The sequence below is a fragment of the Pseudomonas sp. UBA5706 genome (genome assembly GCF_002419965.1).
GTDB lineage: Bacteria > Pseudomonadota > Gammaproteobacteria > Pseudomonadales > Pseudomonadaceae > Aquipseudomonas.
Genome location: NZ_DIHC01000043.1, coordinates 115,344 through 230,686 on the forward strand (window position 1 = coordinate 115,344; position 115,343 = coordinate 230,686).

The 115,343-nt window shown below is 58.3% G+C and carries 96 protein-coding genes and 3 pseudogenes (2 of these 99 cut by a window edge); 63 read left to right on the forward strand and 36 right to left on the reverse strand.

The window, feature by feature from the left end; all coding sequences use genetic code 11:
• From yidC to glmS, 18 genes are all read left to right on the forward strand, one after another.
• Positions 1-684, forward strand: the 3' portion of a protein-coding gene (yidC, locus tag B3I26_RS21325) for a membrane protein insertase YidC (RefSeq protein WP_296260603.1). Its footprint begins 996 nt before the window's first position; the window shows 684 of its 1,680 coding nt (coding positions 997-1,680); its start codon lies off the left edge, out of view; the stop codon is at positions 682-684.
• 78 nt (positions 685-762) lie between these two features.
• Positions 763-2,133: a tRNA uridine-5-carboxymethylaminomethyl(34) synthesis GTPase MnmE gene (gene mnmE, locus B3I26_RS21330; protein WP_296260604.1), complete on the forward strand. Its 1,371-nt coding sequence runs from the start codon at positions 763-765 to the stop codon at positions 2,131-2,133.
• 516 nt (positions 2,134-2,649) lie between these two features.
• Entirely contained in the window at positions 2,650-4,548 is a 1,899-nt protein-coding gene (gene mnmG / locus B3I26_RS21335) for a tRNA uridine-5-carboxymethylaminomethyl(34) synthesis enzyme MnmG (RefSeq protein ID WP_296260606.1), read from the forward strand.
• A 5-nt stretch (positions 4,549-4,553) separates the two neighbouring features.
• A complete protein-coding gene (gene rsmG, locus B3I26_RS21340; protein ID WP_296260945.1) occupies positions 4,554-5,189 on the forward strand; it encodes a 16S rRNA (guanine(527)-N(7))-methyltransferase RsmG in 636 nt (211 codons plus the stop codon).
• Between the two features lie 18 nt (positions 5,190-5,207).
• Complete coding sequence (locus B3I26_RS21345) at positions 5,208-6,002, forward strand: ParA family protein (protein ID WP_296260608.1); 795 nt, start codon at positions 5,208-5,210, stop codon at positions 6,000-6,002.
• A gap of 9 nt (positions 6,003-6,011) precedes the next feature.
• Positions 6,012-6,884: a ParB/RepB/Spo0J family partition protein gene (locus tag B3I26_RS21350; RefSeq protein ID WP_296260610.1), complete on the forward strand. Its 873-nt coding sequence runs from the start codon at positions 6,012-6,014 to the stop codon at positions 6,882-6,884.
• Positions 6,885-7,030: 146 nt separating this feature from the next.
• Positions 7,031-7,438, forward strand: a complete 408-nt coding sequence (locus tag B3I26_RS21355; RefSeq protein ID WP_296260612.1) for a F0F1 ATP synthase subunit I — start codon at positions 7,031-7,033, stop codon at positions 7,436-7,438.
• 16 nt (positions 7,439-7,454) lie between these two features.
• The gene (gene atpB, locus B3I26_RS21360; protein ID WP_133752950.1) at positions 7,455-8,324 is read left to right on the forward strand and encodes a F0F1 ATP synthase subunit A; all 870 of its coding nucleotides are present in this window, start codon (positions 7,455-7,457) and stop codon (positions 8,322-8,324) included.
• Positions 8,325-8,460: 136 nt separating this feature from the next.
• Positions 8,461-8,718 carry a F0F1 ATP synthase subunit C gene (gene atpE, locus B3I26_RS21365; RefSeq protein WP_002555987.1) on the forward strand — a complete coding sequence of 86 codons (258 nt, stop codon included), beginning with the start codon at positions 8,461-8,463 and terminating at the stop codon, positions 8,716-8,718.
• Between the two features lie 57 nt (positions 8,719-8,775).
• Positions 8,776-9,246 carry a F0F1 ATP synthase subunit B gene (locus B3I26_RS21370; RefSeq protein WP_133752949.1) on the forward strand — a complete coding sequence of 157 codons (471 nt, stop codon included), beginning with the start codon at positions 8,776-8,778 and terminating at the stop codon, positions 9,244-9,246.
• 12 nt (positions 9,247-9,258) lie between these two features.
• The gene (locus tag B3I26_RS21375) at positions 9,259-9,795 is read left to right on the forward strand and encodes a F0F1 ATP synthase subunit delta (RefSeq protein WP_037016920.1); all 537 of its coding nucleotides are present in this window, start codon (positions 9,259-9,261) and stop codon (positions 9,793-9,795) included.
• Positions 9,796-9,816: 21 nt separating this feature from the next.
• Positions 9,817-11,361 carry a F0F1 ATP synthase subunit alpha gene (atpA, locus tag B3I26_RS21380; protein ID WP_296260614.1) on the forward strand — a complete coding sequence of 515 codons (1,545 nt, stop codon included), beginning with the start codon at positions 9,817-9,819 and terminating at the stop codon, positions 11,359-11,361.
• Positions 11,362-11,411: 50 nt separating this feature from the next.
• Positions 11,412-12,272: a F0F1 ATP synthase subunit gamma gene (atpG, locus tag B3I26_RS21385; RefSeq protein ID WP_133752946.1), complete on the forward strand. Its 861-nt coding sequence runs from the start codon at positions 11,412-11,414 to the stop codon at positions 12,270-12,272.
• A gap of 28 nt (positions 12,273-12,300) precedes the next feature.
• Entirely contained in the window at positions 12,301-13,677 is a 1,377-nt protein-coding gene (atpD, locus tag B3I26_RS21390) for a F0F1 ATP synthase subunit beta (protein ID WP_074757402.1), read from the forward strand.
• Between the two features lie 44 nt (positions 13,678-13,721).
• Positions 13,722-14,147: a F0F1 ATP synthase subunit epsilon gene (locus B3I26_RS21395; protein WP_110951679.1), complete on the forward strand. Its 426-nt coding sequence runs from the start codon at positions 13,722-13,724 to the stop codon at positions 14,145-14,147.
• 122 nt (positions 14,148-14,269) lie between these two features.
• On the forward strand, positions 14,270-15,637 hold the full coding sequence (glmU, locus tag B3I26_RS21400) for a bifunctional UDP-N-acetylglucosamine diphosphorylase/glucosamine-1-phosphate N-acetyltransferase GlmU (protein ID WP_296260616.1): 1,368 nt from the start codon (positions 14,270-14,272) through the stop codon (positions 15,635-15,637).
• A 258-nt stretch (positions 15,638-15,895) separates the two neighbouring features.
• Positions 15,896-16,666, forward strand: a complete 771-nt coding sequence (locus B3I26_RS21405; RefSeq protein ID WP_296260947.1) for a DeoR/GlpR family DNA-binding transcription regulator — start codon at positions 15,896-15,898, stop codon at positions 16,664-16,666.
• A 9-nt stretch (positions 16,667-16,675) separates the two neighbouring features.
• Entirely contained in the window at positions 16,676-18,511 is a 1,836-nt protein-coding gene (gene glmS, locus B3I26_RS21410; RefSeq protein WP_296260617.1) for a glutamine--fructose-6-phosphate transaminase (isomerizing), read from the forward strand.
• Between the two features lie 246 nt (positions 18,512-18,757).
• Here the strand turns inward: glmS and B3I26_RS21415 are convergent, their stop codons facing one another.
• Complete coding sequence (locus B3I26_RS21415; RefSeq protein WP_296260618.1) at positions 18,758-19,243, reverse strand: DMT family transporter; 486 nt, start codon at positions 19,241-19,243, stop codon at positions 18,758-18,760.
• Positions 19,244-19,337: 94 nt separating this feature from the next.
• On the opposite strand from B3I26_RS21415, the gene B3I26_RS21420 reads away from it, so the two are divergent.
• On the forward strand, positions 19,338-20,249 hold the full coding sequence (locus tag B3I26_RS21420) for a LysR family transcriptional regulator (RefSeq protein WP_296260620.1): 912 nt from the start codon (positions 19,338-19,340) through the stop codon (positions 20,247-20,249).
• 173 nt (positions 20,250-20,422) lie between these two features.
• Here the strand turns inward: B3I26_RS21420 and B3I26_RS21425 are convergent, their stop codons facing one another.
• Positions 20,423-21,334 carry an arginase family protein gene (locus tag B3I26_RS21425; protein WP_296260623.1) on the reverse strand — a complete coding sequence of 304 codons (912 nt, stop codon included), beginning with the start codon at positions 21,332-21,334 and terminating at the stop codon, positions 20,423-20,425.
• A 487-nt stretch (positions 21,335-21,821) separates the two neighbouring features.
• Positions 21,822-22,738: pseudogene (locus B3I26_RS21430) on the reverse strand (LysR family transcriptional regulator).
• A 410-nt stretch (positions 22,739-23,148) separates the two neighbouring features.
• On the opposite strand from B3I26_RS21430, the pseudogene B3I26_RS21435 reads away from it, so the two are divergent.
• Both B3I26_RS21435 and B3I26_RS21440 read left to right on the forward strand, forming a co-directional pair.
• A pseudogene (locus B3I26_RS21435) lies at positions 23,149-24,324 on the forward strand (MFS transporter).
• Positions 24,325-24,384: 60 nt separating this feature from the next.
• Positions 24,385-25,237 (forward strand): annotated as a pseudogene (locus tag B3I26_RS21440) (IS5 family transposase).
• A 160-nt stretch (positions 25,238-25,397) separates the two neighbouring features.
• Here B3I26_RS21440 and B3I26_RS21445 read toward each other — a convergent pair.
• The 9 genes from B3I26_RS21445 to B3I26_RS21485 form a co-directional block, all read right to left on the reverse strand.
• On the reverse strand, positions 25,398-25,829 hold the full coding sequence (locus tag B3I26_RS21445) for a hypothetical protein (RefSeq protein WP_296260624.1): 432 nt from the start codon (positions 25,827-25,829) through the stop codon (positions 25,398-25,400).
• Positions 25,830-25,929: 100 nt separating this feature from the next.
• On the reverse strand, positions 25,930-26,616 hold the full coding sequence (locus B3I26_RS21450) for a hypothetical protein (RefSeq protein WP_296260626.1): 687 nt from the start codon (positions 26,614-26,616) through the stop codon (positions 25,930-25,932).
• Positions 26,617-27,105: 489 nt separating this feature from the next.
• Positions 27,106-27,831, reverse strand: coding sequence for an aspartate/glutamate racemase family protein (locus tag B3I26_RS21455; RefSeq protein ID WP_296260627.1), 726 nt, complete (start codon positions 27,829-27,831; stop codon positions 27,106-27,108).
• On the reverse strand, positions 27,828-29,042 hold the full coding sequence (locus B3I26_RS21460) for a DUF917 domain-containing protein (RefSeq protein ID WP_296260629.1): 1,215 nt from the start codon (positions 29,040-29,042) through the stop codon (positions 27,828-27,830). The genes B3I26_RS21455 and B3I26_RS21460 overlap by 4 nt, the downstream gene beginning before the upstream one ends.
• On the reverse strand, positions 29,027-31,438 hold the full coding sequence (locus tag B3I26_RS21465) for a sigma 54-interacting transcriptional regulator (protein ID WP_296260630.1): 2,412 nt from the start codon (positions 31,436-31,438) through the stop codon (positions 29,027-29,029). The genes B3I26_RS21460 and B3I26_RS21465 overlap by 16 nt, the downstream gene beginning before the upstream one ends.
• 307 nt (positions 31,439-31,745) lie before the next feature.
• On the reverse strand, positions 31,746-33,080 hold the full coding sequence (locus tag B3I26_RS21470) for a virulence factor family protein (RefSeq protein ID WP_296260631.1): 1,335 nt from the start codon (positions 33,078-33,080) through the stop codon (positions 31,746-31,748).
• Positions 33,081-33,267: 187 nt separating this feature from the next.
• Positions 33,268-34,776, reverse strand: a complete 1,509-nt coding sequence (locus B3I26_RS21475; RefSeq protein ID WP_296260633.1) for a hypothetical protein — start codon at positions 34,774-34,776, stop codon at positions 33,268-33,270.
• 164 nt (positions 34,777-34,940) lie between these two features.
• Complete coding sequence (locus tag B3I26_RS21480; protein WP_296260634.1) at positions 34,941-35,873, reverse strand: LysR substrate-binding domain-containing protein; 933 nt, start codon at positions 35,871-35,873, stop codon at positions 34,941-34,943.
• 201 nt (positions 35,874-36,074) lie between these two features.
• Positions 36,075-36,998 carry a DMT family transporter gene (locus B3I26_RS21485; protein ID WP_296260635.1) on the reverse strand — a complete coding sequence of 308 codons (924 nt, stop codon included), beginning with the start codon at positions 36,996-36,998 and terminating at the stop codon, positions 36,075-36,077.
• A gap of 156 nt (positions 36,999-37,154) precedes the next feature.
• On the opposite strand from B3I26_RS21485, the gene gcvA reads away from it, so the two are divergent.
• From gcvA to B3I26_RS21525, 9 genes are all read left to right on the forward strand, one after another.
• Positions 37,155-38,063 (forward strand): transcriptional regulator GcvA, encoded by a 909-nt coding sequence (gene gcvA, locus B3I26_RS21490; RefSeq protein ID WP_296260637.1) that lies wholly within the window; start codon positions 37,155-37,157, stop codon positions 38,061-38,063.
• 428 nt (positions 38,064-38,491) lie between these two features.
• On the forward strand, positions 38,492-38,935 hold the full coding sequence (locus B3I26_RS21495; RefSeq protein WP_296260639.1) for a cupin domain-containing protein: 444 nt from the start codon (positions 38,492-38,494) through the stop codon (positions 38,933-38,935).
• On the forward strand, positions 38,935-40,443 hold the full coding sequence (locus tag B3I26_RS21500) for a methionine--tRNA ligase (RefSeq protein WP_296260640.1): 1,509 nt from the start codon (positions 38,935-38,937) through the stop codon (positions 40,441-40,443). Before B3I26_RS21495 ends, B3I26_RS21500 begins: the two co-directional genes overlap by 1 nt.
• 13 nt (positions 40,444-40,456) lie before the next feature.
• Positions 40,457-41,581 carry an NAD(P)/FAD-dependent oxidoreductase gene (locus B3I26_RS21505; RefSeq protein WP_296260641.1) on the forward strand — a complete coding sequence of 375 codons (1,125 nt, stop codon included), beginning with the start codon at positions 40,457-40,459 and terminating at the stop codon, positions 41,579-41,581.
• Positions 41,578-42,537 carry an ABC transporter substrate-binding protein gene (locus B3I26_RS21510; RefSeq protein WP_296260643.1) on the forward strand — a complete coding sequence of 320 codons (960 nt, stop codon included), beginning with the start codon at positions 41,578-41,580 and terminating at the stop codon, positions 42,535-42,537. Before B3I26_RS21505 ends, B3I26_RS21510 begins: the two co-directional genes overlap by 4 nt.
• 52 nt (positions 42,538-42,589) lie before the next feature.
• Positions 42,590-43,948 carry a SidA/IucD/PvdA family monooxygenase gene (locus B3I26_RS21515; RefSeq protein WP_296260644.1) on the forward strand — a complete coding sequence of 453 codons (1,359 nt, stop codon included), beginning with the start codon at positions 42,590-42,592 and terminating at the stop codon, positions 43,946-43,948.
• Positions 43,945-44,964: a 2,3-diaminopropionate biosynthesis protein SbnA gene (sbnA, locus tag B3I26_RS28965; protein WP_409521931.1), complete on the forward strand. Its 1,020-nt coding sequence runs from the start codon at positions 43,945-43,947 to the stop codon at positions 44,962-44,964. The genes B3I26_RS21515 and sbnA overlap by 4 nt, the downstream gene beginning before the upstream one ends.
• A complete protein-coding gene (gene sbnB / locus B3I26_RS28970) occupies positions 44,957-45,964 on the forward strand; it encodes a 2,3-diaminopropionate biosynthesis protein SbnB (RefSeq protein WP_409521932.1) in 1,008 nt (335 codons plus the stop codon). The genes sbnA and sbnB overlap by 8 nt, the downstream gene beginning before the upstream one ends.
• Positions 45,955-47,772, forward strand: coding sequence for an FAD/NAD(P)-binding protein (locus tag B3I26_RS21525; protein ID WP_296260646.1), 1,818 nt, complete (start codon positions 45,955-45,957; stop codon positions 47,770-47,772). The genes sbnB and B3I26_RS21525 overlap by 10 nt, the downstream gene beginning before the upstream one ends.
• Before the next feature lie 104 nt (positions 47,773-47,876).
• On the opposite strand, the gene B3I26_RS21530 is transcribed toward B3I26_RS21525, so the two are convergent.
• The 3 genes from B3I26_RS21530 to B3I26_RS21540 all read right to left on the reverse strand — a co-directional run bounded on the left by B3I26_RS21530 (position 47,877) and on the right by B3I26_RS21540 (position 52,568).
• Positions 47,877-49,160, reverse strand: coding sequence for a hypothetical protein (locus tag B3I26_RS21530; protein WP_296260647.1), 1,284 nt, complete (start codon positions 49,158-49,160; stop codon positions 47,877-47,879).
• 16 nt (positions 49,161-49,176) lie between these two features.
• Positions 49,177-50,481, reverse strand: a complete 1,305-nt coding sequence (locus B3I26_RS21535; RefSeq protein ID WP_296260649.1) for a hypothetical protein — start codon at positions 50,479-50,481, stop codon at positions 49,177-49,179.
• 467 nt (positions 50,482-50,948) lie between these two features.
• Entirely contained in the window at positions 50,949-52,568 is a 1,620-nt protein-coding gene (locus tag B3I26_RS21540; protein ID WP_296260650.1) for a glucan biosynthesis protein D, read from the reverse strand.
• 405 nt (positions 52,569-52,973) lie between these two features.
• Between B3I26_RS21540 and hflK (B3I26_RS21545) the strand changes: the two genes are divergently transcribed.
• The 5 genes from hflK (B3I26_RS21545) (at position 52,974) to cfaB (ending at position 60,442) form a co-directional block, all read left to right on the forward strand.
• Positions 52,974-54,938, forward strand: a complete 1,965-nt coding sequence (gene hflK / locus B3I26_RS21545) for a protease modulator HflK (RefSeq protein ID WP_296260652.1) — start codon at positions 52,974-52,976, stop codon at positions 54,936-54,938.
• Between the two features lie 11 nt (positions 54,939-54,949).
• Complete coding sequence (hflC, locus tag B3I26_RS21550) at positions 54,950-55,981, forward strand: protease modulator HflC (RefSeq protein WP_296260654.1); 1,032 nt, start codon at positions 54,950-54,952, stop codon at positions 55,979-55,981.
• Positions 55,978-57,045: a protease modulator HflK gene (hflK, locus tag B3I26_RS21555; protein WP_296260655.1), complete on the forward strand. Its 1,068-nt coding sequence runs from the start codon at positions 55,978-55,980 to the stop codon at positions 57,043-57,045. Before hflC ends, hflK (B3I26_RS21555) begins: the two co-directional genes overlap by 4 nt.
• Positions 57,042-58,979 (forward strand): cation-translocating P-type ATPase, encoded by a 1,938-nt coding sequence (locus B3I26_RS21560; protein ID WP_296260658.1) that lies wholly within the window; start codon positions 57,042-57,044, stop codon positions 58,977-58,979. The genes hflK (B3I26_RS21555) and B3I26_RS21560 overlap by 4 nt, the downstream gene beginning before the upstream one ends.
• Before the next feature lie 278 nt (positions 58,980-59,257).
• Positions 59,258-60,442 carry a C17 cyclopropane fatty acid synthase CfaB gene (gene cfaB, locus B3I26_RS21565; protein WP_296260661.1) on the forward strand — a complete coding sequence of 395 codons (1,185 nt, stop codon included), beginning with the start codon at positions 59,258-59,260 and terminating at the stop codon, positions 60,440-60,442.
• 113 nt (positions 60,443-60,555) lie between these two features.
• Here the strand turns inward: cfaB and cls are convergent, their stop codons facing one another.
• Complete coding sequence (gene cls, locus B3I26_RS21570) at positions 60,556-61,995, reverse strand: cardiolipin synthase (RefSeq protein WP_296260663.1); 1,440 nt, start codon at positions 61,993-61,995, stop codon at positions 60,556-60,558.
• Between the two features lie 188 nt (positions 61,996-62,183).
• Here cls and B3I26_RS21575 point away from each other — a divergent pair, with 188 nt between their 5' ends.
• The 3 genes from B3I26_RS21575 to zigA all read left to right on the forward strand — a co-directional run bounded on the left by B3I26_RS21575 (position 62,184) and on the right by zigA (position 65,653).
• On the forward strand, positions 62,184-62,705 hold the full coding sequence (locus B3I26_RS21575; protein WP_296260664.1) for a DUF3617 domain-containing protein: 522 nt from the start codon (positions 62,184-62,186) through the stop codon (positions 62,703-62,705).
• Positions 62,706-62,957: 252 nt separating this feature from the next.
• Positions 62,958-64,202, forward strand: a complete 1,245-nt coding sequence (locus B3I26_RS21580; RefSeq protein ID WP_296260666.1) for an N-acetylmuramoyl-L-alanine amidase — start codon at positions 62,958-62,960, stop codon at positions 64,200-64,202.
• A 248-nt stretch (positions 64,203-64,450) separates the two neighbouring features.
• A complete protein-coding gene (gene zigA / locus B3I26_RS21585; protein WP_296260668.1) occupies positions 64,451-65,653 on the forward strand; it encodes a zinc metallochaperone GTPase ZigA in 1,203 nt (400 codons plus the stop codon).
• 116 nt (positions 65,654-65,769) lie between these two features.
• Here zigA and B3I26_RS21590 read toward each other — a convergent pair whose 3' ends face one another.
• Entirely contained in the window at positions 65,770-66,141 is a 372-nt protein-coding gene (locus tag B3I26_RS21590; RefSeq protein ID WP_296260669.1) for an NADH:ubiquinone oxidoreductase, read from the reverse strand.
• Between the two features lie 52 nt (positions 66,142-66,193).
• On the opposite strand from B3I26_RS21590, the gene B3I26_RS21595 reads away from it, so the two are divergent.
• Positions 66,194-67,156, forward strand: a complete 963-nt coding sequence (locus tag B3I26_RS21595) for a CobW family GTP-binding protein (protein ID WP_296260671.1) — start codon at positions 66,194-66,196, stop codon at positions 67,154-67,156.
• Positions 67,157-67,176: 20 nt separating this feature from the next.
• Here the strand turns inward: B3I26_RS21595 and B3I26_RS21600 are convergent, their stop codons facing one another.
• Entirely contained in the window at positions 67,177-67,569 is a 393-nt protein-coding gene (locus tag B3I26_RS21600) for a DUF3301 domain-containing protein (protein ID WP_296260672.1), read from the reverse strand.
• Between the two features lie 134 nt (positions 67,570-67,703).
• Here B3I26_RS21600 and pdxY point away from each other — a divergent pair, with 134 nt between their 5' ends.
• Positions 67,704-68,576, forward strand: a complete 873-nt coding sequence (gene pdxY / locus B3I26_RS21605) for a pyridoxal kinase PdxY (protein WP_296260673.1) — start codon at positions 67,704-67,706, stop codon at positions 68,574-68,576.
• A gap of 117 nt (positions 68,577-68,693) precedes the next feature.
• Here pdxY and B3I26_RS21610 read toward each other — a convergent pair whose 3' ends face one another.
• On the reverse strand, positions 68,694-69,179 hold the full coding sequence (locus B3I26_RS21610; RefSeq protein WP_296260674.1) for an acyl-CoA thioesterase: 486 nt from the start codon (positions 69,177-69,179) through the stop codon (positions 68,694-68,696).
• A 303-nt stretch (positions 69,180-69,482) separates the two neighbouring features.
• Here B3I26_RS21610 and B3I26_RS21615 point away from each other — a divergent pair, with 303 nt between their 5' ends.
• Complete coding sequence (locus B3I26_RS21615) at positions 69,483-71,246, forward strand: cation:proton antiporter (RefSeq protein ID WP_296260675.1); 1,764 nt, start codon at positions 69,483-69,485, stop codon at positions 71,244-71,246.
• 29 nt (positions 71,247-71,275) lie between these two features.
• Here B3I26_RS21615 and B3I26_RS21620 read toward each other — a convergent pair whose 3' ends face one another.
• From B3I26_RS21620 to uvrD, 3 genes are all read right to left on the reverse strand, one after another.
• Entirely contained in the window at positions 71,276-71,683 is a 408-nt protein-coding gene (locus B3I26_RS21620; RefSeq protein ID WP_296260677.1) for an SMI1/KNR4 family protein, read from the reverse strand.
• A 130-nt stretch (positions 71,684-71,813) separates the two neighbouring features.
• Positions 71,814-72,659 (reverse strand): Tim44 domain-containing protein, encoded by an 846-nt coding sequence (locus B3I26_RS21625; protein ID WP_296260679.1) that lies wholly within the window; start codon positions 72,657-72,659, stop codon positions 71,814-71,816.
• Between the two features lie 291 nt (positions 72,660-72,950).
• Positions 72,951-75,134, reverse strand: coding sequence for a DNA helicase II (gene uvrD / locus B3I26_RS21630; protein ID WP_296260681.1), 2,184 nt, complete (start codon positions 75,132-75,134; stop codon positions 72,951-72,953).
• A gap of 379 nt (positions 75,135-75,513) precedes the next feature.
• On the opposite strand from uvrD, the gene hexR reads away from it, so the two are divergent.
• Both hexR and B3I26_RS21640 read left to right on the forward strand, forming a co-directional pair.
• Positions 75,514-76,380, forward strand: a complete 867-nt coding sequence (hexR, locus tag B3I26_RS21635; protein ID WP_296260682.1) for a transcriptional regulator HexR — start codon at positions 75,514-75,516, stop codon at positions 76,378-76,380.
• Between the two features lie 208 nt (positions 76,381-76,588).
• Positions 76,589-76,807: a PA3496 family putative envelope integrity protein gene (locus B3I26_RS21640; RefSeq protein ID WP_296260683.1), complete on the forward strand. Its 219-nt coding sequence runs from the start codon at positions 76,589-76,591 to the stop codon at positions 76,805-76,807.
• Here the strand turns inward: B3I26_RS21640 and B3I26_RS21645 are convergent.
• Positions 76,773-77,723 (reverse strand): LysR family transcriptional regulator, encoded by a 951-nt coding sequence (locus B3I26_RS21645; RefSeq protein WP_296260684.1) that lies wholly within the window; start codon positions 77,721-77,723, stop codon positions 76,773-76,775. The two genes, B3I26_RS21640 and B3I26_RS21645, sit on opposite strands and share 35 nt — an antisense overlap.
• A gap of 196 nt (positions 77,724-77,919) precedes the next feature.
• Here B3I26_RS21645 and B3I26_RS21650 point away from each other — a divergent pair, with 196 nt between their 5' ends.
• Positions 77,920-79,335 (forward strand): acetyl-CoA carboxylase biotin carboxylase subunit, encoded by a 1,416-nt coding sequence (locus B3I26_RS21650; RefSeq protein ID WP_296260686.1) that lies wholly within the window; start codon positions 77,920-77,922, stop codon positions 79,333-79,335.
• Positions 79,336-79,435: 100 nt separating this feature from the next.
• Entirely contained in the window at positions 79,436-81,244 is a 1,809-nt protein-coding gene (oadA, locus tag B3I26_RS21655) for a sodium-extruding oxaloacetate decarboxylase subunit alpha (RefSeq protein ID WP_296260687.1), read from the forward strand.
• 136 nt (positions 81,245-81,380) lie between these two features.
• Here the strand turns inward: oadA and B3I26_RS21660 are convergent, their stop codons facing one another.
• The 3 genes from B3I26_RS21660 to B3I26_RS21670 are packed head-to-tail and all read right to left on the reverse strand — an operon-like array spanning position 81,381 to position 83,146.
• Positions 81,381-82,052, reverse strand: coding sequence for a GNAT family N-acetyltransferase (locus B3I26_RS21660; RefSeq protein ID WP_296260688.1), 672 nt, complete (start codon positions 82,050-82,052; stop codon positions 81,381-81,383).
• Positions 82,053-82,068: 16 nt separating this feature from the next.
• Complete coding sequence (locus B3I26_RS21665) at positions 82,069-82,515, reverse strand: GNAT family N-acetyltransferase (RefSeq protein ID WP_296260689.1); 447 nt, start codon at positions 82,513-82,515, stop codon at positions 82,069-82,071.
• Positions 82,508-83,146, reverse strand: a complete 639-nt coding sequence (locus B3I26_RS21670) for an FMN-binding negative transcriptional regulator (protein WP_296260690.1) — start codon at positions 83,144-83,146, stop codon at positions 82,508-82,510. Before B3I26_RS21670 ends, B3I26_RS21665 begins: the two co-directional genes overlap by 8 nt.
• 88 nt (positions 83,147-83,234) lie before the next feature.
• Here B3I26_RS21670 and B3I26_RS21675 point away from each other — a divergent pair, with 88 nt between their 5' ends.
• Together B3I26_RS21675 and B3I26_RS21680 are read left to right on the forward strand one after the other, a co-directional pair.
• Positions 83,235-84,782 carry a PLP-dependent aminotransferase family protein gene (locus B3I26_RS21675; protein WP_296260691.1) on the forward strand — a complete coding sequence of 516 codons (1,548 nt, stop codon included), beginning with the start codon at positions 83,235-83,237 and terminating at the stop codon, positions 84,780-84,782.
• Positions 84,783-84,989: 207 nt separating this feature from the next.
• Positions 84,990-86,201 (forward strand): YeeE/YedE family protein, encoded by a 1,212-nt coding sequence (locus B3I26_RS21680; RefSeq protein ID WP_296260693.1) that lies wholly within the window; start codon positions 84,990-84,992, stop codon positions 86,199-86,201.
• A 114-nt stretch (positions 86,202-86,315) separates the two neighbouring features.
• Here B3I26_RS21680 and tkt read toward each other — a convergent pair whose 3' ends face one another.
• The gene (gene tkt / locus B3I26_RS21685) at positions 86,316-88,421 is read right to left on the reverse strand and encodes a transketolase (protein WP_409521934.1); all 2,106 of its coding nucleotides are present in this window, start codon (positions 88,419-88,421) and stop codon (positions 86,316-86,318) included.
• Positions 88,422-88,665: 244 nt separating this feature from the next.
• Here tkt and B3I26_RS21690 point away from each other — a divergent pair, with 244 nt between their 5' ends.
• A complete protein-coding gene (locus B3I26_RS21690; protein ID WP_409521935.1) occupies positions 88,666-89,514 on the forward strand; it encodes a bestrophin family protein in 849 nt (282 codons plus the stop codon).
• 115 nt (positions 89,515-89,629) lie between these two features.
• On the opposite strand, the gene B3I26_RS21695 is transcribed toward B3I26_RS21690, so the two are convergent.
• The 6 genes from B3I26_RS21695 to B3I26_RS21720 all read right to left on the reverse strand — a co-directional run bounded on the left by B3I26_RS21695 (position 89,630) and on the right by B3I26_RS21720 (position 97,455).
• A complete protein-coding gene (locus B3I26_RS21695) occupies positions 89,630-90,727 on the reverse strand; it encodes a polyamine ABC transporter substrate-binding protein (protein WP_296260696.1) in 1,098 nt (365 codons plus the stop codon).
• 31 nt (positions 90,728-90,758) lie between these two features.
• On the reverse strand, positions 90,759-91,787 hold the full coding sequence (locus B3I26_RS21700; RefSeq protein ID WP_296260698.1) for a histone deacetylase family protein: 1,029 nt from the start codon (positions 91,785-91,787) through the stop codon (positions 90,759-90,761).
• Positions 91,788-92,025: 238 nt separating this feature from the next.
• Positions 92,026-93,018, reverse strand: a complete 993-nt coding sequence (locus tag B3I26_RS21705; RefSeq protein ID WP_296260699.1) for an AraC family transcriptional regulator — start codon at positions 93,016-93,018, stop codon at positions 92,026-92,028.
• 154 nt (positions 93,019-93,172) lie between these two features.
• Complete coding sequence (locus tag B3I26_RS21710) at positions 93,173-94,177, reverse strand: asparaginase (protein WP_296260700.1); 1,005 nt, start codon at positions 94,175-94,177, stop codon at positions 93,173-93,175.
• 29 nt (positions 94,178-94,206) lie between these two features.
• Positions 94,207-95,658, reverse strand: a complete 1,452-nt coding sequence (locus B3I26_RS21715; protein ID WP_296260701.1) for an alanine/glycine:cation symporter family protein — start codon at positions 95,656-95,658, stop codon at positions 94,207-94,209.
• 372 nt (positions 95,659-96,030) lie between these two features.
• On the reverse strand, positions 96,031-97,455 hold the full coding sequence (locus B3I26_RS21720; protein WP_296260703.1) for an aspartate ammonia-lyase: 1,425 nt from the start codon (positions 97,453-97,455) through the stop codon (positions 96,031-96,033).
• Positions 97,456-97,671: 216 nt separating this feature from the next.
• Here B3I26_RS21720 and B3I26_RS21725 point away from each other — a divergent pair, with 216 nt between their 5' ends.
• The 7 genes from B3I26_RS21725 (at position 97,672) to B3I26_RS21755 (ending at position 102,214) form a co-directional block, all read left to right on the forward strand.
• Complete coding sequence (locus B3I26_RS21725; protein ID WP_296260705.1) at positions 97,672-98,580, forward strand: LysR substrate-binding domain-containing protein; 909 nt, start codon at positions 97,672-97,674, stop codon at positions 98,578-98,580.
• Positions 98,581-98,658: 78 nt separating this feature from the next.
• Positions 98,659-99,084 carry a hypothetical protein gene (locus B3I26_RS21730; protein ID WP_296260707.1) on the forward strand — a complete coding sequence of 142 codons (426 nt, stop codon included), beginning with the start codon at positions 98,659-98,661 and terminating at the stop codon, positions 99,082-99,084.
• The gene (locus B3I26_RS21735) at positions 99,081-99,248 is read left to right on the forward strand and encodes a hypothetical protein (protein WP_296260709.1); all 168 of its coding nucleotides are present in this window, start codon (positions 99,081-99,083) and stop codon (positions 99,246-99,248) included. Before B3I26_RS21730 ends, B3I26_RS21735 begins: the two co-directional genes overlap by 4 nt.
• Before the next feature lie 291 nt (positions 99,249-99,539).
• On the forward strand, positions 99,540-100,031 hold the full coding sequence (gene purE / locus B3I26_RS21740; RefSeq protein ID WP_074754780.1) for a 5-(carboxyamino)imidazole ribonucleotide mutase: 492 nt from the start codon (positions 99,540-99,542) through the stop codon (positions 100,029-100,031).
• A 7-nt stretch (positions 100,032-100,038) separates the two neighbouring features.
• Positions 100,039-101,121 carry a 5-(carboxyamino)imidazole ribonucleotide synthase gene (locus tag B3I26_RS21745; protein ID WP_296260710.1) on the forward strand — a complete coding sequence of 361 codons (1,083 nt, stop codon included), beginning with the start codon at positions 100,039-100,041 and terminating at the stop codon, positions 101,119-101,121.
• Between the two features lie 230 nt (positions 101,122-101,351).
• Positions 101,352-101,597: a GlsB/YeaQ/YmgE family stress response membrane protein gene (locus B3I26_RS21750; RefSeq protein WP_296260711.1), complete on the forward strand. Its 246-nt coding sequence runs from the start codon at positions 101,352-101,354 to the stop codon at positions 101,595-101,597.
• 80 nt (positions 101,598-101,677) lie between these two features.
• The gene (locus tag B3I26_RS21755; protein WP_296260951.1) at positions 101,678-102,214 is read left to right on the forward strand and encodes a DUF3299 domain-containing protein; all 537 of its coding nucleotides are present in this window, start codon (positions 101,678-101,680) and stop codon (positions 102,212-102,214) included.
• A 112-nt stretch (positions 102,215-102,326) separates the two neighbouring features.
• Here B3I26_RS21755 and B3I26_RS21760 read toward each other — a convergent pair whose 3' ends face one another.
• Both B3I26_RS21760 and B3I26_RS21765 read right to left on the reverse strand, forming a co-directional pair.
• Positions 102,327-103,238, reverse strand: a complete 912-nt coding sequence (locus tag B3I26_RS21760; protein ID WP_296260712.1) for a D-hexose-6-phosphate mutarotase — start codon at positions 103,236-103,238, stop codon at positions 102,327-102,329.
• Between the two features lie 90 nt (positions 103,239-103,328).
• Positions 103,329-103,730: an acyl-CoA thioesterase gene (locus B3I26_RS21765; RefSeq protein ID WP_062379844.1), complete on the reverse strand. Its 402-nt coding sequence runs from the start codon at positions 103,728-103,730 to the stop codon at positions 103,329-103,331.
• 514 nt (positions 103,731-104,244) lie between these two features.
• On the opposite strand from B3I26_RS21765, the gene B3I26_RS21770 reads away from it, so the two are divergent.
• The 8 genes from B3I26_RS21770 to B3I26_RS21805 all read left to right on the forward strand — a co-directional run bounded on the left by B3I26_RS21770 (position 104,245) and on the right by B3I26_RS21805 (position 114,846).
• Complete coding sequence (locus B3I26_RS21770; RefSeq protein ID WP_296260715.1) at positions 104,245-105,537, forward strand: MFS transporter; 1,293 nt, start codon at positions 104,245-104,247, stop codon at positions 105,535-105,537.
• A 154-nt stretch (positions 105,538-105,691) separates the two neighbouring features.
• The gene (locus B3I26_RS21775; protein ID WP_296260716.1) at positions 105,692-106,672 is read left to right on the forward strand and encodes a phosphate ABC transporter substrate-binding protein PstS family protein; all 981 of its coding nucleotides are present in this window, start codon (positions 105,692-105,694) and stop codon (positions 106,670-106,672) included.
• 206 nt (positions 106,673-106,878) lie between these two features.
• Entirely contained in the window at positions 106,879-109,164 is a 2,286-nt protein-coding gene (locus B3I26_RS21780) for an ABC transporter permease subunit (protein WP_296260717.1), read from the forward strand.
• Positions 109,165-109,179: 15 nt separating this feature from the next.
• Positions 109,180-110,850: a phosphate ABC transporter permease PstA gene (pstA, locus tag B3I26_RS21785; protein WP_296260718.1), complete on the forward strand. Its 1,671-nt coding sequence runs from the start codon at positions 109,180-109,182 to the stop codon at positions 110,848-110,850.
• A gap of 111 nt (positions 110,851-110,961) precedes the next feature.
• Positions 110,962-111,792 carry a phosphate ABC transporter ATP-binding protein PstB gene (gene pstB, locus B3I26_RS21790; protein WP_296260719.1) on the forward strand — a complete coding sequence of 277 codons (831 nt, stop codon included), beginning with the start codon at positions 110,962-110,964 and terminating at the stop codon, positions 111,790-111,792.
• A gap of 53 nt (positions 111,793-111,845) precedes the next feature.
• Positions 111,846-112,604, forward strand: a complete 759-nt coding sequence (gene phoU, locus B3I26_RS21795) for a phosphate signaling complex protein PhoU (RefSeq protein ID WP_296260720.1) — start codon at positions 111,846-111,848, stop codon at positions 112,602-112,604.
• A gap of 193 nt (positions 112,605-112,797) precedes the next feature.
• Complete coding sequence (locus B3I26_RS21800) at positions 112,798-113,694, forward strand: response regulator (RefSeq protein WP_296260721.1); 897 nt, start codon at positions 112,798-112,800, stop codon at positions 113,692-113,694.
• Between the two features lie 243 nt (positions 113,695-113,937).
• Positions 113,938-114,846 (forward strand): peptidoglycan DD-metalloendopeptidase family protein, encoded by a 909-nt coding sequence (locus tag B3I26_RS21805; RefSeq protein ID WP_296260723.1) that lies wholly within the window; start codon positions 113,938-113,940, stop codon positions 114,844-114,846.
• 160 nt (positions 114,847-115,006) lie between these two features.
• On the opposite strand, the gene B3I26_RS21810 is transcribed toward B3I26_RS21805, so the two are convergent.
• A protein-coding gene (locus B3I26_RS21810) for a hemolysin family protein (RefSeq protein ID WP_296260724.1) crosses the window boundary here: on the reverse strand, positions 115,007-115,343 show its 3' portion. 1,004 nt of this gene lie beyond the right edge of the window; the window shows 337 of its 1,341 coding nt (coding positions 1,005-1,341); the start codon falls outside the window, past its right edge — the gene reads right to left on this strand; the stop codon is at positions 115,007-115,009.

Sequence of the window (115,343 nt, forward strand, 5' to 3'; positions counted from 1 at the left end):
TTGAAAGAGTTGTCCCCAGGTCTCGAATTGACAGTGGACTACGGCATTCTCTGGTTTATCGCCCAGCCGATTTTCTGGCTGCTGCAACATATCCACAGCATTGTCGGTAACTGGGGCTGGTCCATCATCTTCCTGACCATGCTGATCAAGGGTCTTTTCTTCCCTCTGTCGGCCGCCAGTTACAAGTCGATGGCCCGTATGCGCGCCGTAGCGCCACGTCTGGCTGCCCTTAAAGAGCAGCATGGTGACGACCGTCAGAAACTTTCGCAGTCTATGATGGAGCTGTACAAGAAAGAGAAGATCAACCCGCTGGGTGGATGCCTGCCAATTCTCGTTCAGATGCCAGTGTTTCTATCGCTTTACTGGGTCTTGCTGGAAAGCGTCGAGATGCGTCAAGCCCCATGGCTGCTGTGGATAACTGACCTGTCGATCAAGGATCCTTTCTTCATCCTGCCGATCATCATGGGCGCAACCATGTTCATCCAGCAGCGTCTGAACCCTACCCCACCGGATCCGATGCAAGCCAAGGTCATGAAGCTGATGCCGATCATCTTCACCTTCTTCTTCCTGTGGTTTCCGGCAGGTTTGGTGTTGTACTGGGTTGTGAACAACACCCTGTCCATTACCCAACAGTGGTACATCACCCGCAGCATCGAGGCGAAAGCCAGGAAAGCCGCAGTATGATCTACCCTGTGAATAAGTAATTCAGAACGCCCCCTCGTGGGGCGTTTTGCTATCCGTCAGTTATTCAGGAACCGGACCATGAACGTCCCTCGTGAAACCATCGCAGCCATCGCCACTGCACAGGGCCGAGGCGGCGTTGGCATTGTGCGTATCTCCGGCCCGCTAGCCAGCGTCGCTGCCCAAGCGATCCTTGGAAAGCTCCCGCAACCCAGGTACGCCCACTATGGCCCCTTCCATGATGGCAATGCTCAAGTCATAGACGAAGGAATCGCCCTGTATTTCCCGGGACCCAATTCTTTCACCGGTGAGGACGTCCTGGAACTCCAGGGGCACGGTGGCCCGATTGTGCTTGATATGTTGCTCAAGCGCTGTGTACAACTCGGCAGCCGCCTGGCCCGACCAGGTGAATTCAGCGAGCGTGCATTTCTCAACGACAAGCTGGACCTGGCTCAAGCAGAAGCCATTGCTGACCTGATCGAAGCGAGTTCTGCACAGGCGGCGCGTAACGCTTTGCGTTCGCTTCAAGGCGCGTTCTCAGCGCGTGTGCATAACCTGACGGAAAAGCTGATCAAGCTGCGCATTTATGTGGAAGCCGCAATCGATTTTCCTGAAGAGGAAATAGACTTCCTTGCCGATGGCCATGTTCTAAGCCAGCTCGATGACGTACGTGCTCAGTTGTCCACAGTCTTAAGCGAAGCCAATCAGGGCGCGCTACTGCGCGATGGTATGACTGTAGTGATCGCAGGACGTCCCAATGCTGGCAAATCAAGTCTGCTCAACGCGCTGGCCGGCCGGGAGGCCGCGATTGTCACTGAAATTGCCGGGACTACGCGTGACGTGCTTCGCGAACATATCCACATCGACGGCATGCCGCTTCACGTTGTGGACACTGCAGGGTTGCGTAGTACAGAAGATCAGGTGGAAAGAATAGGCGTCGAGCGCGCATTAAAGGCCATTGGCGAAGCTGATCGGATCCTGCTGGTCGTCGACGCGACAGCGCCAGAAGCAGCAAACCCTTTTGCACTATGGCCCGAGTTTCTCGAGGAGCGGCCCGATCCTGCTAACGTCACCCTTATTCGAAACAAGACTGACATCAGCGGTGATCCGGTCGGGTTGCAGGTCAGCCCAGATGGCCATGTCACCATTAACCTGAGCGCCAAAGCGGGTGGGGAGGGCCTGGACCTGCTGCGAGATCACCTCAAAGCCTGCATGGGTTATCAACAGACGTCTGAAAGCAGCTTTAGCGCCCGCCGGCGCCATCTGGAAGCCCTACACAAGGCCAGTGCTTCGTTAGAGCATGGTCGTTTGCAGCTGACCCTGGCAGGCGCTGGAGAGTTACTCGCGGAAGATCTGCGCCTGGCTCAGCAATCGCTTGGTGAAATTACCGGCGCATTCAGTTCGGATGATTTGCTAGGACGCATTTTTTCCAGCTTCTGCATCGGCAAATAACGCCCTCCGTTATTCACAGGTAGGTTATCCCCGACGTGCCTGTATCAGCTATTCCTTTCTAAAGCGTCCACGTTTTGTACAAAGCGTGGATAGCGTCATCGTGTGCGTTCCTAATCCTCTCAAAACTCCCGGCGTGAGCTTTGTGTATAACCGTCGCTTAGCCCAGTTGATAAGTACGCTTTTAGCCTGAGGACATTTGTGCCTGTGGACAACCGGCGATTTAATCCACAGGCTTAGACACGTTATCCAATGGGTCCAGCCGTGGCTAGACACAGACTTTAAATCCTCTGTACACCTCGTATTAAAAGGCTTACGTAAATCTATCCACAGAATCATTGCTCTCTAAACATAAACATAAAAACAAAGCTTTTATAAATTTCTTTCTTTTTAATTTCTTTAGCTGCCATTCATCCACAGCTGGTTAAATTTTGCGCAAAAGGTTCCTTTCATAGCGGTGAAGTCCCTATACTTGCCGCCAATTTCCTATTCCCCCCATTAACAGGCACGAGGTGCGTGGTGGATTTCCCTTCCCGTTTTGAAGTGATCGTCGTCGGCGGCGGTCATGCCGGTACCGAGGCCGCACTGGCGTCTGCACGAATGGGTGCCAAGACACTGTTGCTCACGCATAACGTGGAAACGCTCGGCCAAATGAGTTGCAACCCAGCCATCGGTGGCATCGGCAAAAGCCATTTGGTCAAGGAGATCGACGCGCTCGGCGGGGCCATGGCAACAGCTACTGATCTGGGCGGGATTCAATTCCGTGTGTTGAACAGCCGTAAAGGTCCGGCAGTGCGCGCTACACGCGCCCAGGCTGATCGCATTCTCTACAAAGCTGCCATTCGCGAGATCATCGAGAATCAGCCGAACCTGTGGATATTTCAGCAATCCTGCGACGACCTGATCGTCGAGCAGGATCAAGTTCGCGGTGTTGTCACCCAGATGGGTTTGCGCTTCCTGGCCGACTCGGTGGTTTTGACTACCGGCACATTTCTGGGTGGACTTATCCACATCGGTCTGCAGAACTATTCGGGGGGCCGTGCAGGTGATCCGCCGTCCATCGCGCTGGCGCGTCGATTACGCGGACTGCCTCTGCGCGTCGGCCGCCTGAAGACAGGTACGCCACCGCGCATTGATGGTCGTTCGGTGGACTTTTCTGTGATGACGGAACAGCCGGGCGATACACCGATTCCTGTCATGTCGTTCATGGGCTCCAAAGAGCAACATCCACGGCAGGTGAGCTGCTGGATTACTCACACCAACGCGCGGACGCATGAAATCATCGCCGCCAACCTCGATCGTTCGCCGATGTATTCCGCTGCCGGGGAGATCGAGGGGATTGGTCCACGCTATTGCCCTTCGATCGAAGACAAGATCCATCGCTTTGCCGACAAGCAAAGCCATCAGGTGTTTATCGAGCCTGAGGGGCTGACCACCCATGAGCTCTATCCGAACGGTATCTCGACTTCACTGCCGTTCGATGTGCAGTTGCAAATCGTGCGGTCGATCCACGGTATGGAAAATGCCCACATCGTTCGTCCCGGATACGCCATCGAGTACGACTATTTCGACCCGCGAGACCTGAAGTACAGCCTGGAAACGAAAGTCATTGGCGGGCTGTTTTTTGCCGGGCAAATCAACGGCACCACCGGTTACGAAGAAGCCGGTGCGCAAGGCCTGCTCGCAGGTGCCAATGCTGCACTGCGTGCCCAAGGCAAGGAAAGCTGGTGTCCTCGCCGAGATGAGGCGTACATCGGGGTGCTTGTGGATGATCTGATTACTCTGGGAACCCAAGAGCCATATCGGATGTTTACCTCTCGCGCCGAATATCGTCTGATTCTGCGCGAAGACAACGCCGATCTTCGCCTGACCGAAAAGGGTCGCGAACTGGGTCTGATCGATGACGCCCGGTGGGCCGCTTTCTGCGCCAAATGCGAAGGCATCGAACTGGAAGAGCAGCGCTTGAAGTCCACCTGGATTCGTCCGGGGACTGAACAGGGCGATGCCGTGTCTGCTCATTTCGGCACGCCCTTGACCCATGAATACAACCTGCTCAACCTGTTGAGCCGTCCGGAAGTGGATTATTCCAGCCTTGTAGCGCTGACAGGCAGCGCAGAGATCGCCCCACAAGTCGCCGAACAGGTCGAGATCAAGACCAAGTACGCTGGCTACATTGACCGCCAGCAGGATGAAATCGCCCGGTTGCGCGCCAGCGAAGACACGAAATTACCCCAGGATATCGATTACACCGGTATCTCCGGGTTGTCGAAAGAGATTCAAAGCAAGTTGGGGATAACTCGTCCTGAGACCCTGGGCCAGGCTTCGCGGATCCCCGGCGTTACCCCTGCGGCCATCTCGCTGTTGCTGATTCATTTGAAAAAACGCGGCGCGGGCCGTCAGTTGGAGCAAAGCGCTTGAGTTCTATGGTCACCCCGCAGCACGCAGAAGAATTAGCTTTGGGCGCCCGAGAACTGGGCGTTCAGTTGAGCGAAGCGCAACACAGCCAGTTACTGGGTTATCTGTCCCTGCTCATCAAGTGGAACAAGGCGTATAACCTGACCGCCGTTCGCGATCCTGACGAAATGGTTTCCCGCCATTTGCTCGATAGTCTGAGCGTCGTGCCATTCATCAAGGGCGATCGTCAGTTGGACGTAGGCAGTGGTGGCGGCATGCCTGGCATTCCACTGGCGATCCTCTTTCCGGAGATGAACGTCACGGTGTTGGACAGTAACGGCAAGAAGACCCGGTTTCTGACCCAGGTCAAACTTGAGCTCAAGCTAGACAACCTGGAAGTTATCCACAGCCGTGCAGAAGCGTTCCAGCCGCCTATGCCCTTTACCGGCATCATTTCCCGCGCGTTCAGCAGTCTCGAAGATTTTACCCAATGGACTCGCCACATGGGCGACAGCGAAACGCGATGGCTGGCGATGAAAGGTCTGCATCCTGCTGACGAACTGGTAGCATTGCCCGCAGATTTTCATCTGGAAAGCGCGCAAGCCTTGGCCGTACCCGGTTGCCAAGGTCAACGGCATCTGCTGATACTGCGCCGCACGGCATGACAGGGAACACACGCAAGAATGGCTAAGGTATTCGCGATAGCGAACCAAAAAGGGGGAGTGGGTAAAACCACCACCTGCATCAACCTCGCAGCGTCGCTGGTCGCAACCAAGCGTCGGGTGTTGTTGATCGACCTCGATCCTCAAGGCAACGCTACCATGGGCAGCGGTGTGGACAAGCATGCGCTGGAACACTCGGTCTACGATTTGCTTATCGGGGAGTGCGACCTGAGCCAGGCCATGCATTTCTCCGAGCATGGCGGTTATCAACTTCTGCCTGCCAACCGCGACCTGACCGCTGCCGAAGTGGTGCTGCTTGAAATGCAGATGAAAGAATCCCGGCTGCGAACCGCGTTGGCGCCGATTCGCGATAACTACGATTACATTCTCATCGATTGCCCGCCGTCGCTATCGATGCTGACGCTCAACGCGCTAGTCGCCGCTGATGGCGTGATCATCCCCATGCAGTGCGAGTACTTTGCGCTCGAAGGGCTGAGCGACCTTGTGGATAACATCAAACGCATCGCTGAACTGCTCAATCCACAACTCAAGATCGAAGGTCTGCTGCGAACTATGTATGACCCGCGTCTGAGTCTGATCAACGACGTTTCCGCTCAGCTCAAGGAACACTTCGGCGACCAACTGTACGACACGGTCATTCCGCGCAATATTCGTCTGGCCGAGGCGCCAAGCTTCGGCATGCCGGCGCTCGCCTACGACAAAACGTCGCGTGGTGCGCTGGCTTACCTTGCGCTGGCTGGTGAGATGGTCCGTCGTCAACGTCGCGGCACCCGCACAGCCGCCCAGCCCACTTAAGGAAATTCCATGGCCGTCAAGAAACGAGGACTCGGACGTGGGCTGGACGCACTTCTTAGCAGTCCTACCGTCAGTGCTTTGGAAGAACAGGCTGTCAAAGCCGACCAACGTGAACTGCAGCATCTGCCGCTGGATCTGATCCAGCGCGGAAAATATCAGCCACGTCGGGATATGGACCCGCAAGCGCTTGAAGAGCTGGCCAGTTCGATCAAGGCCCAGGGTGTCATGCAGCCAATCGTGGTTCGCCCGATTGCCGATAACCGCTTTGAGATCATTGCCGGCGAACGCCGCTGGCGTGCCAGTCAGCAAGCGGGTGTGGATACGATTCCGGCAATGGTGCGCGATGTCCCTGACGAGGCTGCCATTGCGATGGCCCTCATAGAGAATATCCAGCGCGAGGACCTCAACCCGATCGAGGAGGCCATAGCGCTGCAGCGTTTACAGCATGAATTCCAACTGACACAGCAACAGGTCGCCGAAGCTGTCGGTAAGTCTCGTGTGAGCGTGGCTAACCTGTTGCGGCTAATCGCCTTGCCTGAAGTGATCAAGACCATGCTCTCCCACGGCGACCTGGAAATGGGTCACGCCCGTGCCTTGCTTGGCCTGCCTGAAGAACGGCAAGTCGAAGGGGCGCGACATGTTGTCGCACGCGGGCTGACCGTGCGCCAGACTGAGGCACTTGTGCGCCAGTGGTTGAGTGGTAAACAAGAGCCTGTCGCTCCCGTTAAAGCCGACCCGGATATCACCCGTCTCGAACAGCGTCTGGCCGAGCGCCTAGGCTCTGCGGTGCAGATTCGCCATGGCCAAAAGGGAAAAGGCCAGCTGGTGATTCGCTATAACTCGCTTGACGAGTTGCAAGGTGTCCTCGCACACATCCGCTGAAACAAATGATGCGTAGCGCGTAGTCGGAAATCACTACCCGGCAGTTGAATAGGGGCTGAACCGCCCCTATACTCTGCGCGCATTTTGTCGGCACAAATTATGCCAAGTTATTGATTTTGGCGGCTGGCACCCGAGGAGCCCATGCGATGGAGACACGCAAGCCAGACCGCCTGCCATTCCATCGTTTGGCTGTTTTCCCGGTATTGCTGGCACAATTGATTGTCCTGCTACTGGCAGCGGTGACGCTTTGGCAGTGGCATGGAGTCGTAGCTGGATACTCGGGCCTTTGTGGAGGCCTGATAGCTTGGCTGCCCAATGTGTATTTTGCTCATAAGGCGTTCCGGTATTCCGGCGCCAGGGCGGCGCAAGCCATCGTTCGGTCGTTCTACGCCGGCGAGGCAGGCAAACTGATTTTTACGGCAGTGCTGTTTGCACTGACCTTTGCAGGTGTGAAGCCGCTGGCCCCGCTGGCGGTCTTCGGCGTGTTCATGCTGACCCAGTTGGTCAGCTGGTTCGCTCCCCTGCTAATGAGAACAAGACTTTCGAGACCTTAGGGCGTTTGAGGCAACCATGGCAGAGCAAACAGCTTCGGGCTATATCCAGCACCACTTGCAGAACTTGACCTTCGGTCATTTGCCTGACGGCACTTGGGGCTTCGCGCATTCTGCTGCAGAAGCAAAAGAAATGGGCTTTTGGGCTTTCCACCTCGATACTCTCGGCTGGTCGGTGGCTCTGGGTCTGATCTTCGTCCTGATCTTCCGTCTGGCCGCCAAGAAGGCGACTTCCGGTCAACCCGGCGCGCTGCAGAACTTCGTTGAAGTGCTGATCGAATTCGTCGATGGCAGCGTTAAAGACAGCTTCCATGGTCGCAGCGCGGTCATCGCTCCACTGGCGCTGACCATTTTCGTCTGGGTATTCCTGATGAACGCGGTCGACCTGGTGCCCGTCGACTGGATCCCTCAGGTAGCCGTATGGATTTCTGGTGACCACCACATTCCGTTCCGCGCGGTATCAACCACCGACCCTAACGCAACCATCGGTATGGCGCTTTCGGTCTTCGCTCTGATCATTTTCTACAGTATCAAGGTCAAGGGAATCGGCGGTTTCATTGGTGAACTGACCCTGCATCCGTTCGGTAGCAAGAACGTATTCGTGCAGGCCCTGTTGATTCCTGTGAACTTCCTGCTTGAATTCGTGACTCTGATCGCTAAACCGGTTTCCCTGGCTTTGCGTCTGTTCGGCAACATGTATGCAGGCGAACTGGTGTTTATCCTGATCGCCGTCATGTTCGGCAGTGGCCTGCTCTGGCTGAGCGGTCTGGGCGTGGTTCTGCAATGGGCGTGGGCTGTATTCCACATCCTGATCATCACCCTGCAAGCGTTCATCTTCATGATGCTGACCATCGTCTACCTGTCGATGGCTCACGAAGATAACCATTAAGACCCGCCTGGCGAGTCTGATGATCCCCTCACTGCGGTGAGGGGGCGCCCGCGAGGGCTTGATGTAAGAAACGATTTTGTTTTACCGCTTTAATTAAAAAAACCTAACCAATACGACGTAAAAGTCGGGAGGAAAGATGGAAACTGTAGTTGGTCTAACTGCTATCGCTGTTGCACTGCTGATCGGCCTGGGCGCACTGGGTACTGCAATCGGTTTCGGCCTGCTGGGCGGTAAATTTCTGGAAGGCGCCGCGCGTCAACCAGAAATGGTTCCAATGCTGCAAGTCAAAATGTTCATCGTGGCTGGTCTGCTCGACGCCGTAACCATGATCGGTGTTGGTATCGCTCTGTTCTTCACTTTTGCGAACCCCTTCGTTGGTCAACTCGCTGGCTAATCGCTCGAATTTTCGAGTTGATTGGTGTGATGGACAACGAACGAGCGAGGTGTTGGCGTGAACATTAATGCAACCCTGATTGGCCAGTCCGTTGCGTTCTTCATTTTTGTGCTGTTCTGCATGAAGTTCGTGTGGCCTCCGGTCATCGCGGCTTTGCACGAACGTCAGAAGAAGATCGCGGATGGACTGGACGCTGCCACCCGAGCAGCTCGCGACCTGGAACTGGCCCAAGATAAAGTGGGTCAGCAACTGCGCGAAGCAAAGGCTCAGGCAGCTGAAATCATTGAGCAAGCCAAGAAGCGCGGTACTCAGATCGTCGACGAAGCCCGTGAACAGGCCCGTGTCGATGCTGACCGCATCAAGGCTCAGGCTCAGGCCGAGATCGAGCAGGAACTGAACGGCGTCAAAGACGCGCTGCGCGCCCAATTGGGCAGCCTGGCCGTCAACGGCGCAGAGAAGATCCTGGGTGCCACAATCGATCAAAACGCGCACGCGGAGCTGGTTAACAAACTGGCTGCAGAAATCTAAGCGAGGGCGATCATGGCAGAACTGACCACGTTGGCCCGACCTTACGCTAAGGCAGCCTTCGAGCATGCCCAGGCCCACCAGCAGCTGGCCAATTGGTCAGCCATGCTCGGCCTGGCTGCTGCAGTGTCGCAAGACGACACAATGCAGCGCATGCTCAAGGCCCCGCGACTGACGAGCGCAGACAAGGCCGCCACTTTTATTGAAGTGTGCGGCGACAAGTTCGATGCCAAGGCACAGAATTTCATCCACGTCGTTGCTGAAAACGACCGTCTCCAGCTTCTGCCGGAGATTTCCGAACTGTTCGAGCTGTACAAGGCTGAGCAGGAAAAATCGGTAGATGTGGATGTCACCAGTGCCTTCGCATTGAACCAAGAACAGCAAGACAAACTCGCCAAGGTTCTCAGTGCACGGCTCGGCCGGGAAGTGCGCCTGCATGCTGCGGAGGATGCTGCCCTGATAGGTGGTGTCATCATTCGCGCCGGCGACCTGGTTATCGATGGCTCAGTTCGCGGCAAACTCGCGCAACTAGCCGAAGCATTGAAATCTTGAGTTTGAAGGGGCAGCAGAGCAATGCAGCAACTCAATCCTTCCGAAATAAGTGAAATCATCAAGGGCCGCATCGACAAGCTCGATGTAGCCTCCCAAGCCCGCAACGAAGGCACTGTCGTCAGCGTGTCTGACGGTATCGTGCGGATTCACGGTCTGGCCGACGCTATGTACGGCGAAATGATCGAGTTCCCGGGCGGCGTCTACGGTATGGCACTGAACCTGGAGCAAGACTCCGTAGGTGCGGTGGTACTGGGCGCATACACATCGCTGGCCGAAGGCATGAGTGCCAAGTGCACCGGCCGCATCCTGGAGGTTCCTGTTGGTAGGGAACTGCTGGGTCGCGTTGTCGACGCACTGGGTAATCCGGTCGACGGCAAAGGCCCCCTGAACAACACCGAGACCGATGCGGTCGAGAAGGTTGCTCCGGGCGTTATCTGGCGTAAGTCGGTAGACCAGCCTGTACAGACTGGCTATAAGGCGGTCGATGCCATGATCCCAGTCGGCCGTGGTCAGCGCGAGCTGATCATTGGCGACCGTCAGATCGGTAAGACCGCTCTGGCTATCGACGCGATCATCAACCAGAAAGACAGCGGCATTTTCTGCGTGTACGTAGCCATTGGTCAGAAGCAATCGACCATCGCCAACGTTGTTCGCAAGCTGGAAGAAAACGGCGCCCTGGCCAACACCATCATCGTGGCTGCCAGTGCTTCCGAATCTCCTGCGCTGCAGTTCCTGGCTCCGTATGCCGGTTGCACCATGGGCGAATACTTCCGCGACCGTGGTGAAGACGCGCTGATCGTCTATGACGATCTGTCCAAGCAGGCTGTGGCTTATCGCCAGATCTCCCTGCTGCTGCGTCGTCCGCCAGGACGCGAAGCTTATCCAGGCGACGTGTTCTATCTCCACTCCCGTCTGCTGGAGCGCGCATCCCGTGTTTCGGAAGAGTACGTAGAGAAGTTCACCAATGGCGCAGTGACCGGCAAAACCGGTTCCCTGACCGCATTGCCGATCATCGAAACCCAGGCTGGTGACGTTTCCGCGTTCGTTCCGACCAACGTGATCTCCATCACCGACGGTCAGATCTTCCTGGAATCGGCCATGTTCAACTCCGGCATCCGCCCGGCAGTGAACGCCGGTGTTTCGGTATCCCGTGTGGGTGGTGCCGCTCAGACCAAGATCATCAAGAAGCTGTCCGGTGGTATCCGTACCGCTCTGGCTCAGTACCGTGAACTGGCGGCATTTGCCCAGTTCGCCTCTGACCTGGACGAAGCGACCCGTAAGCAACTTGAGCATGGTCAGCGCGTTACCGAGCTGATGAAGCAGAAGCAATATGCGCCAATGTCGATCGCTGACATGTCGCTGTCGCTGTATGCCGCTGAGCGTGGGTTCCTGACCGACGTTGAAATCACCAAGGTCGGCAGCTTCGAACAAGCGCTGATTGCTTACTTCAACCGCGATCACGCCGATTTGATGGCAAGGATCAACGTGAAGGGTGACTTCAATGACGAAATCGATTCTGGCCTCAAAGCCGGTATCGAGAAGTTCAAGGCCACCCAAACCTGGTAAGCCGCAGCGGGAGTCGCGAGGCTCCCGCTTGCTAACCTGATAGGTGTTACATGGCAGGCGCAAAAGAGATTCGCAGCAAGATTGCGAGCATCAAAAGCACGCAAAAGATCACCAGCGCCATGGAAAAAGTGGCGGTCAGCAAAATGCGCAAGGCTCAAATGCGCATGGCTGCTAGCCGTCCTTACGCGGAGCGCATCCGCCAGGTGATTGGTCATCTTGCCAACGCTAACCCGGAATACCGCCACCCGTTCATGATCGACCGCCAAGTCAAGCGCGTCGGTTATATCGTGGTAAGCAGTGACCGTGGTCTGTGCGGCGGCTTGAATACCAACCTGTTCAAGGCTTTGGTCAAGGACATGGCGAAGAACCGTGAAAACGGCGTAGAGATCGATCTGTGCGTGGTCGGCAGCAAAGGTGCGGCGTTTTTCCGCAACTTCGGCGGTAACGTCGTCGCTGCGATCAGCCACTTGGGCGAAGAGCCGTCGATCAACGATTTGATCGGCAGCGTCAAGGTGATGCTGGATGCCTACCTGGAGGGCCGTATTGACCGCCTGTCCGTGGTATCCAACAAGTTCATCAACACCATGACTCAGCAACCAACGGTCGAGCAGTTGATTCCGTTGGTCGCCACCCAGGATCAAGAACTCAAGCACCACTGGGATTACCTGTACGAACCCGACGCCAAGGAGCTGCTGGACGGCTTGATGGTCCGTTACGTGGAGTCGCAGGTCTACCAGGCGGTGGTCGAGAACAACGCAGCTGAACAAGCCGCGCGGATGATCGCGATGAAGAACGCCACTGACAACGCCGGTGACCTGATCAGCGATTTGCAGCTGATCTATAACAAGGCGCGTCAGGCAGCGATCACCCAAGAGATCTCGGAAATCGTCGGCGGCGCTGCCGCGGTTTAACGGTTCAAATATTCAGAGGATCCAGCTAATGAGTAGCGGACGTATCGTTCAAATCATCGGCGCCGTGATCGACGTGGAATTTCCACGCGACAGCGTACCGAGCATCTACAACGCGCTGAAAGTACAAGGCGCGGAAACTACCCTGGAAGTTCAGCAACAGCTGGGTGACGGTGTAGTTCGTACCATTGCGATGGGCTCCACCGAAGGCTTGAAGCGCGGTCTGGACGTCATCGACAGCGGCGCTGCCATTTCCGTACCGGTCGGTAAAGCGACTCTGGGCCGAATCATGGACGTGCTGGGCAACCCGATCGACGAAGCGGGTCCGATCGAAACCGAAGAGCGTTGGGGCATTCACCGTCCTGCGCCTTCGTTCGCTGACCAGGCAGGCGGAAACGACCTGCTGGAAACCGGCATCAAGGTTATCGACCTGGTTTGCCCGTTTGCCAAAGGCGGTAAAGTCGGTCTGTTCGGTGGTGCCGGTGTCGGCAAGACTGTAAACATGATGGAGCTGATCCGTAACATCGCCATCGAACACAGCGGTTATTCCGTGTTCGCCGGTGTGGGCGAGCGTACTCGTGAGGGTAACGACTTCTACCACGAGATGAAGGACTCCAACGTTCTGGACAAAGTGGCACTGGTCTACGGCCAGATGAACGAGCCGCCGGGAAACCGTCTGCGCGTTGCTCTGACCGGCCTGACTATGGCCGAGAAATTCCGTGACGAAGGTAACGACGTTCTGCTGTTCGTCGACAACATCTACCGTTACACCCTGGCCGGTACCGAAGTGTCCGCACTGCTGGGCCGTATGCCTTCTGCAGTGGGTTACCAGCCGACTCTGGCCGAGGAGATGGGCGTGCTGCAAGAGCGCATCACATCGACCAAAGAAGGTTCGATCACCTCGATCCAGGCGGTATACGTACCAGCGGACGACTTGACCGACCCGTCGCCAGCGACCACCTTCGCCCACTTGGACGCTACTGTCGTTCTGTCCCGTGACATCGCTTCCCTGGGTATCTACCCAGCGGTTGATCCACTGGATTCGACTTCGCGTCAGCTGGACCCGAACGTCATTGGTCAGGACCACTACGACACCGCTCGCGGCGTTCAGTACGTTCTGCAGCGCTACAAAGAGCTGAAAGACATCATCGCGATCCTGGGTATGGACGAACTGTCGGAAACCGACAAGCAGTTGGTATCCCGTGCTCGTAAGATTCAGCGCTTTCTGTCGCAGCCGTTCTTCGTGGCTGAAGTCTTCACCGGTGCTTCAGGTAAATACGTTTCCCTGAAAGATACCATTGCTGGCTTCAAAGGCATCCTCGCCGGTGAGTACGACCATTTGCCAGAACAAGCGTTCTACATGGTCGGCGGCATCGAAGAAGCGATCGAGAAAGCCAAGAAACTGTAATCCAGGCGCCCGGCGACGGGCGCTAATCAGGTTGAGGCAAGCAAATGGCTATGACAGTCCATTGCGATATCGTCAGCGCGGAAGGGGAGATTTTCTCCGGTCTGGTCGAGATGGTGATTGCACACGGTAACCTGGGTGATATCGGTATTGCTCCAGGTCACGCGCCGCTGATCACTGATCTGAAGCCAGGTCCAATCCGTCTGATCAAGCAGGGTGGAGAAGCCGAGGTGTATTACATCTCCGGTGGTTTCCTAGAGGTTCAACCGAACATGGTCAAAGTGCTTGCCGATACCGTGCAACGCGCTGCAGACCTGGACGAAGCTTCAGCTCAGGAAGCCGTTAAGGCCGCCGAGCGTGCCCTGAATGAAAAAGGCGCAGATTTCGATTATGGATCTGCGGCTGCACGTCTGGCGGAGGCCGCAGCCCAGCTGCGTACCGTTCAGCAAATTCGCAAGAAGTTCGGCGGCTAAGGTCGGCGACTCCCATGCGCGATTGAGTAAAAGGGTAGCCTCGGCTACCCTTTTTCTTTTTTCGGCTCTTTCCTGAATCATCAGCCCGGCCTTGCCGTGGCTCGCTCGCCTGGAATTCCCTCATGTCTCTCGATATCGTCATTCTTGCCGCAGGCCAAGGCACTCGCATGCGTTCTGCCTTGCCCAAGGTCCTGCACCCGATTGCTGGCAACTCGATGCTGGGCCACGTTATCCACAGCGCGCGTCAGCTTTCCCCTCAGAGCATTCAGGTGGTGATCGGTCACGGCGCGGACGTAGTCCGAGAGCGGCTTGCTGCTGAAGATCTTAATTTCGTGCTGCAAGACCAACAACTAGGCACCGGCCACGCAGTTGCTCAAGCGGTCCCGGAGCTGGGTGCGGAGACGGTGCTGATCCTCTACGGGGATGTGCCACTGATTGAAGTCCAGACCCTGCAGCGCTTGCTGGCTCTGGTCAACGAGGAGCAACTGGGTCTGCTGACTGTCAACCTTGAAGACCCAACGGGCTATGGCCGTATCGTGCGCGACGCCGAAAACCATGTCAGCGCCATCGTTGAGCACAAGGATGCCAGCGAGGCACAGAAGGCTATCAAGGAAGGCAACACCGGCATTCTGGCCGTGCCTGGCAAACGCCTGGCCGACTGGCTGGGGCGGCTTTCGAATAATAACGCGCAAGGCGAGTACTACCTGACCGACGTGATAGCCATGGCGGTCAGTGATGGACTGACCGTGGCCACCACTCAACCTTTGGATGCCATGGAAGTGCAGGGCGCCAATGATCGCAAACAACTTGCCGATCTGGAGCGTCATTACCAGTGGCGCGAAGCCCACCGTTTGATGACCATGGGCGTAACATTGCGCGACCCGGCACGCTTCGATGTGCGTGGCGAAGTGACAGTGGGCCGCGACGTGGTGATCGACATCAATGTGATCCTCGAAGGCTGTGTGATCATTGAGGACGACGTCTCCATTGGTCCGAACTGCGTAATCAAAAACAGTACTCTGCGCAGAGGCTCAATCATCAAGGCCAACAGTCATCTGGAAGGCGCCATTGTCGGTGAAGGCGCCGATGCAGGTCCTTTTGCTCGCCTGCGTCCGGGCAGCGTCCTGGGGCCCCGTGCCCATGTGGGTAACTTCGTCGAACTGAAAAACGCTGAGTTGGGCGAGGGCGCGAAGGCCGGGCACCTTACTTATCTAGGGGACGCAGTGATCGGCGCCCGTACCAATATAGGTGCGGGAACAATTACCTGTAACTACGACGGTGTGAACAAGCACAAGACAGTGATGGGTGAGGATGTATTCATTGGCTCCAATAACTCCTTGGTAGCGCCTGTGGATATCTCATCGGGCGCGACAACTGCCGCAGGTTCGACCATCAACCAAAACGTCGCCCCTGAGCAGCTAGCCGTTGCCCGCGCCCGTCAGCGCAACATCGACGGCTGGCAGCGACCGGTCAAGATTAAGAAGGACTGAAGTTATCCACAATAGAACTGAGTCGTTGTCTGACTCAGTTTTCAGGTCCGATCTAGCGATCGCCTGCCACTCTTGCTGTTATCCACAGGGGAGAAAACATAGTGCTGCCGAGCTTTAAACGGCGGCGCCAGACCACGTTCCACTGATCGCCCACTGCTACAGCGTTCGCTATGTGGAAAAGTGCCACAGTCCCCTTGACGAATATCTTTCGATAGGTTTCTATTGCCTTCGTTATCTTTCGAATCGAAATTTAAGGCGATCATGTCGAAACGTAATACACCTCAACGTCGCCACAATATCCTCGCGTTGCTCAATGAGCAGGGTGAGGTAAGCGTCGAAGCGTTGGCCAAGCGTTTTGAAACCTCTGAGGTAACGGTTCGCAAGGATCTCGCTGCGCTGGAAAGCAATGGCCTCCTGCTGCGCCGCTACGGCGGAGCCGTGCCCATGCCTCAGGAACTGATCGGCGAACCCGGGCAGCTCGTGTCGCGCTATAAGCAAGCCATTGCTCGCGCAGCGGTTGTCCGTATACGTGAACACGCGCGGATCATCATCGACAGCGGCAGTACCACTGCTGCAATGATCCCCGAGCTCGGCAAGCAGCCGGGTCTGGTGGTCATGACCAATTCCCTGCATGTCGCCAACGCCTTGGCCGAACTGGAAAATGAGCCCGTGCTGTTGATGACCGGCGGTACTTGGGACCCCCATTCCGAATCCTTTCAGGGCCAGGTCGCCGAACACGTATTGCGCTCTTACGATTTCGATCAACTGTTCATCGGCGCCGATGGCATTGATCTGCAGCGCGGCACCACGACCTTTAATGAATTGCTGGGACTGAGCCGCGTGATGGCGGACGTCGCCCGGGAAGTGATCGTGATGGTCGAGGCTGACAAAGTCGGTCGCAAGATCCCCAATCTGGAACTGCCGTGGAGCAGTGTCCATACCCTTATTACCGATGATCGCCTGCCTCATGAGGCTCGCGAGCAAATTCAGGCTCGCGGCGTGACGTTGATCTGCGCCGCTGTTTCCTAGGAGAAGACCATGTGTGGAATCGTCGGCGCCGTCGCTGAGCGTAATGTCACTGCCATCCTGCTGGAGGGCCTCAAGCGCCTGGAGTATCGCGGCTACGATAGCGCGGGAGTGGCGCTGTTCAGCAACGCCGGTGTGCTTGAGCGCCGCCGTCGTGTCGGCAAGGTCACCGAACTGGAGCAATCCTTGGCTGGCGACCCTCTCGCGGGCCGCTTGGGCATAGCCCACGTGCGCTGGGCCACCCATGGTGCGCCGACCGAGCAAAATGCCCACCCGCACTTTTCCAATGGCGAACTGGCAATCGTGCACAACGGGATTATCGAAAATCACGAGCCGCTGCGTGAACGTCTCCAAGGGCTGGGCTATGCGTTCAGTTCCGATACCGACACCGAAGTGATCGTTCACCTGCTGCACCACAAGCTGCAGGACACCCAGGACCTGACCACAGCCCTCAAAGCCACGGTCAAGGAACTACACGGTGCCTACGGCTTGGCGGTGATTAGCGCCAAACAGCCGGATCGCCTGGTCGCCGCCCGCAGCGGCAGCCCGTTGGTGGTAGGGCTGGGCCTGGGTGAAAATTTCCTCGCATCCGACCAACTGGCGCTGCGCCAGGTCACTGATCGTTTCATGTACCTGGAAGAAGGTGATATCGCCGAAATCCGCCGCGACAGCGTGTTGATCTGGAATGCCGACGGGCTTCCAGCCGAGCGTGAAGTGGTGCAACACCGCGAAGGCGCCGAAGCCGCCGACAAAGGTGAGTTCCGCCACTTCATGCTCAAGGAGATTCACGAGCAGCCAAAGGTCGTACAACGCACGCTGGAAGGTCATCTTGGTCAGGAACAAGTGCTGGTGCAAGCCTTTGGCCCCCAGGCAGCCGAGTTGTTCGGCAAGGTTCGCAACGTGCAAATTGTTGCCTGCGGCACCAGCTATCACGCCGGCATGGTCGCAAGATACTGGCTGGAAGGCTTGGCTGGCATCCCTTGTCAGGTAGAGGTCGCCAGCGAGTTCCGCTACCGCAAGGTCGTGGTTCAGCCAGATACATTATTCGTCTCGATCTCCCAGTCCGGTGAAACCGCCGACACTCTGGCTGCGTTACGCAATGCCAAGGAGCTGGGCTTCCTGGCCAGCCTGGCGATCTGCAACGTCGGCATCAGTTCGTTGGTGCGTGAATCCGACCTGACGCTGCTGACCCAGGCCGGTCCGGAAATTGGTGTCGCGTCGACCAAGGCGTTCACCACCCAGTTGGTCGCCCTGATGTTGCTGACTCTCTCGATCGGCCAGGTCAAAGGCACATTGAGCGCTGATGTCGAGGCCGAACTGGTCGAAGAACTGCGTCGCCTGCCAACGCGTCTGGGTGAAGCGCTGGCGATGGACAGCACTGTGGAAAAAGTCGCCGAGTTGTTCGCAGAAAAAAACCACACGTTGTTCCTCGGGCGTGGCGCACAGTTTCCGGTGGCGATGGAGGGCGCGCTCAAACTCAAAGAGATTTCCTACATCCACGCCGAAGCCTATCCAGCAGGCGAGCTGAAACACGGCCCGCTGGCCTTGGTAGACAGTGACATGCCGGTGGTCACCGTCGCCCCGAACAACGAGCTGCTGGAAAAGCTCAAATCCAACCTCCAGGAAGTCCGCGCCCGCGGTGGCGAACTGATCGTCTTTGCCGACGAGCAAGCAGGCATGAACAGCGGGATCGGGACCCACGTCATCCCGATGCCTCACATCGTCGATGCCCTGGCGCCGATCCTGTACACCATCCCGCTGCAGCTGCTGTCGTACTACGTTGCCGTGCTCAAGGGGACCGATGTCGACCAGCCCCGTAATCTGGCGAAGTCGGTGACTGTGGAATAATTTATCCACAGCGTTACGCATCATGGTTTTAGAGAATCAAACCTGTCGCAAGAGAATTAAAACTGTCGCAGGAGCCGGTGAGATTTCGCATACCGGCTCTTGTTAAGCCTCCCATCACCTATAGACTCCGACGTCCCTTCCCAGCCTCGTAGGCCAGCTTGATGCTGTTGCGAATTCAAAAAGACGAGTCAATGCAAACGGGTGGTCAAGTGCAATGCAATTCTCCATCAGGTTCAAAGGTGGTATTCAGCCCCGATCCCCCTGAGCGTTGAAATACTGCACAACCATCACCCCCACGAAAATAATCGCTAGCCCCACACATTTTCCCCACCCTATCGGCTTTGCCACAAGCCCCATCAGACCGAAGTGGTCAATGGCCACGGCAGATATCAGTTGGCCTCCGATCACGCAGGTAATGAAGACGGTTGTTCCCATCCTAGGTGCCAGGATCAGCGCCGCGGTTATGTACAGCACGCCGGCAATCCCCCCCGCCCACGCCCAAGTTGGCAGACTGGTCGCTGGTTGCCATTGAGGAGAACTTGCACGCATGGCCATCAGCACCGGTGTCACCGCAATCAAGCTGATGACTAGTGACATGACAGTGGCCCATAGCGGATGGCCTAGACCTCGGCCCAGCATGGAGTTGGCACCGGCTTGAAAAGGCACGACTGCACCCGCTGCAATTGCAGCAGCGGCTAGTAAGAGCCCGGTCAGCGAAATCGGCAGGTTCATGCTTTTTGATCTCCTAGTGATTGCATTCAGAAGGAGTTTCAAATATGAAGAGTGAGAATGGAAATTCGTATTTGAACGCGGTGGTATTCAAGCGATGAATAGCTTCAGCGGCATGGACCTCAACCTTCTGCTCACGCTTCAAGCGTTGCTCGCGGAACGGCACATCACCCGTACTGCGGAGCGCTTACACAAAAGTCAGCCCGCCATCAGTCACGCGCTCCGGCATCTGCGCCACCTATTTGGCGACCCACTGCTGGTGAGGCGAGGTAAGCACTTGGATCTGACCCCGCGTGCGGCGGCGCTCATCGACCCCCTGAACGAGGTGCTGAGCCGAATTGGCCAGCTGTTCGATGCGCCGCAATTCGACCCTGCCAGATCACAGCGAACATTTCGGCTGGTGATGTCCGATTATGGTTCCAGAGTGCTGCTGCCTGGCCTCGTCGAGAGGTGCCGAGCACAAGCACCAGAGATTGAGTTGCAGGTGCAGCACGGGAGTCGGGATGCCATGCTTGCCGCAGTCAAGGATGGGGATGCGGATTTGGCGCTAGGGGTTTTTCCAGGGCGGCTGGCCGAGGTAGTGCAGCGGTATCCATTGTTTGTTGAGCGGTTTGTTTGTTTGGCCGACGCTTCTACGTGCGTTGGCCACGAGGGGCTCACCCTGTCGCAATGGCTGGCCAGGCCCCATATTGTCGTCGGTGGGCGGGCGGTACGGGACAGTGAGGTTGACCAGGCATTGGCCCGATTGGGACTGCAACGCAATGTGAAAGTAACGCTCCCGCATTGGAATGTTGCCAGTGAACTCGTCTATGCAACTGATCTGATCTTGACGGTGGCGATGCGTAGCCTGACTCCGGTGCATGCTGATAGTCGACTGTGCATTTTTGAGCCTCCATTCGACATTCCGTATTTTGACTTTTCCATGGTTACACATCGTGGGAGGCATAATGATTCTGCGCATGCCTGGATGCGAAAGTTGGTGATGGAAGTGGCGAGTGCGCCATGTTAAATCCCGTAACCATGGCAGAAAAGTACGGGTCTGAGCTTGAAATCTTAGCGTTGAGCAGAGGGTCCCGGGTTCAGATTTCGCGTAGATGCGCGCAAAAAAGGTATTTTCAGCACTCAGTACATGCCGGCCTGGAAGGCCTGACTTTTTCAACACAATCGACCGACAGCTGCCACTCATCGTGGAAACGGCAGCTGTGCCAGCAACTTCACGATGGTAGCGGCCAAGTATCCGTCCGGGTCCAGATCAGGATCGAATACCGTTACAGTCATCCCCCTGCATAGGGGGTTAGTAACGAATGGTACAAGGATGCTCAATAAGTCATCAGGTGGAATGCCTGGAGAACCAGGTGAGTCCACAGCGGGCATTACGATCTGGTCCAGCACGTCTATGTCCAGGTGTATCCAATAGCTTTGGTCAGGCTTCTGAGCCAGCACTTCACGAATGCGTCCTATAACGGCTGTTGGACCTATCCTCAATGCCTCGAAGACATCGATGCGATTTATAGCCGTGCTGTTTATATCGGGCCAGGCAAAGTCGTCGTCGCGGTTTTCTCGTTCACCCAGTTGGATGACATCGGCGTCAACAACAAGCGGACCGGCAATGCCAGGCCATTCTGTTGCCAGTTGCTCACCACGACCAGTAGCCAGCGCCAGGTCCATGCCCGCAACCGCGCCTAAGCTCTGCGTCGGATCGTAGTTACCCGGATGGCGGAAGTCGCTGTGTCCATCGATATGAATGAGGGAGATAGGGCCTGCTTCGCGGACCCCGGCTAACGCACCCAGCAGAATTGAACAATCTCCTCCGATGACAAGCGCGAAGTCGCCTTGTCTACTGGCTTCACTCACCAGATTCGCCAAGGCCACATTGAACGAACGAATAGTATGGCCGTTACGCAGACGTGTTCCTGGCTGCACCTCCGTCGAGTAGATTGGCCGAGTTAAAGCCTTAAAGCCGCGAGGGTTGAGTGCTTGAAGCAGGCCGGCCGCAATCAGCGCAGCGGGAGCCCGCCATGTACCCGGTTCATGACCAGGCCTCAAGGGACTTAATCCAAGGTTAGATGGCGCAGCAATCACCAGCATGGGCATGGGTCAGCATTCTCCCAACGGATTTCACCGGAGACCTTAGGTTTATTATCTATCAGGGTGGCACTCGGCGTTTCGGTGGAAATAAGAATATCCTGCGCCAGATTTCCTAGCGAAGGAAACTGCTACAACAGGTCGCTGTCGACCTAAAACGGACGGTCGCGACAGGCAAAAAATTGGCCGTTTTCTTTCTTCCGCCATCGGCAGCTTTGGGTCGATTGCAGCCTCCGGAAGGCTGCTTCCTCCTCGAAGCGTCAAGATAATGTTTCATCAGATGGACTGAGGTACTTCGTCGAAATATGGAAAGTGCTTAGAAGCAGCTCATCACGTTTGACCGCTGGTGAAGCCGCGTCCGCAGCGTCATGCCGATTAACTTCACGGTGATTTACAGACAGGCTGGCTCGAAATGGATGTCCGACGGCGCTCGGCACGCACCTTTGCAGCTTTGGCTCGCCTCCCGGCGAATCACGTTGTGGGCCACGGGCAGCCTTTATTGCATGCGATCGCGAAGTCGTTCAGCCAGAAAGTCGACAAAGGCACGCACACGGGCCGGCGTGTTTGATCCGCCGACGAAAACAGCGTGCACCTCTTCGGCGTCGTGAGGATTGAAGTCCTGCAAAATCGGAACGAGCCTGCCCGCTTTAATGTCAGGATCGATCAGAAATTCACCCAGCCGCACGATGCCCATTCCAAGCCTGGCAAGTTGCCCGAGCGTTTCTCCGCTGTTTGCTTCGATACCACCCTTTATCGGGAGCCATTCGACGACCCCGTTTACCAGAAATGGCCATGAAGTCTCGGCTCTAAGAAAATTGAAGTGCAGGCAATTATGGGAAAGCAGGTCCTCTGGCCGTGTCGGTGTGCCAAAGCGCGCAAGGTAATCAGGTGAGGCGGTGACCACTCGTTTCACTTCACCCAGTTTACGAGCCATCAAACTACTGTCTGGCAGTTTACCGAACCGCACAGCCACGTCCGCCTGGCCGCCCGAAATGTCGGTGACAGTGTCTGTCAAAGAAATATCGACCAGGATATGCGGTTAGAGAGCCGCGAACTCTGGAAGTAACGGAACAACATGCAATCGTCCGTGCGAAAGCGAAGCGCTGACCCTCAACCGCCCTCGTGGAGAGCCTTGATCGGCGATCTGTTGTTCAGAATCATCCAGATCCTTCAAATTCTTCGGGCGGCTTGCAGGTAGGCGTGCCCCTCAGCGGTTAGCGTGAGGGATCGAGTGGTTCTCAGGAGCAGACGCACCCCTAGCCTGGCCTCGGTCCGATCGATCGTTCTACTGATAGCAGACGGACTGAGGTTCAGCACGCGGCCCGCGTTCGAAAAACTGCCGTGGTCAAAGACCGCAGCAAAGACGGCCAACTCGCGAGCACGGTCTGTATCAACATAGTTCCCTGCGCTCAACGCAATAGTCCTCAATGAGCCTGATGATGGGTGACCAGGCGGCGCGTTAGTCCATTGTTCACTACCCACATCAGCGCAAGAATGGATTGTCGACGACAGCTCGGTCATGCCGATGCGTCGCACACCTATAAGCGCCTACTTCTGGCGGGCGGGGACGTTGGACACCCGCAGGGCGGTGGCCGCTGCAACCGGACCAGCAAGCCAACATCATTGGTTATGTTCCGGCATTGAGAGAATGCTAAGGCGCTTTTGCGTCTGACGCAAATGTGCGTGGTTCTGGCACGGGGTTATCAGCCTCCCTTCGATTCTGTACGTTACCCAGCATTCGAGACATCAACGCAAATATGGCGCGCAGCGTCGGCTGGGCACTGCTCGGCCAGACGGCGGTTTTTATTTATAGAGGTGGTTAGTTGAAACTCAACTTGGGGCTTTTGGCGCTGGCAATCGGCGCTTTTGCGATCGGCGTTACGGAATTTGGGCCCATGGGATTGCTGCCCGTTATCGCCGGCGATCTGGATGTATCCATCCCGGCCGCGGGTGCTGTTGTCAGTGCCTATGCGCTTGGCGTCATGGTCGCGGCGCCGCTCGTAACCCTGAGCACAGGCTGAGTACCGTGCAGAACATTGCTGATGATAATGTCGGCGATCTTCATCCTCGGCAGCATCTGGTCCGCTGTCTCAACCAGCTACGAGATGCTTATTTTGTCGCGCGTCTTCACATCCATTAATCACGGCGCGTTTTTCGGAGTCGGCTCCATTATCGCCGCCGGCTTGGCTGCCCCAAGACGTAAAGCGGCCGCTGTTGCGACGATGTTCATGGGGCTGACGCTCGCAAACATCGTTGGCGTGCCGGCCGCGACCTGGGCAGGCGAATATCTGGGATGGCGTCCGGTCTTCTGGGGAATTGCTGCCATTGGCATCTTACAGTTGATTGGGGGTCGCGTAGCGCTGCCCGATCTTCCGGGCAACAAGACTGCCAACGTTCGTTCAGAACTTCGAGTCCTGACGCAGAAAGACGTGCTGACGCCATCGCTATTGACCGTTATGAGCAACAGTGCGGTGTTCACGGTCCTCACTTACATCGCGCCGATCCTTCAGACCGAGGCACATGCATCGATCAACTTCGTCACCGTCATGCTGTTGATTGCCGGAGTTGGAATGACATTCGGAAGCTGGCTGGGAGGCAAGTTCGCAGATATCTCGGTTGATAAAACAATTATCGGCTCACTGATCATCAACGCGATCATGCTGGGCGCCTTCGCCCTGTTCATGTCGAACATCTATGTGAGTGGCTTGATCATCTTCGTTTGGGGCGCGGCGAGCTTCGCTCTCATCCCGCCCATTCAGGTGCGGGTGATGTCTGCTGCGAGCAGAGCTCCCTCCCTGGCTTCAGCTGTAAATATCGGTGCGTTTAATCTCGGCAACGCAATCGGTGCACTGCTTGGCGGATGGGTGATCGACGCCAGCCTGGGCTACCCGGCTGTCGCCTTCACCGGCGCCGCGATAGCGGCGATGGGCTTGATCATAGCGGTGTTATCGCGCGGTCATACCCCGTCGCTCGACGCGCGCCCAGTTATCGGTCACTAGGGTTTGTCTGAAAAGTCGCTTTCGCTAGAATGATGCCCTCTGGTTGCCAGGAGAGCCGTCATGACAGGCCGTTATGAAATTTCATCTGAGCGTTGGGCGATCATTGAAGCCATTGTTCCCCTCCTCAACACATGGGGCGGCCAAGGCGCGATGATCGTCAGATGCTTGATGGAATCTTCTGGATTTTGTGCTCTGGCGCCAAATGGCGGGATCTTCCAGAACGCTTTGGGCCTTGGAAGACCGTTTACCAGCGCTTCAGGCAATGGCGTGACAACGGCACGTTCGAGCAGGTTCTGCGCCATCTTCATCTTCGTTTGCGAGAAGACGGGTTCATCGATCTGGATACCTGGATGGTCGATTCCACGTCAATCCGGGCCATCCGGGCTGTCAGTGGTGCTGGAAAAAAAAGGGCCCGCAGGAGCCGCAGCACCACTGTCTCGGCCGAAGCAGGGGCGGACTGACTACCAAAATACACCTGGCCTGCGACAGTCATGGCTTCCCGCTGACCATCATGCTGTTGCCCGGCGAGCAGGCTGACTCGCGCCACTTCATGCCGTTGCTGGATCAGATCAGCCTTCCTGGCAGCAGGGTTCGCCCGCGCAAGCGTTGCCGTTATGTGCTTGCCGACAAGGGTTATGACAGCCAGGTTATACGTCAGTACTGCGACCGCTACGACATGCAGCCGGTGATTCCGCTGCGCAAGATGCATCGCAAGCCTCGACCCGGCCTGCCTCGGCTGTTTGACAGGCCTCAGTGCAAAAAACGCAACGTTATTGAGCGGGTGTTCAGCTGGCTTAAGGAAAAACGTCGGATCTGTACGCGTTACGACAAACTGGCCAGCAGCTTTAAAGCCATGGTCACACTGGCCTGCATCGAAAGATGCTTGCGGGCTGACTTTTCAGACAAACCCTAGCAACCCTGATCTTGCACCACCATAGCCCTGACCAGTCAAGACTTCGATGCGAATTTGCATTCTTGGCAGGGGAAAATGCGTAGCGTCGTTTCGAGTTTCCATCGGTAAAACTCAACTGGGGACGATGTGTTGAAAGCACAACGTCCCCAGGTGGAAATGATTAATCTCGTCGATTTACGCTCAGTAACCAAACTCCCGCCACAACCGCGGCGCCCGCTGCGATCAGCCCCGCAACCGCGTTCCAGTTACTGAAAAAAGTATTCAACGCGTTGATCGTAGCCGGTATGTCATTGGTGTTGGCCGTAACGGTGATGTTAGCCGTTATATTGGCACCCGCCTGCAGATCAGCAGTCGCCTCCTCCCCTCTCGGCGTGCCAACCAGCACCAGCCATTTACCAGGTTCGGATTCTTTAGCTAGCGCTTGCATCCCTTGTTTCTTCAAGGCCTCCACGATACCCATAGAAACTGCTTTCGCGTTTTTGTTCACGTTAGCGCAGAACCCTTTAACATCAGAATCCTGGACGCCTTTTCCGGGTGTAAAAGCCAGGAGGCCCGTTTGGATCCCAGCTGCAGTGCTCATATGTGTGGTCATAGAAATATTCCTTTTTCTGACGATACGATGTTTGTGGGAATCGCCGGACAAAATGCACCGTCGAAACAGCGTCTCTTGCCCACCGAACAGGACTCAGTGATCAATCATGTTCGAGCAGAATGCCTGTGCGCTCCTGCTGTATCGACAGCAGGCGATCTATAACTTCACGAGACACCATAGAGACCTGCGAGTAGCTCACCGACATCTTGATAGTGCTGCCACTCATGGTGGCGGTCACGGTGGCGGAGTTCATCCCATCCGGAAAGACAATCTTCTGTGGCCCGACCGACACGTTGCTGGAAATCACTTCGCCGAGTACCAGATCATTGAAGAGTCCCACGTAGTAGGTTGGCGTGACTTGGAACTGCGCGGAGGCGCCGCTGACGACACTTTTCTTGAACACGGAACCCTGCCCGCTCATGCCAATGCCGAGATTGGCCAGCTGGTTGGAACTGTTCGTGATAATGATCGAGTCGGATGGCGCACTACCTGTACTCGGTACCAACTGCTGCACGTTGTCCTTGAACACGCACTCCCAGACGCTGCCCAGTTCTGCCTCCAGGGTTTGGCTCGCCTTGTAAACGCCGATCCCACCGATCTGCTTGTAATTGGCAATGGCAACGTTGTAATCCACCTCCCACTCAACACCACTTGAGCCCTTTGTCGGAACAGTAGTCTGTTTCCAGGAGACGCTCTCCAGACCGGTGGAGTTGGGCAGCTCTTGATAGACACCCATGGTCCAAGTTGCATCGGTGTTGTTTTCAAAGTCGACGTAGTAAGCGCTCATCTTTATTGCTCCATGAATTACGTAACCGTTATGTGGGCATAGCATTCAGGCCGAGAAGGTACGAAGTGTTAGTTCGCACTCAGAACGCTCAACCTGTTCATTGGAGAGAGCAACCACCGTGCCACTGATATAATTTCATTAATATCATAGGCTTAAGACGTATCCATCCTTTCAGACTGGACGAAATCGGCCATCTGGCCCAAAGGCGGCTGGACGAAATCGACCAGCGAAAAGACTGGCGAGCGAAAAGCGGCACGGAGGCTCCCAAAGCACCGTGATCAAACGACTGGGCACTGGAGGTTTCCGTGGATATCGGTATGGAGTTCATGGATGAGCGAAGGGCTACAGGTGTATAGGTAGATGCGTTGACCATGGCGCAGCCACGTCTCGCCGCATTGTTTCACGAGTAGGCGGACTGTCTGACGAAGAGGCTGATGCGGTATGGGGTGACGACCACCTTGTACAACTAAGGTGGCCAAACCTCCAGAGTTAAGCAGTTGGCAGCGCTGCCTTGCTGTAGCAGAGTCGACTGGGGCGCAGACGCATACGCACCAACGAGACTAGGAAGCTGAAGCCACATTGGTTGGGGTCGAGCACCGGCACATAAGAGCCCAGTGCATCCTCGAGCAATGCTGCAACGCGTGAGGCGACATCAACGAAGCCGGTACAACCCAATAGGATCGATTGTGCGCCGTCTTGCTCGACCGCCTGGAGCGCTGCCTCGAACGTCTTGACCACCACGACATCCAGATTGGAGAGTTGCGCGACCGGGCAATTGATCGAGCGGATAGAGGCAAACGATTGCGACAAGCCGTAAGCCGCTACATGGCCCAGTTGCATGGCCAAGGTGCTCTGCATGATGGTCACGATGGAAAAGCGTTGAGACAGGTTCAAAGCGCTGAAAGCAGAAGTCGGGAAACCGCCTACGATGGGGATGTCGATGACCTCGCGAGCGACCTCTACCCCGCACATGTCGAAATCGCTGAGCCAGATGCCCTGGAACCCGTCTAACTCGATGGCTTGCGCCGCCCTTGCGACTGCTAGGGCATTCTCGGTCAGGTTGAGCCTGTTCTCGATGCAGGGATTTCCCTGGTGGATATTGCGCACTTCGACCTGTACATCCGGGGGAATGACTGAGCGCACGGCGTCCAGCAATTTCTGGTTGTAAGCATCGGTGTTGACCGGCGCCAGAATACAGATTCGCAGGTTGCTCATAGTGTCGCCTCTACGTCCTTCGTCAGCCCCACCGGTTTGTAGGAGCCCATGTAGCCGATAGCCTCCAGCATCTGCATGAAACTCCAGAGGATCAAACCACCGGCCTCACACAACGATGGCTCCGCTTGCCAGGCCAGCAGGGTTACCTTGCGCTGTTCCAACTCTGGGCTGATGGTCCCGTCCGCTTGCACCACATCACCATTGGAGAACACCATAGAATCAGGGCTCTCGACAAAGTACGCGATGCTGTCAGGTGCCATTGCCAGGGGCTTGGGCGAGCGACTACTCCATGCCAGTAAGGACTCGTTTTCGTAGATCACGCTTATGTGAGCATCCCCATCGCGGATATGAACCTTGCCAATATCGAACCCCCCGGCAGTGCTCAGATTTGCTGACACAAATTGGCTTGGGCCTGAAATGGCGTAAGCGGTTAGGCCGAAATGGTGCTGCAGGAAAGTGATCATGGCCTGTGCCGTCTCGATCTTGCCGTCCTGCAAAGCTCGTCCTAGCGTCAGGGCGCGCGACAAGGTTCCTTGAATAGGCAAAGCTTTGCCCAACGAGTCCGGCGTCATAACCCACATGGCTAAACCGCCGAAATCTTTGAATTGGGGCGCGGCAACAATCGGTCGCATCATTTGTTCGATGATTACGGCGGCATTGCTCTGGTAACTGGCAGAGTTGTCCGGACTCTCTTGGGGGGTAACATTCAGTTCCACGCAGAGCCCTGCCTGGCTGACCATAAATGCCGGTCGAGGTGTCACGCCCGCTGCCGCGAAGGTCAGCATCGGCAATGACGGCACCGCTCGGCCAGCACCGTCAGCATCGATCACCTCCAGTCCCAACCGCGCGGCCACCAGGCAGGCGACGACGAAGCCTAGAGCACCGCTTTCGGGGGGGACCAAATAGGCAAGCTCTCTGCCCTCTGCGGCAAGGCGCTGTTGGATGGCCTGGACGGCCAGAACCGGTCCATCCGGATAGATACAGCCGGCAATTGCCTCTGGAGCCCCCATGTAAGCCAACATGACGCTGTCGCCGTTCAAGGCCTCGGCTACGCTCACCACACGAATCCGTTCGCTTGGGTAGTAATCCCCCTGGTGAAAGTGTTTGACCAGGTGGCGTGCCGAGAGCAGCGTACCGCCGCCTCCGCTTCCAAAGAAGCAGCCACCCAATAACAAGGGTTCCAGATCGTTGCGTCCTAACTCATAGGCCATGTTGTAACTCCCTTTAATTGACGAGTTTTCTCCAGATCAGCGCGTAACTGAATGAGCAAGTCTAAGGCCCGCTTCAGACCCGCATACGAAGTCTGTGGATCTACGCCACGCACAGCCTGGGAAAGAGCCTCAACCGCCTGCTCATGGCGACCGGTCTGACTCAACAGCAGTGCCAGCTGCGTAGCCGCCCTTAAAGCGGCGGGCACCGCGCCCAGCGCCAGGGCCGTTGACAGGGCGTTGTGCAGAGCACTTTCAGCGCCGGCAAGATCGCCTGCGGCCAATACGCCACAGGCCTTAAGCACCAGTAACTCGCTGAGATAAACGCGCTCCTGGTGGTCCAGCGCCAAGTCCAATGCGTGGGATACCAGGCTGAGGGACTCGCGGAAGCGACCCGCGCGCAAGAGGATCTCGCCTCGCTTCCATGCCTGGAATGAGTGAAACAAGCGACCACCATTGCGCAGCACATGGTTCTCGTAGCCATCAACGGTAGTACGCTCGGCTTCATCAAGACAGCCTTCTGAGCCCATGCAAAAACCACGAAATACTTGGCCAACCCCCTGATAGAAAGAGAACTCGTATTCCTCGGCAAGACTTTCCAGCTCAAGCGCCAAGGGTTTCAGTATTCCGTACTCTTCGAACAAACTGGCTATCCAGGCAGCGCCTTGAAGAGCAATGATTCGATTAAAGGCGTTGTATTGCCTCTTCGAAGCCCTTTCGGCCAGTTGTTCCATGATGTCCCAGGCACGCTGAAAAAAACCCAGTTCGAAGGCCGCCAAGCCTTCCAGGGTAATAGCTAATCCGACAAGATCTAAACCCTGAACATGCGGCCAAGCTGGGTGAAACTCACTGGAGATTCTGGCTCTCGATAGGCAGGCCAGGGTCTCGACTTTGTCGCCCAGCCAAAAGAGTGTGTTCGCCATGGCGACGTGGGCTTCCATCAGCATGTCGGCGCTACCACTGGCATGCGCACGTTGCAGCATTTCCTGGGCGGTCGAGCGGGAGTCAGCCAAATCCAATCTCATCAACTGGGTGGTCCAGATGCCGAACTGTATCGAGGACAGCTCGTCGGCATTGCACAGACCTCGACCTACTTCCAGGGCTGCTTCGTAACTGGCGGTGCTGGTAAGGCTCAACCAGCCCTCTATACTGCGAAAGCTGACGCCAAGCAGGCGATGGAGTTCGAACTGCAGGTGCCAGATATCCTTGCGTTCATACATTTCGCTGGCAACTGCAAGGCCTTTTTGAAGAAGTGGTAGCGCTTCACGGAAATTGGCACTGGCCACTAGGGTACGCCCCTTTTCTAGACACCGTTCCACTTCCAGGTGTTTGTCTTCGCGCAGTTTCAGGCGCCGCTCTATTACCTTTCGGTTCACCCCGAGCAACTGAGCTGCCGCCGTTTTGTTGCCCGCACAAACCTGAAGTGCATGCTCGATCAGCAGTTGCTCCGCAGCGGCCAGTTTATCCTCGCCCTCAAGTTGCAGCAGGGATTCTGCCAATCCGGATAAGTCTTCCAGCGCTGGTTGCTCTTGAGATAGGAAGGGCTGCAACTGTGCCAAGTCGATCAGCACGTCTTCCGCCAGTACGCAGATTCGATCGATCAGATTGCGCAACTGCCGCACGTTACCTGGCCAAGCCTGGCGGCACAGCAGTGCCATAGCCTCGACCGTGAAAGACAGTGGTTTAGTTTGGTTACGACAAAAATATTCGACAAGGTCGGGGATGTCCTCCCGGCGCTGCTCCAGGCTTGGTAGCTCCAATTCGAACACAGCTAGCCTGTAGTACAGATCTTCGCGAAAACGCTCCTGCTGCACCAACGCCTTCAGATCACGGTGGGTAGCGACGATAACGCGCCCCTCGAAACGCTGGCTTTCGCTCGAACCCAACGGCCGGTATGAACGGGTTTCCAAAATACGCAGCAACTTGGGTTGCAGCGACATCGGCAACTCGCCGATTTCATCGAGGAATAAGGTACCTCGCCCGACCATCTGCAAATGTCCAGCGCGATTGCTGCCGGCGCCTGTAAACGCACCTTTGACGCAGCCGAACAATTCCAGCTCAAGCAAATTTTCCGGAATGGCACCGCAGTTTAAGTCGATAAAGGGTAGACCCGGAGCCCCCAGGTGATGCACCATCTGCGCCGCAACTTCTTTACCGGCACCCGTAGGGCCGCTGATCAGGACAGTACGATCAGTGCTGGCGACACGATGGATAAGGCGTTGCAGATGTTGCAATGCCTTCGAGCTTCCTACCATCTGCGGTCCGGTAGGGGGTGTTGGGCCCGCGAAGCTGCCATCTCCAGAATGAGCTACATGCATCGTCTTTATAATCCCTTGCGAAGACAAGCGGATCTGGCATTCGCTCCCGGTTTCAGCGGCTCCTGCCAGCATCGGGCACATGCTCGGCATCCGGGCTCCCGCGCCACTGCCTCACACGATAACTATCGATTTCACACTCTAGCGGTAAACTGAGATTGTGAATATAGCTCGGCAACCATGGAAATCGCTGGCGCCACCGGACACCTACCGCGATTAATGTCTGGTTCAGGACCGAAGCAGTCCAAGCATAGGCTGTAAATGTCTACGGTGCCGGGGCGATTCACTATGGCATGAACTCGAAAATCGACTGGCTTCAATTCTCGATATTCAGCGTTCCTTAAGATTTCACCAATATCAAGGAACAAGTACAGTACAGGCAACTACCGTCCTATTGCTCCAAAGGTCTTTTCATAAAGTCGATGAGATAGCCGGACAAGGTGTCGTAATCATCGTTGAAGTGATGATTGCCGGGCACCCCCAGCACTTTGCCCACGATAGTTGTATCAGTACACCCGCTTTTGCGCGCTTCGTCCGTACCGTAAATGCAGAACACCTTGCTCGCGGGCAGTTGGGCCATTTCCGGGGCTGTTGAGTATTTGCCTGTGTCCTTGCCCATCATCCCCTCGATGCGGATTTCGAAGTTAGCATTGCGGGCAAAAGACAAGAGCACAATGCTGTCGATATCCGCTTTATCTACGGCGGGCAGACGGTTGTACAGCGCAGGCAGCACGTCGGCGCCAAAGGAATATCCAGCAAGAATGAAGTGCTTGATGCCCCAGACCTGACGATAGTGTCCCATCATCTCCGATAACTCGGATGCGCTCTTTTCCGGGCTCTTGAAATCCCAGTAGTAGTTCAAGGCATCTACGCCGACCACCGAAATGCCGGCATCGGAAATACGCTCGGAGACTTTTTTGTCCAGCCCCCGCCACCCTCCGTCACCCGAATAGAAGATGGTCAGCGTATCGCTGGGGGCGGTAGCAGGCAGCTCCATCAGCGGTAGCTTATTGAGTATGTTCAGTTCGGGGATATTCAGGATCTGATGACGCAAGTAGGTTTCCAATTCTTCGGAGACCAATTTCCGTGGCGTGACTGGGCTCGTGACGTGGGTGGCGACCCCATTCCTCCAAATGGTCAGCTTGTTCGACGTCACGTTGTGCCACGTCCCTTTCGAAGGCAGCACGGTGGCCGGGCCGGCGCAGACTTCCTTGGCGGGCTCTCCGATGCTGTCGGTCGTCAGCGAGACAGCAATGGCTTGCTCGTTTTTCTGCAATGACAGCCAGCGTTGCGCCAGGATCGCTTCCTCATCCAGTCCCACCACGATGTCGGCGGCGGGCGCGAACCGTCGCATGGACTCGTCAAAAAGTCGAAGCGCCTGCAAACAGTCCGTGGCGGGAAGTTCGACTTTCAAGAGGGTGGCCGAAGCATCGAAACTTAACTTGCGCAGACGCTTGGTGTTCAAATCGTTGTTGATAGGCGCGGCAATGACGATGGTTTTCGTCGAGTTGTTGGGCACGAAAAGCGTCAGTGTGGAAGAACCGCCAAGGTCGTGGGTCTGAACGGTCGGAAGGACTCGCGGTAACGTAGCCCTTCGCGCTTTGCGCTCGACGACGGAATGGGAATGCAGCAGCAGGGCAGTCACCAAGGCCAGGACGAGGCCAATCACCACCACGATCACTTTCCTGTTTTTGAATCGATGGCGGAGCGTTTCTGGTTTTTTCATCGTTCAGATCATGATTAAAAAGGCTGCCTATAGTGCGCAGCCACTGTATCGCCATCAAGCTGTCTGAAGACTGATAGAGCGTTAATTCCACTGATTCGCGCACGAACAGAAACCCACTCGAAGTGGGTGTTCTGTATTTAACGTTTTGGATGACCGTTTACGTGTTGGCGCGCGCAGGCTCTGACCATTACTCGTTGCTTTGATAGGCAACGTTGAACCTGGCCTGCGGATGCGCCGCCTGATAGGCCATCATGGTCGTGCGTAACTTGAGCGCCGATGGCGTGTCCGTGGCGTAGAACGCCACGGTGTCGAAGGCAGCGGCAATCTTTGGCACCGTCAGTTGCAGGTCGGCAACCTTGATCCAGTTCGCCGGGTGCTGTGGAAACCATTCGTCATAGACGAAGGCGTAGTGCACGTCCTTCTTGCTCATCAGGGTTTGAATCCATTGCGGGCCGGTCTCGGACTTGCGCAGTTTCAGCGCTTCCAGGCTGCCCAGGCCCCAGAGGTCAAGGACATAGCGATGACTGTTCAGCGCCACCAGCCCTAGATCGTTAACAGCCACGGGCTGGTCCAAGTCCTTGGCGATCATCGCCATGGCGTATTGCTGGTTATGAATGGCCTGCGCGGCGAGCGGTGTACTGAACGTGGTGTACACCAGCGGGGCGAACGCCAGGGGCAGCAGTGCGAATATCAAGGCGACCGAGCGCTGCTTGAGGCTGGTCAATGCCCACTGAATGAAGAACACCCCAAGAAAGCTCAGCCAATAGATTTCGTAGCGGCCGTACCAGCCGTTTTTACCGAGCAATACATGCAAGGCCGTCACGCCGATCAGCAGGACCACCAGCGAACGACGCTGGATGAAAAACCCACACATCACCAGCATCAGCACAATCACCCAGCCGTATTTCTCGAACTGGTTAATAGCGTTGAGCACGATGGATTTGACGCCGGAGGTGTCGGATTTGGCGATTACCGAGGACGGCAGCCAGCCCATGCCGATGTGATCCAGGAACAGCGAGAACCCGCCAACCAAGGCAACGATCACCGCGCCGCACGCCACTGTGCGAACACCTTCGCCTTTCATGAGCAAATAGAGCAGCACGGGCATGGAAATCGCCAGACCCTCATAGCGCACCAAGGGAAGCAAAATGATTGCGCCATACACCCACGGCGTAACGGCAAGGCCGCGCAGTTCCTTGGCCAACACGGCCTGCGCGATCGAGACGGCGAGGAATACCTGCAAGCAATGCTCCATGCCGTTGAAGATGAGGCCGTAGAAATTGGTTGCCAGCAGCCAGCCGCCCAGAATGAACATTTTCGGCCATATGCCTACGCCTTGGAGCATCTGCAACAAGAGGCGAAAGGTGAGGAAGGAGAAAATCAGATTCAGGACGAGCGGAACCTTGTACATCGCGACGCCGAGAAAGCCGAATGGCGCAAGGATCAAAGGCCAAATGATGCTCGATGAGGGTGCCGAAAACTCGATGGGATTGATGCCGTAGTGGCCGTTGAATATCTGCCGTGCCAGCGTCAGATGAATGTAGGGATCGTCGAGGGTATAGAAAAATTCGCCGCCGTTGAGCGCGACGACCGACAGCATCAATAGCACAACGGGCGCGAGAAACAGCAGGCAAATGATGCGTCGGTCCGACACGCTGGATGTTGCCGGCAGAGAGGCGAGGGTAGCGGTATCCATAGCGATGGCACTCGAGTGCGTCCATGACGGACGCACTATAGGCATAGCCTTGGGCGAACAGGTCATCGCAATTGTTGATACCCCGCCTGGAACACGATGGTGAAGCGGCGTCATAAAACCAGCATCGGGCGCGGTGGTTCATGCGCTGTCCGATGCGGTGAAGGTCAAGCGACCCTGTGTGCGCCGTCCATTTCTTGTAGATGACTCACAGCTGTCTTGCCCGCCTGCTGCACCGCCCATTTCATGAATTCGACGATCGCCCATTCTTCGCGCCGTTCCTTGGCGCAGTACACAAAATAATCGAATTTCAGTTCCCCGGTACTGTTCATAACCTGCACCAAACGTTTGGTGCGCAAGGCTTCGTAGGCAAAGATATTGCTGACCAGCGCAATGCCCTGGCCTGCGCAGGCAGCACTAATCAAAAGGGACTCGTCGCCATAGCTCGATCCCTGAATGATCTTGCGATGGCCCATGCCAAACGCGTTCATCCAGACCTTCCAATGATTGCATTCGGTGCTCTGCAACAGTGGATAAGTCAGGCAGTCCTGGGGGCTTTCGATATTGGACCGCTTAGCGAGCAGATCCGGGCTGCACACGGGTATCAGGTAGGAGGACCATAAGCGTGCGGCGTGGTTATCAGGATTGGCCGCCATTTCGCGCTGGATCGAGATATCCACATGACCATGCTTGAGGTCGGAAAGTCCGCTGCAAATCTGGATCGAGATTTCGATGGTCGGGCAGCGCTCGTTGAATTCACCAAGCGCAGGGATCAGCCAGGAACTGGCGATGGTCGATGTCGTGCTGATCACCAGGCGGGTCTGCCGCGGCTGTTTGAGCGCCGCGCCCGACCAGGCTTTTTCGATGACGTTAAAGGTGTCGGACAACTCATCCAACAGGCTTCGGCCGCTGGACGTCAGCTGAATGCCCTTGGCATCGCGCTCGAACAAGCGCTTGCCGAATTGATCCTCTAACCCTTTGATCTGTTGGCTGATCGCAGCAGGGGACACGCACAGGTGGTCGGCCGCACGTTTCATGCTACCGACCCTGCACACCTCGACGAAGGTGCGAAGGGCTATCAACGGGATCGCTCTGCTCATCGCGCGTGCTCCACCCCAGGAATCGGATCTGTACACCGAAGGGCCAATGCGTCATTTGTTGTCGCCATGTCGTTGCTTCCAAAAACCTGTTTTTGCCATGGCTGCGCACGTTTTTCGCAAACACCGGACGCAGCCGGTCTCTGTCCGGTAAGCGCTAACCAGCAATCGCTTCATGGTTTGCGGTGGATAAGCGGTCGAGAGTCAGGTGGTCGCGGAGGAGTCTGGCGTGTGTTTGACAGGTTTGGGTTTGCCCTTGCTGAGCACGAACCATACGGCCAGGCAGATCAGGCCGCCGCCATACAGATGCCCGGCTGACAGGTGTTCATCTAGAAACATCACGCCCCAGAGCACACCAAACGGAGGGATCAGGAAAGTCACTGTCAACGAGCGAACCGGGCCGATGTCAGCGATAAGTCGGAAGTACAGGATGTATGCGCACGCTGTGCACACGAAGCCTACTGCTGCCAGTGATAACCAAACGGTGGAGTCGCCCCAACTGGCAGGCGGATTGACGGTCGCCGAGACCGCAAAGAACGGCATCAAGAACAGAGTCGCCCCGATCTGGCTGCCGAAAGCAACGAGCTTGGCATCCAGCCCGCCTTTGTCGGCGATCCACTGACGCGTGAGAAACCCTGCCGCACCGTAGCAGCCGGTTGCGACCAGGCAGGCCAACGCACCCATCACCACTGTGCTGGTAAAGGTCACAGGGCCGGTGGTGGTGAGCAATGTTATCCCCAGTAGGCCGATCAATACGCCTGCGGCTTTTTTCGGAGTCAGAGCATCATTGAAGAACATCGAGCCAATCAACACACCCATCAATGGCGTGGTGGCATTGAGAATGGCGGAATAACCAGCGGGCAATAACAGCGCTGCCATGCTGTACATTAAAAAAGGTATGCCGGAGTTAATAACGCCTAATACCATCGAGGCTTTAAGTTTGCCGTTGAAGTCTTGGCGGGTTTTAAGGATCGCTAATATTACCCATAACCCGACGGCGCCCAATAACACGCGAAAGAAGGCAGTCGGGAGTGCGCCTAATACCGGAGCCGCGACGCGCATGAACAGAAAACTTGCACCCCAGATGGCGGCGAGTAGAAGTAGTCGAGCATAATCTGATACACGCATGGCACTTCCTTCCCTAATCAGTGCTTACATCGGATCAACTCGAAACGTGCAGATTGACGTTCGTCGAGTGACGGTGTGATGATTTGAGCAGTGTGTAAAGCCCTGCTCAAGCGAGTTTTTCTAACGCACATAAGATTTTCTTAACTGAGGAAAGGCATGAAATTCCCTCCCTTGTATGCCTTGCTCTGTTTTGAAGCGACGGGGCGTCACGCCAGCATGAAAGTCGCGGCGGGCGAACTTTTCGTGACCCCGGCGGCCATCAGCCAACAGATTGCCAAGCTGGAAAAGGCTGTTGGCGTCACCCTGTTCATTCGCAATACCAAACGCCTGGAGTTGACGCCCGAGGGCAAGATTTATTTGCGTGCCATTCGCCCGGCGCTGGGCCAGATAGCTGACGCCACCCAGCGTCTAATGAGCGACAACGGTCCCAATACCATTACTGTCAGTTGCACCAGTGGCTTTGCAATGCAATGGCTGTTGCCCAGGCTGCCGGACTTTCAGGCAATCTGTCCAGGCATCGAAGTGCTGATCAGCACCACCAACCGCTTGGTGGATTTGTTAGGCGATGGCGTGGACTTCGCGGTGCGCCATGGTCTAGGTCGCTATCCGGGGCTAGAAGTCGAGTTGCTCATCAACGACCGTTTGCAGCCGGTGTGCGTGCCCGGTTTGCTGCCGGATTCACGCTACCTTTCTTCGCCCATCGACCTTAAGAATTACCACCTGCTGCACGACGAGCACCGCGAGGATTGGGCGTTGTGGCTCCGGGCGGTAGGCATCGAGGATGCCGAAGCCGCCGTGCTCCGAGGTTCGGTATTCGTGGATTCCAATGGCGTGATCGAGGCGGCGCTGGCCGGCAGGGGCATCGCGCTGGTGCGGCGCTCGCTGATCCGCGAAGAACTTGCGTCGGGCCGGTTGGTGGTGCCGCTCCGTGCCACCATCGACACCCCGATCGCGTATTACCTGGTGTACGACGAAACAGCCATCCTGCCCAAGTCCAGCCGGCAATTTCGTGATTGGCTGGTGTCGCAGGCCGTCGCCAGCCAGCGGGAATTCACCATGCGTTGAAGGTCGCTGATGTATTCCCAGAGGCTCAATCTGCATCTTCCGCGCCTGTCTTCCAACGTGAATACCTTGAGGCCGCGCCGCCGGTCAATGGTTACTCGTCCCCGATCGCTATCGCCGGCATGCCGAAGTCCATCAGCGTTCTTCGCGCCTGTGCTCTGTAAGGTTTTTCGTGCGCATTAACCATCACAGTTAAGTCATGCTTCAGTATTGCCATCATCAAAAAACTTCGCTGAAAAACAACCTAAGTATTTGATAAAAATGACAATCATGTGAATCTTGGTTAAGTCAAACTTAACCCTTAATTGCGTATTTCTTGTTTGCTCCCTTTACCCGTTTTCTTCAGCTTATCCGTCTACTCAACGGCGTTGCAGGCACGGGCTTGCGTCGGTAATACAACGGGCAGGCTGCCCGGGCTGAAGGAGAGCTTCATGACAGACTTTAAAGTTTTTCGCCCCATGGCTTGGGACAAACTGGTACATGAATATGATCTGGACGGGGCCAGGCTGTTGCCTTGGGACGGTTATCCAACCCCCATCGGCGGCGGTTGGTGCGTAGTGCGACCGGGTACCCAGTCGCTGTCCCATACGCAGATCGACCAAGAGTTTTTCATCGGCATCAAAGGCGCCGCCAAGCTGGTGGTGGGCGATCAGACGTACCCCTTTACCATGGGCGACATCGCTGCCATCCCCAAGCACACCGATCATTACGTGCTCAATGACAGCGATGAGGACTTTCACTTCTATGTGGTGTGGTGGGACCGTGATTCGGCCAACCGTTTTCTGAATGAAGATACCCAGCAGGCCGTGGCGCACAATGAATTCGCTCTGCAAAAAGCCACTGTCCATGACGTGTCCGACCAGAGGGCCCCGTAATGAACAAGCTGCTGGTCACCATCACGCCCCCCACGCCCAATGGCGACCTGCACATCGGCCACATGGCAGGCCCCTTTCTGGCAGCAGACATCTATGCCCGGGCGCAACGTCAGCGCGGGCATGATTGCACCCTGGTGTCTTATTCCGACGACTATCAGTCGTACATGCTGCGTCGTGGCATCGAGCTGGACCGTGCCCCCCAGGAACTGGCGCTGGAGAATACCGACAAGATCAACGACACCCTGAAAAAGATGGGCATCGAAGTCGATTTCTGGATGCGCCCTTACCGCAACAACTACTTCAAGAAGGCCGTCGAGGAAACTTACGAGTGCGCGGTCAAGGCTGGGGCCATCTACAAGAAAGTCAGCCAGGAACCTTACTGCGAGCAGTGCGACAAGTGGGGCTATGAAGCCTTCGGGCGCGGCAATTGTGACCATTGCGGGTCAGACTCCGACGCCAGTCAGTGTGAAGAGTGTGCCCACACGCCGAACGCTTCGAAGATGACTAACTTTCGCTGCAAGTTATGCTCGGAGCCGATGATCTGGCGGCCGGTAGAGCGCGAGTTTCTGGCGCTTTCCAACTTCCGCAGTCACCTCAAAAGCACGTTCGAGCACGCGTCGCTGCGGCCTTTCATTCGTCGCTTCCTCGATGAGGAATTCAACATCGGCCCGGTGGACTGGGGGATTACACGTCCCCATGACGGCGGTCTGGACCTAAAGCCTGATGGCAGTCGGCGCATCCACACCTGGGTGATGGGCCTATCGGGCTATTTGGGCGCGTTTCGCGAATACCTCAACGAGCACAAGCACGCGCCTTGGGAATACGACGAGTACTGCCGATCTGGCAATGGGCGACTGGTGCATTTTCTCGGGTATGACTGCGCCTTCAGCCACATGATCGTTTACCCCGCGTTGCTGCAGACCATGCACGGCTATCGCATGCGCCAGACCTTTTACACCAATCAATTCCTGACGTTGAACGGCAAGAACCTGTCGACCAGCCGCAACTATGCGATCTGGGCCCGGGACCTGGTGGCTCAAGCCTGCACCGACAGCGCGCGGTTTTACCTGGCCTTGATCGCCCCTGAGCAGGATACCGATGACTTCGACGTCGAGAAATTCGCTGCCTGGCGCGAGGAAACCTTTCACGAAGTGCTGGTCAAGCTGGCTGCACAAGCCGAGCGCGAGCGGGTCGATGGCGACAGCCTCAAGGTCAACTCGGCCGACGCAGCAGCGATCAAGATTCTGGTCGCCCGCTGGTTTGAGGTGACCTCGGTGGATCACTTCACGATGAAGGGGTTGGCTGTCCTGCTCAGCGACATGATTAACGCAGCCCGTGATCGCCAGATGCTAGGCAAGCGCATCTTGCCCTACATGGCGCTGATCGGAGCCATGGGCGCGCCGGTATTCCCGGACCTGGCCAAGCATATCCTGCGTTACTGCCGCTTCACTGAGAACGAAGTGTTCCAGCAACTGGTGTACGTCAGCGCCGTTGAGTACGAGATCTGATCAGGAGACGCTGGTGAAAACGTCATTCGATGTGATCGTGGTCGGCGCCGGTGTCATGGGGGCGTCAATCGCTGCTGCTCTGGTTGAAAACGGCCTGGACGTGGCGCTTATGGAAAAGGGCATCGGTGGCGCTCAGGGCGCGACCCGTTATACCGGCGGCATTGTGCGCGGACTGGAGCTTGACCCGGCGCTGCGTTCGTTGACCCGTCGTGGCGCGCATCACGACAGCACCGGCATTGTGCATGAGGTATTCGAACAAGCGCTCAAACGCAGTGGTGTGGCATACATCGCCAGTTCAGAAGTGTGCGGTCGCTATTTGGATGCCCTGGGCAGCCAAGGTACGCAGAACGTCGAGCTGCATGCCTCGGTGAGTGCCTTGGATAACGGACGGTTTACGCCGTTCTGCAAGGATGAATGTTTGCTGATCGAGCGCAACGGTGGAACGGTGGATGCCCGCGCGGCGGTCGCGACTCTATGCCGATACGTTAGCGAGAAGGCAACGTTTCTCGACCATCTGGCCGTCGACCGTTGTGTCGAGCGTGAAGGCTACGTTCAGGTGCACGCGGGCAAGTTGTGTCTGGAGGCGACCTGGGTCGTCGACGCCTGTGGCGCTGACGGCCCACTGCTCAGGCCTCATGGTGCTGTGCACGCGCGGACCATCCCGTTTACCCGGATGGGCTGCGATAGCGCGCCAAGCATGCCGCTCATCGCTCATCATCTGGACACCTATTTGCTCCCTTTGGGTCGCAACCTGATGCAGGTTGGCGGCCAGCGTCGGCATCGCGCCGATCACGCCTCTGCACTCGATCTATCCGTGATGGACAACGAGCAAGACGTTGTCGACCGGGTTGCCAGGCTGGGGTTCGACGGGCCGCACAGCCTTCCGGTCGTCACGCAAGTAGCGTGGGATGCCTACACCGATGACGGCCGGCCTCTGATTGGACGCTCCGGCGCCGGCAGTCATATCTACTTGGCCACAGGATTCTGCGGTATCGGCTTCAAAATGGCACCCAGTGTGTCCGAGCTGCTGGCGTACGAGCTGGGCAGCCTGATGGCTGGGGTGCAGATAGACGCGGAGCATCGTTCGACCCTGGAAGCGTTCAACCCCTCCCGCTTCACCGAGGTGGCCTTGTCATGATGCGCCTGGGTATCTGTGCGGCCCTGGACGTGGGCACCACCTTGCACGCACGCAGCTTCCTGCGTGGCGTTTACCTCTCAAATCACCTTTTCAGCCATGTACGGCGTGCGCAGCATCTGTACTTCGACGATGGCGCCAGTGCCGAGGGTGGGCGTGCCGCCGCCGAGCGTTTTATCGAAGCCGGCGTGGATGCGGTCATTGGGCATTTCGCGTCTGACTCTGCGGCCGCCGTCGCAGAAAGTTATGCACAGGCTGGCATACCGTTGATCCTCCCGGCGTCAACCAGCGCAGCACTGACCGCAGCGGGCAGCACCACTTTCAGAATCTGTGCCTCGGATCGCTTGCTTGCCAAGCGTTTGCTCGACTTCGCTGAGCACGCGGGTCTGCACAGGCTGGCTCTGTTTGCCGACCCGAGCTTGCATGGGCAGCGGCAACTGCATGAACTTCGAAATGCTGTGGACTCGTCAGGCGACTTATCCACAGTAAAAATCGTAACCGATCCCGGCCAAGCCGACGCATTGGTGTTCTGCGGGCGTTTGAAGGCCAGTCACCGTTTCCTTGTGGAAAACCGTGCTGCAGGTTGTGAATTACCGCTGTTTTTTACCGACGACGCGGCATCCCCAGCGCTGATCAGTGGGCTGGACGCGCCCGGGACGGTGTATGTCGTCAGCTTTCCGGTGGCCGCCGATCTGCCGGAAGCGCAGTCAGTGGACCTCGCGTATCAGCAAATGTATGGCACCTCGGCGCCGGTGTACGTCATCGAGACGCTCGCCGCCTTTTCACTGGTAGAGCTTGCCGCGCGCCAACGTCGTGGCCTGCTCGATGCCTTGCGCTTCGATGAGTTTTCCACACCCGCAGGCCCCGTGCGTTTTAACGATGGGGAAAACAGTCACGCCCGGGTTTCGCTTTGGATCTACGCCGACAAGCGCGTCCATGAAAGACGGCTGCTGTATTGAATCGGGCCGCTTAAGGCTCGCCAAGTCTTAGAACTTTTCAGGGAGAATCACTATGAATCAGTTTGAAATCGAGGGTTTGCGTCAGGAGTTGGACCTTGTGTCGGTCGGCTTCGGCCCCGCCGGTATCGCACTGGCCTGTGCGCTTGAGGATGAAGCGGAAGACAACGGCGAAAAGCCGTTTCAGCGTGTGCGGTTTTTCGAAAAGGGACGCGACTCAAGCTGGCACGGCGCATTTTTGCTGGCAGGAACGGACATCAACCATCATGTGTTTCGTGACCTGGTGACGCCGCGCAACCCACGCAGCCGTTTCTCGTTCGCCATGTACCTGAAGTCCAAGGGGCGCCTGTATAAGTTCGGCCTGTTGGGCCGCCCTGCAAGCCGTGTGGAATGGTCAGATTACATCGGTTGGGTGGCGGCCCAGCTCAAGGACTATGTGGCCTATGACGAAGGTGTGCTCGACATACTGCCGGTCGTTGAAAAGGGTGTTCTACGTGCAGTAGATGTGGTCACGGCTAAAGGGACGTATCGCACCAAAAAACTGGTGCTTTCCCACGGCAGCCTGCCCAAAATTCCCGAGGCTTTCAGTCCACACTTGGGCGGTCGCGTATTTCACACCTCGCAATATCTGAAAAATATCCATCTGGGCGGCGGGCCTATCGCTCAGCGCTGGTTGGTGCTCGGTTCCGGACAGAGCGCGGGCGAAGCGGTAGCGCATCTGCTCGGCGCCGCGCCGACCACGCAGGTGCATTCGGTGCATCGGGGCGTCGGATTTCGCGTGGGTCAGTTGGGGCAGTTTCCCAACATGGCGTTTCTGCCGGAGCAGGTCGACTACTTCCATCAACTGGAGCCGGCGCATCGTAACAAGGTGTTCAACGAAATTCGCTCTACCAACTATGCAGGTATCGACGCCGATGAGAGTCAGGCACTGTATTCCTTCATGTACGAAGGCGAAGTGAGCGGGCATCAACGCCTGAACCTGCATCCCTGGTCCAATGTCCTCTCTGTGGAAAAGGTTGGCGATGCCTACTCGGTGTTGTTGCGCGACAGCAACACAGGGTTCGAAACCACGCTGTACGTCGATGGCATTGTGCTGGGTACCGGTTATGAACAGCTGGCAGTGCCTCCGTTGCTAACATTGTTGCAGCCTTGGTTACTGCGCGATGAGGACGGCAGTCTGGCGGTGGATCGGCATTACCGCGTCGGCTTGCAGAACAGTGAAGACCTGCAGATTCTCGCCAACGGCACCTCGGAGAAAACCCACGGCATTAGCGACGCGCAGTCGTTTTCCATGGTTGCACTGCGTGCCCAGCATTTGACTGATGCCTTGTTGGCCACACAACCGCGCCAACTGGCTCCTTTCGTGGCTCATCCAGAGCGAAACATGCTGGCAAGTGCCGAGGCACGGCCATGAATTTTATTTCTCATATCGTGGGCGATTCGAATTTCGTCCGGCTCAGGGGGTTAGGCTTCGAGAACCTGCACCTCAAGCTTGAGTCCTGCAACCCCGCCGGTTCGATCAAGATGAAAACCGCGATAGGCCTCATTGACTCCTACGCCGAGCGTCGACTTATCCACAAGGACACGGTGCTGATCGAGTCTTCATCGGGCAATCTGGGCGTGGCGTTGGCGATGATCTGTGCAGAGCGAGGTTACAAGTTTTGCTGTGTGGTCGATCCGAACACCAACCTGCACAACATCAAAATGATGGAAGCCTTCGGGGCGCAGATCGTGATCGTTACCGAACATGATGATAACGATGGCTATCTCGGCACCCGGATTCGATACATCCGTGACACTGTCGCGCGTGATCCGCGCTTTCTGTGGCTGAACCAATACAGTAACCCGGCCAACGCTCGTACTCACGAACAGACCACGGCGCGATCGATTCATATCGCCTTTCCTTCGCTGGATTACCTGGTGGTCGGCGCAGGGACGACTGGCACGCTGATGGGCTGTGTGCAGTATTTCCGTAAGCATTCGCCGCGCACCAGGATTATCGCGGTGGACAGCGCAGGGTCGGTCACTTTCGGTCAGACGCCTGGCAAGCGGTTCATTCCGGGTCTGGGATCGAGCCAGATGCCGCCGATCTTTCGCGCCAATCACCTGCACAGGCAGCAGGTGGTCGATGAGCGCGCCGCCGTTGCCATGTGCCGCTGGCTGGCCAAGTCCAACGGCGTACTGGCGGGGGGATCCACTGGCACTGTCGTGGCTGGCCTGGCCGCGCCGTCGCTTGGGATTCCCAAGGACGCAGTGGTGGTGGCGATCTCTCCCGACGCAGGGGAGCGTTATCTGGAAACCATCTACAACGACGAGTGGGTGGTGCAGAAATTCGGCCTGGCGGAATTGGCTGCATTGTCGTCGCAGCCCATCAGCCGCTACATCAAGGAGCATGTCCACACCTTTGAAGGGGAAACAGCGAATGTCTGAGTTTCATGTCGTACCAGGCGCTGTGATCAAGGACATCCTCGCTAGTCAGGCGCACAGCATGGTTGCGCGCATTGAACAGGCCTACCTGCAACATCACGCCGGTCAGACCGTTAACCCGGATAGCTATTTTTTGCGTTTTCCACAGCAGCCGGCCAATCGAATCATTGCCCTTCCCGCATCGCTGGAAGGCGAGGACGCAGTGGCCGGCATCAAGTGGATCTCAAGCTTTCCCGGTAACGTTGCCCAACACAAACCCCGGGCATCGGCGGTGGTGATCCTCAATGATCGCGAGACGGGCTACCCCTATGCTTGTCTGGAAGGCGCGCAGATCAGCGCTGTCAGGACCGCAGCCTCCGCAGTGTCAGGCGCTTACTGGCTCAACGGTCAATCACGTAGGGCCGGCTCTGTAGGGTTCATCGGTGCGGGTGTGATTGCCCGCAATATTGCCCGCATGCTCGCGGTTGAAGGCTGGGACATCGACCAAGCTGTCGTGCACGATTTCGACGAGGCCTCAACCCTCGCGCTGAAGGGCTACGTAGAGCAGATCGACTTATGCACAGCCCACGCTGGCTCGTTGCAACAAGCCTTGGCTGCTGACCTGGTGGTCTTCGCCACCACCGCTGGGGAACCCTACGTAAAGCCACCGATGGCGTTCCGTGCCGGTCAGGTCGTGCTGAACATTTCGTTACGCGACATCGCTCCGCAGTTGCTGCTGGAGGCCAACAACCTGTGCGACGACGTGGAGCACTGCATGAAGGCTAATACTTCACCGCATCTGGCCGAGCAGCTCACCGGTAATCGCGACTTCATGAACGGTACCCTCGCCGCATTGATCAGCAACGAGGTAAGCCTTGATCCGGCCAAGCCCTCGATTTTCTCGCCTTTCGGGCTAGGCGTACTGGATCTGGCGCTGAGCAAGTTCATCGTCGACGTTGCGCTGGCCGAATCCCGTGCGGTGGCCATCGATTCGTTCTTCGGAGAAACCTTGAGATGGAATTGAGTCCGACGCTGCGCCTGGGCAGATCCGCATCGCAAACGGCCTATCCGGAGAAAACCGCGCAGCCACCCGCCATCAGAATCGGCATCGTAGGCTGCGGGTCACGCGGATTGACGGTGCTGGAACGGTTGTGTGCACTGGGTGCCAGCAGCGAGCGGCGGATCGAGATCAGCGTATTCGATCCGCATCGCCCGGGGCCCGGGCTGCACTCGGTGGAGCAGCCGTCCTACCTGATGCTCAACACCGTGGCCTCGCAGATCTCCATGTTCCCTGATCAAGCCGCGCTTGGCGGTTTGACCGGCCGCCAAGGACCGGACTTTTACCAATGGTGTCTGCGCTTCAAAGCCGCTGAGCGGGTCGTGCGCCCCAATGAGTTTCTACCCCGGCCCTGGCTGGGCGAATACCTGGCCTGGACCTACGAGGAGATCATCCGCACGCTGCCAGGGCAGTTGCAAGTGACTCATTACGCCATGCCTGTGGATAACGTGGAGCAAACGGATCTGGGGGCATTTACCCTGTCCACAGGGGTAAAAAAGTATCGCGTGGACTGGCTACTTATCACGGTCGGTCATGCTGATACAGGGCCGCACATCAGCAACAGCGGCTTGGCAACCCGACGCCTGCAGGCTTATCCACAGCCCCATTCCTTGGGCGAGATTTCATCCACAGACTGCGTGGGCGTAGAAGGGCTTGGCTTGTCAGCGATGGATGCTGTGGCAGGCTTGACGGTGGGGCGCGGCGGTCGCTTCGTCGAAGATGATGATGGGCTGCGTTATCAGCCATCGGGCCTTGAACCAAAACTCTTTATGTATTCGCGCAGTGGTTTGCCATACCGCACCCGGCCCGATATTTCGCTGCACCACAAGGGCGGTTCGCCTCTGATCTTCACTTTGGCAGCGGTTGCCGACTTGCGGGCGCAGCATCCTCAAGGCCTTGATTTTAAAGGGCAGGTGCTGCCGTTACTCAAGGCAGAGATGGTCGCCGAATACTTCGGGTTGACCGCCGCCCTTCAAGGCGAATCGTCGAGTCAGATCAAGTCCGAGATCGCGGCGGCGTATTGGCAAGGCGAGTTCGAAGCCGTACAGCAAGCACTGGCGCAGCGCTTCGCCGTGGCGCCGCTGGATGAAAGCCTCTTCAAGCCCCAGCACCTGCAAGTGCCTGTGGATAATTATTCCCGTTGGGTGCGAGAGTTCATCCAGGCCGATTTGAAACAGAGCGAGACGGGTCTTGACCGCAGTCCCCTAAAAGCGGCGGTGGAGGTTTGGAGAAGTTGCCGTGAACAACTTAGGCGGGTTGTGGATAACCACGGGCTGACCCCGGAATCGAACCGAATCTTCTTCGATCAATACGCGCCGCTGGTCAACAGGCTGGTCGCAGGCCCGCAAAAAGAACGTCATCAGGAACTGTTGGCCTTGGCGGACGCGAATGTGCTGCGTTGGATTCATGGGGCAGAGGTTATGCACAGTGATTCGCAGGGCGAGGTCTCGATCAGACTGGAAAATGGCCAGATGATACCGCTCACCGCAGTGGTGTGCGCCCATGTCAGCGACAGCCGCGTGACCTCAGCGCATCCGAAGATTATCAGGCAGCTGTGTGACAGCGGCGTTATCCACAGCCGTGGTGCCGGCGCAGAGGGGTTGGATGTGGACAGCCATGGCAGGGCACAACCCAATCTGTGGATAACCGGCCCTATCATGGAAGGCGCCACCTATTACAACCACTACGTCCCTTCGTCAGGCAGCTACTCCCGTGCATTCGTGGACGCTGACCGGATTGCCCGGGACATGTTGGGGTTGACTGTCTTGCCGTGAAGTTATCCCCAGGCACCTGATGCGCAAGTCGGCTCGGTAGAAATAAAATCGCGGCAGGGATTTATTCGTCCAGCGCCGCGCTGCGACTTTTCAGTCGTAAACGTTCAGGCGCCGGGGCTCAAGCGAATGATTTTGGGAAACCCGGTCAGGCTGATGGGAGCGGTACATCGGTCGTCGGTGCAGTCCCAGCGCTGCTCGATGTTCTGCATCCCTTTGTCTGCTGCCTGAGTGTCCAGCACTCGCAGTGGGGCATTGTTCATCGCCTGACTGCTGACTTGATCTGCCCGTGGGCCAGTCGCTGACCAGGCAACCATGATCCGCTCATGACCATCGCTGAAGGCCAACTTGTAGATGCCGTCAGCCTGAAGGCTGGCGCCCGCATCGAAATCGAAATTGCGCAGGTACGGGCTGATTGCCTTGAGCACTGTGTAAGCGGGTTTTGGCGAGAGATCCACATTGAGCAGTCCGAAGTTGTGCTCTCGATCATCGCGCTGGGTGCCATCGTTAATCAGGTCGTACCACCACATGCCTTTGATATTCGCAACCGTGCGGGCTAGAAAAAAGGCGCGCGCCAGATACGCAGCCTGGCGAGCCGTATCAATGCCGCAAGGGCCTTCGTCGCTCGGCCAGCTCATTTCCGTCAGGTACAGCGGCACTGGGGTGCCGCCTTTGCTGAACCTGCTGTCCAGTTCGCGCATCCATTTGATCCAGCTTTCCGGCGTGTTGCGGTCGCGGCCTTCGCAGTGCACGTACGGATGCAGCGAGATACCGTCGGCGTACTTGAGTACGCCAGCGGCGAGGATGCGGTCGAGAAAACCGCCCTTGATGCCCGCGGAGGTTGCCGCGCCGGCAAGTACCTTGGCCCTCGGATTATTCTTGCGAATGATTGGCGCGGCATCCCTTACCACGGCCACGTAATCATCGCTCAGGCGCGCGTCGGTCGGCCCATCGATGTCCCATTCGTTCCACACCTCGTAGTACTTCACCGGGTTGCCCAACTGCCGGGTGAGGTAGTCGACGTATTTGAGGTAGGGAATCCTGACCTCGGGCTTGCGTGGCTTGGCGTTGCCATTGAAGGACGTGCCGTAACCAAGAATGACCATCGGCGCCTGATTCAGCGCACTGGCCGTAGCCAGCCAGGCGCGCCATTGGGGGATGATCTGCAACTGATTGGGCTCAGGCTCGGCCGTGGACCAGAACGCGTCGTCACGGACCGAGGTAACGCCCGCGGTGTTGGCCAGGTCCAGACTGCGCTGTAAAGGCTGATCAAGGTTATTCATCGAATGCGTCGCAACGCCAACGATGAAAGGCTCGGCCAAGGCCACATCGGCAACGATAAGGCAACACAGCAACATCAGGCCTTTGCAGCCCATCCTCCAGAAGCACATGCGTGCGTGTCCTTTCTTAGCTCAAGCCTGGCAAGCCATTCCATGAGGCGGCTTTAACGGGCTTCGGGGCGATGACCCTCACTTGCGCCCTTGCAGCCAGCGCATGCCCGATCGCCATGCCCAGGAAAAGGTTACCCAGCGTCACTTCCAGGGTGTCGGTGGTCCAACTGACGATGCAGATGCAGAAACCGGTAGCGAGCATCGCGCGGCCATAGCGGGTGGTGATGTCGGCAAGGGTGAAGAACAGCGGGATATGCAACGCGTATAGAAACAAGCCGACCAATCCAAAGGTGGCCCACAGGTACACCACCGTGCTGTCGGAGATCATGAAAATATCGGCACCGGCTACCGGGAACGCCGCCACCGCGCTGCCAACCAGGCCGAATCCAACGCCGCTATAGGCGCGATCTTCGCTGACCAACTCCCGGATCACGTTGGGCCAGGTGTTGATCAGGCGGTCATAGATCGATGACAGCGAGCTTGCCGTCGCGATTTTGTTAGGGTCGAAGTCATACAGCATGCCGATCAACGGCAGCCCCATCCCTAGCACAACGGCGGCGACGATGGCGCTGCGGGTGGTCCAGCGAAATCGGGTAATCAGCAGCAGCCCGACAGCGCCGGCGAAGGCCAGCACGGGCGCCTTGCTGGTGGTGAGCACGACGCCTGCCAGGCCAACGGCACAAATGGCAATCGCCAGCATTCTCGAACGAACCATCGTCATCAGGTACAAGCTGAAAATCGAAATGATGATGGCCAAGGCACTGGAAATCCGCGCGAACCCGGCAGGCCGGTCGGCATCTTCGGCTGCCCACGTGGTGTTGGCGCTCAGCTCGGTCCCGCCGATGCTGTAGCTGTAGCCCTTCCACGGCAGGTTGGTGTACTTGTCCAGCACGATGCCGCCCAGTGAAGCGACCAGCGCAAACGCGATCACCCACATGAACAGACGTTTGTGGCGGATGACCTGATCGCCGCATGCCAGCCCGAATAGAAGAGGGCTGATGCCATACAGCGCGAAAGCGAAGTTGCCGGCGCCAGCGCCATTGAGCACGGCCCACGCCGATGACAGCAGGAGCACCAAAAAGCTTAGCCAGACACCGGGCCCGGCCTTGAAGCTGCGCAACTCCAGCGCGAAAAACAACAAGCAGGCGACCTTTGGCGCATAAAGCAGCACCGAAATTCCGGCCTTGTCCAGGTAGAAACGCAGCGCGCCTGAAAAGGTCTCGACCAAAATCAGACTGATCGCGACCAGCACGATGGCCGTGGATTTGTCGAATGACATGATCGACGGCTTTTCAACGTAAGCGGGGGAAGGCGACATCATGGGAACAGCCCCTCGGGAGCGCTGGAAATAAAAATGATCAACAGCGACAGATAACAAACTCGCTTACCAGACCATCGCTCACCCGTATCGGCAACTGCTGTTAGCGAGAACGGCAAGTCGCTTGGCATTAGGTGGCCGTTATCCAGGACATTTGCTGGGTGGGATCGGTCTCGCAACGGCGTGGCAGGGGGATATATCAGCCGCAGATGGCAGGCCTGTCAATCAAATAGTCAAATTTTCGGACAGTCGCGAAGCGGGAGTAAAACCAGAGTTCGTAACTCATTGATTCATATAAAGGATATAAATTTGACGCTTGGAATTGGGGGGCCTGGATCGATTATTAACGCGGCCACTATGGCGCTGGCTTCGCCTAACCCGTCCCCGGTATAGGGCGAGGCGTTGTAGCAGTCCGGCTTGCCGGCGGTGAGTTTCGCAAAATCGCACCGCCGGTAAGCTGGGCTGCGATATCAGGTGTAGCGTCGCTTGTCAGGCGCAGGCGGGAAGTACTGATATAACCACGTCTCGCTCAGCGTGCGGTCTCCGGTCTTGATGAACATGCGCATCTCTACCGGGTCCACCGAATCACTGGTCGGGTACCAGTCGAACGTGACACGCAAGCCCTTGATATCGGGCAGCACCAGCACATTGAAATCCTGCACCTTGCCGCTGGAAACGGTGACCACAGGCTCGATACCCGACCCTTCCGGCAAACGATCAATACCGCCACCGTTGAAGTCCACGGCAAAACGACGCGCCCAGACCTCCGGGTAATGCTCCCCCGGCGCCCAACCTTCGATGAAACCACCCATGCCTGAACGGGTTGCGTGGACTTGTGCCAGCGGCGTGCTCACCGGGGGCAGCGGGCTCCAGTACAGCTTGTAGCCGTAGTTCATAGACATGCCGGCCTTGATCGGCACTTTCGGGTTCCAGAACGCAACGATGTTATCCAGCGTTTCGCCGGTAGTAGGCAGTTCCAACAGATCGATCGATCCCTCGCCCCACGCCGTGGTCGGCTCGACCCACAAGCTTGGCCGCCGGTGATACCAGTCGACCGTATCCTGATAGGTCTTGAAGTCGTGATCGGTCTGCACCAAACCAAAACCCTTCGGATCCTTGTCGGCGAAGGCGTTGAATTGAATCTTGGCCGGGTTGTTCAGCGGTCGGCAGATCCACTCACCATTGCCGCGCCACATGGCCAGGCGATCGGAGTCATGGATTTCCGGGTGCAGGGTGTCGCACATTCGACGCTCGTGGGTGCCACAGCTGAACATGCTGGTCATGGTCGCGATGCCCATCTGCTCGATATCGGCGCGGGCGTTGATATGGGCATCGATGTCCATCACCACGCGGTCGGACTGGCAATCGATGTCAAAGCGATAGGCGCCGGTCGCGCTCGGCGAGTCCAGTAGCGCGTAGACCACGAACCTAGTGGCGTCCTTGGTGGGCTTTTCGAACCAGAACTTGGTGAAGTCGGGGAATTCTTCGGGGCGATGGGAGTAAGTGTCGATCGCCAGACCGCGCGCTGAAAGACCGTACTGTTTGTTGCTGTCGATGGCGCGGAAGTAGCTGGCGCCGAGGAAGGAGAGGATGTCGTTGATTGCGATTTCCGGGGCCTTGAACAGCTTGAAGCCGGCGAAACCGAGGTCGCCCTTGAGCTGGCTCTGGTCGATGCGGCTGGCCTCATAGTTGAACAGTTCGGGGCGGAAATGCACTTCCCGCGCTTGCTGGGTGGCCGGGTCCACGCTGTACATCCGCACCGGGGTCTTGAAGCCTGCGCCAACGTGGAAGAAATGCACGTCAAGCTGACCTTTGACGTCGTTCCACAAGGAGTGGGCCGCGTCGTATTTGATCGCGTTGAACTGCTGAGGCGTCATGTTCGCCAGGGTGGGCGGCAGCGTCTGCTTGGTGCTGACGTAAGCCTTGCCTGCCATCTGTTTGGCCAGATCCTGCAGGGTCTTGAAATCGAAGTGTTCGATGTCGCCATCTGCCGCCGCCGCCAGGGCGCGTGCTGCATAAAGACCCGAGGCTGGCAGCGCGCTATAGGCTGCCAATGCCATGGAAGCTTTCAGGAGATTCCTGCGATTCATAGGGTGAAGCCTCTGAAGAAATGCTGTGCCTTCCTGCACGAAAATGTGCGCTTTTCCAATCCTTGCCGAACGCAAATTACCAACAAACAGATAACAATCCGGGCATCTTGTTCGCAGTTAGAAGGAAAAAAATCGTTTCGTCGGCGAATGGGGTTCCGGAAATCGCCTTGTCCGCGTTGCGCGTGGCAGCTGGAAAAACGCTACAAACAGCTCAAGCTGTCAGCTGGCTGTCGGAATGCAAAGTCGCAGCCCATTCCCACAGCAAGCAGACAAAAATTTCACGACTTCTGTTATATCGTAACGCTCACTTAGATCAGTGTTACGGGGCGTTTCCAAGTGGGGGACAGCTCATGCAGCGGGCGGGAAGGATGATGACTACGGCGTTCGGCAATTTCTGGAGCATCCATGCGGTTTGATCTGGATGGTGAAGGCGCAACTGCTGCACATCTGCCAAGGTTTCAGCGTGCGGGTATTCAGGCACGTCGTCTGTCGCGGTTGACCTACGTGCTGGGCGCCTTGGGCGTGATTGGCCTGGTCATCTCGCTGTTCGTCGACCTGTTCTCGCCAAACTCCCTGTGGACGGCAGTGCTCACCAACAGCTCAGCGAGTCTGCTGGTGCTGGTGTCGGCGTTGCAATCGGCCCAGGTGGTCGCCCTATGGCGGGCGCGGGTTATCGCACCCGATGAGACTGCGACCTCGCCAGAGGAGCCAATCGCCGCCGACACGCAGGGCTGGTATGACCGGCTGCTCACGCGCGTCGGCGGGGCAGGCACTTCGATGGTTGGCCAGATCGGCGCGCCGGTGTTCTGGCTGGCTGGTTGGGCGCTATTGGCACTGATCAGTATTTCGATGATCTGGAATCTCGCGCTGATCGGCACCAATGTCGGCCTCACGGGTAGCGTGGTGGGCGGTTTGCTGCTGCTGATCGGCTTTGGCCTGTTGGTGCTGGAGCGCCAGTTCAGCAACGAATCCGTAGCGAGCTGGCCCGAAGCCGAACAACTGGCGCAGATCGCACGCCTGACGATTGGCACGTTGCTGATTGCTGCGTTGTGCCTGTTCTTTTCCTCGGCCGATCGCGTATGGCCCGCCAGGCTGGCGGTGCTCATTGGCTTGCTGCCGGGCCTGGTGGCTGTAGAGCTGCTGATTCGGGCGCTGCTGTCGATCTTCAGCCCTCGCAACGAACGCCTTGAACCGCGTCTGGTGGCCAGCAGCTTCGGGGCTGGCCTGCTGCGGTGGCCACCACGTCCGCTGACGGCGCTGCAGAACGAATTGCACAATCGCTTCGGCATCGACCTACGACAGATCTGGGCGTTTACCTTCATGCGTCGCGCATTCCTGCCTGTGATGGTGGTGATCGTCGCCCTCGGCTGGGCGCTGAGTGGTGTGCACGAGATCCCGATGCAGGGCCGTGGGATCTATGAGCGCTTCGGCAAACCGGTCGAGGTCATGGGCCCTGGGCTGCACGCGGGCTTGCCCTGGCCGTTCGGCACCGTATTGCCGGTGGAGAATGGCGTGGTTCATGAGCTGGCGACCAGCGTGTCCGAAGGTGCTGGCGCCGAACAGACGCTCGATCCTGCCGAAGGGCCGCCGCCGCCCGTCGCTAACCGCCTGTGGGACGCCACTCACATCAATGACAAGTCGCAGGTGATCGCCAGTGGCTCGGGGGACAAGCAGAGCTTCCAGATCGTGAACATGGACGTGCGCTTCGTTTATCGCATTGGCCTGGACGATCAAGCTGCCATGGCCGCCACCTACAACAGCGCCGACATTCCAGGCCTGATTCGCAGCACCGCCAGTCGCGTACTGGTTCATGACTTCGCCTCGCGCACCCTCGATCAATTGCTCGGCGAACAGCGTAGCGACCTTGCCGCCGACATCGGCAGTGCCGTCGCCCGAGACCTGAAGAAGCTCGACAGCGGCGTGGAAATTCTTGCCACCGTGGTTGAGTCGATTCACCCACCCGCCGGGGCAGCCAATGCTTATCACGCCGTGCAGGCGGCGCAGATCAGCGCCCAGGCGCTGATCTCACGCGAACGCGGTGCGGCGGCCGACCAGGCCAACCTGGCGCAGTTGCACGCCAGTGTGGCTCACGATCAGGCAGCGGCCAATTCCCGTGAAACCCTGGCCACGGCGCAGAGCGCAGACCTGCGTTTCAATGCCGAACAACAGGGTTATGCCAAGGCCGGTCAGGCGTTTTTGCTCGAGCAGTACTTGAGCCAACTGACCCAAGGCATGACTCACGCCAAATTGCTGGTGCTGGATCACCGTTTGGGCGGCACCAGCGCGCCCACCATCGATCTGCGTTCTTTTACCCTCCCGGTCGACCCAGCGGCGTCGCCAAAGTCGGCTGAACAGCCAATGGCTGAATAAGGAGTCGTCACTTGAATCTGTTTCATAACCACGATCATCACGACCATGCAGGTCACGACCACGGTGGTCATCACCACCACCACGGCGAAGCATCAGGCCCGGTGGGTTTCCCGTGGCGACGCGCTGCACTGGCGGCTGTCCTCATCGCGTTTGCAGTGGCTGCGGCAAGCCTGGTGCAGGTGCGCTCCGGTGAGGCGACGGTCATTACCCGCTTTGGCAATCCTGCCCGCGTGTTGCTCGACCCCGGCCTGAGCTGGCGCTGGCCCGCGCCGTTCGAAGCGGCCATTCCGGTCGACCTGCGCCTGCGCACCACCTCCAGCGGCTTGCAGGACGTCGGTACGCGCGATGGTCTGCGCATTATCGTTCAGGCCTATGTGGCCTGGCAGGTGCAGGGCGATCCCGACAACGTGAAGCGCTTCATGCGTGCCGTGCAGAATCAGCCCGATGAAGCCGCGCGGCAGATTCGCACGTTCGTCGGTTCCGCGCTGGAAACCACGGCTGCCAGTTTCGACCTTTCGAGCCTGATCAACACCGACGCCAATCAAGTGCGCATTGCCGACTTCGAGAGCCAGCTGCGCCAGCAAATCGATAAGCAATTGCTGACCACTTATGGCGTACGCGTCCTGCAAGTGGGTGTAGAGCGTCTAACGTTGCCCTCGGTCACGCTCAACGCGACGGTCGACCGGATGCGTGCCGAGCGTGAAACCATCGCCACGGAACGAACGGCCATCGGCAAGCGCGAGGCGGCGCAGATTCGGTCTGCGGCCGAGCGCGACGCGCGCATCGTGGAGGCGGATGCCACGGTGAAAGCCGCCGACATCGAAGCGCAGTCCCGCGTAGAGGCCGCACTGATCTACGGCCGGGCCTACGCCAGCTCGCCACAGCTGTACAACCTGCTGCGCTCGCTGGATACGTTGGGCACTGTCGTCGGCCCGACCACCAAGCTGATTCTGCGCACCGACGCCGCCCCGTTCCGCGTGCTGGTTGACGGTCCGCCCCTGCTGGATGGCAGGCAGGACGGCAAGCCTGGAACGCAGCCATGAGCGAGCGAGACTCGACTTCCGTCGATCGCCCAGCGGTCAACAGCCCTTGGCTGCAGGCCAGCCGCCTGGCGTTCGTTGGACTGTACGTGGTGACGTTGCTGGCCGCGCTTGGCTGGGCGGTGTCCAACGTGCGGCAGATCGATCCGCAGAACCGCGCCGTGGTGTTTCGTTTCGGCGAACTGGATCGCGTACAGAATGCCGGATTGTTGCTGGCCTGGCCGCAACCCTTCGAACAGGTCGTGCTGCTGCCTTCGGCGGATCGCGTGATCGAACGTCACGTGGAAACGCTGCTGCGCTCGCCGACTGCACTTGCGGCTGACAAGGTCACCAGCTTCGCCACCCCGATGAGCGACGCTTTGGCGGGATCGGGTTTTCTGCTGACCGGCGACGCTGGCGTCGTACAACTGGATGTGACGGCGTATTACAAAGTAAGCGACCCTCGCGAATTTGTGTTGCAAGGCGAGCATGTGCTGCCGGCGCTGGATCGCCTGGTCAACCGCAGTGCAGTCAGCCTCACGGCGGCGCGGGACCTGGACACCATTCTCGTCGCACGCCCTGAGCTGGTTGGCTCCGACAGCCAATCGGCCGAGCGCCGCGAACGACTGCGTGGTGATCTGGTGCAGGGCATCAACCAGCGCCTCGACGACCTGACGGCCACGGGCGTGGGGCTCGGCGTCGAAGTGGTGCGGGTTGATGTGCAGTCGAGTCTGCCTGGCGCCGCAGTCAACGCCTTCAACGCGGTCCTGACCGCCAGCCAGCAGGCAGATCAGGCCGTGGCCAACGCGCGGACCGATGCCGAAAAGCAAAACCAGAGCGCCAATCAACAGGCCGATCGTACGCTGCAAGTCGCCCATGCGCAGGCCTCTGAGCGATTGGCCAAGGCGCAGACTGATACGGCTGCGGTGACCGGGCTGACGCAATCGATTCAGAACAGAAGCGATCCGGGTCTGCTGCTGCGCCTTTATCGCGAGCGCGTGCCAGGCATCCTCCAGCAGGCCGGATCCGTGACGACGGTCGATCCCCATGACGATTCACGCCTGATCATTCAGGGAGCCGATAAATGAGTGGCGACACCGCACACATCCATGACCACGGCGATGCTCCGGTGCCCGGCAGCATGCTGAGCAGCACCGAGCAACGCAGCGCTGCACGGCAGTTGACGCTAGCGATGCTGGCGTTGGGGCTGCTTGCGCTGGGGCTGGTCTGGCGTTTCCTTGCGCCTGAGCAGGTGGGCGTCAGCCAGCTACTGTTGGGTGCCGCGTCTTTGCTGGTGGCGATTCCGGTGGTCAGCGCCGGCTGGCACAGCTTGCGCTACCCAAGCCTGCACGGCATTACCGATCAACTGATCGCGCTGGCAATGCTCGGCGCCTGGGCCACGGGTGATCTGATGACCGCCGCCTTGCTGCCGATCATCATGATCTTTGGCCACGTGCTGGAAGAACGCAGCGTCATCGGCTCTCAGGAAGCGATTCAGGCCCTCGGCAAGCTCACCCGCAGCCACGCACGACTGATTGCCGCCGACGGCTCGATTCGGGAAGTGGATAACGGCGCTCTGGTGGCGGGGGATCTTGTCGAAGTCCGCGCTGGTGACCGAGTGCCTGCCGACGGTCTGGTGATCTCGGGTCAAGCCAGCCTCGACACCGCGCCGATCACTGGCGAGTCGGTGCCGCTGGAGGCCCGTGCAGGCATGGAAGTGTTTGGCGGTGCGATCAATCTCGACGGCTTGCTGCGCCTGGAAGTGACACGTATTGGCAACGAATCGACGCTGGGCAAGGTCATTGCGCTGATGCAAAGCGCCGAACGCTCCAAGCCGCCCATCACGCGGTTGCTCGAGCGCTACGCTGGCAGCTACATGGTGTTGGTGTTGCTGATCGCAGCGGTTACCTGGTTCATCACCAACAATGCGCAGGCGATGCTGGCGGTGCTGGTCGCAGCCTGCCCCTGTGCGCTGGTACTGTCGGCGCCTGCCACGGCGATTGCCGGGATCGCCGTGGCTGCGCGACACGGCATCCTGATTCGCAGTTCGGCGTTCCTCGAAGAACTGGCCGATCTGACTTCGCTGGTGGTGGACAAGACCGGCACTCTGACTTTCGGTAGCCTTCGCCTGCAGTCGATACAGGCAGTGGCTGCGAAGGACGATGAGATAATCGCGCTGGCCGCAAGTCTTGGTTCGGCCAGCAGCCACCCGGTCAGTCGCGCGCTGGCCGGGCTGGTAGAGAAGGATCATCTGCTGGCGCTCGAAGACATTCGCGAGCGTCAGGGCCTGGGTGTGGTCGCGCAGACGGCACGTGGCGAAGCGGCGTTGGGTCGCCCCGAGCTATTCACGCAACTGGGCATCGACACCTCGCCGGTGCCCAACCACGACGGCCCGATCGCCGGGCTGGCGGTGGACGGCGTGTTCCTCGCTTGGCTGCTGCTCGCTGACAGCCTCAAGCCAGAGGCGCGCCAAGCGCTGGACGAACTGCGAGACTTGGGCCTGGGCCGTCAACTGCTGTTGACCGGCGACCGTCAGAGCGTGGCCGACAGCTTGGGGCGGGAGGTCGGCATTAGTGACATTCATGCGCAAGCCTTGCCTGAAGACAAACTCAATCGGGTGATGGACGAGATCGATAAGGGCTTCCGACCCATGGTCGTGGGCGACGGCATCAACGACTCCCTCGCGCTGAAAGCAGGGGTAGTTGGCGTCGCCATGGGGGCGGGCGGGGCAGACATTGCACTGGCCTCTGCCGACATTGTGCTCATCGGCAGCGACCTGCGGCGCCTGGGCACTTGCGTGCGCTTGAGTCGTCAATGCCGCTCCACGCTGCAGGTCAACGTAATCATTGGCCTGGGCTGGACGCTGGCAATTGTGGCCCTTGCAGCATTCGGCGTGCTGGGCGTTGCGGGCGCCATGATCGCCGCCATCCTGCACAATCTCAGCACGCTCCTGGTGCTGGGTAATGCGGGGCGTTTGTTGCGATTCCATGAGCCGATCGGAAAATTTCACAATCCATCGTAAGCCTTTGAATCCGGCGCCTCCCGTGGAAGCACCGGATTAAAGGCTCGCGCTAAGTATAAAAATTCGCTTGAGCTTTGAAGCACTCTGTAACAAATTACAGTGAGTCATGAAGAGGGTGATCCATCACAGGCTTCACATTGGCTCGATCCTGGGCGCAAGGAAGTACCCGGTAGTAGGTTCGTCGTCGTCATTCACAAAAGCCGATAGCCTGACGGTTCCTTAGTGGAGCCGGTTTTGGACTACCCTTTTCCGTGTTTCTGGATCAGGGGGTTTTCTCAATGCTCGCGCAACTTCCACCGGCGTTACAGAAGCTTCACTTACCACTGCGGCTCAAGCTTTGGGATGGCAATGAAGTCGAGCTGGGGGCTGACCCCAGCGTCACGATTGTCGTCAAGGACCCCTCGCTGGTGTCCGATTTCACTCACCCAAGCCTCGACTTGCTGGGCAGCGCGTTCGTCGAAGGCCGCCTGGAGCTTGAAGGCTCGATCAGCGAAGTCATGCGCGTCTGCGACGAGCTGACGGCGGCCCTGGTGGATGAGGATGATGACGTGGTCCCGGTCCGCACCGAACATGACAAGGAAACCGACGCCAAATCGGTTTCCTACCACTACGACCTTTCAAACGACTTCTATCAGCTGTGGCTGGACAAGGAGATGGTCTATTCCTGCGCGTATTTCAAGACCGGCGAGGAGACGCTTGAGCAGGCGCAGCACGACAAGTTCGACCATCTGTGTCGCAAGCTGCGGCTCAAGCCCGGCGAGTACTTGCTCGATGTCGGATGTGGGTGGGGCGGTCTGGCCCGCTTTGCCGCGCGCGAGTATGGCGTAAAAGTGTTTGGTATTACCTTGAGCCGCGAGCAACTGGCGCTGGCGCGAGAACGGGTTAAAGCCGAAGGCCTGGAAGAGCGGGTGGAACTGCAGTTGCTCGATTATCGCGACTTGCCCCAGGACGGCCGCTTCGACAAGATCGTGAGCGTTGGCATGTTCGAGCATGTCGGTCACGCCAACCTTGAGCTTTACGGCAAATGCCTGTTTGGCGCGGTGAAGGAGGGCGGGCTGGTAATGAATCATGGCATCACGGCCAAGCACACCGACGGGCGTCCCGTGGGTCGGGGCGCTGGCGATTTCATCGACCGCTACGTCTTTCCCAATGGTGAGCTGCCGCATCTGGCGATGATTAGCGGATTCATCAGCGAGGCCGGCCTGGAAGTCGTCGACGTGGAAAGCCTGCGGTTGCATTACGCCAAGACCCTCGATCACTGGAGCGCGCGGCTGGAAGAAAAACTGGACGTGGCAGCGGCGATGGTCCCGGACCAGGCACTGCGCATTTTCCGCCTGTATTTGGCAGGCTGTGCTTACGCGTTTTCCAAGGGCTGGATCAACCTGCATCAGATTCTGGCGGTCAAGCCGTATGCCGACGGCGGCCATGATCTGCCGCTGACACGGGATGATGTGTACGCATAGTTGCGCACGCGATGGACTGTGAGAGCGAGTTCATCGGCGATTGAAACAGACAGCCGACCCATCACGGTCGGCTGTCTGCGCTTTCGCAGTCGTTGGAGTGATGTGCTTACAGATCACAAAATCGGTGAGATCAACCGTGCGACGCGCATGCCTAATTGCTGCAAATGAGGCGTCTCCTTGCTTTCATCGATGCTGATCTCATGCGCCTGCGCGAAATCATCGCTGAGCATCGCCTCGACCTGGCTTGCAAAATCTTCATCCACTGTCAGCAGCATTAATTCGAAATTCAACCGGAACGAGCGGTTATCCAGGTTGGCGCTGCCAATGGCTGAAATCTCGTTGTCCACTAACACCACCTTTTGGTGCAGGAAGCCTGGCGTGTAGCGAAAAATGCGTACACCGGCGCGCACCGCTTCGAAGGCGAACAGATTGGACGCTGCGTACACCGTGTAATGGTCCGGGCGTGAAGGCAGTAGCAACCGCACGTCGACCCCTCGCAACACCGCCAGGCGCAGCGCTGCAGACACCGGTTCATCGGGAATGAAGTACGGCGTGGTAATCCACACACGCTCCTTCGCTGCATGAATCGCTTCGACGAAGAACAGCGAGCACGTCTCTTGGGAGTCGGCTGGCCCGCTGGCCAGCAACTGACACAGCACGCCGTCCTCCGGGTAGCTCTCCGGCAAAATCAAGGGTGGCAGCTCGCGGGTTGCCCAGAACCAGTCCTCTGCAAACGATTCCTGCAAACAGGCAACCACCGGCCCGACAATCGCAACATGCGTATCCCGCCAAGGCGCCAAGGGCGGTTTGAGCCCCAGGTATTCGTCACCTACGTTATGCCCTCCCACAAAACCTGTGACGCCATCTACCACCACGATCTTGCGGTGGTTACGGAAGTTGACCTGAAAGCGGTTGAGCCAACTGCCGCGGGTGGCGAAGGCCTTTATCTGGACGCCGCCTGCGCGCAACTTTTCGATGTACCGGGCGGGCAGCGAGTGACTGCCAATCTGATCGTACAGCACAAAAACCTCGACGCCTTCGGCCGCTTTTTCCAACAACAGCGATTGCAACCGGCGTCCAAGGTCATCGTCATGAATGATGAAAAACTGGACGAACACCACCTTCTTCGCCGCACTGATGGCCTTGAAAATCGCCGTGAACGTGGCGTCGCCATTGATCAACAACTTCACTTCGTTATTGGCCAGGCATGGCATCCTTCCGAGCTTGGGCATGGCGCGCAGGGATTCATAGGCGTCCGAGCGACGTGCTGCTACCGCTTCTTCGATCCAGGGTTTCCAGTTGAAATCCGCGATGGCATTGCGCATTTCACTGTTGGCCTGGCGGCGCGCCTTCACGTAAGCGTCGAACGTACTGCGACCAAAAATCAGATAGGGAATGAGGGTGATGTACGGGATGAAAATCAGCGGCATCGCCCATGCGATTGAGCCCTGTGCAGTGCGCACGGTCAGCAACGCATGAATCGCTGCTACGATGCCGAGCAAGTGGGTGAAGCCAATCAAATAGCCGAAGAAATACGGGCTGTGGTAATCCATGCGCAACCTTGTGCTAGAGGCATATTGATGTCTAACAGACCACAGCGCGCGAGGATTGTCGCTATTTTCTTACAGCTGCAACTGGTGATGGGATTGATCGTCTAATCGTCATCGTCTGGCTGCCGGGGTTCAACGGTGAGCTAGCAGACCGCAATCAAACTGCTCAAGAGCAAAAGGAAATCAGATTCATGAAAAAGCGTGTATTGGCGTTGATGGTTTGTCTGGCCGCGCCGTTCGCGCAGGCCCAGGTGCTACAGCCGGGATTATGGGAGCTGACTTCAAACAACATGCAGGTCGACGGTCAGCAGATGCCGGACATGCAAGTCATGCTCGCACAGCTGCAAATGATGGCGCCGCAACAGCGCGCGGCCATGGAACAAATGTTGGCAAAACAAGGAATTACCTTGGGTGGGCAGGGGGTCCGGGTTTGTCTGACCCCCGAGCAAGTGAAGAATGAGCAGATCCCTCTCACTGATCCCAAGACCGGTTGCACTCAGCAAATCACGGAGCGCAACGGCGCGACCTGGAAGTTTAAGTTTAGCTGCCCTCGTGCACAGGGTACGGGCACCGCCCAGTTTCTCAGCGATCGCGCCTTTAATACTCATGTCATTGGCTCGTTCAACGCCACCGGCCAGCAGCAGAACGGGAGCATGGATACCAAAGCCGTGTGGCTAGGGCAGGAATGTGGAGCAGTCAAACCTCGTACTTGATCTCTACTACTCGTCATGATGCCTCGCGCGCCGGGGCGCTATCGATGTTCAGCCAAACTGAAAGATGATGTTCCACGTGGAACATCATCTTGTTTCACATCAATTTACTGCCCTTACTCGTTGTTTTAAGTCGGAAAAGCACGTCCTTTCCTATCAAAAGCTTCATCTTCGCGCTTCGATGTGCATGTTATATTGTTACTAACAATGTCATGTCTGTCTGAGCCAGGATGCTCACTTTTATTGGACCGTGTCATGCACCGACGTCAAATGCTGCTCAACATGCTTTTGGCCAGCGCCGCCTTCGCGCTTCCTTTCTCAGTCAATGCCACTCAAATTCGTAACGCACGGCTTTGGCGTTCCGAAAATAAGCTGCGTTTGGTGTTCGACCTAAGCGGGCCGGTGCAGTACAAGACCTTCACCCTGAGTGCGCCTGAACGCATCATTATCGATGTCAGCGGTGCGCGGCTGGAAGGTAATTTCACTCAGCTGGCGCTGGAAAACACACCGATCAAGACCATTCGCTCCGGGCACTTTGGGCAGGGCGATACGCGCATCGTTCTGGACCTCGCATCACCTGTGCAGCTCAACAGTTTCCTCCTCGGCCCGGAAGGTGCGCAGGGCAATCGTCTCGTGCTGGACCTAGGGCACGACGTGGCGCCTCACATGCCCGTGCAACTGGCTTCGGCACCTGGTGCTCCGGTGAAAGAGCCGCCCGCACCCGTGCTGGCGAAAACTCGCTTCAAGCGCGACATCATGGTCGTGGTGGATGCAGGCCATGGCGGCAAGGACCCCGGCGCGATTGGTTCCAAGGGCGAGCGCGAGAAAGACGTTGTGCTGTCCATTGCGCAATTGCTGGCCAAGCGGCTCAAGCGCGAGAAAGGCTTCGATGTGCGTCTGGTGCGTAACGACGACTTTTTCGTGCCGCTGCGCAAACGCGTCGATATCGCCCGCAAGTGCAACGCCGACATGTTTATTTCGGTTCATGCCGATGCTGCGCCAAGGCTGACGGCGTCTGGCGCTTCAGTGTTTGCATTGTCGGAAAACGGTGCGACGTCGGCGACGGCCCGTTTCATGGCCCAGCGTGAAAACGGCGCTGACCTGATCGGCGCGACCAGCTTGCTCAATCTCAAGGACAAGGATCCGATGCTGGCGGGGGTTATTCTCGACATGTCGATGAACGCAACGATCGCGGCGAGTCTGCAACTGGGCCACACCGTCCTCGGCAGTCTGGAGGGCATTACCACCTTGCATCAGAAGCGTGTAGAACAGGCTGGGTTCGCAGTGCTCAAATCGCCGGATGTGCCGTCGATCCTGGTCGAGACGGGTTTTATCTCCAACACCCGAGACAGCCAGCGTCTGGTTACAGCGCGGCATCAGCAAGCCGTGGCGGACGGGCTGTTCGACGGAATGAAGCAGTATTTTGAGCGTAATCCGCCAGCGGGATCGTTCATTGCCTGGCGGCAGGAGCAGAAGGCGGCAGAGCAGGAGCGGGTATAGCCGAACCTCTGGGAGACGCTATAGCGTTCGCGTGGGCATCGATGCACGCCAGCAGTGTTGCGCTTCGCACGCAACGTGCTTGATCCAGTCCGGGAGACGGCGGGGCAGCGATACCTGTGCACTGGGAGCACCAACAGCGTCCCTGCAAGTATTCACATCATCGAGCGAACCTTATAAAAGTGTTAGCAGGTATGCATTGTTATAATATAACGTACATAGCACCTGAATCTGCCGCTTGATGAGACCCCATGAATCGACTTCCCGTTACTGTGCTGTCCGGCTTTCTCGGCGCCGGTAAAAGCACGTTGCTCAACCATGTGTTGCGTAACCGCGAAAATCTGCGTGTCGCTGTCATCGTCAACGACATGAGTGAAATCAACATCGATGCAAGCCAAGTACAGCGCGACGTCAGCCTCAACCGTGCTGAAGAAAGGCTCATCGAAATGAGCAACGGCTGCATCTGCTGCACCCTGCGCGAAGATTTGCTCGAAGAGGTCAGTCGCCTGGCTAACGACGGCCGCTTCGATTACCTCTTGATCGAATCCACCGGTATTTCCGAACCATTGCCGATTGCCGAGACCTTCACCTTTCGCGACGAAGCAGGGCAGAGTCTGGCCGATATTGCGCGCCTGGACACCATGGTCACCGTGGTCGACGGGCTTAATTTTCTTCAGGACTATCAGGCTGCCGAGAGTCTGGACAGCCGTGGCCAAACGCTGGGGGAAGAGGACGAGCGCACCATCACCGACCTGTTGATCGAGCAGGTCGAGTTTGCCGACGTCATCCTCATCAGCAAGATCGATCTGATTGGCAGCAGCGAACGCCTGGAGTTGATGGCGATTCTCAAAAGGCTTAACAGCCAGGCCGAGATTCTGCCGATGGTGATGGGCACCGTGCCGCTGGGCAAGATTCTCGATACCGGCCGTTTCGACTTCGAGCGCGCGGCTCAAGCGCCCGGTTGGTTGAAGGAACTGCGCGGCGAACACACCCCGGAAACCGAGGAGTACGGCATTGCGTCGACGGCCTATCGCGCCCGCCGACCTTTCCATCCGCAACGCTTCTTCGACTTCATTAACCGGCCTTGGACCAATGGAAAGCTGCTGCGCTCCAAGGGCTTTTTCTGGCTGGCGAGCAAGCATCAGGACGCCGGCAGTTGGTCCCAGGCAGGAGGTCTGATTCGGCATGGGTTTGCCGGACGCTGGTGGCATTTCGTGCCCAAGGCGCAGTGGCCGCAGGATGAAGAAAGCACTCAGGCGATCATGCGCAGCTGGCTCGCACAGACCGGCGACTGCCGGCAGGAGTTGGTGTTCATCGGCCAGAACATCGACTTCGCGAGACTGACAGCCGATCTGGATGATTGCCTGCTGACGGATGGAGAGATGGCGCTTGGGGTCGAGGGGTGGAGCCAGATGCACGACCCGTTTGGCGACTGGCACGGTGAGGTGGCGTAGTACCAACGACGTTCTACCGTGGGGGCGAATTCATTGGCGAACCTTCAGGCAATGCAGGCCTGTTGCCTGTACATAATGAATTCGCTTGCACGAGTTTGGCGCTCAGGCAGCCGGAGTCACTGCGCCTTCCACACGCCTTTGCTCTGCTGTTCGCAGAAGGGTTTGAGAAACGCGGCGTCGCTGGCCACGCCGTAATAGTGAATGTTCTGCCGATAGGGCATATTGGCGACTTGTGCGTTGCCGCATTGGCCAAACGACCCTGCAGGGCATTGATCCATGTAGGTCACTTCGACCTTCTGGTCCTTGAGCTGAGGTTGGCAGAAGCCGTCGTGGAACAAGTCGGGCGGGATCGTGAGATTTTCCTGACAGACCTTCACGTCGAGGCGCTCAGCGTGGCTCTGGACGACGCAGGACTCAGCCCACGCCTGACCTGCCGTTGCGGCCAACAGCACCAACGCCAGCCGCGCGGGTACCCAGATTGCTCGCATTGTTACCTCCGTCTGCGCTCGTTTCGGGAGCGACGTTCAAGAATGGCCGGACATGCTGCAGAACATTCCCACCCATGTCATTGCTGGCCCTTTGGGTGCTGGCAAGACCAGCCTGATCAAACACCTGTTGACGCAGAAACCCGCGAGCGAACGTTGGGCGATTCTGATCAATGAATTCGGCCTGATCGGTCTGGACGCGGCGTTGCTCACCACAGCCGCCGATGGTATCGCACTTGGCGAAGTGGCCGGCGGCTGCCTGTGCTGCGTCAACGGCGCGCCATTCCAGATCGGACTGGGGCGTCTATTGCGCAAGGCCCGGCCCGATCGCCTGTTCATCGAACCCTCGGGTCTCGGCCACCCGGTGCAACTGTTGGCACAATTGCGAGAGGCGCCATGGATTGGCGTGCTTGCGGTTCAGCCCAGCGTTGTCGTGCTCGACGCCCGAGCGCTGGCGGCTGGCAAGGCGCTGTCAAAGACCCAGCAGGAAGCGACCGCTGAAGCGGGTTTGCTGGTGCTTAATAAATCCTCGGAGCTGGATCAGGCGCAGCGCCAGGCGCTCATTGAGAGGTTTGCTTCTCGAGTCCTGCACTGGACTGATGCAGGTGCATTGATGCTGGATCAGCTCCCCGGCATCGATACGCATGGCTCAGAGGCCGTGGATAACTTCGTCGCGCCGAAAACGTTGGCTGAACTGCCGCCGGTCTGGGTTGATCCGTCAAAGCCGCTCTGCCTGAGCCAGGGTCAACTTGAAGGCTGGAGCATCGGATGGCGCTGGCACCCGGATCAGGTATTTGATGTGCAGAAAATCCGCGATTGGCTGCAAGGTCTGGACTGGCGCCGGGCCAAGCTGGTTATCCACAGCCAAACAGGCTGGCTGTCGGGGAATGCGCTGGATAGCGGCGAAATCGTTTGGAAAGGTAGTGAATGGCGCAAGGATTCGCGTTTGGAGCTGATCTTCACCCAGCCTCAAGACCAGGCACGGCTGAACGCACAGCTTGCGATGTGCGTCGCTTAGAGCGGCTTAGCTACAGCCGGTCACTGCTTCCACTTGTTGTGCTCCTGGCGCCATTCGCTGAGCTGGATAATTTCCGCACTCGGCTTGGGATTCTTGATCTCGAACGGATAGGGCGCCAGTTCGATCTGCGCCGTGTGAGCGCCGAACATCGTGATGGTGCCGGGATGACGCTGTTCGCCCGTAACGGTAAATTCGAAGTTGTAGACACGCGCCAGTCGCTTGCGCCCTTGGCCGTCGCGTTTGAATGTGATCCGCCGCAAGGCGACATTGCCATCGAGCAATTCGATATCAAGTTTGGCGCAGTGCTGTTTGACGCGTTCCAGCGCCCTTTCGCGCAAACCATGGGAGTGCCACAGCCAGGCGGCGGCGGTCGCCAGCAGCATCAGGACGAATATATTGCCCAGGGTCAGCATCGAAAGAGAGCTCCAACAGAAGATGTCCAGCTTAACTGCGTGAGGTCGCCGACAGCCATAGCCCGGTCATTTAATTTCGCTTCACTTCGTCCGGCTTCGCCACTACTGTGCTTTCCCGGCTTCAGGAACCTGTCATGAAACGTTCGCCTCATTTACTCGCAATCCAGTCCCACGTGGTTTTCGGGCACGCTGGCAACAGTGCAGCCGTGTTCCCTATGCAGCGTATCGGCATCAATGTCTGGCCGCTGAATACCGTTCAGTTCTCAAATCACACTCAGTATGGCCACTGGTCGGGAGAAGTACTGGCGCCCCAGCAAATTCCGGCGCTGGTCGAGGGGATTGCGGCGATTGGTGAACTGGGCAATTGCGATGCAGTGCTGTCGGGTTATCTGGGCAGCGCGGCGCAGGGGCGGGCGATTTTAACGGCGGTTGCGCAGATCAAGCGCGCCAACCCACGCGCGCTGTATTTGTGCGACCCGGTGATGGGGCATCCGGAAAAGGGCTGCATCGTGCCGCAGGAGGTTAGCGATTTTCTGTTGGAAGAGGCGGCAGCCGTGGCGGACTTCCTGTGCCCCAATCAGCTGGAGCTGGACAGCTTCTCGGGACGCAAACCGAGCTCGCTGCTCGACTGTCTGGCGATGGCCCGCGCGCTGCTGGCTCGCGGGCCCAAGGCGATCATCGTCAAGCATCTGGACTACCCGGGAAAACCTGCCGAGGGCTTCGAAATGCTCCTGGTGACCGAGCATGAAAGCTGGCATCTGCGCCGACCGCTGTTGGTCTTTCCACGTCAGCCGGTAGGCGTAGGCGATCTGACGTCCGGATTGTTCCTGTCTAAGGTTTTGCTGGGCGAGGATCTGCGCAGCGCTTTCGAGTTTACGGCCTCGGCGGTGCATGAGGTGCTGCTCGAAACCCAGGCGCGCGGCAGTTACGAGCTTGAGCTGGTCAGGGCGCAGGACCGGATTGCCCACCCGCGGGTGAAGTTCGAGGCGGTGCGGCTGGACGTTTGAGGCGCCCGTGCCGCTTATAGCAGCTCGGTTGCCGGCAATAGCGGTGTGGAGATCGCTACCGCCGGCATGCCATGCTGCTAGGCTTGGATTCACTCACATTAGCCCAAAGCCTCTCGATCACGCGCCGTCTTCGCGAATTTCGCGATAGCGTTTTTCCAACTCCTGACGAATCTGGCGACGTTGCTGTGCCTGCACATACCTGCGCTTGCCTTCGCTGCTTTCCGGGCTCAATGGTGGCACGCTGGCCGGTTTGCGCTGATCGTCTACCGCCACCATGGTGAAGAAGCAGCTGTTGGTGTGGCGTACCGAGCGCTCGCGGATGTTCTCGGTCACCACCTTGATGCCGACCTCCATTGACGTGTTGCCGGTGTAATTCACCGACGCAAGGAAGGTCACCAGTTCGCCGACATGGATGGGCTCGCGGAAAATCACTTGGTCCACCGACAACGTCACCACATAGCGACCGGCATAACGGCTAGCACAGGCGTAAGCGACTTCATCAAGGTATTTAAGAAGCGTGCCGCCGTGCACGTTGCCAGAAAAGTTGGCCATGTCCGGGGTCATCAATACAGTCATCGACAGCTGGGCGTTTCCGGGTTCCATAGCGTGCTCACGGTCTGTTAAGTCAATGGGCACCTCGGGCGGGTGCTTGAAAAAATCGGGCATTCAAAACAACGATATCGGGACGCTTGCAGGAGGACTGCCGTCACGCCTGACCGCGATCTGTTTCCATATATTGCACCGGCTTTATCTGCATTTGTGCGGTGTTAACCTGCGAAAACCCTTGGATGGGGTATTTCCTGCGTTCCGCTAAGAATTTTCCGGCTCAGTTGGCGATTCTTCCCACGATATCCGGTTCTCTTCAGCATGAACGCGCATCGTCGAGTCGCCACAAGGAGCCGCGCCATGCATGCCATCGGTTTCATTCAGGATCTGGCAGTCATCATGCTGGTGGCCGGCGTGGTGACCGTACTGTTCCACCGCCTCAAGCAACCTGTGGTACTTGGCTACATCGCCGCCGGATTCATCATCGGACCGCACACTCCGCCCTTCGGCCTGATCCATGACGCAGACACCATCAAGATTCTCGCTGAGTTGGGCGTGATCTTCCTGATGTTTTGCCTGGGACTGGAGTTCAGCCTGCGCAAGCTGTTCAAGGTCGGCGCCACCGCCTTTATCGCGGCGTTTCTGGAAATCATGCTGATGACCTGGATCGGCTATGAAACCGGTCTGCTCTTCGGTTGGAGCACGATGGACTCGCTGTTCCTTGGCGCGATTCTGGCGATTTCTTCCACCACCATCATCGTCAAGGCACTCAACGACCTGAAGATGAAGAACCAGCGCTTCGCCCAGCTGATCTTCGGCGTGCTGATCGTCGAAGACATCCTCGGGATCGGCATTATTGCGCTGCTGTCCGGCATTGCGGTCAGCGGCACGGTGAGCTCCGGCGAGGTGTTTTCCACGGTGGGCAAGCTGTCACTGTTCATGATCGTTGCGTTGGTGATCGGTATTTTGCTGGTGCCTCGCCTGCTGGCCTACGTAGCGAAGTTCGAAAGCAACGAGATGCTGCTGATTACCGTACTTGGCCTGTGCTTCGGCTTCTGCCTCTTGGTGGTCAAGCTGGAGTACAGCATGGTGCTGGGCGCATTTTTGATTGGTGCAATCATGGCCGAGTCCAGGCAACTGGCAAAGATCGAGCAACTGATCGAGCCTGTTCGCGACATGTTCAGTGCGATTTTTTTCGTCGCCATCGGCTTGTTGATCGACCCGTGGATTCTGCTCGATTACGCATGGCCCATTGCTGTGATCACGGTGGCGGTAGTGCTGGGCAAGATGTTTTCCTGTGGCGTTGGGGCGTTTATCGCAGGCAACGATGGCAGGACTTCGCTGCGAGTGGGCATGGGGCTGTCCCAGATAGGGGAGTTTTCTTTCATCATCGCGGCGCTCGGAATGACGCTGCAGGTCACCAGCGACTTTCTCTATCCGGTCGCTGTCGCGGTGTCGGCAATCACTACGCTGCTGACGCCCTATTTGATTCGCGCGGCTGATCCGCTGTCCCACTCGCTTGCGAAGGTTGTGCCCGCGCGCATGGCTCATGTTTTCGGTTTGTATGGGGAGTGGCTGCGCAGCATTCAGCCCCAAGGGCAGGGCGCATTGCTGGCGTCTTTAATCCGCAGGATCCTGCTACAGGTTGGCGTCAATCTGGCATTGGTGGTGGCGATTTTCTTCTGCGGCGCTTATTTCGCCGAACGCATTGGCGAATATTTCAACGAGTGGATTACCGAGGTGAGTCAGCAGAAAGCATGGGTCTGGGGCGCGTCGCTGCTGCTGTCGCTGCCTTTTTTGATCGCTGCCTATCGCAAGCTCAAGGCGTTATCCATGCTGCTGGCGCAGATGAGCGTCAAGCCGGAAATGGCTGGCTGGCATACCGAACGCGTAAGACGAGTGATCGCCGAAGTGATCCCGTTATTGGCGCTGATGGTGATTTTCCTGCTCATCGCGCTGCTATCGGCCAGCATGTTGCCGGCCAGCGAATGGCTGCTGCTGATCTTGTTGCTCGCGGCGGGGGTGGCTGCAGTATTATGGCGTTGGTTCATCCGCGTACACACACGTATGCAGATCGCGCTGCTGGAGACGCTGGAGAACCATCAGGAGCCTTCGGAGCATTGATCGCGAAGGCTCGCTGACGCGCGGATGTCTCAGCTTTCCAGCCAGACGTCCCGCGCCCAGTGCCAGACCGATTCCCAGCTATCTTCGGTGACGAGTTCTTCTTCGCCGGACCACAGCACCACGGTGCCGTCTTCCTCGACGCAGTAGTAATCCTCGCCGTCCTGGCAGATCGGGATCAGCTCACGGGGCACGCCGATGTCCCATGCCGTCGCTGCCACTTCCGGCAGATAGGTATGCGATTGCGGGTCGGTAACGGTCACCGGCTCCAGGCTGCCGTAGACCACGTCGCTGACTGTCAGCAGAAATTCCTTGAAGACGAACGGAATGTTGATGAACAGCTGCTCTTCGATTTCGACAAGCTGGTCTTCGTCCGGCAGTTCAAGCGGGACGGGAACGGGCTCATTGGCTTCACGGAGTTGTTCGATGACTTCTTCCACGACGTGGATCCTCTAACGATTTGCGCGGTTTATACAGTAGTTCAAGAGATCACCAAAATTAACTACATGGCTCAAAAAACAAAACCCCGGAACGCGTCCGGGGTTTTGACTGAATAAGTGCCACAGAGTTTCAGCCGTTCTGGCGGATGCCTGCCACCAGCCAAGGCTGATTTGCGCCTGGGGCGCGTTCCATGTTCCAGCTTTCGCTAAACACTTCACCTTGGTCAAAGCGCGACGTTTTCGATACGCCGGCGAAGGTCAGGGTGGCAATGGTCTTGTCGGCGCGATCATCCAGGCCGTCCAGCTGCACGGTGAGATTATCGATGTAGGTTGACTGGAAGCCATCGCCCAGATCTGCACGTTCCTTTTTCAGGAATTGCAGCATTTGTGGGGTGACGAATTCGGCGATCTTATCCATCTCGTTCGCGTCCCAGTGCTGCTGCAACGACTGGAAATGCGTGCGCGCGGCCTCAAGGAAGCGCTCTTCATTGAACCATGCCGGAGCGTTGATGACCGGACGCGCAGCAGCTGGCGCTGAGCCACCGAAGATCGAGGTCTGGGCCGGTTGCTCGAAGGTTTCACGCTGATAAGGCGCGCCAGCTGGGGCTATGTGCGGTTGCTGCTTGCGTCGACGGGCCGCGATGAAACGGAAGATCACGAAGGCGATAACCGCCATGATCAGGATGTCGAAAAACTGCATGCCTTGGAAGCCGCCGCCCATGAACATAGAGGCCAGCAGGCCACCGGCAGCGATGCCGGCCAGTGGACCCAGCCATTTGGATGCACCGCCTGCAGCAGGCGCAGGACGACCAGCGGCATTAGGTGCAGCGGCAGGGGCGGAAGGAGCTGTCTGACGCGCCTGGTGGCTTGGGGCCGAGCCGAAGCTCTTGCCACCACCGAAACGCGCGGCGCTGGCGTCCAGGCTCATGGTGAGCCCGATGACCAGCGCCAAAGCGATGCTTAGAAAACGTTGCATAGTGGGAATTCCCGTTTGTGGATTGCACGCGCGCCATATTGAACAGGACAAATGTGTCTGACCAGCGGCCATATGTTTCCGGCTTTTGCGTGGATCTTCACAGGCCCTGTATTACTTGGGTTGTAGGCCGGTGAAGAAAGTTCTGTAGGAAAGATGGGGGGCAGAAGTAGGAATGCAAGGGGAGAGCGTATGAAGATACATTCCTGACGCCTTCTGGCTTGCCGGCGGTGGCGTCAGTGAAATCCGCTGCCGCCGAAGCCGAACCGCCGTTTGTGCGGCTAGGCTATGAGCTTAAACCGGCTCCAGCTTCGCGTACCCTAACATCAACCACTTGCTGCCTTCGGAAAAATTCACCTGAACGCGGGCTTGTGCACCCGAGCCCTCGAAGTTGAGGATCACGCCCTCGCCAAATACCGCATGTTGAACGCGCTGGCCCAGCGAAAACTGACTTTGCGGAATACTTTCGCCGTCGAACAGACGACTCGGCGCCATGGTTTTGGAACCACCGAAAGGTCGCGTAACGCTATTGGACAGACGTACCTCCTGAATTAGATTCGGAGGGACCTCACGTACGAAACGCGACACCTTGTTGTAGGTTTCGCTGCCATATAAGCGTCGTGTTTCAGCATAGGTCAGCACCAGATGCTGCATCGCACGAGTGATGCCGACGTATGCCAGCCGACGCTCTTCCTCGAGACGTCCCGGTTCTTCCAGGCTCATCTTGTGCGGGAACAGGCCTTCTTCCATGCCCACCAGGAACACGTATGGAAACTCCAGACCCTTGGCGCTGTGCAGCGTCATCAGCTGAATGCTGTCTTCGTGCTCGTCGGCCTGTGTATCGCCTGCTTCCAGTGAGGCATGACCGAGGAATGCCGCCAGTGGTGTCAGGTCTTCCTCTTCTTCGCTGTTTTCAAACGCGCGAGCTGCGCTGACCAGTTCCTCAAGGTTTTCTACGCGGGCCTGGCCTTTTTCGCCTTTCTCTTCCTTGTGGTAGGTGATCAGCCCGGATTGCTCAATGACAGTCTGGGTCATCAAATGCAGGGGCATCTCCATGACTTTGGCCGAGAGGTTTTCGATCAGCTCGATAAAGCCGCCCAGCGCACTGGCAGCGCGCCCGGTCACGCCTTTGTTGGCCACCAACAGACGCATGGATTCCCACATCGAAACATCGGAGTGCCGAGCATGTTCGCGAATCGCTTCGACGGTTTTCTCGCCAATGCCACGCGGCGGCACGTTGATTACGCGCTCCAGTGCAGAGTCATTGCCTCGTCCCTCCAGCACTCGCAGATACGCCATGGCGTTTTTGATTTCGGCCCGTTCGAAAAAGCGCTGGCCGCCGTAGATCCGATACGGAATACGTTCGCGCAGCAAGGCCTCTTCCAGCACCCGCGATTGGGCGTTGGAACGATAAAGAATGGCGATATCGCTGCGCGACATGCCGGTCTTGATCGCGCTTTCTATGGTTTCCACCACGTAGCGCGCTTCGTCGTGTTCGTTGAAGGCGGCGTATAGGCTGATCAGCTCACCGTCGCCGACGTCGGTCCACAACTCTTTGCCCAGCCGGCCGCTATTGTTGACGATCAGGCCGTTGGCGGCTTTGAGGATGCTCGCTGTGGAGCGGTAATTCTGCTCCAGGCGGATGGTCTCGGTGTCAGGAAAGTCATCGGAATACTGGTGAATATTCTCGATCTTTGCGCCACGCCAGCCGTAAATCGACTGATCGTCATCGCCGACCACCATCAGGCTGTCGCCACCCTTGGCCAGCAGGCGCAACCAGGCGTACTGCACGGCGTTGGTATCCTGAAACTCGTCGACCAGCACGTGACGGAAGCGACGCTGATAGTGTTTGAGCAGACCTTCGTTGTCGCGCCACAGGTCCAGCGCTCGAAGCAGCAGCTCGGAAAAGTCGATGACGCTGGCGCGCTGGCAGGCCGCTTCATAAGCCTCGTAAATCGACTTCATGGTGCTTAGGAACAGGTCGCCCGCGGCCTGGATATGCTTGGGCCGAAGCCCTTCATCCTTCTGGCCGTTGATGAACCACTGCGCCTGACGTGCTGGCCATTTCTGTTCATCCAGGCCCATCTCGCGGATTACCCGCTTGACCAGCCGCTGCTGATCATCGCTGTCGAGAATCTGAAAATTCTGGTTGAGTCCGGCCTCCTGCCAGTGCGCCCGCAGCAGGCGGTGCGCCAAGCCGTGGAAGGTGCCGACCCACATGCCCGCCGGGTTGATACCCATCAACTGCTCGATGCGATGGCGCATCTCGGCGGCGGCCTTGTTGGTGAACGTCACCGACAGAATCGAGTGCGGCGACGCGTTCTCGACCTGGATCAACCAGGCGATACGGTGTACGAGCACTCGGGTTTTGCCGGAACCTGCGCCGGCCAGAACCAACTGACGACCCACGGAAGCGGCTACCGCCTGGCGTTGGGCATCGTTGAGGGAATTAAGCAGAAGGGAGAGATCATCGCGCATCGGCGCATTCTAGGGTGCCGGGAGAGGACGGGCAAACCCTAACGCTGGTCGGTCGTGAATAGAGCACGCTCGGAAATGTCGCGAGACGAAAATCCTTGTCTTGAACGGGCAGCCTTGAAGCCACGGAGCCGTAGAGGGCATGCACTGCGCGTTGGCTTGATCGGGAATCTGCTCAGACTGCGCAATGAGAGGTGTCATTCACGATACGCAAGCAATTGCCTGGAGTACTGCGTAAAAACCCCTACACTTCATCTCGATCTGTCCCTCAAGGCTCAGCGGTTGCTATCTTCGAACTCGTTTAGCTGTGCGGTTTGCAGGTCATGTAGTATAACTACAAAAAAGCTACAGCCCGGCCCATCCTTCTATTGAGTCCTGTCCTTTGAATCTGTTGCAGCACATCGCCCAGTCTCGCCATCTCTTGCGCAAGTCGGAGCTTAAGGTAGCCGACCATGTGCTGCTCGATCCTGCGGCCGTGATGCACAGCTCCATGGCTGACCTCGCCCACAGCGTGGGCATCAGCGAGCCGACGATCGTGCGCTTCTGTCGCGCCATCGGGTGCACCGGTTTTCAGGATCTCAAGCTCAAGCTGGCGCAGAGCCTCGCTGCTGGTGCGAGTTTTGGACAGTTCGCGATTCATGAAGACGACTCAGTCGCCGATTACAGCCTGAAAATCTTCGACACCACGCTGCATACGCTCATGGAAGTGCGGGAGAAGTTGGACCCGCACGCCCTGCAAGCTGCCGTGACGGTGATGGCTGCGGCGCATCGTGTGGAGTTCTATGGCTTTGGCGCGTCTGGCGCTGTCGCGGCAGATGCGCAACACAAGTTTTTCCGTCTGCTGCTGACCGCCGCGTCCTACTCCGATCCACACATGCAGGCGATGTCGGCTGTGACGCTCAAGCCTACCGACGTCGCCGTGTGCATTTCGCAGTCCGGGCGTTCGAAGGACTTGCTGATCACCGCCAACTTGGTGCGTGAGAGTGGCGCCAACCTGATCACATTGTGCCCCAGCCAGACGCCATTGGCCGAGCTGTCTACAGTCAATCTGGCCATCGACGTGCACGAAGACACCGAGATCTACACGCCGCTGACCTCACGCATCGCGCATCTGGTGGTAATCGACGTGCTGGCGATGGGCGTGGCGATGGCCCGTGGACCGAGCCTGGTCAATCACCTAAAGAGCGTGAAGCGCAGTTTGCGCAGTCTGCGTCTGTCGCCCAAGTCAATTAAATCGGTCGAGGATTGACGCTCAACACCGCAGTCATCTTCTTCAAGAGCGGTCGCCTGTCGCTCGCACCCTTTTGCGCATGATCGCGACCGACGGCATGCCTTGCTGGGAGGGTGTGGTTTGCGAAGCTGACTGAGCACCTTCACCAACTTGTAACGCTTCCTACGCCTGATCGTCATCCCTTGACACCACCCTGTACTCCCGCACACGCAATGGGAGACAGGATATGCCTCGGCAATACGATGACTCGCAGCAACACAGCACTTCCAGCGCCAAGACGCGCCGCCAGCAAGAAGATCAACGCCGCATGGCATTCAGGCGTGCGATCGAAACCTACGCTGAAGATCGCCGCTTGAATCAGGAGCTTTCCAGCTACCTTGATGGCGCGCTGGTCAATGTCTTGCACAGCGCTAGCCTGTCAGAAGGCGCCCGTCAAAGCGCGTGACCAGTTCGGTGATCTGTGCGCGTTCGGTGCGGATGAATGCAACGAACGCGTGAGCCACTGGCGACAGGCGTTTGTCCCGCGCCTGTACCACGCACCAACTTCGGTACAGCGGCAATTCGGCCACCGGCAGCTCCTTCAGCGTGCCGGTGGCCAGTTCAAGGCTCAGCGCATGCCTGGTCAACAGCGCCACGCCCAGCCCCGCCACTACGCATTCGCGCTGGGCTTCGGCTGACGACACTTCCAGAGAGTGTTCGAAATGAATGCGCTTCTCCTTGAAATACTCTTCGCACGCCTTTCGCGTCCCTGAGCCTGGCTCGCGGACAACAAGCGTGTGCCCCTCAAGATCCTTCAGCGAAAGCTCGCGCATCGACGCCAACGGATGGTCCGGTCGCGCCACGGCGACGATGGGGTTGTTCAGAAACGGCAGAAACTCCAGCCCCATGTCCTGCGGCACCATCGACATCACCACCAGATCGTCGCGGTTGTCCGACAGCCGTTTTATTACCTGAGCACGATTGACCACCGTCAGGCTGAGCATGACTTCGGGATATTGGCGTTTAAATGCGGCGAACAGGTGAGGAACGAAGTATTTAGCACTGGACTCGATCGCCAGCTTCAACTGCCCTTGCAACGAGCCCTGCATGTCGGAAAGTTGCATATCGAGGTTTTCCAGGCGGCCGAAGATGTCTCGACTGGCAAGCTGCAGTGCTTCGGCGGCTTCCGTGAGGTACAGCTTTTTGCCGACATATTCGAACAGCGGCTGACCCACCCACTCCTCCAGTTGACGAATCTGCAGGCTGACAGCAGGTTGCGTGAGCGACATTTCCTCAGCGGCACGACTGTAAGACCGCAGGTCGCACACCTCGTTGAAAATCCTAAGTTGCCGTAACGTCATACGCATCAACGACTTACGCATTTTGCGACGCTCCCAAAATTGTCGAAGCGATAACTATAAGGTTTTACTTATGTTTAACCCAATTTTTACTCATTTTTGTTAATTGCTGATTCATCATAGGGTGGCCTCCAGCTGCGAGACACCACGCTGTAGCGGGTTGTCGCGCCGTACAGGCCGGGGTTTCCGGCCCGTCTGCTCATCGGTCGAGGGAATACCCGTGATAACAAAAATCCTGATCGCCAACCGTGGAGAAATTGCTGTCCGGATCGTGCGCGCTTGCGCCGAGATGGGCATCCGTTCGGTTGCGATCTATTCCGACGCAGACCGGCACGCGCTGCATGTAAAGCGTGCTGATGAGGCCCATGGCATCGGTTCCGAGCCGCTGGAGGGCTACCTGAACCCACGCAAGCTGGTGAACCTGGCCGTTGAAACCGGCTGTGATGCGCTTCACCCGGGCTATGGTTTTTTGTCTGAAAACGCCGAACTGGCTGAGATTTGCGCCGAACGAGGCGTTAAATTCATCGGCCCCTGCGCAGAAGTTATCCGCCGCATGGGCGATAAGACCGAAGCCCGTCGCAGCATGATCAAAGCCGGTGTCCCGGTTACCCCCGGTACCGAGGGCAACGTTGCTGACATTACCGAAGCATTGACCGAGGGCGACCGCATCGGATACCCGGTGATGCTCAAAGCCACCTCTGGCGGCGGGGGGCGCGGTATCCGCCGCTGCAACAGCCGTGAGGAACTGGAACAGGCATTCCCCAGGGTCATCTCGGAAGCCACCAAGGCATTCGGCAAGGCCGAGGTCTTCCTCGAAAAATGCATCGTCAATCCCAAGCACATCGAGGCGCAGATTCTCGGCGACAGCTTCGGCAACGTTGTGCACCTTTTCGAACGCGACTGCTCGATCCAGCGGCGTAACCAGAAGCTCATCGAAATTGCCCCAAGTCCTCAATTGACTCCCGAGCAGCGCGCCTACATCGGCGATCTTTCGGTGCGCGCGGCCAAGGCTGTGGGCTATGAGAACGCGGGCACCGTGGAGTTTCTGCTCGCCGAGGGCCAGGTGTATTTCATGGAGATGAACACCCGCGTGCAGGTGGAACACACCATCACCGAAGAGATCACCGGCATCGACATCGTTCGTGAGCAGATTCGTATTGCTTCGGGCCTGCCGCTCTCGGTCAAGCAGGAAGACATCATTCACCGCGGCTTCGCATTGCAGTTCCGCATCAACGCTGAAGACCCCAAGAACAACTTCCTGCCCAGCTTCGGCAAGATCACCCGCTACTACGCGCCTGGCGGGCCCGGCGTGCGGACCGACACGGCGATCTACACCGGCTACACCATCCCGCCGTTCTACGACTCGATGTGCCTGAAGCTGATCGTTTGGGCGCTGACCTGGGAAGAGGCGATGGACCGTGGCTTGCGCGCGCTGGACGACATGCGTCTGCAGGGGGTGAAAACCACCGCCGCGTATTACCAGGAAATTTTGCGCAACCCTGAGTTTCGCAGCGGCCAGTTCAACACCAGTTTTGTTGAGAGCCATCCCGAACTGACCCACTACTCGATCAAGCGCAAACCCGAGGAGCTGGCCCTGGCCATTGCCGCCGCCATCGCCGCACACGCAGGCCTTTGAACATGCAGCTGCGAGCTTCAAGCCGCAAGTTTCAAGCAAAAGCGAACCCGCTTTTTCTTGCCGCTTGTAGCGTGCGGCTTGTCGCTATGAGGAGATAAGAATGTCCAAGAAGATCTTTGTTACCGACACCATCCTGCGTGACGCCCATCAATCGTTACTGGCGACCCGCATGCGCACCGAAGACATGCTGCCGATTTGCGATAAGCTCGACAAAGTCGGCTATTGGTCGCTGGAGGTTTGGGGCGGCGCAACGTTTGACGCCTGTGTGCGCTTCCTGAAAGAAGACCCTTGGGAGCGCCTGCGGCAACTGCGCGCGGCGCTGCCCAACACCCGTTTGCAGATGTTGCTGCGTGGTCAGAACCTGTTGGGCTATCGGCACTACAGCGACGATGTGGTCAAAGCGTTCGTTGCCAAGGCCGCAGTCAATGGCATTGACGTATTCCGCATCTTCGACGCCATGAATGACGTGCGTAACCTGCGCGTAGCGATCGAGGCCGTCAAAGCGTCGGGCAAGCACGCCCAGGGCACGATCGCTTACACCACCAGCCCCGTGCACACCATCCAAGCCTTCGTTACACAAGCCAAGCAGATGGAGGCGATGGGTTGTGATTCGGTGGCGATCAAGGACATGGCCGGTCTGTTGACTCCCTATGCTACGGGCGAACTGGTCAAGGCGCTCAAGGCCGAGCAGTCGCTGCCGGTGTTCATTCACTCTCATGACACCGCAGGTTTGGCCGCGATGTGCCAGTTGAAGGCGGTTGAAAACGGCGCCGATCATATCGACACCGCTATCTCCAGCTTCGCATGGGGCACCAGCCATCCGGGCACCGAGTCCATGGTCGCGGCACTCAAGGGCAGCGAATTCGACACCGGTCTTGACCTGGAACTGCTGCAGGAGATCGGTCTGTACTTCTACGCAGTGCGTAAGAAGTATCACCAGTTCGAAAGCGAATTCACAGCAGTCGACACCCGGGTGCAAGTCAACCAGGTGCCGGGGGGCATGATTTCCAACCTCGCCAATCAGCTCAAAGAGCAGGGCGCCCTGAACCGCATGGCCGAAGTGCTGGCCGAGATCCCGCGCGTGCGCAAGGACTTGGGCTACCCGCCGTTGGTCACGCCCACCTCGCAGATTGTCGGTACGCAGGCGTTCTTCAACGTGCTGGCGGGCGAGCGCTACAAGACCATTACCAACGAAGTGAAGCTGTACCTGACCGGCGGCTACGGCAAGGCGCCTGGCCAGGTCGACGAGAGGCTGCGCCGTCAGGCGATCGGCAATGAAGAAGTGATCGAAGGGCGTCCGGCCGACCTGCTCAAGCCGGAAATGTCCAAACTGCGCGGCGAAATCGGCGGCTTGGCCAAATCCGAGGAAGACGTGCTGACTTACGCAATGTTTCCGGACATTGGCCGCAAGTTCCTGGAGGAGCGCGCGGCGGGCACGCTGACGCCCGAACCTCTGTTGCCGATTCCCGAGCCAGGCGCGGTGGCGAAGGCGGGCGGCGAGGGCGTACCCACCGAATTCGTTATCGACGTTCACGGCGAAAGCTACCGCGTCGACATCACCGGCGTGGGCGTGAAGGCCGAGGGCAAGCGCCACTTCTATCTCTCCATCGATGGCATGCCCGAAGAAGTGGTGTTCGAACCGCTCAACGAATTCGTCGGCGGCGGTATCGGCAAACGCGCACAGGCCAGCAAGCCGGGCCATGTCAGTACCACGATGCCGGGCAACATCGTTGATGTACTGGTCAAGGAAGGCGATACGGTCAAGGCCGGTCAAGCGGTGCTGATCACCGAGGCGATGAAGATGGAGACCGAGGTTCAGGCCGCAGTTGCCGGTAAGGTCGTGTCGATCCATGTTGCCAAGGGCGATCGCGTGAACCCCGGTGAAATTCTGGTCGAAATCGAGGGCTGATTTCGACGTTCAAAACATAAACAGCCCTTGCCACGACAGTCGCACAGGGCTGAACGGTTACCTCTGGGGGAGCTCTCGTGGCTCCTCTTTTTTTTGCCCGGATGGGGTCATTTGCTCGCGCGATCGTGGTCCCGACTCAAGCCTTACGCAATTGCCCGAGCGTCTGGATCTGCTGCCCATCCTTGAAGTTGTCCACAGCCAGCCAGGCCTCAAACGCCTGCTCCAAAGCAGCCCATTCGCTGTCCAGGATCGAGAACCACGCGGTATTACGATTCTTGCCTTTCACCACCATGTGCTGGCGGAAAGTGCCTTCGCAAGTGAATCCAAACCGTTCTGCGGCGCTGACGGAGCGCGCATTGTCGGCGTTGCACTTCCACTCCAGGCGGCGATTGCCCAGCGCGAACGATTCCTTGGCCAATAGATAAACCGCCTCGGTGCTCTTGGGTGTGCGCTGCATGGACGCGCCGAAGGTCACGTGGCCGATTTCGATGCGACCTGCGCTTGGCACGATCGACATCAAGGCGATAAATCCGTGGATAACACCTGTCTGCTGATCGATCACTGTGTAGAACCAAGGGTCGGACGAGGCTTGCAGGCCAGATAGATAATCATCGAAGGCGCTGCGCTCGGAAAACGGGCCGACCAGCAGGTAGTCCCACAACTTAGGGTCCGAGTCCGGGCCTTGCAGCGCAGCCCACAAGCCGTCGGCGTGGCGCGTTGTATCGAGTTTTTCCAGGTGGATGAAGCGTCCGTGCAGGGTGCGCGAGTCTGGCCGCTTTGCCGATTGCCAGTGTTCAAGGTTCGACATGATCAGGTTCCTGGGCTCAAAGCGCTTTGCGAAATTGGATGTAGCCGGGACGTTCAGCGATGCGCTCATACAGCGCAATGGCCGTGGCGTTGGTTTCGTGGGTCAACCAGTGCACTTTGTCAGCGCCGTCCTTTTTCGCCGCAGCGTACACATACTCGATCAGCTTGCGGCCGACGCCGGTACCCCGCTGCTCGGGCGCGACCAGCAAGTCCTGCAGGTAGCACGACCAGTGGACGCTCCAGTTGGAGCGGTGGTAGATGAAGTGCACCACGCCGATGGCTTTGCCATCCTGCCAGGCCAGCGCCGCGTTGGTCGGCTCATCGCTGTCGAGAAAGCGCTTCCATGTGCTTTGCGTCACGGCATCCGCCAGTTCGGTCTTATAAAAGGTCAGGTACGCCTTCCAAAGCGGCAGCCAGGCGTCATGGTCTTCAGCGGTGACGGGGCGGATATTCACGTCAGTCATGTGTTTCTCCTGGGCTCATCAAGCGAGCGATTTGCTGGTCGGTTTGATCCTGGCTGGTCGCCAGGCCCTTGCTTACCCCAGCGATGTCTTCTGCGCTGCGGTTCTGATTGAGTTTGCGTTTGCCTTCCAGGCGCTCGATAGGAATGGCGAAACCGACGATACCGTTGAGCATTTTCTCGACGTAATCGACTGGCGCATCGCTCACCGCCCAAGGCTCGGCGCGGGTGGCCTCGTGCTTATGAGTCAGGTCGCTGACAATCTGCAGCAGCCGCGCCGGATCAGTGAACACTTGGGCGCGCCCGTAGGCATGCACTGCCAGATAGTTCCAGGTCGGCACCACTTTGCCGTGTTCAGCTTTAGCGGCGTAAAACGACGGACTGATGTAGGCGTCAGGACCTTGAAAGATCACCAATGCCTCGCCGGATGCCAGCGTCTTCCACTGCGGATTAGCCCTTGCCAGGTGACCGAAGAGGGTGCCATTGGCGCCTTGCGCAGCGTCAAGCAGCAGCGGCACATGGCTTGCCTGCAGACCCATTTCGCCCAATGTAACCAGCGTCGCCAGACGGGTGCCTTCCATCTGCCGATGCAGCCGGGCGAGGTCCTCGTCTTTGGCGTAGCTGGGTATATACATAAGATTTTCCTTGGCGATTGGCGCAATCCTAGGCAGCCTATTGGCCTGTGGTAAGAGCCATTAATGATCAATTTCATAGGGCCAATTCATGTCGTCCCTCACGCCTTCGCTAAGCTTCGATTTTGCCGGTATCCATCTGGATCGCCACGGGGGGCTGAGTCGACAGCTGTATCAGGCGCTGCGTCAGCGAATCCTCGATGGGCGCCTTGGCAGCGGCACACGCCTGCCTGCAAGCCGTGATCTTGCACTGACCCTTGCCATTTCTCGCAACAGTGTCATGCGCGCGTACGACCAACTGTACGCCGAGGGTTACACCCAAGGACGGATTGGTGACGGTACTTACGTCGCCCAATTATCGGAAAAAGCCAATAGCGCCAAAAAATTATCCACAAAATTATCCACAGGGTTACCAACAGGCTTATTAACAGGTTTATCCACAATTTCATCCGTCGCCGCTGATGGTATGTCCAGTGAATTCCTCCATACAGCTTCGCTGACTCGTTTAGAGCAGCACCATCTGCATGGCCACAAAACCGGGTTGCCGAAGGCGTTTCGCGTGGGAATTCCGGCGTTCGATTTGTTCCCTTTCGCCGTGTGGGGCAAGCTGCACGCGGCTTTCTGGAAAAAGCCGGGCTTGCATCAGCTCGGTTATGGCGACCCTGCGGGTGAGTGGCGGCTACGCGAACTGATCGCAGTGTATTTAAGAACTTCCCGAGACTTGCAGTGTGTCCCTGAACAAATTGTGATCACCAGCGGCGCGCAGCAAGCGATTACCCTTTGTGCACAGTTGCTGTTGAATGATGGGGACGCGGTGGCGATCGAAAATCCCGGCTACCGCGCAGCAGGCCATGCCTTTGCGCTGGCTGGCGCGAAATTGCGCGGCATGCCGGTGGATGGCGAAGGCATGTGCTGCCCGGATCCCGACCCAAGCGAATGCAAGCTGGCTTACGTTACGCCGTCCCATCAATACCCTTTGGGTGTCACCATGAGCCTGGCGCGGCGGTTGGAACTGCTGGCATGGGCCGAACGAACTCAGGGCTGGATCGTCGAGGACGATTACGACGGCGAATACCGTTTCAGCGGCGCGCCCCTGGCGCCCTTGGCGGCGCTGGATCGGCACGGGCGGGTGCTGTATGTCGGTACGTTCGGCAAGGTGGCATTTCCTGCGCTGCGCTTGGGGTATCTGGTGCTGCCGCGCAGTCTGGTCACTGCATTCAGTCAGCGTCGTGCGGTGGACATGCGCCATTCGGAGATCGGCACCCAGGCGGTCATGGCGGAGTTTATTGCTGCCGGGCATTTCCAGCGGCATGTCCGGCGCATGAGGCGTGCGGCGTTGAGTCGGCGTGATGCGCTGCTCGCAGGCTGGCCCGACGATGTGCGCGGGTGCAGTCCGCTGCCCAGGCCCCTGGCGGGATTGCATGTGTCGGTTGCGGTCGAAAGCTTCGCGCGCGAAACCGAACTGATCGCGAAGGCCGAAAGCGTGGGCGTTGAGATAAACCCGTTGAGCGATCATTGGTTGCCTGACTCGAAGATGCCTGTGGATAAGCGGGCGGGGCTGGTGCTGGGCTTTGCTGCGGTGCCGGAGCCCGACATTGCCTCGGCGCTGCAGCGGTTGCGGGCTGCGTGGAAAGAGTGATGGTCGTGAGCGCAACGGCGTGGCGGTACTGCTTGCCGGCGGCGACGCACTCGATATCGCCGTCGCCGGCAAGGCGCTGCTGCAGCGGATGCGGTGGAACAAACTCCCTTTCTTTGTCCACCTGAGATCTTCGCCCACGCAAGATTCATGGAAGATGACCCAGGTATACTCGCGCCCATCGCAATTCATTCTTCCGAGATGCCTCCCATGAGTCTTCCCCTTTCCGCGACGCCCGAGCGCAGGTTCGGTACGCCCCTGGTTGCCTTCATTCTGCTGATCGTTGGCGGTCTGTTCCTTCAATCCGCTGTCGGCGGCAAACAGGTGCTGTTGCTGATCATCGGTGCCGCTCTGGGGATGACCCTTTATCACGCCGCGTTCGGCTTCACATCCGCCTGGCGGGTGTTCATCAACGAGCGTCGCGGCGCCGGGTTGCGCGCGCAGATGGTGATGCTGGCTATCGCCGTGGTCCTGTTCTTCCCGGCGCTGGGCGCGGGCACGCTGTTTGGCACGCCGGTGACCGGGCTGGTGGCGCCAGCAGGTGTTTGCGTAGTCTTCGGCGCATTCATCTTTGGCATTGGCATGCAAATGGGGGGCGGTTGTGCGTCGGGCACGTTATTCACCGTCGGTGGCGGCAACGCGCGCATGCTGGTGACGTTGCTGTTTTTCATCGTCGGCTCGGTCATCGCCACCCGCCACGCAGACTGGTGGTTCGCGCTGCCGTCGTTCCCGGCCACATCCATTGTCAAAACCTTGGGCGTTGTGCCCGCGCTGATCACTAGCCTTGCGCTGTTTGGCGCCATCGCGCTGATCACGGTCCAGCTGGAAAAACGCCGTCATGGCGAATTAGAAGCAGCCGTCGTAAGCGAGCACGTAGGTCTGCGCCGTTTCCTTCGGGGACCCTGGCCTCTGGTCTGGGGCGCGGTTGCCTTGGCCTTGCTCAACTATGCAACGCTAGCCCTGGCTGGCCGTCCGTGGGGTATTACGTCAGCATTCGCATTGTGGGGGGCCAAAGTTGCGAGTGAGTTGGGCGTGAATGTCGGCAGTTGGGTGTTTTGGCAACTGCCCGCGAATGCCAAGGCGCTTGCCGCCCCGGTGTGGGAAGACATCACCACCGTTATGGACATCGGCATCATGCTCGGCGCGGCGGTTGCAGCCGGTCTTGCAGGCCGTTTTTCGCCAACCCTGAAGATTCCAACCCGTTCGCTGATCGCAGCCGTGCTTGGCGGACTGTTGCTGGGTTACGGCTCGCGTCTGGCATATGGCTGCAATATCGGCGCCTACTTCAGCGGTATCGCTTCAGGAAGCCTGCATGGATGGTTGTGGTTAATCGCAGCGTTCGCAGGCAATGCGGTGGGGGTACGCATCCGTCCGTTCTTCTTCGCAGGAGAGCGGCGTCCGGTTGCGTTGAGCGGGTGTTGATCGCAGGTTAAAGCCAACCGTGCAGCAACCGCTTGCCGGTGGTGGCGATTCTCGAAACGCCACCTCCAGCAAGCCGTGCTGCTGTATCGGTTGAGTCTTGGCTAAGAGGACCGGTTATTTCTTAGCCTGTTCTTTGGCGACTTTGACGATGTTGTCAGCCGTAAACCCGAACTTGGCTTGTAGCTTCTCGATGGGAGCCGATGCGCCAAATGTTTTCATCACAATCTTCTCACCGGTCTGGCCGACGTAGCGATCCCAGCCGACTGGTCCTGCCTGTTCCACCACCAACCGCCCCTTGACGTCCGGCGGCAGCACGCTGTCGCGATAGGCCTTGTCCTGATCCTCGAACAGCTCCCAACTTGGCATCGACACGACGCGCGCAGCAACCCCTTCGGCCTTGAGCTTCTCGAAAGCCTCCACGGTCATGCCGACTTCGCTGCCGGTGGCAATCAAGATCACCTCCACTTTGCCTTCTACCGCGTCGGCCAGCACGTAAGCGCCTTTGGCGACGTTTTCGGCGCTGGCGTATTTCGAGCGGTCCAGCGTCGGCATCGGCTGGCGCGACAACACCAGGCAACTTGGCCGATCGGTCTGCGCCAGAGCCACTTTCCAGGCTTCAGCGGTTTCGTTGGCATCGCCCGGGCGCAGGGTCACAAGGCCCGGAGTGGCACGTAACTGAGTCAGCTGTTCGATGGGTTGGTGCGTCGGGCCGTCCTCACCTACGCCGATGGAGTCGTGGGTGAAGACGAAGATCACCGGCAACTCCATGATCGAGGCCAGGCGGATCGGCGGTTTCATGTAGTCGCTGAACACCAGGAACGTCGAGGTATACGGCCGGATGTAGGACAGCGCCAGACCGTTAGCAATCGATCCCATGGCATGTTCTCGAATCCCGAAATGCAGATTTCGACCGCTGTAGCTTCCGGCCTCGAAGCTGCCCGCACCTTCGAATGTCAGATTGGTTTTGGTGGAAGGCGAAAGGTCAGCCGAACCGCCGATCAGCCATGGAATCTGCTGAGCGAAACCGTTAAGTACTTTGCCACCCGAGGCTCGCGTAGCAACGCCTTTGGCGTCGGCATCGAAACTGATTGCTGTGTTGCGCCAGCCTTCTGGCATTTCGCCGGCACGCATGCGTTGCAGCTCATCGGCCAGCGCCGGCTGCTCTTTCTCGAAGCGCGCGAACGTCTCCTCCCAGGCTTTGTAATCAGCACCGTTACGTTCCAACAGGGCATCACGCAGGTAATGACGAGCATCTTCGGGCACCAGGAAGCTGCTGTTCTCGTCCCAGCCATAAGCTTTCTTGGTCAGCTTGATCTCGTCGTCGCCCAGCGGTTCGCCGTGGGCTGCCGCCGTGTTGTGCTTGTTTGGCGAACCGTAGCCGATCACGCTATCGACCACGATAAGCGTTGGCGCGTCGTCGGTTTGCTGGAAAGTCTGGATTGCCTTGGCCAGTGCGGCTGCATCGTTGGCGTCCTTCACATGCAGGGTTTTCCAGCCGTAGCCTTCGAAACGCTTCTGCGGATCGTCGCTGTAGGCCAATTCGGTATGGCCTTCGATGCTGATGGTGTTGTTATCGTAGATCCAGCACAGGTTCGACAGTTTTAGATGGCCGGCAAGCGAGGCTGCCTCGGCTGTGACACCTTCCATCATGTCGCCGTCGCCGCAGAGCACGTAGACGTTGTAATCGAACAACGTGGCGCCGGGCTTGTTGAAGCGCTCGCCCAGCCAGCGCTCGGCCATTGCCATGCCGACGCTGTTGGCGCAGCCCTGACCCAAGGGACCAGTGGTGGTCTCAACGCCTGTGGTCATACGGTATTCGGGATGGCCGGGTGTCTTGGAATCCATCTGCCGGAACTGCTTGATGTCATCAAGGCTGATGGCGGGCTTGCCGGAAGGTGTGCCGTGCTCGTCAATCTCGACCACGCCCGCAAGATGGAGGAGCGAGTAGAGCAGCATCGAGGCGTGACCGACAGACAGCACGAATCGGTCACGGCTGGGCCAGTCAGGATGTTCCGGGTGGTAGCGCAGGAAATCTTTCCAGACCGTGTAGCCCACCGGTGCAAGAGCCATGGGCGTGCCGGGGTGGCCGGAGTTGGCCTTCTGCACGGCATCCATGGCCAACGTGCGAATGGTGTTGATGGTCAGTTGGTCGCGATCCCCGTGCTCTTTGAAAGTGCTTGCGGCAGCAGGTCGTTCGGCAGAGTTGGCAGACGAGCTCATTAACATTCTCCTCGTGACGTGTGGCTGATGCTTCCAGATAGGTGTTGAGCACGCGCGTCAGGGGTTCGTTCCATGAAATCTCTGACACCCGACCAAGCCAGCGATTTATCGCTGAAATGTTTCAGCGGCGAACCAAGCGGGTCATCGGCATTCGAATGCCGGTGTAGACGGGCTCGTTGCCTGGCCGATGAACGACAGAGTGAGGTGGCCTTTGCAGGAAACGATCATCAAGAAATACCGCGCCATGATCAGGACTTTTACCTATATCGGTTGGTCGCTGTTTTGGCTATTGATCTGGGACGTGATCGTCACGGTCGATTTCATGCTGTATCTGGAGCGCAAGGTCACCTTGCCGTCGCTGCCGCTGACTTTGCTCGGATCGGCGCTGGTGGTACTGACCAGCTTTCGTAACACCAGTGCCTACAACCGCTGGTGGGAGGCGCGTACGCTATGGGGCGCGCTGGTTAACAATTCACGCAGCTTTGCCCGACAGGTGCTGACGTTGATAGACGACGAGGCTGAGCTTAATCCGGTAAAGGCCCTTTTGCTGCGTCGCCATGTGGCTTACGTGGAATGTCTGTCGGCGCACCTCAAGGGCGGCGATTGCGGTGAAGAGGTGACGGCGATGATTGCGCGAGAGGAATACGACCGGCGCAAGCGCAGCAATAATTTTCCCAATGACATTCTCAACGAATCTGCGGCAATCATTGCCACCGAGTACAAGGCCGGGCGCCTGGACAGCATCCGTCTGGCGAGACTTGAATCGACGATGGTGGAAATTTCCAATTGTCAGGGCGGCATGGAGCGCATCGCCAATACACCACTGCCTTATCCGTACGTGGCCTTTCCGCGACTGTTCATCACCTTGTTCTGCATCATCGTGCCAATAGGGCTGGTGGAGACGCTGGGTTGGTTTACGCCGCTGGCGTCGACCGTGGTGGGCTTCATGCTGCTGGCGATCGAACGAATCGGTACCGACCTGCAAAGTCCATTCAAGGCGTCCGAGCACGAGATTCAAATGAAGGCATTGTGCGCGAACATCTCGGGGAACCTGGATTCGATGTTGCGCGATGCAACCGAGAAGCAGCGGTGATAAACAGCCTGTAGGAGCACGTTGACTCGCGGTGGCGTGGTCTCAGGCGCAAAAGACTGTTCATGCCCACGCGGAGCACGGGCATGATCGGTCTGGCGAGTTATGAATGTGCAGGTCAGGTACCGGATTTGATCTTGGTCCAGACCCGCGTCCTTGCACGTTCTGCATCACGTGGCAAAGGCGTCAACGTGTACAGCGTCTTCATTGCTTCCTCGGTTGGATACAGGTTCGGATTGTGACGGATGGCCGGGTCGACCTTGTCGGTGGCGTCCTTGTTGGGGTTCGGATACCCGACAAAGTCGCTGATGGGCGCGATCACCTCGGGTTGCAGCAGATAGTTGATGAATGTATGGGCATCTTCCACATCCCTGGCGCCTTTAGGGATCGCCAGCATATCGAACCAGATCGGCGCGCCCTCTTTCGGCAGGCGCATGTCCACCACGCCGTTGTTTGCTTCCCTGGCCCGATTCGCAGCCTGCGAGAAGCTGCCCGAATAACCTACCGCCACGCAGATGTCGCCATTGGCGATGTCGGCCATGTACTTGGATGAATGGAAATAGGTGATGTAGGGGCGGATCTTCATCAGCAATGCTTCTGCCTTGTCGTAGTCCTTGGGATTTTTGCTGTTCGGATCCAGCCCCAGGTGCTGCAGGGCCAGCGGCAGAATCTCTGAAGGCGAGTCGAGCAGCGTCACGCCGCATTGCTTGAGTTTGCTGATGTTCTCTTGCTTGAAGATCAGGTCCCAGCTGTCCACCGGCGCATTGTCGCCCAGGACGGCCTTGACCTTGTCCGGGTTGAAGCCGATCAGAATCGTGCCGTACATATAAGGCACGGCGTATTTATTGCCCGGATCGTTGGCTTCCAGCAGTTTCATCAGCTTGGGGTCGAGGTGGGAATAGTGACTTAGCCTGGACTTGTCCAGCGGCTGGAACACCCCGGCCTCGATTTGCTTGGCCAGAAACACGTTGGACGGCACCACCACGTCGTAGCCGGAATTGCCGGTCAGCAGCTTGGCTTCGAGTGCTTCATTGGTGTCGAAGATGTCGTAGATCAGCGGGATTTTGGTGTCTTTCTTGAAGTTCTCAAGGGTCTGCGGCGTGATGTAGTCGAACCAGTTGTAGACGCGCAGGGTTTTCGGCTCGTCGGCGTGGGCCGTGCCTGCGAGCATGGCGGCGCACAAGGCGGGTGCGATAAAACGCTTGAATCTGCTCATCGATAGCTCTCTTCTTCGGGTTCGAAGGGGGTCAGGCGTGTTCAAAACCTTCCAGCACGTTCACGGCATTGATGCCGATTTTTTCGACGGCATACCCGCCTTCCATCACGAACAGCGTCGGCTTGCCCAAGCGCGCGATGCGTTCGCCCATGCGCAGGTAATCCGGGCTGTCGAGCTTGAACTGCGAGATCGGGTCGTCCTTGAAGGTGTCCACCCCCAACGACACCACCAAGACATCGGCCCCGTAACGCTCGATCTCTCCGCAGGCCTGCTCCAGCGCTGCGCTCCAGGTCACCCAATCACTGCCAGCAGCCAGTGGATAGTTGAAATTGAACCCTTCGCCGTCGCCTTCTCCCGGCTCATCTTCGTAGCCCAGAAAAAACGGGAACTCGGCCTGCGGGTGGCCATGGATCGAGGTGAACAACACATCGCTACGCGCATAGAAAATCGACTGCGTGCCGTTGCCGTGGTGATAGTCGACATCCAGGATTGCAACTTTCTTGTGCCCCTGATCCAGGAACGCCTGCGCGGCAATGGCGGCATTATTCAGGTAGCAATAGCCACCCATGACGTCACTGGCGGCGTGGTGGCCCGGCGGACGGCACAGGGCAAATGCGCTACGCGCACCTTGCTGGATGGTGGCTTGGGCTGTGAGGGCGACCTGGGCGGCGCTGTAGGCGGCTTGCCATGTACCGGCGGTGATCGGCGCGCCGGCATCAAAGGTGTAATAGCCCAACTGACCGTGCAGGCTGGTAGGCATGACCGACCGCAGCGTGCGCGCAGGCCAGGTGTAGGGCAGCAGATCGCCTTCCGGTTTGGTTTCGGCCCAGCGCGCCCAGGCTCCCTTGAAGAAATCCAGAAACGCTTCGGTGTGAATGCGTTTGATCGGCCCGATGCCAAAATCCTGCGGACCCTCCACTGCGCCGAGTTTGCGGTCCCTAACCCGTTGCAATACATGGTCGGCGCGGGACGGCATTTCGAAACAGGGCATCAACTTGCCGTCGATCAGCTCGCAACGGCCGTGATGCAAATGATGATCGTCTGAATAGATCGTTAGCATGTTTTTGTTCTCTTGTAGGCGGGTGTCCGACATTCTTGGGTCGGACGGCATTTCGGAGAGCGGCGCAAACGGCCAAAAGGGGATGTATCCGGCCATAAAAGCTGTCCGCAAATCGCCCCTGAATAAAGCGGCGCGCCCTGTTTGAATGCACCCTGCCAACCCTGTAGCGACCCGGCTGGCCGACGGGGTGACAGTGCAATCGATGCCGCAGCCACGCCGTGCTACGGGGCAGGGGGGCTTACAACCGAAACTGACTCGGTGCCACGCCGCTCCAGCGAATGAACGCATGACGAAAGCTTGCCGTTTCGCTAAAGCCCAGCACTTCGGCAATGTGATGGATGGCCAACTGATCGTCCTGTAGCAACTGCTTGGCCCGATCAAAGCGCAGTTCGTCGAGCAATTGCTGGTAGCTGCTGCCGGTGGCTTGCAAATGACGACGCAGGGTACGTTCGGAGCAGTTCATCTTCTGAGCGAGGGTGCGCAGGCTTGGCGTCTGGTCGAGTTGGTCGGCGAGCAGGTGACGAATCCGCCCCAGCCACGCCTGACGACCGGTGAATTCAATGTTCTGCCGGCGGCAGCGCTCGCGCATGTCGCGGTGGGTGACCGGATCGGCGAGGGGCAAGGGGTGGTCGAGCCAGCATCGGGAGAACGCAAAAGCATTGTCTTCGGCGTTGAAGTGCAGGGGGCAGTCGAAGCTCTCCTGATAGCTGGCCAGGTAATCGGGCGCCGCATGGGCGAAGTGTGCATCCAGCAACGGCAGCGGTTTGCCCAACAGGTCATCGCAGATCACCTTTAGCGACGCCATGCACAACTCGGCATTGAACACCCGCAGCCCTTCGTCATCGCGGTAATCGCTGGCACTGAACCCTATCCGCTCGCCGTCCTCAAGCAGTTGAAGCTCGAACAGCGTGCCCAGCAGCGCTGGATATTCCAGGGCCAGCCGCAGGGCGTCACCGAAAGTGGCACTGGTGAGCAGCGCGTAACCAAGAATCCCGTAAGACGACACATGCATCCGCCGTCCCAACGGCAAGCCTATCTCGCTGCGCAACGCCACGGCGTTCGCGCAAACCTGCATTTCCTGGAAGGTGGTGATGCGAATATCCGGCCGCCCCAAATCCGCCTTGCTGATCCCGCTCCCTGCCAGTAACGCCTCACTGCCCCAGCCCTCGGCCGAGAACGTTTCCAGCACCAGCGAAACGGCATTGAGGGTGGTGAGGTGAGAGTGCAGCATGAGGGGCTTCCGATTGTTTTTCTGATCGGAAGAGGGAGCAAGAGGTGTGCCGTCGCGAGCAGTTGCTGGAAATTGAGCCACCTGGCCCGCGATCGGCTGCGAAGCAGCGGTAAACGGAATCGATGCAAATATGCCTGTAACAAGCCGCCGTGGCTTACCGCAACTCCCCGCACATATCGAGCTCCAGCAACCGACGCACTTCATCGGCTGGCAAATCTGCCCCTAACAGCGCATGCAGTTTGCCGAATGCCGCTTCGCGCGTCATGCCGCCGCCCGAGAGGACGCCGACGGTGCGCAGGCGGCTACCGGCTTCGTAGACGTCCAGTTCGACGCCGCCTTCATGGCATTGGGTGATGGCTATCACGCAAATGCCCTGTTGATAGGCGCGTTGCAGACTGTTGAGGAACGCCGGATTATCGCTGGGGCCGGTGCCGCTGCCGAAGCATTCCAGGACCAAACCTTGAATGCCACTGTCGATCAAGCCGTCCAGTTGCGCGGCACTTATACCCGGAAAAAGGGGCAATACCGCCACGCTAGCCAGTTGCTTGGGCCGGCGATAATCCAGCGCCGCAGGCAGCGTGCCAATCGCGGTGCCACCGCGTGAGCGATTCAGTGCAGCAAAAGGGTTGCGACCAAAGCTGCGGATCTTTGCGCAACGAGTCGGCTGCATCAGCGCGCCGTGGAAGTACAGATGCACGCCCGCGGGCAAGCCCTTGTCCAAGGCCTGTAGCGCGCCGTTGACGTTTTCCCACGCATCGCTGTCCGGCACGCCGGCTGGCAGCATCGAGCCGGTAAACACGACCGGCGCATTCAGTCCCAGCAATTGAAAGCTCATGGCTGCGGCGCTGTAGGCCAAAGTGTCGGTCCCGTGCAGAATCAGCACGGCATCGCTGCCCTGAACGTCAATCGCATCGATCACCGCTTCACGCAAGCGTTGCCAGTAGGCGGGGGTCATGTTGGCGCTGTCGATCAGTGGAGACATCTGGCGAAACTGCCATGGCGGCACCACCAGCGCGGGCTGGCCAGCCAGTTGGTTGGCCATTCGCGCTTCAAAACCGGAGGCTGGCGCCAAGCCGTTTTCGCTGGCCTGCATGCCGATGGTGCCACCGGTGTACAGCACCATCACTTGCTTGGCCGGTGCCTGATTGTCGCGACTCATGAGTGTCTCCTTGAGCGAGCTGTCGGAGGTTAAGGCGTGTCGACGATTGTTTTGCCACCCGCTGTCGCAGGTTTGGCCGTCACGTCGCCATTGGGCTTGGGCCACGCTTTAAGGTCCAGATCCAGATCGGGGAACTGGCTGGAGTCGAAGACCGGCGTCTTGATCCCTGCCTTACGCTGAGCATCGTAGTCGCTGAGGATACGCAAACCGATATTGAACAGCATCGCCAGGGCAATCAGGTTCACGAAGGCCAGCAGGGTCATGGTGATGTCGGCAAAGGCGAACACGGTGCCCAGGTCTTCGACAGCGCCCCACAGGATCAAGGCCAGGACCAAGGCGCGGTAGCTGAGCAGCGCCTTGCGGCTCTCGCCCAGCAGGAAGCGCAGGCTGTTCTCGCCCAGGTAGTAGTTGTAGAGAATCGAGGTAAAGACGAACAACGCCAAGGCCACGCTGATGAACAGCTTGCCCCAATCGCCTACCACCGCCGCCAGCGAATTTTGCGTCAGCGCGATGCCATCGCCTTCGAAACCCGGGGTATAGAAGCCCGATAGCAGGATCAACAGCGCGGTGCAGGTGCAGATAACGAAGGTATCGAGGAAAACGCTGAACGCCTGGACCACGCCCTGCGCAACCGGGTGCTGCACCTCGGCAACAGCTGCGACGTTGGGCGCGCTGCCAAGACCGGCTTCGTTGGCGAACACGCCACGCTTGACGCCCATGACGATTGCGCTGCCGATCAGGCCGCCGAACACTTCATCCATGCCGAATGCGCTTTTGACGATGGTCATCAGCATGTGCGGGACGTGCTCGAATTGCACGCCGATCACGTAAAGGGTGACGCCGATGTAGACCAGGGTCTTGACCGGGACCAGCAGGTCGGCCACGGCGGCGATGCGTTTGATCCCGCCAACGAAGACCAGCCCCAGCAGTACCGCCAGCCCGATACCGGAATACAGGGGGGACACACCAAACGCGTCATTTAGCGAGTGGGTGACGGCGTGGGATTGCAGGCCGTTGAACGCAAAGCCGAAAGTCACCAGCAGCAAAAGCGCCATGATCATGCCCAGCCAGCGCTTGCCCAGACCGTGCTGAATATAGAAAGAAGGACCGCCCCGATACTGGCCTTCGGAGTCACAGCGTTTGTACAGCTGGCCGAGGGAACATTCGAAGAAGCTGCTGGCCATGCCGACCAGGGCCGTGACCCACATCCAGAACACAGCGCCCGGCCCGCCAAGGGTAACGGCAATCCCGACACCGGCAATGTTACCGGCGCCGACGCGGCCGGCGAGGCTCAGCATCAGGGCCTGGAACGAACTCAACTGGCCCGAGCTACTGCGCAAGCTGTCGCGAAAGACCGCGAACATATGAAAGAAGTGACGTAGTTGGACGAAACGCGAGCGAATCGTGAAATATCCACCGAGCCCGACAATCAGCACGATCAGCAGTTTTCCCGAGAGGAAGTCGTTGATGACTTCAAGCATTGATGTTTCCTCGCTTTTTTAGAGGGGCCGCACTATACCGGTGCGCGTTATTGGAGTCTGTAAACCGTTTCAGCTTTTATGCTCGTTTCGTCGGGTTGCTGAAGATCGCTGCCTGGGTCATCTGCCATCTGGCTGGGTAGTCCTATGGCCTTTCGGCTTGATTCCAAGGGCGACGCCGCCTGCACGCCGAACTGCTATAGACGGTGTCGTCTGTGATATTTGCCGGTAACAAGGCTTGTGATCAGCCCGGTCAGCAAAGATTCAGGGCAAAAAAAAGGGCCTGGAAGCGTGTGCTTCCGGCCCTCAAAAGGGTGAGGGGTGTCTAGGCCCTCAGCCTGGTGATCGTCTTGCGGGTATAGCGACAGCTCTTGGTCAGGCCTTCAGGGGCACCAATCGTGGAGCGATCATGTTTTCGGGGCGCAGGATGTCGGCGAGCATCGCGTCGTCGAGCAGGCCTTCCTCGCGCACCAGTTCCAGTACGCCACGGCCCGTCTCCAAGGCGACACGGGCAATACGGGTAGCGTTTTCGTAGCCGATGTAGGGGTTGAGCGCAGTGACCAGACCGATCGAATGCTCGACCAGCTCACGACAGCGCACCTCGTTGGCAGTAATGCCAACGATGCAATGCTCGCGCAGCATGTCCATGGCCCGTTGCAGCAGGCGAATCGAGTCGAAGATCTTGTAGGCGATCAGCGGCTCCATCACGTTCAACTGCAGTTGACCGCCTTCGGCAGCAACGGTCAGGGACAAGTCATTGCCCATGATTTCGAAGGCGCACATGTTCACCGCTTCCGGAATCACCGGGTTGACCTTGCCTGGCATGATCGAGCTGCCCGGCTGACGCGCTGGCAGGTTGATTTCGTTGATGCCGGTACGCGGGCCGCTGGAAAGCAAGCGCAGGTCATTGCAAATCTTCGACAGCTTGACCGCCGTGCGCTTGAGCATGCCGGAGAACAGCACGAACGCGCCCATGTCGGAGGTGGCTTCGATCAAGTCGGCGGCGGGCACCAGTGGCTGGCCGCTGATGATGGCCAGTCGCTCCACAGCCAAGTGCTGATAGCCCGGGTCGGCGTTGATCCCGGTACCGATGGCGGTGCCGCCCAGGTTTACTTCGGTCAACAGCTCGGGCGCCAGACTGCGCAGGCGGTTGAGGTCTTCAGTAAGGGTGGTGGCGAAGGCCCGGAATTCCTGACCGAGCGTCATCGGCACGGCGTCCTGCAGCTGGGTACGGCCCATCTTCAGCACGTGATTGAATTCCTGGCCCTTGGCCGCGAACGCCTGAATCAGACTGTCGAGGCTGGCGAGCAGAGCGTCGTGGCCCAACAGCAGGCCCAGGCGAATGGCCGTCGGGTAGGCGTCGTTGGTCGACTGCGCCATGTTGACGTCGTTGTTCGGGTGCAGGTGCTTGTATTCGCCTTTGGCATGGCCCATCGCTTCAAGGGCAATGTTGGCGATGACTTCGTTGGCATTCATATTGGTGGACGTACCGGCGCCACCCTGGATCATGTCGACCACGAACTGCTCGTGGAAATCACCGCGAATCAGACGTGCACAGGCTTCACTGATAGCGGCGTGCTTCGCGCTGCTCAAATGGCCCAACTGATGGTTCGCATCGGCGGCCGCTTGCTTGACCATGGCCAGTCCGACGACCAGTTTCGGATAGTGCGACAGCGGAACACCGGAGAGGTGAAAGTTATTCACCGCGCGCAGCGTCTGGATGCCGTAATACGCTTCTGCGGGTACTTCAAGGACGCCAAGCAGGTCTTTTTCGACGCGAAACGATGCAGCGCAGGACATGATAGAGACATTCTCAAGAGAGGCACGGGCTAAGCCGCAACGCCGCTAATACTAGGCCTGCGGGCGATTGCGAACCAATGCTGTTAAGCGCTAGCCTATGCACAAACGGCATAATGTGGATGTGACGTTCCGATTGAGTCGAGCGTGTGAATGACGCAAGCGACTCATCAAAATCACCGATTCCTGCAGCGCTCCCACCTATCCCAGAGAAAACCGATGAACCTGGAAAGCAAATGGCTGGAAGACTTCAGCGCGTTGGCCGCGACCCGCAGTTTCTCCCAGGCGGCCGAGCGGCGATTCGTCACGCAACCGGCGTTCAGTCGGCGAATTCGCAGCCTGGAAGCTGCGTTGGGGCTGCAACTTGTCAATCGCTCACGCACCCCCATCGAACTGACAGCGGCGGGGCAGCTGTTTCTGGTCACAGCGCGCACGGTGGTCGATCAGCTCGGCGAAGTCTTGCGCCATCTGCATCATCTTGAAAGCGGACAAGGCGAGGTCATGCAGATCGCTGCGGCGCACTCGTTGGCTTTGAGCTTCTTCCCACGCTGGATCGCGCAGTTGCGCAACGAAGGCTTGAACATCGCCACGCGACTGGTGGCCACCAACGTCGGCGACGCCGTGCATGCGCTTCGGGAGGGCGGCTGCGACCTGATGCTGGCGTTCTACGACCCTGACGCTGCGCTGCAGATGGACGCTGAGATATTCCCCTCGCTGCATTTGGGCATGACGGAAATGCTGCCCATTTGCTCAGCCGATGCCGAGGGCAAGCCGTTGTTCGATTTGGAGGGCGAGCACAGCGTGCCGTTGCTGGCGTATAGCGCCGGAGCGTTTCTGGGGCGCTCGGTGAATCTGCTGCTGCGTCAACGCAATCTGCGCTTTACGACCGTGTACGAGACCGCGATGGCCGATAGCCTCAAGGGCATGGCGCTGCAAGGGCTGGGCATCGCCTGGGTGCCCCGGCTGAGCATTGCTGCTGAGCTTGAGCGCGGTGAACTGGTGATTTGCGGCGGTGCTCAATGGCACGTGCCGCTGGAGATTCGCCTTTATCGCTGCGCCCTCGTGCGCAAGGCCAATGTGCGGCTGTTATGGCGCAAGCTGGAAGGCGGCGCGGCACAGGGCGGTTGATCGCCTGTGAATCGAGCTTTTGTTTTCGATCCTCTAGGCTGGAGGGCGAAACGTGCCAGTGTTCAAGGGAATGAGTGGATGTCGAAGTTTTACGAGTATTTCAAGGAAAACATGGACGCTCTCGGGCTGCCTGCCCCCGAGTCGCTGTTTGGCACTCTGTCTGCCGCCACCGCTACTTCCAGCACGTTGTTGACCCAGATCGACAAGTTCGGCAAGACCGTCACCGTGGGCGAAGCGATCGGTGCTGGCACTCGCCTGGAACAGCTGGGTGTTATTGCGGCTTGCTCCGCCGCGTTCTATGTGGGGGCGGTGATCGGCAGCATTGCGGTGGCCACAGGACGTTCACTCGCAAGTGGCACATCGATTTCCGAAGTGCTCTCCATGGCCCGCAGCCATGATCTTGACCGCCCGTGGCTCAGTGCCTGCCTGATCAAGTTTCCCGGTATTTATAAGCCGCAAGTGCCGGGCAAGCTTCACTACCGTCAGGGGATGGTGATCGTATGAAAGACGCCTTCTCGTTGTTGGTCGCTGGCGTGGTTGTCGCCGTAGTCGCCTGGGGCTTCTGGCACTCTCTGTGGGGCGACGGTTTCGCCGTGCTGAACCTCGTGGCGCTGGTGGTGCTGGTCGCCGATAACTTCAGGCTGCGCCGCCAATTGAAGCGCTCCTGATTCAACGTTCTCGCCACTGCCCTGCCGATGAGCGCGTCCGACGCTGGATAGCTCGCTGCCATGCCTGTTCCCAAAGTGCCTCCGACGTCCTGTTGTGCTTGACTCGAAAGTCAGCGAAGCCGCGGTTTCCAGCGCTGATAGAAGGTCTATTTATCGCCGATCTTTACGGTATACTGCGCGGCCTTTGGCCGGTTGCACCGGTCATAATTCGTACGACAAGCCACGCCGGTTTTCCCGCGTGGCTTGTTGTTTTTAGACGCGCCCGCGGGCGCCCGATGAAGAGGCACGACGATGAGCGCACTGGTTGGCGTGATCATGGGCTCCAAGTCCGATTGGTCCACCCTTAGCCACACCGCCGACATGCTGGAAAAGCTCGGCATTCCGTACGAAGTCAAAGTGGTGTCGGCCCATCGCACACCGGACCTGCTGTTCCAGTATGCCGAAGAGGCCGAAGGCCGCGGCATCGAGGTGATCATCGCTGGGGCGGGCGGTGCCGCTCACTTGCCGGGCATGTGCGCTGCCAAGACCCACCTGCCTGTATTGGGCGTGCCGGTGCAGTCCTCGATGCTGTCGGGTGTCGATTCGCTGCTCTCCATCGTGCAAATGCCTGCAGGCATTCCGGTCGCGACCCTGGCTATCGGCAAGGCGGGCGCGATCAACGCCGCACTGTTGTCGGCCAGCATTCTGGGTGCCAAACACCCGCAATTTCATGCAGTGCTGAAAAAATTCCGCACTGAGCAGACAGACAGCGTTCTGGACAATCCAGACCCACGCGAGGCCTGAGGTTTTCATGAAGATCGGCGTAATCGGTGGCGGCCAGTTGGGTCGCATGTTGGCACTGGCGGGCACCCCGCTGGGCATGAACTTCGCCTTCCTTGACCCCGCTCCGGACGCTTGCGCCGCCGCGCTGGGCGAGCATCTGCGTGCCGATTACGGCGATCAGGATCACTTGCGCCAGTTGGCTGACGAGGTGGATCTGGTGACGTTCGAGTTCGAAAGCGTGCCGGCGGAAACCGTGGCCTTTCTCTCGCAGTTCGTGCCGGTCTATCCAAGTGCCGAAGCCTTGCGCATCGCTCGTGACCGCTGGTTCGAAAAGAGCATGTTCAAGGACCTGGGTATTCCGACGCCTGCGTTCGCCGATATTCAGTCCCAGGTCGATCTGGACGCCGCCGTCGACAGCATCGGTCTGCCTGCCGTCCTCAAGACCCGCACCCTGGGCTATGACGGCAAAGGCCAGAAAGTCCTGCGCAAGCCTGAAGATGTGCTCGACACCTTCGCCGAACTGGGCAGCGTGCCGTGCTTGCTCGAAGGCTTCGTGCCGTTTACCGGTGAAGTTTCGCTGATCGCAGTGCGCGCCCGCGATGGCGAAACCCGCTTCTACCCGCTGGTGCACAACACCCACGACAGCGGCATTCTGCGTCTGTCCGTTGCCAGCACCGATCACCCGTTGCAGGCGCTGGCTGAAGACTACGCCGGGCGTGTGCTCAAGCAGCTCGATTACGTCGGCGTACTGGCTTTCGAGTTCTTTGAAGTCGATGGCGGGTTGAAAGCCAACGAAATCGCCCCGCGCGTTCATAATTCAGGTCACTGGACGACCGAAGGCGCCGAGTGCAGCCAGTTTGAAAATCATCTGCGCGCCGTCGCCGGCCTGCCGTTGGGTTCCACTGCCAAGGTGGGTGAGAGCGCGATGCTCAACTTCATCGGTGATGTGCCGGCTGTGGAGCAGGTCATCGCCATCGACGATTGCCATTTGCATCACTACGCAAAGGCATTCAAGGTCGGCCGCAAGGTGGGTCACGCGACCCTGCGCTGCAAGGATCGCGAGACGCTGGACCGTCAGGTCAAGCAGGTTGAGGCGTTGATCAAAAACTGATCAGGTCTGTTTAGTCGCTCGGGCCAATGCCCTGCAGCAGCCCGGCTCGCCGACGGTAGCGAGCCTGAATTGGCCCCCGATGGCCAGCCGGATTGCCATGGATGGCTGCGGGTCTTCAGATCCCTTTGCCCATATCACGTTGAACCATTCCAGCCCGCGCGCCCTCTCATAGCGTGTTGTCAATGGCCGCCTAGGCTTTGACATATCCATTCAAAACAGAGGGACATGGCATGGGAATCATTGGAACCATCTTTATCGGCCTGATCGTGGGTCTGTTGGCTCGCTTTCTGAAGCCGGGCGACGACAGCATGGGCTGGATCATGACCATTATCCTGGGTATCGCCGGCTCTCTGGTGGCGACCTACGGTGGCCAGGCACTGGGTATCTATCAGGCAGGCCAGGGTGCGGGATTCCTCGGCGCGCTGGTTGGCGCGATCGTTTTGCTGGTGCTCTACGGCTTGATCAAAAAGAAGTGAAAGTGAATCTGGCCCTCTGCGCTAATCCTGCGCAGAGGGCTAGAATGCGCGGCATTCAACTGCACATGCCGGGCACCTCAATGCGTCGTTTTCTTCTCCTCTCTCTGCTGCTGGTCTTTGGACTGGCACGCGCTGCCGATTTGCCTGAAACCGACTGGCTGGAACTCATGCCCAAGTCGGATCAGAAAGCCCTGGAAGCCATGCCCGAAATCGACCACGACTCTCCTGAAGCCCAGGGGACGTTCGACAGCAAGGGGGGGTTGAAGCAAAGCAAGGGCCTGCCTGCAGTCATGTATTCGACCAAGACCGTAGCCGCGATGAACGGCAGGAATATTCGTCTGGGAGGCTACCCGGTGCCGCTCGAAACCGATGCCAAGGGCCACAGCACGCTGTTTTTCCTGGTCCCTTACCCGGGTGCCTGCATTCACGTCCCACCACCGCCGCCAAACCAACTGGTGCTGGTGCGCTACCCCAAGGGCCTGAAAATCGATGACATCTATACCCCGTTGTGGGTCATCGGCACGTTGAAGGTCGAGAAGGTCAGCAACGATCTGGCCGATGCAGCCTACGCACTGGATGCTGCCAAGGTTCGTGTGGTGACCGAGGCGGACCTGTAAGGCGCGCACCGCGAGCCTTGATCGATTCGCAGTCCCTGTAGCAGCACGGCGAGCCGGCGGTTGCCTTCGGAAATCGCTTGCGCTGGCAGGCCGTGTGACGACAGGTTATCCATTACTCGTCGTTCAACGGCTCCGCCCAGATCCTGACACGCATCTCATGCATGTCGTTGGGTTTGAGCGTCACGATGTCTGTCATGACATTCGCGGTTTCGACGCACACCATGCCCTTCCAGCCATCGGCCTGCATGTCACTGAAGGTCTTGGTCTTTTCAATCCATGGATTCCAGACCACCGCTGATTTCGAACCACCGGTCTGGACCTGAATCCTGCGTTTCCATTCAGGGTCAATAATCGAAACCAACTCAGGGGTGTCCTGATAGATGCGATCCGTCTCACCTGTAAAGGTGATATCGCCGGCCTGCACGTTCGGTTTTTCCCAGCTTTCCAGGGTATTCAGGTAACTGACGCCATCGAGCCCTTCGATGCGGACCTGATGCACGTCGCTGACCGCGAAATAGCTGTGCAGCGCCTGGCTCAGACTGACGTCTTCAGGCCCGGCGTTGAAGCTGATCAGGCTGACGTTGAGGGCCGCATCCAGGCGAATCTGCAGCTTCAGGCCGACGGTGTGCGGCCAGCCGGGCAGTTGACCTTCGGCTTTGGGCTGAATGAACTCAACGATCAGCGCGTCCCCGTCTTCACCCATGCCCATCAGCTCCCAATCGATCGCCCGGACCTCGCCGTGAGCGTTCGCTGGCTCGCTGCTTTGACGCATGTTTTGGACGCTTTGCGGGTTGCGCTGGAAATTGCCGAACCACGGCCAGCAGACCGGCATACCGCCGCGAATCGCCTTGCCGTGCTTGAACACCGCGCCCGGGTTGGACCAGATCAGAGGTTGGTCGCCGTCGATTTGATAGCTGATGACATGTGCGCCCTGTTGGGCGACCACCAGTTCGGCCTGGCCGTGGCGAATACGCCAGCAATTGAGCTCACCGAGCTGGATGGATTCGACTTCTGGCGTAGGCATAGAGGTACTCACTCAAAGGACAGTGACTGAATCAGACTGTGCCAAGCTTGATGAGTTTACTGCGCGCTGCCAAGTGCATTTGACCGCTGCTCAGCGCCGGGCAGGAACCGAGCGGGTACGACCACTGCCGTCGATGGCGACAAAAACGAATACCGCTTCGGTCACCTTGCGCCATTCGCTGGACAGTGGATCATCGCTCCACACCTCAACCATCATCTGGATCGAGCTGCGGCCAATTTCCAGGGTCTGGGTGTAAAAGGACAGCTGCGCGCCAACGGCCACCGGAACCAGGAACGCCATGCGATCAATGGCAACTGTCGCCACGCGTCCGCCTGCTACCTTGCTGGCCATCGCTGTGCCGGCCAGGTCCATCTGCGCGACCAGCCAGCCACCGAAAATGTCGCCAAAGCCATTGGTTTCGCGAGGCAGTGCGGTAATTTGCAAGGCGAGATCGCCTTGCGGGATTGGATCTTCTTGCTCTAACTCATTCATCTAGGGGTCCCTCTGACCCATGACTCTCCCGGCTATGTCCGAAAAGTGGTTTGCGCTGGACGTGCCGCATAAAAACAGGCCTGGAATGCTCGTTTTATTACCCTAAACCGCACTTCCTCGCCTGTGTTCGCCTAGCCTAGCCTTCGCTTGCACACTTTCCCAAGCCTAAGTCTTCTTTAAGTAATTAGGGAAACTCTGCGAAAACGACTTAAGTAAATGGTTTCGCACAAATTCCCAGAAAACGGGTGAGTCGCGGCCGGGCAGTATATCGGTCGTCACGTCTCCCTACGACCGCCTTGCCTTGATTTAGCCATGCACGCGTTGCAATCCATGTGCATCCTCGCGCAATTTGCTATCGTGCCGGACCGATTTGGCACACTACGCCGATATTGGCACGCAATTTTGATGCCCGATCAACGCTTCGAGTCGATAAATCGCGTGCACAGCCGTTACCCATGGCCGCATCGCAACTGATTATTCGTCCCGAAAGAGCCTCAAAAGAGAAGCCATTGTCATGTCCTCTGTGTCTTCAAGTGTTGCGCAGCCTTCGCGTCCGCTGACCCGTAACGACTATAAAACCCTGTCGCTTTCCGCCTTGGGCGGTGCGTTGGAATTTTACGATTTCGTCATTTTTGTTTTTTTCGCGGCCGTGGTCGGCAAGCTGTTTTTCCCGGTGGATATGCCGCAATGGCTGCGTTTGATGCAGACCTTTGGTATTTTCGCCGCCGGGTATTTGGCGCGTCCGTTAGGCGGCATTGTCATGGCGCACTTTGGCGACCTGCTGGGCCGCAAGAAGATGTTCACGCTCAGTATCTTCCTGATGGCCGTCCCAACCTTGATCATGGGTCTGCTGCCAACGTATGCGCAGATTGGTATCTGGGCGCCGCTGCTATTGTTGCTGATGCGCGTTATCCAAGGCGCCGCGATCGGGGGCGAGGTGCCAGGTGCGTGGGTATTCGTTTCCGAGCACGTTCCCGCACGTAACGTCGGTTACGCCTGCGGTACGCTCACTTGCGGTCTGACTGCGGGCATCTTGCTCGGTTCGTTGGTCGCTACCTGGACCAACAGCCTTTACACCCCGACCGAGGTATCGGACTACGCCTGGCGGATTCCTTTCCTGCTCGGGGGTGTGTTTGGCCTGTTGTCGGTCTACCTGCGCCGTTGGCTGCACGAAACCCCGGTCTTCGCTGAGCTGGAACTGCGCAAGGAGCTGGCCGATGAAGTTCCGCTCAAGGCGGTCCTGCGGGATCATCGTGGCGCGGTTGTACTGTCAATGGCATTGACCTGGCTGCTCTCGGCTGGCGTGGTGGTGGTCATCCTCATGACCCCGACTCTGCTGCAGACCACCTATGGTTTTGCCCCGGCTATCACGCTCAAGGCCAACAGCCTTGCGATCGTTCTGCTGAGCCTGGGCTGCATCGGTGCCGGCGCGCTGGCAGATCGCTTCGGCGCTGGCCTGGTGTTCGTGTTCGGTTCGCTGGGTCTGTTGATCAGCTCCTGGACGTTCTACCACACCGTCGGTGACCACCCCGATCTGCTCTATCCGCTGTACGCCATCACTGGCTTGTTCGTTGGCACCATCGGTGCCGTGCCATTCGTGATGGTCAAAGCCTTTCCGCCGGTTGTGCGCTTTTCCGGGCTGTCGTTCTCTTACAACCTGGCATACGCCATTTTCGGTGGGCTGACGCCCATGGTCGTGACCCTGATGCTCAAAGCCAACCCCATGGGGCCTGCGTGGTATGTCGCTATTCTCTGTGCGATGGGGATGGTGATCGGCGTTTATCTGTTGAAGAAGAAAGTCGCCTGAGGCCAGCTCGGCGCTATGGATATTATCGGCTGACGTTAAGGCCGCCTTCCAAGCCGGAGGCGGCCTTTCATTTTTCTGTCATATCTTGGTCATAGAGTAGTCACGTGGCCATCGCCGACCCCGGCCACCTTCCTCACCTCGCCAGGAGCCAGGCATGCCCTTCAAGCGTTTGATGACGGCACTCACTTTTGTGGCCACCGGCATTGCAACTGCCAATGCAGCTGCTGCTGGTGCTGCAGTTGATCCTGCGATCAAACCTTACGTCAAAACCTCCGGTGTTTCGGGCAATCTGTCCAGTGTGGGCTCTGATACGTTGGCAAACCTCATGACGCTGTGGGCCGAGGCCTATAAGCGTGAATACCCCACCGTGAACATCCAGATTCAGGCGGCGGGCTCATCGACCGCGCCGCCAGCGTTGACCGAAGGCACGGCAACGCTGGGGCCGATGAGTCGCAAGATGAAGGACGGCGAAATCTCCGCATTCGAGCAAAAGTACGGCTACAAGCCGACCGCTGTTCCGGTGGCGGTGGATGCGCTGGCGGTGTTCGTGCACAAGGACAACCCGATCAGAGGCCTGACGCTGCAGCAAGTGGACGCGATTTTCTCCGCGACGCGTCTCTGTGGGGCCAAGGCGGATGCCAAACGCTGGAGCGACGTCGGCGTGACCGGCGACCTGGCCGACAAATCCATTCAGCTCTTCGGGCGTAATTCGGTGTCTGGCACCTACGGCTACTTCAAGGAAGTGTCGCTGTGCAAAGGCGATTTCAAGCCCAACGTCAACGAACAGCCTGGTTCAGCCTCGGTCGTCAGCTCGATCAGCAGCTCGCTCAATGGCATCGGTTATTCGGGCATTGGCTATAAAACCTCCAGCGTGCGTACCGTGCCGCTGGCGAAAAAGGACGGCGATGCCTTTATCGAAGACAACGAGGCCAATGCGCTGAATGGTACCTACCCACTGGCGCGCTTCCTGTATGTCTACGTCAACAAGGCTCCGAACACGCCGCTCAACCCGCTGGAGGCCGAGTTCGTCAAATTGGTCATGTCCAAACAAGGTCAGGAAGTTGTCATGAAAGACGGGTACATTCCTCTACCGGGCAAGGTTGTCAGCAAGACATTGGCTGATTTGGGGCTATAACAACGGATCGCGTGGCGAGCGGCCTGCTCTTATAGTCCAGAGCACCCGGATGCGGGGTGGCGGGTCGGGCCCGCTGCTCGATAAGAGCCTTATGGAACGAGGCTTGCGAAACATCAACAGTCCGTTGCCACGGCATCGCGGCGACGGGCTTTTTTGCGTCACCATGCTGTCATGTATCTGTCATACATAGCCGCTAGGGTGTGCGCATGAATGATTTGGCCAATTCATCGATGAGCGAAAAATCCCCGCCCCAGCGTATTGATTTCAATACCCCGGAGCTGCAGCGCAAGCGTCGCATCCGTGCGCTCAAAGATCGTCTCACGCGCTGGTACGTGCTGGTGGGTGGCCTCGCTGTTCTTGCTGCAATTACGCTGATCTTCTTTTACCTGGCCTATGTCGTCGCACCCCTCTTTCAGAGCGCGAAACTGACGCCCCTGACCGCGCAGGCTCCCACCTGGATGCACGACGCTGGCAAGCCCCTGATGCTGACTATCGAGGAGCAGAATCAGGTCGGCATGCGTGTGTCCGACGAGGGTCAAGCACTGTTCTTCAGTCTGGACGATGGTCGCGAGCTTTCCCGTGTACCGCTGCCTGTGCCAGCAGGTGCACATGTCACTTCTGTCGCCCAGGATCAGCCTGGCAAGCCGCTGGTGGCCGTGGGCCTGTCCAACGGCCGGGTCCTGGTGTTCAAGCACGCTTACCCGATCACCTACCTCGGAAGCCAAAAGACCATTACCCCGGCCATCAGTTGGCCCTATGGTCAGGCCCCGATGGCACTGGATGAAGAGGGGCGAGCGCTGGAACATGTCAGCCTCAACGCCAGCGATAACACGCTGATAGTGGCCGGCGCGACCGGCGCGCAGCTGCATGTTCTGTCTCTGAGCCAGACAGAAAACCTGATGACCGGCGAAATCACCCGCGAACAAAACCGTGTTGAACTGCCACAGCTCTCGGCGACCGTCAAAGCGATCTACGTCGATCCGCGCCAGCAGTGGCTGTACGTGATCAACGGTCGCGCCCAGGCGGATGTGTTCAACTTGCAAGACCGTACGCTGAACGGCCGCTACAAGCTGCTTGAAGACGCCAGCGCCCAGACCACCGCCAGCACGCAGCTGGTCGGTGGCATCTCTTTGTTGATTGGCAGTTCCAGGGGCAACATTGCCCAGTGGTTCATGGCCCGGGACGTCGATGGTGAGATGCGCCTGCAGCACATCCGCGACTTCAAGCTGGATAACGCTCCGATTTCGCAGATCACCGCCGAACAGCGCCGCAAAGGTTTCGTCGCCATGGACACCTCCGGCAAACTGGGTGTATTTCACAGCACCGCGCATCGCACGCTGTTGATCGATCCGGTCGCCAGCGGCCCTGCTGTAATGGGCCTGTCACCACGCGCCGATCGCCTTATCGTCGAAGACAACGGCAAGCTGCTGCCGCTGATGCTCAACAACCCGCATCCGGAGGTCTCGTGGAGCGCATTGTGGGATAAGGTTTGGTATGAGAATTACGACGAACCCAGGTACATCTGGCAGTCCACTGCCTCCAACAGTGATTTCGAGCCCAAGCTGAGCCTGGCGCCGCTCACCTACGGCACGCTCAAGGCTGCGTTCTATGCCATGTTGCTGGCTGCGCCGCTTGCCGTCGCCGCTGCTATCTATACCGCCTATTTCATGGCCCCCGGCATGCGACGCAAGGTCAAGCCGGTGATCGAATTGATGGAAGCGATGCCGACGGTGATCCTCGGTTTTTTTGCGGGTCTGTTTCTGGCACCGTACCTGGAGGGGCATCTGCCGGGGATTTTCAGCCTGCTGATCCTGACCCCGATCGGCATTCTGCTGGCGGGCTACCTGTGGACGCGCCTGCCTGATTCGATTCGCCTGCGGGTGCCTGATGGCTGGGAAAGCGCGATTCTGATCCCGGTCATTGTGCTGGTAGGGTGGGTGTCGCTGGGCATGAGTTCGCACATGGAGAGCTGGTTCTTCGGCGGCGACATGCGTTCCTGGATTACTAACGATCTGGGCATCACTTATGATCAGCGAAACGCGCTGGTGATCGGGCTCGCAATGGGCTTTGCGGTCATCCCTAATATTTATTCGATTGCCGAAGATGCCGTGTTCAGTGTGCCTCGCGGTTTGACCCTGGGCTCGCTGGCACTGGGCGCTACACCCTGGCAGACCTTGACCCGCGTAGTGATCCTGACCGCCAGCCCCGGTATCTTTTCGGCGCTGATGATCGGCATGGGCCGCGCTGTCGGCGAAACCATGATTGTGCTGATGGCCACCGGCAACACGCCCATCATGAACATGAACCTATTCGAAGGCATGCGCACCCTGGCAGCTAACGTCGCTGTGGAAATGCCGGAGTCCGAAGTGGGCGGCAGTCATTACCGCGTACTCTTCCTCGCGGCGCTGGTGCTGCTGATGTTTACGTTCGTCATGAATACCTTGGCAGAGCTGATCCGTCAGCGCCTGCGCAAGAAGTATTCGTCTCTCTAGGGCAGGTAGAAACGGATGAAAACAACCTCCCTGAAGCATTGGTTCAACAGCGGCGCCCCTGGCGTGTGGATGAGCGCGGGCGCAGTGTCGATAGCAGTGATCATGACCATCGGCCTGCTGGCGGTGATCGCGGTGCGCGGCTTGGGTCACTTCTGGCCTGCAGACGTGATTTCTGCCCACTACGAGGTGCCCGGTCAGCCAAGGCAGGTGCTGGTGGGTGAACGGGTGCAGTCAGAAGAGGTGCCACGTGCGCGACTAAGGGGCGCCGGATTGCCGGTTCCTGCTCAAGGGCCCCAGTTCATGACCCGCGACCTGTTCAAGGTGGGCAACCGCGATCTGAACCCCAGCGACTTCAACTGGGTCATCGGCCAATGGCTGACCGAACAGAGCAAGCCTGCCGAACTGATGACCATTGAGCGCCGTGAGTGGGGCAATTTCTACGGCTATCTGGTCAACGTCAAAGAAAACGGGCGGGTCATCGCCGAGGGCGAAGCCGCCTGGGCGCAATTGCGTGAACGTATTGCACGGGTGCAGAAGATTTCCAAAACGCTGGACGGCTTGGAAAAGACCGATATCGGCGCCATCAACCACGGTATCGAGCGTCTGCGGTTGCAAGCTCGCAAGCTGGAACTCAACGGTCGCCTGAGCGCTGAGACGCAGGCCGACATGGCTTCCGAGCGCGCAGAATACGAGGCACGTTATAAGGACGTCGAGTCCCGTCTGGGCGCGTTGCGCACCGAGTTCGGCCGTGACAGCCTGACCGCTCGCGACGCCAACGGCAAAGAAGTCGAGATCAGTCTGGGTAACGTGGTGCACGCCTATCAGCCCAACACGATGGGTGTCGCGAGCAAGCTGGGCTTTTATTTTCAGAAGCTTTGGGAATTCCTCAGTGACTCTCCCCGTGAAGCCAACACCGAAGGCGGGATTTTCCCGGCCATCTTCGGCACGGTGATGATGACTTTGATCATGGCCGTCATCGTGACGCCATTTGGCGTGCTGGCGGCGGTCTATCTGCGCGAATACGCGCGCCAGGGACCGCTGACGCGACTAATCCGTATCGCCGTAAACAACCTGGCGGGCGTTCCGGCGATCGTCTATGGCGTGTTCGGGCTGGGGTTCTTCGTTTACGTGCTGGGCGGCTCGCTGGATCGTCTTTTCTTTGCCGAAGCGCTGCCTGCGCCCACATTCGGCACGCCGGGTTTGCTCTGGGCCTCACTGACCCTCGCGCTGCTAGCGGTGCCGGTGGTGATTGTCGCGACGGAAGAGGGGCTTGCGCGCATCCCGCTGTCGCTGCGTGAGGGCTCGTTGGCCCTGGGCGCCACCAAGGCCGAGACGCTATGGAAGATCGTCCTGCCCATGGCCAGCCCGGCGATGATGACTGGCCTGATTCTGGCGGTGGCCCGCGCTGCCGGCGAAGTGGCGCCACTGATGCTGGTTGGTGTGGTGAAGATGGCGCCTTCGTTGCCGCTCGATGGCAACTACCCGTATCTGCACCTGGACCAAAAGATCATGCACCTGGGCTTCCATATCTATGACGTAGGCTTTCAAAGCCCCAACGTCGAGGCCGCGCGGCCGCTGGTGTACGCCACGGCGTTGTTGCTGGTCCTGGTGATCGCTCTGCTGAACCTCTGCGCGGTGTTCATCCGTAATCGTCTGCGCGAGAAGTACAAGGCGTTCGACGGGTAAAGCAGCTTCGAGCCTTGAACTGCAAGCAACACGCTCAATACCCTGCCGTTTCTATACCAGACTTGCCGCCTGCAGCTTAAAGCTCGCAGCTACGAACGAAGTGAGGCAGATATGCAAGATTCCCACACCCGCGCCATTAACATGTCGGCATTGGGCCGCAAGCGCCAAGGGCTGGACCTCGCCAGCGAAGAGGTGGCCCTGGAAGTGCCGGGCCTGAGTCTTTTCTACGGCCATAAGCAGGCGCTGTACGACATTCGCATGAATATCCCCAAGCGACGGGTGACCTCGTTCATCGGTCCGTCCGGCTGCGGTAAATCAACCCTGTTGCGCACCTTCAACCGCATGAACGATTTGGTGGACGGCTGCCGCGTGCAGGGCGAGATCAAGCTGTACGGTCACGACATCTACACCAAGGGTGAGGACGTTGCCGAATTGCGTCGTCGGGTCGGTATGGTGTTTCAGAAACCTAACCCGTTTCCCAAGACCGTTTATGAAAACGTGGTGTATGGCCTGCGGCTCCAGGGCATCAACAAAAAGCGCACGCTCGACGAGGCGGTCGAGTGGGCGTTGCGGGGCGCGGCGCTGTGGGATGAGGTCAAGGACCGCCTGCATGAATCGGCGCTCGGGCTCTCCGGGGGTCAGCAGCAACGTTTGGTGATCGCCCGCACTATCGCCGTCGAGCCCGAAGTATTGCTGCTCGATGAGCCGTGCTCGGCGCTCGACCCGATTTCGACGTTAAAAGTCGAAGAGCTGATCTACGAACTGAAATCCAAATACACCATTGTGATCGTTACCCACAACATGCAGCAGGCGGCGCGTGTATCGGATTACACCGCGTTTCTGCACATGGGCAAGGTGGTCGAATTCGGGGACACCGATACGCTGTTCACCAATCCGACCAAAAAGCAGACGGAAGACTACATAACCGGTCGTTACGGCTAGCGCGTGTTTCGTCAGCCCTGAACCACCGCGCAATCATCGGACGGACACTGAGCATGATCAAAGACAGCCATACACATCACATCTCCCAGCAGTTCAACGCTGAACTGGAAGAAGTTCGCAGCCACCTGCTGGAAATGGGGGGGCTGGTCGAGAAGCAGGTCAACGACGCGGTCACTGCGTTGATCGAAGCCGACTCCGGCCTTGCCCAGCGAGTGCGCGAAGTCGACGACCGCATCAACCAGATGGAGCGCAACATCGACGAGGAATGCCTGCGCATCCTGGCCCGGCGTCAGCCTGCGGCTTCGGACCTGCGGTTGATCATCAGCATCTCCAAGTCGGTGATAGACCTTGAGCGTATCGGAGACGAGTCGACCAAGATCGCTCGTCGCGCTATCCAGCTGTGCGAAGAAGGCGAATCGCCGCGTGGCTACGTGGAAGTACGGCACATCAGTGATCAGGTCAGCAAAATGGTGCGTGATGCGCTGGACTCGTTCGCCCGTTTCGACGCCGATCTGGCGCTGTCAGTTGCGCAATACGACAAAAACATCGACCGTGAATACAAAACCGCGCTGCGTGAACTGGTCACTTACATGATGGAGGATCCGCGTTCGATTTCCCGCGTGCTCAATGTGATCTGGGTGCTGCGTTCGCTGGAGCGTATCGGTGATCACGCACGCAACATCTCGGAGCTGGTGATTTATCTGGTGCGCGGCACCGACGTGCGCCACCTTGGGCTCAAGCGCATGCAGCAGGAAGTCAAAGGTCTGTCTGCCGAAATAGCTAATGTTCCGGACGTACCTGACGATAAGTAAGATTGCCTGAGAAAAAATGCCCGGCGACCGCCGGGCTTTTTTTTGAGTGAGCTGTTTTTCAGCGCTTGTTTTTTTTACCGCCCATTTATGTCACCCGCGAATAAATATCCCGGTGTCGTCAAACAATTTGGCAGTTGGCCACCAGCCAGCGATATGCTCGCCATTTGCGGTGAACACGCCATCAGGAGCGTCGATGAGTAAAGTCAGTGTATTGGTGGTGGATGATGCGCCGTTCATCCGCGACCTGGTTAAGAAAGGGCTGCGTAATGCCTTTCCCGGCATAGCGCTGGAAGACGCAGTCAATGGTCGTAAAGCCCAGCTCCTGCTGAGCAAAGAGGTCTTTGACCTGGTGTTGTGCGATTGGGAAATGCCCGAAATGTCCGGCCTCGAATTGCTGACCTGGTGTCGTCAGCAAGAAAGCCTGAAGGGTATGCCGTTTATCATGGTAACCAGTCGTGGCGACAAGGAAAACGTCATACAGGCGATCCAGGCTGGTGTATCTGACTTCATCGGTAAGCCGTTTACCAACGAGCAGTTGCTGACCAAGGTCAAGAAAGCGCTGCACAAGGTCGGCAAGCTGGAGGCGCTGATGTCCTCTGCGCCGGCCCGCGCGAATGCAGCCTTCGCCAACGACTCGCTGGGCGCGCTGACTGGCAACCGGCCCGAGGTCGTTTCCGCGACACCACCCGTATCGACGCCTGCGCAGCCGGCGATCAAGCCCGCTGCCCAATCGGCACCTTCGAAGGAGCCCACGGGTCGTGGTCAGGGTCAGTTGCGCTTGTCCAGCGGTACGCAGCAATGCGTGATCAAAGCGTTGACGCTCAAGGAAGCCTCGCTGGTGGTGCGTCGCGGCGAGACCCTGCCGCAGATCCTGGACAGTGCGGTGCTCGACCTGGAGCAGGGCGAGAACGCCGAGGTCGCCCGGTTGAACGGTTACCTGCACGCCATCGCAGCCTTCGAGCAGAAGCCGGACAGCGACTGGCTGCAACTGACCTTCCGTTTCGTTGATCAGGACACCCAAAAGCTCGACTACCTGTCGCGTCTGATCGCTCGGGGTACGGCACTCAAGCATTTCGTTCCTGGCGCGTAAGGCGTCTGATTCTGGCCCAGGCGTAAGCGTCAGGCTTGCCAGCGGTTCCGCGCGGATCGCGGCCCCGCTCCGGCGCCTTCGCCAGAAGCCGATTTTTCGTATGGAAATTGCTAAACCAGGTTTGCTTGACCCTGACGCGATTTCCTTGACGCTTCGTCTATTACCGATTGATACGGATAAGTCCTTTTACCTCGGCTTCGCTGTTAGGCTTGCCCCCAATTGTCCTTACGCCAGGCCTATCGGATGTTTGAGCGCTTGCTGGTCGTGTGTGCACTGCTTATGGCTGCTCAGGCGGCCGAAGCGGTGACCATTTATAGATTCACCGACGCCAACGGAGTGGTTTCGTTTACCGACCAACCCGTTCCCGGCGCGCAGGTGATGAAACTTCGCGAGCGCATGGTCGAGCACATCGACGCTCAGGTCCGGCTCAACGTCAAGAAAGCCAAAGGCACCGACAGCCTCTATGTGCGCAACGATCTGTATGCGCCGGTGGAAATCGAGCTGAAGCTCTCAGGCGTCAAGAACGTCGTGGGCGTGGCTGATCAAGTCATTCGCCGCACTGTTCCCGCGCGCAGCAACCAGCGCCTCATCGCACTCAGCCCAATCACGCCAGGCAAAGCCATGGCCTACAGGCCGAGCCTGCGATCCATCATCGGCGACCCACAGTCCGGCATGGCAGGCATTGGCTTGGGCTACCGTTATCCGCTGCCGTGGGTGGGTGGCCCGTTCCGTATCAGCCAAGGGCCCAATGGCGCATACAGCCATGTCGGCGCCAGGAGCCGTTATGCCATCGATATCGCCATGCCCGAAGGCACACAAATCATCGCAGCGCGTAGCGGGACGGTGATCAAGACCGAAAATACCCAGACGGGCCGGGGCGCGAACCCGTCGGGCAATTTCGTGCGCATCCTGCACGACGACGGCACGATGGGCGTTTATCTGCACCTTCAACAGGGGTCGGTCAGCGTGAAGGAAGGCGAACGGGTCGCCGTGGGCACGCCGCTGGGGCGTTCCGGCAATACCGGCAACAGCACCGGGCCGCACCTGCATTTCGTGGTGCAGCGCAACGTCGGGCTGGCGCTGGAGTCGATCCCCTACGAGTTCGCCCAGCCAGTGCAAAACCTGCCGAATTTTGCCGTTGGAGGGAATTGAAGCAGCTTGAGTGTGCGACACAAGCAGGTCTGAAACAGCCCTCCGTGGCCGCACGGCCTGCAGGCGGTAGCAATCAAAGACGCCACCGCCAGTAATAGTGGCTACAGAACGTAGTGCGGCTCGGTAACACTCAAAGCGCTTGCGGCCGCATGCGCTTTGATCAGTCCAGCTTTAACACCTTGGCCAGCACGATTTTCGGGCCTTTCATCTTTTTGATGATGATACGCAGGCCCTCGATCTCCATGACTTCCTCCTCCTCGGGCACGCGCTTGAGGCTGTCATAGATCAGGCCCGCCAGTGTCTCGGCTTCGACGTGGTCCAGATCGATACCCAGCAGGCGCTCGACCTTGAACAGCGGCGTGTCGCCACGCACCAGCAGCTTGCCCGGCTGATACGCCAGAATGCCGCGCTCAGCCTTACGGTGTTCATCCTGAATATCGCCGACCAGCACTTCCAGCACGTCTTCCATGGTCAGGTAACCAATCACCTTGCCATCC

Coding starts and splice junctions, on each gene's coding strand:
- B3I26_RS21535 (WP_296260649.1), bottom strand. CDS start 50,481: ATGATGTCGCCTTCCCCCGCTTACGTTGAAAAGCCGTCGATCATGTCA.
- B3I26_RS21540 (WP_296260650.1), bottom strand. CDS start 52,568: ATGAATCGCAGGAATCTCCTGAAAGCTTCCATGGCATTGGCAGCCTAT.
- B3I26_RS21800 (WP_296260721.1), top strand. CDS start 112,798: ATGAGTAAAGTCAGTGTATTGGTGGTGGATGATGCGCCGTTCATCCGC.
- B3I26_RS21775 (WP_296260716.1), top strand. CDS start 105,692: ATGCCCTTCAAGCGTTTGATGACGGCACTCACTTTTGTGGCCACCGGC.
- B3I26_RS21460 (WP_296260629.1), bottom strand. CDS start 29,042: ATGGCCTATGAGTTAGGACGCAACGATCTGGAACCCTTGTTATTGGGT.
- B3I26_RS21640 (WP_296260683.1), top strand. CDS start 76,589: ATGCCTCGGCAATACGATGACTCGCAGCAACACAGCACTTCCAGCGCC.
- B3I26_RS21725 (WP_296260705.1), top strand. CDS start 97,672: ATGAACCTGGAAAGCAAATGGCTGGAAGACTTCAGCGCGTTGGCCGCG.
- sbnA (WP_409521931.1), top strand. CDS start 43,945: ATGAATTTTATTTCTCATATCGTGGGCGATTCGAATTTCGTCCGGCTC.
- atpA (WP_296260614.1), top strand. CDS start 9,817: ATGCAGCAACTCAATCCTTCCGAAATAAGTGAAATCATCAAGGGCCGC.
- glmU (WP_296260616.1), top strand. CDS start 14,270: ATGTCTCTCGATATCGTCATTCTTGCCGCAGGCCAAGGCACTCGCATG.
- B3I26_RS21580 (WP_296260666.1), top strand. CDS start 62,958: ATGCACCGACGTCAAATGCTGCTCAACATGCTTTTGGCCAGCGCCGCC.
- B3I26_RS21560 (WP_296260658.1), top strand. CDS start 57,042: ATGAGTGGCGACACCGCACACATCCATGACCACGGCGATGCTCCGGTG.
- B3I26_RS21445 (WP_296260624.1), bottom strand. CDS start 25,829: ATGACCACACATATGAGCACTGCAGCTGGGATCCAAACGGGCCTCCTG.
- B3I26_RS21615 (WP_296260675.1), top strand. CDS start 69,483: ATGCATGCCATCGGTTTCATTCAGGATCTGGCAGTCATCATGCTGGTG.
- gcvA (WP_296260637.1), top strand. CDS start 37,155: ATGAAATTCCCTCCCTTGTATGCCTTGCTCTGTTTTGAAGCGACGGGG.
- B3I26_RS21695 (WP_296260696.1), bottom strand. CDS start 90,727: ATGAGCAGATTCAAGCGTTTTATCGCACCCGCCTTGTGCGCCGCCATG.
- atpG (WP_133752946.1), top strand. CDS start 11,412: ATGGCAGGCGCAAAAGAGATTCGCAGCAAGATTGCGAGCATCAAAAGC.
- B3I26_RS21425 (WP_296260623.1), bottom strand. CDS start 21,334: ATGCCCATGCTGGTGATTGCTGCGCCATCTAACCTTGGATTAAGTCCC.
- B3I26_RS21600 (WP_296260672.1), bottom strand. CDS start 67,569: ATGCTGACCCTGGGCAATATATTCGTCCTGATGCTGCTGGCGACCGCC.
- atpB (WP_133752950.1), top strand. CDS start 7,455: ATGGCAGAGCAAACAGCTTCGGGCTATATCCAGCACCACTTGCAGAAC.
- B3I26_RS21465 (WP_296260630.1), bottom strand. CDS start 31,438: ATGTGCCCGATGCTGGCAGGAGCCGCTGAAACCGGGAGCGAATGCCAG.
- B3I26_RS21455 (WP_296260627.1), bottom strand. CDS start 27,831: ATGAGCAACCTGCGAATCTGTATTCTGGCGCCGGTCAACACCGATGCT.
- B3I26_RS21485 (WP_296260635.1), bottom strand. CDS start 36,998: ATGCGTGTATCAGATTATGCTCGACTACTTCTACTCGCCGCCATCTGG.
- pstA (WP_296260718.1), top strand. CDS start 109,180: ATGAAAACAACCTCCCTGAAGCATTGGTTCAACAGCGGCGCCCCTGGC.
- B3I26_RS21470 (WP_296260631.1), bottom strand. CDS start 33,080: ATGAAAAAACCAGAAACGCTCCGCCATCGATTCAAAAACAGGAAAGTG.
- B3I26_RS21730 (WP_296260707.1), top strand. CDS start 98,659: ATGTCGAAGTTTTACGAGTATTTCAAGGAAAACATGGACGCTCTCGGG.
- B3I26_RS21755 (WP_296260951.1), top strand. CDS start 101,678: ATGCGTCGTTTTCTTCTCCTCTCTCTGCTGCTGGTCTTTGGACTGGCA.
- B3I26_RS21515 (WP_296260644.1), top strand. CDS start 42,590: ATGAATCAGTTTGAAATCGAGGGTTTGCGTCAGGAGTTGGACCTTGTG.
- phoU (WP_296260720.1), top strand. CDS start 111,846: ATGATCAAAGACAGCCATACACATCACATCTCCCAGCAGTTCAACGCT.
- glmS (WP_296260617.1), top strand. CDS start 16,676: ATGTGTGGAATCGTCGGCGCCGTCGCTGAGCGTAATGTCACTGCCATC.
- B3I26_RS21450 (WP_296260626.1), bottom strand. CDS start 26,616: ATGAGCGCTTACTACGTCGACTTTGAAAACAACACCGATGCAACTTGG.
- B3I26_RS21495 (WP_296260639.1), top strand. CDS start 38,492: ATGACAGACTTTAAAGTTTTTCGCCCCATGGCTTGGGACAAACTGGTA.
- atpE (WP_002555987.1), top strand. CDS start 8,461: ATGGAAACTGTAGTTGGTCTAACTGCTATCGCTGTTGCACTGCTGATC.
- B3I26_RS21665 (WP_296260689.1), bottom strand. CDS start 82,515: ATGACTGACGTGAATATCCGCCCCGTCACCGCTGAAGACCATGACGCC.
- B3I26_RS21415 (WP_296260618.1), bottom strand. CDS start 19,243: ATGAACCTGCCGATTTCGCTGACCGGGCTCTTACTAGCCGCTGCTGCA.
- B3I26_RS21760 (WP_296260712.1), bottom strand. CDS start 103,238: ATGCCTACGCCAGAAGTCGAATCCATCCAGCTCGGTGAGCTCAATTGC.
- B3I26_RS21765 (WP_062379844.1), bottom strand. CDS start 103,730: ATGAATGAGTTAGAGCAAGAAGATCCAATCCCGCAAGGCGATCTCGCC.
- rsmG (WP_296260945.1), top strand. CDS start 4,554: ATGGTCACCCCGCAGCACGCAGAAGAATTAGCTTTGGGCGCCCGAGAA.
- sbnB (WP_409521932.1), top strand. CDS start 44,957: ATGTCTGAGTTTCATGTCGTACCAGGCGCTGTGATCAAGGACATCCTC.
- tkt (WP_409521934.1), bottom strand. CDS start 88,421: ATGAGCTCGTCTGCCAACTCTGCCGAACGACCTGCTGCCGCAAGCACT.
- B3I26_RS21530 (WP_296260647.1), bottom strand. CDS start 49,160: ATGTGCTTCTGGAGGATGGGCTGCAAAGGCCTGATGTTGCTGTGTTGC.
- pstB (WP_296260719.1), top strand. CDS start 110,962: ATGCAAGATTCCCACACCCGCGCCATTAACATGTCGGCATTGGGCCGC.
- B3I26_RS21770 (WP_296260715.1), top strand. CDS start 104,245: ATGTCCTCTGTGTCTTCAAGTGTTGCGCAGCCTTCGCGTCCGCTGACC.
- B3I26_RS21750 (WP_296260711.1), top strand. CDS start 101,352: ATGGGAATCATTGGAACCATCTTTATCGGCCTGATCGTGGGTCTGTTG.
- cfaB (WP_296260661.1), top strand. CDS start 59,258: ATGCTCGCGCAACTTCCACCGGCGTTACAGAAGCTTCACTTACCACTG.
- B3I26_RS21475 (WP_296260633.1), bottom strand. CDS start 34,776: ATGGATACCGCTACCCTCGCCTCTCTGCCGGCAACATCCAGCGTGTCG.
- B3I26_RS21690 (WP_409521935.1), top strand. CDS start 88,666: ATGATCAGGACTTTTACCTATATCGGTTGGTCGCTGTTTTGGCTATTG.
- pdxY (WP_296260673.1), top strand. CDS start 67,704: ATGAAACGTTCGCCTCATTTACTCGCAATCCAGTCCCACGTGGTTTTC.
- B3I26_RS21715 (WP_296260701.1), bottom strand. CDS start 95,658: ATGCTTGAAGTCATCAACGACTTCCTCTCGGGAAAACTGCTGATCGTG.
- B3I26_RS21500 (WP_296260640.1), top strand. CDS start 38,935: ATGAACAAGCTGCTGGTCACCATCACGCCCCCCACGCCCAATGGCGAC.
- B3I26_RS21375 (WP_037016920.1), top strand. CDS start 9,259: ATGGCAGAACTGACCACGTTGGCCCGACCTTACGCTAAGGCAGCCTTC.
- B3I26_RS21590 (WP_296260669.1), bottom strand. CDS start 66,141: ATGCGAGCAATCTGGGTACCCGCGCGGCTGGCGTTGGTGCTGTTGGCC.
- uvrD (WP_296260681.1), bottom strand. CDS start 75,134: ATGCGCGATGATCTCTCCCTTCTGCTTAATTCCCTCAACGATGCCCAA.
- B3I26_RS21805 (WP_296260723.1), top strand. CDS start 113,938: ATGTTTGAGCGCTTGCTGGTCGTGTGTGCACTGCTTATGGCTGCTCAG.
- B3I26_RS21645 (WP_296260684.1), bottom strand. CDS start 77,723: ATGCGTAAGTCGTTGATGCGTATGACGTTACGGCAACTTAGGATTTTC.
- B3I26_RS21610 (WP_296260674.1), bottom strand. CDS start 69,179: ATGGAACCCGGAAACGCCCAGCTGTCGATGACTGTATTGATGACCCCG.
- B3I26_RS21670 (WP_296260690.1), bottom strand. CDS start 83,146: ATGTATATACCCAGCTACGCCAAAGACGAGGACCTCGCCCGGCTGCAT.
- B3I26_RS21355 (WP_296260612.1), top strand. CDS start 7,031: ATGGAGACACGCAAGCCAGACCGCCTGCCATTCCATCGTTTGGCTGTT.
- B3I26_RS21675 (WP_296260691.1), top strand. CDS start 83,235: ATGTCGTCCCTCACGCCTTCGCTAAGCTTCGATTTTGCCGGTATCCAT.
- purE (WP_074754780.1), top strand. CDS start 99,540: ATGAGCGCACTGGTTGGCGTGATCATGGGCTCCAAGTCCGATTGGTCC.
- hflK (WP_296260655.1), top strand. CDS start 55,978: ATGAGCGAGCGAGACTCGACTTCCGTCGATCGCCCAGCGGTCAACAGC.
- B3I26_RS21595 (WP_296260671.1), top strand. CDS start 66,194: ATGCTGCAGAACATTCCCACCCATGTCATTGCTGGCCCTTTGGGTGCT.
- cls (WP_296260663.1), bottom strand. CDS start 61,995: ATGGATTACCACAGCCCGTATTTCTTCGGCTATTTGATTGGCTTCACC.
- B3I26_RS21625 (WP_296260679.1), bottom strand. CDS start 72,659: ATGCAACGTTTTCTAAGCATCGCTTTGGCGCTGGTCATCGGGCTCACC.
- B3I26_RS21345 (WP_296260608.1), top strand. CDS start 5,208: ATGGCTAAGGTATTCGCGATAGCGAACCAAAAAGGGGGAGTGGGTAAA.
- B3I26_RS21525 (WP_296260646.1), top strand. CDS start 45,955: ATGGAATTGAGTCCGACGCTGCGCCTGGGCAGATCCGCATCGCAAACG.
- B3I26_RS21705 (WP_296260699.1), bottom strand. CDS start 93,018: ATGCTGCACTCTCACCTCACCACCCTCAATGCCGTTTCGCTGGTGCTG.
- B3I26_RS21735 (WP_296260709.1), top strand. CDS start 99,081: ATGAAAGACGCCTTCTCGTTGTTGGTCGCTGGCGTGGTTGTCGCCGTA.
- atpD (WP_074757402.1), top strand. CDS start 12,301: ATGAGTAGCGGACGTATCGTTCAAATCATCGGCGCCGTGATCGACGTG.
- B3I26_RS21480 (WP_296260634.1), bottom strand. CDS start 35,873: ATGAGCAGAGCGATCCCGTTGATAGCCCTTCGCACCTTCGTCGAGGTG.
- B3I26_RS21575 (WP_296260664.1), top strand. CDS start 62,184: ATGAAAAAGCGTGTATTGGCGTTGATGGTTTGTCTGGCCGCGCCGTTC.
- B3I26_RS21780 (WP_296260717.1), top strand. CDS start 106,879: ATGAATGATTTGGCCAATTCATCGATGAGCGAAAAATCCCCGCCCCAG.
- B3I26_RS21720 (WP_296260703.1), bottom strand. CDS start 97,455: ATGTCCTGCGCTGCATCGTTTCGCGTCGAAAAAGACCTGCTTGGCGTC.
- hflK (WP_296260652.1), top strand. CDS start 52,974: ATGCGGTTTGATCTGGATGGTGAAGGCGCAACTGCTGCACATCTGCCA.
- B3I26_RS21710 (WP_296260700.1), bottom strand. CDS start 94,177: ATGAGTCGCGACAATCAGGCACCGGCCAAGCAAGTGATGGTGCTGTAC.
- oadA (WP_296260687.1), top strand. CDS start 79,436: ATGTCCAAGAAGATCTTTGTTACCGACACCATCCTGCGTGACGCCCAT.
- B3I26_RS21745 (WP_296260710.1), top strand. CDS start 100,039: ATGAAGATCGGCGTAATCGGTGGCGGCCAGTTGGGTCGCATGTTGGCA.
- zigA (WP_296260668.1), top strand. CDS start 64,451: ATGAATCGACTTCCCGTTACTGTGCTGTCCGGCTTTCTCGGCGCCGGT.
- B3I26_RS21700 (WP_296260698.1), bottom strand. CDS start 91,787: ATGCTAACGATCTATTCAGACGATCATCATTTGCATCACGGCCGTTGC.
- B3I26_RS21660 (WP_296260688.1), bottom strand. CDS start 82,052: ATGTCGAACCTTGAACACTGGCAATCGGCAAAGCGGCCAGACTCGCGC.
- B3I26_RS21680 (WP_296260693.1), top strand. CDS start 84,990: ATGAGTCTTCCCCTTTCCGCGACGCCCGAGCGCAGGTTCGGTACGCCC.
- mnmE (WP_296260604.1), top strand. CDS start 763: ATGAACGTCCCTCGTGAAACCATCGCAGCCATCGCCACTGCACAGGGC.
- B3I26_RS21350 (WP_296260610.1), top strand. CDS start 6,012: ATGGCCGTCAAGAAACGAGGACTCGGACGTGGGCTGGACGCACTTCTT.
- B3I26_RS21510 (WP_296260643.1), top strand. CDS start 41,578: ATGATGCGCCTGGGTATCTGTGCGGCCCTGGACGTGGGCACCACCTTG.
- B3I26_RS21395 (WP_110951679.1), top strand. CDS start 13,722: ATGGCTATGACAGTCCATTGCGATATCGTCAGCGCGGAAGGGGAGATT.
- B3I26_RS21420 (WP_296260620.1), top strand. CDS start 19,338: ATGAATAGCTTCAGCGGCATGGACCTCAACCTTCTGCTCACGCTTCAA.